The sequence below is a fragment of the Rufibacter hautae genome, assembly GCF_008271695.1.
GTDB classification, from domain to species: domain Bacteria; phylum Bacteroidota; class Bacteroidia; order Cytophagales; family Hymenobacteraceae; genus Nibribacter; species Nibribacter hautae.
Window position 1 is genome coordinate 115,343 of sequence record NZ_VKKY01000002.1, and the last position, 115,343, is coordinate 230,685.

The 115,343-nt window shown below is 49.2% G+C and carries 81 protein-coding genes (2 of these 81 running past the window's edge); 51 read left to right on the forward strand and 30 right to left on the reverse strand.

Going from position 1 to position 115,343, the window contains the following annotated elements; all coding sequences use genetic code 11:
* A protein-coding gene (locus tag FOA19_RS23780; RefSeq protein ID WP_449421248.1) for a DUF7793 family protein crosses the window boundary here: on the forward strand, nucleotides 1–11 show its 3' end. Its footprint begins 124 nt before the window's first position; the window shows 11 of its 135 coding nt (coding positions 125–135); the start codon falls outside the window, past its left edge; the stop codon is at nucleotides 9–11.
* Nucleotides 12–197: 186 nt separating this feature from the next.
* Entirely contained in the window at nucleotides 198–1,499 is a 1,302-nt protein-coding gene (locus FOA19_RS09615) for an acetylxylan esterase (RefSeq protein WP_149090627.1), read from the forward strand.
* A gap of 182 nt (nucleotides 1,500–1,681) precedes the next feature.
* Here FOA19_RS09615 and FOA19_RS09620 read toward each other — a convergent pair whose 3' ends face one another.
* Nucleotides 1,682–2,929, reverse strand: coding sequence for a peroxiredoxin family protein (locus tag FOA19_RS09620; RefSeq protein WP_149090628.1), 1,248 nt, complete (start codon nucleotides 2,927–2,929; stop codon nucleotides 1,682–1,684).
* Nucleotides 2,930–3,082: 153 nt separating this feature from the next.
* Between FOA19_RS09620 and FOA19_RS09625 the strand changes: the two genes are divergently transcribed.
* On the forward strand, nucleotides 3,083–5,359 hold the full coding sequence (locus FOA19_RS09625; protein ID WP_149090629.1) for an aconitate hydratase: 2,277 nt from the start codon (nucleotides 3,083–3,085) through the stop codon (nucleotides 5,357–5,359).
* Between the two features lie 103 nt (nucleotides 5,360–5,462).
* Here FOA19_RS09625 and FOA19_RS09630 read toward each other — a convergent pair whose 3' ends face one another.
* Nucleotides 5,463–8,138, reverse strand: a complete 2,676-nt coding sequence (locus FOA19_RS09630) for a S8 family serine peptidase (RefSeq protein WP_190300348.1) — start codon at nucleotides 8,136–8,138, stop codon at nucleotides 5,463–5,465.
* A 721-nt stretch (nucleotides 8,139–8,859) separates the two neighbouring features.
* On the opposite strand from FOA19_RS09630, the gene FOA19_RS09635 reads away from it, so the two are divergent.
* Both FOA19_RS09635 and FOA19_RS09640 read left to right on the forward strand, forming a co-directional pair.
* Nucleotides 8,860–10,749 carry a PAS domain S-box protein gene (locus FOA19_RS09635; protein WP_149090631.1) on the forward strand — a complete coding sequence of 630 codons (1,890 nt, stop codon included), beginning with the start codon at nucleotides 8,860–8,862 and terminating at the stop codon, nucleotides 10,747–10,749.
* Nucleotides 10,718–11,128, forward strand: coding sequence for a response regulator (locus tag FOA19_RS09640; protein ID WP_149090632.1), 411 nt, complete (start codon nucleotides 10,718–10,720; stop codon nucleotides 11,126–11,128). The genes FOA19_RS09635 and FOA19_RS09640 overlap by 32 nt, the downstream gene beginning before the upstream one ends.
* Nucleotides 11,129–11,283: 155 nt before the next feature.
* On the opposite strand, the gene FOA19_RS09645 is transcribed toward FOA19_RS09640, so the two are convergent.
* Nucleotides 11,284–11,580 carry a sll1863 family stress response protein gene (locus tag FOA19_RS09645; RefSeq protein WP_149090633.1) on the reverse strand — a complete coding sequence of 99 codons (297 nt, stop codon included), beginning with the start codon at nucleotides 11,578–11,580 and terminating at the stop codon, nucleotides 11,284–11,286.
* A 342-nt stretch (nucleotides 11,581–11,922) separates the two neighbouring features.
* Between FOA19_RS09645 and treF the strand changes: the two genes are divergently transcribed.
* The 4 genes from treF to FOA19_RS23545 all read left to right on the forward strand — a co-directional run bounded on the left by treF (nucleotide 11,923) and on the right by FOA19_RS23545 (nucleotide 18,204).
* The gene (treF, locus tag FOA19_RS09650; protein WP_223808820.1) at nucleotides 11,923–13,527 is read left to right on the forward strand and encodes an alpha,alpha-trehalase TreF; all 1,605 of its coding nucleotides are present in this window, start codon (nucleotides 11,923–11,925) and stop codon (nucleotides 13,525–13,527) included.
* A gap of 313 nt (nucleotides 13,528–13,840) precedes the next feature.
* The gene (locus FOA19_RS09655; protein WP_190300349.1) at nucleotides 13,841–14,212 is read left to right on the forward strand and encodes a response regulator; all 372 of its coding nucleotides are present in this window, start codon (nucleotides 13,841–13,843) and stop codon (nucleotides 14,210–14,212) included.
* Nucleotides 14,213–14,793: 581 nt separating this feature from the next.
* Complete coding sequence (locus tag FOA19_RS09660) at nucleotides 14,794–17,349, forward strand: PAS domain S-box protein (RefSeq protein WP_223808940.1); 2,556 nt, start codon at nucleotides 14,794–14,796, stop codon at nucleotides 17,347–17,349.
* Nucleotides 17,350–17,589: 240 nt separating this feature from the next.
* A complete protein-coding gene (locus FOA19_RS23545; RefSeq protein ID WP_223808821.1) occupies nucleotides 17,590–18,204 on the forward strand; it encodes a YqaE/Pmp3 family membrane protein in 615 nt (204 codons plus the stop codon).
* A 167-nt stretch (nucleotides 18,205–18,371) separates the two neighbouring features.
* Here FOA19_RS23545 and FOA19_RS09670 read toward each other — a convergent pair whose 3' ends face one another.
* The 4 genes from FOA19_RS09670 to FOA19_RS09685 form a co-directional block, all read right to left on the reverse strand.
* Nucleotides 18,372–18,785, reverse strand: a complete 414-nt coding sequence (locus FOA19_RS09670) for a hypothetical protein (RefSeq protein ID WP_149090636.1) — start codon at nucleotides 18,783–18,785, stop codon at nucleotides 18,372–18,374.
* A 414-nt stretch (nucleotides 18,786–19,199) separates the two neighbouring features.
* Nucleotides 19,200–22,025, reverse strand: a complete 2,826-nt coding sequence (locus FOA19_RS09675; protein ID WP_149090637.1) for a M16 family metallopeptidase — start codon at nucleotides 22,023–22,025, stop codon at nucleotides 19,200–19,202.
* Between the two features lie 296 nt (nucleotides 22,026–22,321).
* A complete protein-coding gene (locus FOA19_RS09680; RefSeq protein WP_149090638.1) occupies nucleotides 22,322–23,311 on the reverse strand; it encodes a TIGR03885 family FMN-dependent LLM class oxidoreductase in 990 nt (329 codons plus the stop codon).
* 380 nt (nucleotides 23,312–23,691) lie between these two features.
* Nucleotides 23,692–24,456 carry an oxygenase MpaB family protein gene (locus FOA19_RS09685; protein WP_149090639.1) on the reverse strand — a complete coding sequence of 255 codons (765 nt, stop codon included), beginning with the start codon at nucleotides 24,454–24,456 and terminating at the stop codon, nucleotides 23,692–23,694.
* A gap of 283 nt (nucleotides 24,457–24,739) precedes the next feature.
* Between FOA19_RS09685 and FOA19_RS09690 the strand changes: the two genes are divergently transcribed.
* The 11 genes from FOA19_RS09690 (at nucleotide 24,740) to FOA19_RS09740 (ending at nucleotide 39,309) form a co-directional block, all read left to right on the forward strand.
* A complete protein-coding gene (locus FOA19_RS09690; protein WP_149090640.1) occupies nucleotides 24,740–25,582 on the forward strand; it encodes a glycosyltransferase in 843 nt (280 codons plus the stop codon).
* A gap of 324 nt (nucleotides 25,583–25,906) precedes the next feature.
* The gene (locus tag FOA19_RS09695; RefSeq protein WP_149090641.1) at nucleotides 25,907–27,031 is read left to right on the forward strand and encodes a glycosyltransferase; all 1,125 of its coding nucleotides are present in this window, start codon (nucleotides 25,907–25,909) and stop codon (nucleotides 27,029–27,031) included.
* 30 nt (nucleotides 27,032–27,061) lie between these two features.
* The gene (locus FOA19_RS09700; RefSeq protein WP_149090642.1) at nucleotides 27,062–27,430 is read left to right on the forward strand and encodes a hypothetical protein; all 369 of its coding nucleotides are present in this window, start codon (nucleotides 27,062–27,064) and stop codon (nucleotides 27,428–27,430) included.
* 59 nt (nucleotides 27,431–27,489) lie between these two features.
* Nucleotides 27,490–29,433 (forward strand): glycosyltransferase, encoded by a 1,944-nt coding sequence (locus tag FOA19_RS09705; protein WP_190300351.1) that lies wholly within the window; start codon nucleotides 27,490–27,492, stop codon nucleotides 29,431–29,433.
* A 17-nt stretch (nucleotides 29,434–29,450) separates the two neighbouring features.
* The gene (wecB, locus tag FOA19_RS09710; RefSeq protein WP_149090644.1) at nucleotides 29,451–30,602 is read left to right on the forward strand and encodes a non-hydrolyzing UDP-N-acetylglucosamine 2-epimerase; all 1,152 of its coding nucleotides are present in this window, start codon (nucleotides 29,451–29,453) and stop codon (nucleotides 30,600–30,602) included.
* 17 nt (nucleotides 30,603–30,619) lie between these two features.
* Nucleotides 30,620–33,208, forward strand: a complete 2,589-nt coding sequence (locus FOA19_RS09715) for a methyltransferase domain-containing protein (protein ID WP_149090645.1) — start codon at nucleotides 30,620–30,622, stop codon at nucleotides 33,206–33,208.
* 201 nt (nucleotides 33,209–33,409) lie between these two features.
* Complete coding sequence (locus FOA19_RS09720) at nucleotides 33,410–34,417, forward strand: class I SAM-dependent methyltransferase (protein WP_149090646.1); 1,008 nt, start codon at nucleotides 33,410–33,412, stop codon at nucleotides 34,415–34,417.
* 39 nt (nucleotides 34,418–34,456) lie between these two features.
* Nucleotides 34,457–35,578 (forward strand): glycosyltransferase family 2 protein, encoded by a 1,122-nt coding sequence (locus tag FOA19_RS09725; protein WP_149090647.1) that lies wholly within the window; start codon nucleotides 34,457–34,459, stop codon nucleotides 35,576–35,578.
* The gene (locus FOA19_RS09730; protein WP_149090648.1) at nucleotides 35,578–37,749 is read left to right on the forward strand and encodes a glycosyltransferase; all 2,172 of its coding nucleotides are present in this window, start codon (nucleotides 35,578–35,580) and stop codon (nucleotides 37,747–37,749) included. Before FOA19_RS09725 ends, FOA19_RS09730 begins: the two co-directional genes overlap by 1 nt.
* A gap of 5 nt (nucleotides 37,750–37,754) precedes the next feature.
* Nucleotides 37,755–38,552, forward strand: a complete 798-nt coding sequence (locus FOA19_RS09735) for an ABC transporter permease (RefSeq protein ID WP_149090649.1) — start codon at nucleotides 37,755–37,757, stop codon at nucleotides 38,550–38,552.
* Nucleotides 38,553–38,559: 7 nt separating this feature from the next.
* Complete coding sequence (locus FOA19_RS09740) at nucleotides 38,560–39,309, forward strand: ABC transporter ATP-binding protein (protein ID WP_149090650.1); 750 nt, start codon at nucleotides 38,560–38,562, stop codon at nucleotides 39,307–39,309.
* A 52-nt stretch (nucleotides 39,310–39,361) separates the two neighbouring features.
* On the opposite strand, the gene FOA19_RS09745 is transcribed toward FOA19_RS09740, so the two are convergent.
* Together FOA19_RS09745 and FOA19_RS23340 are read right to left on the reverse strand one after the other, a co-directional pair.
* Nucleotides 39,362–40,639: an O-antigen ligase family protein gene (locus FOA19_RS09745; RefSeq protein ID WP_149090651.1), complete on the reverse strand. Its 1,278-nt coding sequence runs from the start codon at nucleotides 40,637–40,639 to the stop codon at nucleotides 39,362–39,364.
* Nucleotides 40,640–41,162: 523 nt separating this feature from the next.
* Complete coding sequence (locus FOA19_RS23340; protein ID WP_190300353.1) at nucleotides 41,163–41,546, reverse strand: hypothetical protein; 384 nt, start codon at nucleotides 41,544–41,546, stop codon at nucleotides 41,163–41,165.
* A 631-nt stretch (nucleotides 41,547–42,177) separates the two neighbouring features.
* Here FOA19_RS23340 and FOA19_RS09755 point away from each other — a divergent pair.
* Both FOA19_RS09755 and FOA19_RS09760 read left to right on the forward strand, forming a co-directional pair.
* Complete coding sequence (locus tag FOA19_RS09755) at nucleotides 42,178–45,489, forward strand: VCBS repeat-containing protein (protein WP_223808822.1); 3,312 nt, start codon at nucleotides 42,178–42,180, stop codon at nucleotides 45,487–45,489.
* A complete protein-coding gene (locus tag FOA19_RS09760) occupies nucleotides 45,489–46,841 on the forward strand; it encodes a vanadium-dependent haloperoxidase (protein WP_149090653.1) in 1,353 nt (450 codons plus the stop codon). Before FOA19_RS09755 ends, FOA19_RS09760 begins: the two co-directional genes overlap by 1 nt.
* Before the next feature lie 514 nt (nucleotides 46,842–47,355).
* Here FOA19_RS09760 and FOA19_RS09765 read toward each other — a convergent pair.
* A complete protein-coding gene (locus FOA19_RS09765; protein ID WP_149090654.1) occupies nucleotides 47,356–47,787 on the reverse strand; it encodes a hypothetical protein in 432 nt (143 codons plus the stop codon).
* Between the two features lie 771 nt (nucleotides 47,788–48,558).
* Nucleotides 48,559–50,997 carry an ATP-dependent helicase HrpB gene (hrpB, locus tag FOA19_RS09775; RefSeq protein ID WP_149090656.1) on the reverse strand — a complete coding sequence of 813 codons (2,439 nt, stop codon included), beginning with the start codon at nucleotides 50,995–50,997 and terminating at the stop codon, nucleotides 48,559–48,561.
* Nucleotides 50,998–51,839: 842 nt separating this feature from the next.
* Here hrpB and FOA19_RS09780 point away from each other — a divergent pair.
* Both FOA19_RS09780 and FOA19_RS09785 read left to right on the forward strand, forming a co-directional pair.
* The gene (locus tag FOA19_RS09780) at nucleotides 51,840–53,552 is read left to right on the forward strand and encodes a hypothetical protein (RefSeq protein WP_149090657.1); all 1,713 of its coding nucleotides are present in this window, start codon (nucleotides 51,840–51,842) and stop codon (nucleotides 53,550–53,552) included.
* Nucleotides 53,553–54,063: 511 nt separating this feature from the next.
* Nucleotides 54,064–55,482 (forward strand): hypothetical protein, encoded by a 1,419-nt coding sequence (locus FOA19_RS09785; RefSeq protein WP_149090658.1) that lies wholly within the window; start codon nucleotides 54,064–54,066, stop codon nucleotides 55,480–55,482.
* A gap of 481 nt (nucleotides 55,483–55,963) precedes the next feature.
* Here the strand turns inward: FOA19_RS09785 and FOA19_RS09790 are convergent, their stop codons facing one another.
* Entirely contained in the window at nucleotides 55,964–57,175 is a 1,212-nt protein-coding gene (locus tag FOA19_RS09790; RefSeq protein ID WP_149090659.1) for a DUF1624 domain-containing protein, read from the reverse strand.
* 330 nt (nucleotides 57,176–57,505) lie between these two features.
* On the opposite strand from FOA19_RS09790, the gene FOA19_RS09795 reads away from it, so the two are divergent.
* Entirely contained in the window at nucleotides 57,506–58,609 is a 1,104-nt protein-coding gene (locus tag FOA19_RS09795) for an SGNH/GDSL hydrolase family protein (protein WP_149090660.1), read from the forward strand.
* Nucleotides 58,610–59,241: 632 nt separating this feature from the next.
* Here the strand turns inward: FOA19_RS09795 and FOA19_RS09800 are convergent.
* From FOA19_RS09800 to FOA19_RS09815, 4 genes are all read right to left on the reverse strand, one after another.
* Nucleotides 59,242–60,318, reverse strand: a complete 1,077-nt coding sequence (locus FOA19_RS09800; protein WP_149090661.1) for a zinc-binding metallopeptidase family protein — start codon at nucleotides 60,316–60,318, stop codon at nucleotides 59,242–59,244.
* 54 nt (nucleotides 60,319–60,372) lie between these two features.
* The gene (locus tag FOA19_RS09805) at nucleotides 60,373–61,272 is read right to left on the reverse strand and encodes a transglutaminase-like domain-containing protein (protein ID WP_149090662.1); all 900 of its coding nucleotides are present in this window, start codon (nucleotides 61,270–61,272) and stop codon (nucleotides 60,373–60,375) included.
* Between the two features lie 22 nt (nucleotides 61,273–61,294).
* Nucleotides 61,295–62,248: an alpha-E domain-containing protein gene (locus FOA19_RS09810; protein ID WP_149090663.1), complete on the reverse strand. Its 954-nt coding sequence runs from the start codon at nucleotides 62,246–62,248 to the stop codon at nucleotides 61,295–61,297.
* A 142-nt stretch (nucleotides 62,249–62,390) separates the two neighbouring features.
* Complete coding sequence (locus tag FOA19_RS09815) at nucleotides 62,391–64,013, reverse strand: circularly permuted type 2 ATP-grasp protein (protein ID WP_149090664.1); 1,623 nt, start codon at nucleotides 64,011–64,013, stop codon at nucleotides 62,391–62,393.
* Between the two features lie 696 nt (nucleotides 64,014–64,709).
* Here FOA19_RS09815 and FOA19_RS09820 point away from each other — a divergent pair.
* Complete coding sequence (locus FOA19_RS09820; RefSeq protein ID WP_149090665.1) at nucleotides 64,710–66,506, forward strand: mechanosensitive ion channel family protein; 1,797 nt, start codon at nucleotides 64,710–64,712, stop codon at nucleotides 66,504–66,506.
* Between the two features lie 102 nt (nucleotides 66,507–66,608).
* On the opposite strand, the gene FOA19_RS09825 is transcribed toward FOA19_RS09820, so the two are convergent.
* The 4 genes from FOA19_RS09825 to FOA19_RS09835 form a co-directional block, all read right to left on the reverse strand.
* A complete protein-coding gene (locus tag FOA19_RS09825; RefSeq protein WP_149090666.1) occupies nucleotides 66,609–66,896 on the reverse strand; it encodes a hypothetical protein in 288 nt (95 codons plus the stop codon).
* 330 nt (nucleotides 66,897–67,226) lie between these two features.
* A complete protein-coding gene (locus FOA19_RS23720; protein ID WP_317132022.1) occupies nucleotides 67,227–67,406 on the reverse strand; it encodes a hypothetical protein in 180 nt (59 codons plus the stop codon).
* A 50-nt stretch (nucleotides 67,407–67,456) separates the two neighbouring features.
* On the reverse strand, nucleotides 67,457–68,431 hold the full coding sequence (locus FOA19_RS09830) for a DUF1624 domain-containing protein (RefSeq protein WP_317132023.1): 975 nt from the start codon (nucleotides 68,429–68,431) through the stop codon (nucleotides 67,457–67,459).
* 337 nt (nucleotides 68,432–68,768) lie between these two features.
* Nucleotides 68,769–70,703, reverse strand: a complete 1,935-nt coding sequence (locus tag FOA19_RS09835) for a hypothetical protein (protein WP_149090667.1) — start codon at nucleotides 70,701–70,703, stop codon at nucleotides 68,769–68,771.
* A 369-nt stretch (nucleotides 70,704–71,072) separates the two neighbouring features.
* Here FOA19_RS09835 and uvrA point away from each other — a divergent pair, with 369 nt between their 5' ends.
* A complete protein-coding gene (gene uvrA / locus FOA19_RS09840; RefSeq protein WP_149090668.1) occupies nucleotides 71,073–73,586 on the forward strand; it encodes an excinuclease ABC subunit UvrA in 2,514 nt (837 codons plus the stop codon).
* A gap of 255 nt (nucleotides 73,587–73,841) precedes the next feature.
* Here the strand turns inward: uvrA and FOA19_RS09845 are convergent, their stop codons facing one another.
* Nucleotides 73,842–74,390, reverse strand: coding sequence for an REP-associated tyrosine transposase (locus FOA19_RS09845; RefSeq protein WP_149090669.1), 549 nt, complete (start codon nucleotides 74,388–74,390; stop codon nucleotides 73,842–73,844).
* 269 nt (nucleotides 74,391–74,659) lie between these two features.
* Complete coding sequence (locus FOA19_RS09850; RefSeq protein WP_149090670.1) at nucleotides 74,660–75,082, reverse strand: hypothetical protein; 423 nt, start codon at nucleotides 75,080–75,082, stop codon at nucleotides 74,660–74,662.
* 400 nt (nucleotides 75,083–75,482) lie between these two features.
* Between FOA19_RS09850 and FOA19_RS09855 the strand changes: the two genes are divergently transcribed.
* Nucleotides 75,483–76,358, forward strand: coding sequence for a hypothetical protein (locus tag FOA19_RS09855; protein ID WP_149090671.1), 876 nt, complete (start codon nucleotides 75,483–75,485; stop codon nucleotides 76,356–76,358).
* A 128-nt stretch (nucleotides 76,359–76,486) separates the two neighbouring features.
* On the opposite strand, the gene FOA19_RS09860 is transcribed toward FOA19_RS09855, so the two are convergent.
* The 3 genes from FOA19_RS09860 to FOA19_RS09870 all read right to left on the reverse strand — a co-directional run bounded on the left by FOA19_RS09860 (nucleotide 76,487) and on the right by FOA19_RS09870 (nucleotide 79,369).
* The gene (locus FOA19_RS09860) at nucleotides 76,487–77,287 is read right to left on the reverse strand and encodes a hypothetical protein (protein ID WP_149090672.1); all 801 of its coding nucleotides are present in this window, start codon (nucleotides 77,285–77,287) and stop codon (nucleotides 76,487–76,489) included.
* A 397-nt stretch (nucleotides 77,288–77,684) separates the two neighbouring features.
* A complete protein-coding gene (locus tag FOA19_RS09865; protein WP_190300354.1) occupies nucleotides 77,685–78,383 on the reverse strand; it encodes an alpha/beta hydrolase in 699 nt (232 codons plus the stop codon).
* Nucleotides 78,384–78,601: 218 nt separating this feature from the next.
* Nucleotides 78,602–79,369 carry a hypothetical protein gene (locus tag FOA19_RS09870; protein ID WP_149090673.1) on the reverse strand — a complete coding sequence of 256 codons (768 nt, stop codon included), beginning with the start codon at nucleotides 79,367–79,369 and terminating at the stop codon, nucleotides 78,602–78,604.
* Between the two features lie 1,098 nt (nucleotides 79,370–80,467).
* On the opposite strand from FOA19_RS09870, the gene FOA19_RS09875 reads away from it, so the two are divergent.
* From FOA19_RS09875 to FOA19_RS09920, 10 genes are all read left to right on the forward strand, one after another.
* On the forward strand, nucleotides 80,468–81,373 hold the full coding sequence (locus FOA19_RS09875) for a S66 peptidase family protein (RefSeq protein ID WP_149090674.1): 906 nt from the start codon (nucleotides 80,468–80,470) through the stop codon (nucleotides 81,371–81,373).
* Nucleotides 81,374–81,456: 83 nt separating this feature from the next.
* Nucleotides 81,457–82,173, forward strand: coding sequence for an N-formylglutamate amidohydrolase (locus FOA19_RS09880; RefSeq protein ID WP_149090675.1), 717 nt, complete (start codon nucleotides 81,457–81,459; stop codon nucleotides 82,171–82,173).
* A gap of 90 nt (nucleotides 82,174–82,263) precedes the next feature.
* Entirely contained in the window at nucleotides 82,264–83,100 is an 837-nt protein-coding gene (locus FOA19_RS09885; protein WP_149090676.1) for an alpha/beta fold hydrolase, read from the forward strand.
* Between the two features lie 1,461 nt (nucleotides 83,101–84,561).
* Nucleotides 84,562–84,969: a COX20 family protein gene (locus FOA19_RS09890; RefSeq protein WP_149090677.1), complete on the forward strand. Its 408-nt coding sequence runs from the start codon at nucleotides 84,562–84,564 to the stop codon at nucleotides 84,967–84,969.
* Nucleotides 84,970–85,127: 158 nt separating this feature from the next.
* A complete protein-coding gene (locus FOA19_RS09895) occupies nucleotides 85,128–85,598 on the forward strand; it encodes a hypothetical protein (protein WP_223808823.1) in 471 nt (156 codons plus the stop codon).
* Nucleotides 85,599–85,776: 178 nt separating this feature from the next.
* Nucleotides 85,777–88,197, forward strand: coding sequence for a TonB-dependent receptor domain-containing protein (locus FOA19_RS09900; protein ID WP_149090679.1), 2,421 nt, complete (start codon nucleotides 85,777–85,779; stop codon nucleotides 88,195–88,197).
* 383 nt (nucleotides 88,198–88,580) lie between these two features.
* Complete coding sequence (locus tag FOA19_RS09905; protein ID WP_149090680.1) at nucleotides 88,581–89,459, forward strand: SDR family oxidoreductase; 879 nt, start codon at nucleotides 88,581–88,583, stop codon at nucleotides 89,457–89,459.
* A gap of 6 nt (nucleotides 89,460–89,465) precedes the next feature.
* Nucleotides 89,466–89,774: a hypothetical protein gene (locus tag FOA19_RS09910; RefSeq protein ID WP_149090681.1), complete on the forward strand. Its 309-nt coding sequence runs from the start codon at nucleotides 89,466–89,468 to the stop codon at nucleotides 89,772–89,774.
* Nucleotides 89,775–89,908: 134 nt separating this feature from the next.
* On the forward strand, nucleotides 89,909–91,327 hold the full coding sequence (locus FOA19_RS09915) for an erythromycin esterase family protein (RefSeq protein WP_149090682.1): 1,419 nt from the start codon (nucleotides 89,909–89,911) through the stop codon (nucleotides 91,325–91,327).
* A 118-nt stretch (nucleotides 91,328–91,445) separates the two neighbouring features.
* Nucleotides 91,446–92,621, forward strand: a complete 1,176-nt coding sequence (locus FOA19_RS09920) for an MFS transporter (protein WP_149090683.1) — start codon at nucleotides 91,446–91,448, stop codon at nucleotides 92,619–92,621.
* A 323-nt stretch (nucleotides 92,622–92,944) separates the two neighbouring features.
* Here the strand turns inward: FOA19_RS09920 and ggt are convergent, their stop codons facing one another.
* Nucleotides 92,945–94,537: a gamma-glutamyltransferase gene (gene ggt / locus FOA19_RS09925; protein WP_149091885.1), complete on the reverse strand. Its 1,593-nt coding sequence runs from the start codon at nucleotides 94,535–94,537 to the stop codon at nucleotides 92,945–92,947.
* Nucleotides 94,538–95,131: 594 nt separating this feature from the next.
* Between ggt and FOA19_RS09930 the strand changes: the two genes are divergently transcribed.
* Nucleotides 95,132–95,923: a DUF5602 domain-containing protein gene (locus FOA19_RS09930; RefSeq protein ID WP_149090684.1), complete on the forward strand. Its 792-nt coding sequence runs from the start codon at nucleotides 95,132–95,134 to the stop codon at nucleotides 95,921–95,923.
* 186 nt (nucleotides 95,924–96,109) lie between these two features.
* On the opposite strand, the gene FOA19_RS09935 is transcribed toward FOA19_RS09930, so the two are convergent.
* From FOA19_RS09935 to msrB, 3 genes are all read right to left on the reverse strand, one after another.
* The gene (locus FOA19_RS09935; protein WP_149090685.1) at nucleotides 96,110–99,520 is read right to left on the reverse strand and encodes a DEAD/DEAH box helicase; all 3,411 of its coding nucleotides are present in this window, start codon (nucleotides 99,518–99,520) and stop codon (nucleotides 96,110–96,112) included.
* A 75-nt stretch (nucleotides 99,521–99,595) separates the two neighbouring features.
* Nucleotides 99,596–100,177 (reverse strand): TMEM175 family protein, encoded by a 582-nt coding sequence (locus FOA19_RS09940; protein ID WP_149090686.1) that lies wholly within the window; start codon nucleotides 100,175–100,177, stop codon nucleotides 99,596–99,598.
* 284 nt (nucleotides 100,178–100,461) lie between these two features.
* Nucleotides 100,462–100,905: a peptide-methionine (R)-S-oxide reductase MsrB gene (msrB, locus tag FOA19_RS09945; RefSeq protein WP_149091886.1), complete on the reverse strand. Its 444-nt coding sequence runs from the start codon at nucleotides 100,903–100,905 to the stop codon at nucleotides 100,462–100,464.
* Between the two features lie 564 nt (nucleotides 100,906–101,469).
* Between msrB and FOA19_RS09950 the strand changes: the two genes are divergently transcribed.
* From FOA19_RS09950 to FOA19_RS09990, 9 genes are all read left to right on the forward strand, one after another.
* Nucleotides 101,470–103,029 (forward strand): DUF3943 domain-containing protein, encoded by a 1,560-nt coding sequence (locus FOA19_RS09950; RefSeq protein WP_149090687.1) that lies wholly within the window; start codon nucleotides 101,470–101,472, stop codon nucleotides 103,027–103,029.
* Between the two features lie 258 nt (nucleotides 103,030–103,287).
* Complete coding sequence (locus FOA19_RS09955; RefSeq protein ID WP_149090688.1) at nucleotides 103,288–103,722, forward strand: hypothetical protein; 435 nt, start codon at nucleotides 103,288–103,290, stop codon at nucleotides 103,720–103,722.
* Nucleotides 103,723–103,892: 170 nt separating this feature from the next.
* On the forward strand, nucleotides 103,893–104,318 hold the full coding sequence (locus FOA19_RS09960; RefSeq protein ID WP_149090689.1) for a hypothetical protein: 426 nt from the start codon (nucleotides 103,893–103,895) through the stop codon (nucleotides 104,316–104,318).
* A 137-nt stretch (nucleotides 104,319–104,455) separates the two neighbouring features.
* On the forward strand, nucleotides 104,456–105,253 hold the full coding sequence (locus FOA19_RS09965; RefSeq protein WP_149090690.1) for a HipA family kinase: 798 nt from the start codon (nucleotides 104,456–104,458) through the stop codon (nucleotides 105,251–105,253).
* Nucleotides 105,231–105,614 carry a DUF3037 domain-containing protein gene (locus FOA19_RS09970; protein ID WP_149090691.1) on the forward strand — a complete coding sequence of 128 codons (384 nt, stop codon included), beginning with the start codon at nucleotides 105,231–105,233 and terminating at the stop codon, nucleotides 105,612–105,614. Before FOA19_RS09965 ends, FOA19_RS09970 begins: the two co-directional genes overlap by 23 nt.
* A 255-nt stretch (nucleotides 105,615–105,869) precedes the next feature.
* On the forward strand, nucleotides 105,870–106,043 hold the full coding sequence (locus FOA19_RS09975; protein WP_223808824.1) for a hypothetical protein: 174 nt from the start codon (nucleotides 105,870–105,872) through the stop codon (nucleotides 106,041–106,043).
* A gap of 206 nt (nucleotides 106,044–106,249) precedes the next feature.
* On the forward strand, nucleotides 106,250–107,740 hold the full coding sequence (locus FOA19_RS09980; RefSeq protein WP_149090693.1) for a serine hydrolase domain-containing protein: 1,491 nt from the start codon (nucleotides 106,250–106,252) through the stop codon (nucleotides 107,738–107,740).
* A 239-nt stretch (nucleotides 107,741–107,979) separates the two neighbouring features.
* On the forward strand, nucleotides 107,980–109,500 hold the full coding sequence (locus FOA19_RS09985; RefSeq protein ID WP_149090694.1) for a sensor histidine kinase: 1,521 nt from the start codon (nucleotides 107,980–107,982) through the stop codon (nucleotides 109,498–109,500).
* A gap of 15 nt (nucleotides 109,501–109,515) precedes the next feature.
* Complete coding sequence (locus FOA19_RS09990) at nucleotides 109,516–110,211, forward strand: LytR/AlgR family response regulator transcription factor (RefSeq protein WP_223808825.1); 696 nt, start codon at nucleotides 109,516–109,518, stop codon at nucleotides 110,209–110,211.
* A 359-nt stretch (nucleotides 110,212–110,570) separates the two neighbouring features.
* Here FOA19_RS09990 and FOA19_RS09995 read toward each other — a convergent pair whose 3' ends face one another.
* Nucleotides 110,571–111,650 (reverse strand): spore photoproduct lyase family protein, encoded by a 1,080-nt coding sequence (locus tag FOA19_RS09995; RefSeq protein WP_149090695.1) that lies wholly within the window; start codon nucleotides 111,648–111,650, stop codon nucleotides 110,571–110,573.
* A 207-nt stretch (nucleotides 111,651–111,857) separates the two neighbouring features.
* On the opposite strand from FOA19_RS09995, the gene FOA19_RS10000 reads away from it, so the two are divergent.
* The 3 genes from FOA19_RS10000 to FOA19_RS10010 all read left to right on the forward strand — a co-directional run.
* Nucleotides 111,858–112,889, forward strand: a complete 1,032-nt coding sequence (locus FOA19_RS10000) for a spore photoproduct lyase family protein (protein ID WP_149090696.1) — start codon at nucleotides 111,858–111,860, stop codon at nucleotides 112,887–112,889.
* A gap of 204 nt (nucleotides 112,890–113,093) precedes the next feature.
* On the forward strand, nucleotides 113,094–114,422 hold the full coding sequence (locus tag FOA19_RS10005; protein ID WP_190300355.1) for a patatin-like phospholipase family protein: 1,329 nt from the start codon (nucleotides 113,094–113,096) through the stop codon (nucleotides 114,420–114,422).
* A 376-nt stretch (nucleotides 114,423–114,798) separates the two neighbouring features.
* Nucleotides 114,799–115,343 carry the 5' end (the start) of an acylase gene (locus FOA19_RS10010; protein ID WP_149090698.1) on the forward strand. 1,672 nt of this gene lie beyond the right edge of the window, so the window shows 545 of its 2,217 coding nt (coding positions 1–545); its start codon is at nucleotides 114,799–114,801; its stop codon lies off the right edge, out of view.

Below are 115,343 nucleotides of genomic sequence, written 5' to 3' on the forward strand. Positions count from 1 at the left end.
AATTCATGTAATCAAGAACAAAGGAGGATTTACTCAACGGGTTCTCCGAGACCAGTATTCCTGCAGCGGTGATATAGGTCGGGTACATCAAAATCAAACTTGAGCTTATTTTTGGACTTTGGAATATTGATGATTTTAGGTCTAAAATCTATCCAAAAACCTTTCCTACTTTTAGGAGGACTTACCTTTTGCCTCTGATGAAGAAGATCTCCTTACTCTTGTTGTGTTTTCTGGCTATTTGCACGGTTTATGCTCAAAACAATCCTGCGCAAAGCAATGTGTTATGGGTGACCACCCCAGACCATACCAACTGGCTGTATAAACTGAAGGAAGAGGCAAAAATCACTGTTTCTCTATATGAGTATGGCGTGTTGCAGGATGGCCTTACCATCAGCTACAGTATCGGGCCCGAGTTGATGCCCGTTGAGAAAACCGGCACCGTGACCCTGAAGAAGGGACAGGCAGTCATCTCACTGGGAAGTCTCACTAAGCCTGGGTTCAAAGATTGCCAGCTTCGGGTGAAACTGAACGGGGAGGAGTACAAGCACCACATCAAAGTTGGGTTTGAGCCAGACAAACTAACGGCTTATACACCAATGCCCGCTGATTTCAGTAGTTACTGGGGAAAAGCTCTGGAGGAGGCTGCCCAGGTTCCCATGGAGGTTACCAAGGTTTTCGTCCCGGAATACTCCAGCAACAAGGTTGACTGTTATCTGGTGAAAATACAGGCCGCCAAAAAAGGGAGTTATGTCTACGGCTACCTAACTGTCCCTAAAAAGCAGGGCAAATTCCCGGTGGTGTTTTCTCCTCCCGGGGCAGGCATCAAACCCATGAACCCCTTGAAAGATATGTTCTATGCTGAGAACGGCTTCATTCGGCTAGACATGGAAATCCATGGCATCCGTCCTGACCTAGACGAAGCCACCTATGAAGAAATCAGCCGGTTTTTTGGTAGGGGAAACAACAGCTACCTGGTTAATGGGCTGGAAAACCGAGATTCTTATTACATGAAGAAGGTTTACCTGGCCTGCGTCAGGGCCGTGGATTACCTTACCTCTTTGCCAGAATGGGACGGCAAGAACGTCATCGCGCAGGGAGGAAGCCAGGGAGGAGCTTTGGCGCTAATTGCCACCGGACTTGATCCCAGGATTACCGCCTGCGCCGCCAGTCATCCGGCCTTAAGCGATATGGCTGGGTACAAAGCCAATCGGGCGGGTGGCTACCCGCACCTGTTCACCAACTTTGAAGGCATGGACACTCCTGAGAAACTGAAAACCCTGGAGTACTATGACGTAGTGAACTTCGCCAAAATAATCAAGGTGCCGGTTTTCATGACCTGGGGCTATAATGACGATGTTTGTCCGCCAACTACCAGTTACATCGTGTACAATACTCTCCAAAGCAAAAAGGAAGCCCTGATCACTCCCGTGAATGAACACTGGATTTCCCAAACCACAAGGCACCAGATTCTGGACTGGATAAAGAAGAACCTGCTGTAGCGAAGAAAAGATTTCCTCCAACAACTAAGTAGGAGGGGTAGCCAGCCATAGCCCGGCCCTTGAGTGGTCAAAACTTGGTGGAGTTTTGTTTTGATGCTGTTTTCCTTAAATGAGGCCCTAAACACAAACGGCGCGGTTCAAGTCAGAACCGCGCCGTTTGTGTTTAGGGTAGCTGGAGAGAATTACTTCTCGGCTAGCAATTCATCAATGGTTTTGTTGAACTCCTGCACAAAATCCTCATAATACTTACCAGTGCCTGGGCCCGAGAAGCCTGTATGGATCTTGCGTACTTTTCCTGCTTTGTCAATGAAAATGGTAGTAGGGAAGGAGAGCACGTGGTTGAGAGCCGGCAGTGATTTGGCTACCAGTTCTTTGTCTTTTGTGCCACCAATCAATAAGGTGTACGGCACGTTCAGGCGGTCACGCATTTTCTCCACGCGTACTTTGGCTTTGTCAAACTCGGGGCTTACCTCGTAGCCAAGGCCTACCACCTCTACGCCACGGCTTTTGTTTTTCTCGTACCAGGGCGCCAGGAACTTGGTCTCATCCATGCAGTTGGGGCACCAAGACCCGAAAATCTGCGCCACCACTACCTTGCCTTTGAACTGCGGATCTGAAAGAGATACTTTCTTGCCGTTCAGATCCGGGAAGGAGAAATCCAGGCGATCATAGCCAGGTTTCAGGTAGGTCAGGGTTTCGGCGGAGGCCAGTTTGAAGTTCTCGTTGCGTTTGGCGGTCCAGGTCTCGTGGCCCGATTTGCCCGCGTAGAAATCTCCGGTCAAAGTGCCGTTCTCCTGACCGGTGGCGTGGAAGAGGAAGGCGTGGGCGCCGTCAAAGGCAGAAAGCTTCAGTTTGGCGCCGTCCACTTCGCCCTGCAGGTAGCGGTAGTCGCCGGTGTTGGTCAGGAAAGTGCCGGATAGGGAATTTCCTTTCTGCACAAACTCCCCAATGGCCGGATACGTTTTGCCGCCGTCCTCGGTAAAAGTCACTTCCCACTTGCCGGAAACGTCCAGAGTTGGTTTGGCGGGGTTTTGGGAAAAACGGGTCGAATTCCCCAACTCGGCCGTGAACGGCAGGCTGTAAGGCTCGGCCTGGTCTTTCCGTTCCCAGCGGCCCGAAAGCTGTCCATCTTGTACTTTGGCGATCAGCGCGGCGTCAAAAATGTGCATCTGCAACCGCACGCTGTCCTGCGCGGTGGAAATTTCATTAATCAAAATTTTCTCTTCTCCGTTAATGAGATGGGCAACCTGCTTTCCGCCTTCCTCAGAAACCGTGAAGTTGAAGGGCATTTCCTGGCCGCTTACCTCAATGATACCGCGGTAAGCGCCTGGGCTTAGTTCATCTGAGGCAGACGAGGAGCAGGCCTGAAAGCCCAAAGACGTTGAAACAAGGGCGAAAAAGGAATATCTGAAAAGGGAAATCTTGTTCATGCCGTAAAAGTACGGTGCCCGCTTGAATTTGCATATAGGTTAGGCAAAACCTTTGCAGGACGTGATATTTTAAAGCTTGTGTAAAAGTGTTCTGTTTGCGACATTTGTGCGCGACGTTAGTAGCACTGAACTTAAATAATACAAAGCAGATCTATGGCATTTGATGTAGACATGATCAAGGCGGTGTATGCGCAACTGGGCGACCGGATTGCGGCAGCACGTACGGCGGTTGGCCGGCCTTTAACTCAAACTGAGAAAATTCTTTACGCTCACTTATATAATGGTTCTGCAACGCAGGCGTATGAGCGGGGTAAGTCTTACGTTGACTTCGCGCCAGACCGCGTAGCCATGCAGGATGCCACGGCTCAGATGGCTTTGCTTCAGTTCATGCAGGCGGGCCGCCCTACGGTAGCCGTTCCTTCTTCGGTGCACTGCGACCACTTGATCCAGGCCCGCGTAGGTGCTGACCAGGATTTGGCCGAGGCGTATGCCGAAAACAAAGAGGTCTATGACTTCCTGGCCTCTGTGTCTAATAAATATGGTATCGGGTTCTGGAAGCCAGGTGCGGGGATCATCCACACCGTGGTATTTGAGAACTACGCCTTCCCGGGCGGAATGATGATCGGGACCGACTCCCACACGCCTAACGCAGGTGGTTTGGGAATGATCGCGATTGGTGTTGGCGGTGCCGATGCCGTGGACGTGATGGCCGGTATGGCTTGGGAACTGAAATTCCCGCGCGTGATTGGCGTAAAACTGACTGGCCGTTTAAGCGGTTGGGCAGCGCCGAAAGACATCATCCTGAAAGTGGCAGGTATCTTGACCGTAAAAGGTGGAACCGGTGCTATTGTGGAATACTTCGGCGAAGGAGCCGCTAACATCTCCTGCTCCGGTAAGTCCACCATCTGTAACATGGGTGCCGAGATTGGGGCTACCACCTCTGTGTTCGCCTATGATGAAACCATGGCCGATTACCTGAGAGGCACTGAGCGCGGTGAGATCGCTGAACTGGCGAGCCAGGTTGCCGAGCACCTGCGTGCTGATGAGGAAGTTTACGCTAACCCAGAGGCTTTCTACGACCAACTGATTGAGATCAACCTGGATGAGCTGGAGCCACACGTGAATGGTCCGTTCACCCCGGATGCTGCCTGGCCAATCTCTCAATTTGCCGCTGCCGTGCGTGAGCATAACTGGCCAGCCAAACTGGAAGTAGGTTTGATCGGGTCTTGCACCAACTCTTCTTATGAAGACCTTACCCGTGCCGCTTCCATCGCCAGACAAGCCGTTGATAAAGGCCTGGTGGCTAACGCAGAGTACACCATTACCCCAGGTTCTGAGGTGGTGCGTTACACTGCTGAGCGCGATGGTATCCTGGAGACGTTCTCTGAGATTGGAGGCGTGGTATTGGCGAATGCCTGTGGCCCGTGCATCGGGCAGTGGGCCCGTCACACCGACGATCCTAAGCGTAAGAACTCCATCATCACTTCCTTCAACCGTAACTTCGCCAAGCGGAACGACGGTAACCCTAACACACACGCGTTCGTGGCCTCGCCAGAAATCGTGACCGCCTTCGCTATAGCCGGTGACTTGACTTTCAACCCGTTGACCGATACGCTTACAAACAAGAATGGTGAGCAAGTGAAACTGGATGAGCCGCAGGGTATCCAATTCCCGGTAAATGGTTTCGCGGTGGAAGACGCTGGTTACGTAGCTCCGGCCGCTGATCCAAGCAGAGTAGAAGTAGTGGTGAACCCAGCGTCAGACCGTCTGCAACTGTTAGAAGGCTTCCAGCCTTGGAACGGACAAGACCTGATTGGTCTGCGCCTGTTGATCAAAGCCCAGGGTAAATGTACCACTGACCATATCTCTATGGCTGGTCCTTGGTTGAAATACCGTGGTCACTTGGACAACATCTCCAACAACATGCTCATTGGCGCTATCAACGCGTTCAACGGCGAAGCCAACAAGGTGAAGAACCTGGGGGTGCAAGGAGATGTCTATGACGAAGTTCCTAAAGTAGCCCGTACCTACAAAGCCGCTGGTGTTGGAACCGTGGTGGTAGGGGACGAGAACTACGGTGAAGGTTCTTCCCGTGAGCACGCCGCAATGGAGCCCCGTCACTTGGGTGTGAGAGTGGTTCTGGTGAAATCCTTCGCCCGTATTCACGAAACCAACCTAAAGAAGCAAGGCATGCTGGCGCTTACCTTCGCCAACAAAGAAGACTACGACAAGGTTGAGGAGAACGACACCATTGACATCCTTGGTTTGACTTCCTTCACGCCAGGTGTTCCGTTGCAGGTGAAATTAACGCACAAAGATGGGTCTACCTATACTTTTGAGGCGAACCATACTTACAACCAAGGTCAGATTGAGTGGTTTAAGGCTGGCTCAGCCCTTAACCTTATCCGTTTGCAGCAACAGCACACATAATTCAAAAATAAGCTTAAAACAGAAGAGGCGACCATTTGGTCGCCTCTTCTGTTTTAAGGAGTTTCGTTTAGGGCCTGCTTCTACAAAAACAAGCCCTAAACTTTTATTTTGAAAGTAAGAACTTCTGGGTAGAAACGCCCTTAGCCGATACAAAACGGAGGTAGTAAACGCCGGAGGCCAGATTAGAGAAATCAAAACTGATTTTGTCTTTTCTCTCGTAGCTTCCCTGCGGTGTCACCAAGCCTTTGCTGTCTACCAATTGCACGTTCACCAAGGATTGCTGCAAGGCCGGTGGCAAAGTAACGGTTATCTGTCCTTGCGATGGATTCGGGAACAGGGAAATGGCTTGGGCCTTCACCTGTCCGGGCGTGGAGGTCACGGTGCCTGAGTTCATGATCTGCTTGTATCGCAGAAGGGCGGCACTGGCATTTTTTCTGATTTCGGCCCTGGTCTGACCTGCTACCAATGCAAAGGCCACGGTGTCTGATTCTGTAGGCGCCAATGTTCTGATAGCGGAGGAGATAATGTAAGACACATCCTTACCTTCTGCTGTCCCAGCGCTTGCTCGCTGAATACCCCCGGACAGGGCCTGGTATTTTTCCTGGGTTGAGAAACCATCCGTCATGTTGATGTTCTCGGGCACCACGGTGTTGTCTAAGGCGTAAAAGCTTGGTGCGCCTGAAGTAAGAATCTGGATGCCTGCCCAAAGGCTGGTGTCTGTTTTATGCCGAACAATACCCAACTTCAGGTCTTTGTCCCACTCTGCCACGTTCTTAGAGGCCGAGATAATGTCCCAATCGGCAAATATGCCGGCATGCGCAGCAGCAATGGTGTCAGCGGAACGGTTCGTCAGGATATATTCCAGGACCACGAAGTCGCGGTTAGGAGCGTCTGCCCAGGCAAAGACGTTCTGCTGAATCCGCAGGCTTTTCTTTTTTGTGGTGGTAAGAGAGTCTTCCATCACATTGGAGGCATAGAAGTTGGCGTGGGGAGAGTTCTGTTTGCGCTGCAGGTTGCTGACGGCATAGAAATCGCGGTCTGTCATGCCTTTCTCGTTCCGGATATTATCAGATACCTGGGTGGCGGAATACCCAATCAGCAAACCTCCCTCGGCCAGCAAGGGAGCGCTGCCCCGGTAGATGACCCCTTTGCCCTGGCTGTAATCTAAACCGTTATAACCAATATTCCCCGCACTCATGGCAGAAACCGCTAAGTTGTTGACATCGGTAGTCAGGAAATCCTGGTTAAGGATTAGAGAAATGTATTGGTAATCGGTATAAGAGCCACTGGTGAAACCAAGGCGTAGGGTGACCTGAGTATTAGCGGGTGTGTTTGGCGCGATTTTGATTTTGAAGGGATTGGACTGGTTCTCGGCGCTAGCCAATGTACCCAGGCTTGGAATGGAAAAGCTCTCCTGTACCATTTGAAGGTAAGGGCTAGCCGATGAAATTGTAACCTTCAACCCAGAGACAGCACTTAAGTAATTGGTGAACTTTCCGGATAGGCTTATTACCTCGCTGGGCTCAAGTGCAGAAGAGCCTACCAGGTTCCAAGAGGTCATCCGGACAGAGATTGGGTTTTCATCGGTCAAGGCACGGTAAACGTTTAGCCTTCCTTTGCCCAGTTTCTCCTGGTAAGCTGCATTTCCTGGGAGCGAGTAGATATTGTCGGTGGTGGTCCTGAGGCGTTCCGCAATCTGCAGAGCGTTCAGCGTTGGGAAATAGCTTCTAAGTAAAGCTGCAGCTCCAGCCACAATTGGAGAAGCATACGAAGATCCTGTTCCATTGCCATAATTAGCGTCATTCCCATTGGAGGTTGAATAAACCCCTACGCCTAAGGCTCCTAAGTCTATGTTATGGCTGTAGGTGTTAGAAGCGCCTTTTACATCGTTTTTGTCTAAAGCGCCCACAGAAACCACATTCTGGTAAGAGGCTGGATAGAAATCCAGTTCAGCGTTGGTGTTTCCGGCCGCAGCCACTATCACCACATCCCGGTCTAAAACAGCATAGTTTATCACGTCCTGCTCAAATGCAGAAGGAAAGCTTACCCCACCCCATGATAAGTTGATGACTTTACAGCCATGATCTGCCGCATAAACAATAGCTTCATATCCTTTGAAAGAACCGGTAGGGGTAGACGCAAATATTTTAATGGGCATAAACTTGGCCTGGTACCCAACTCCTGTGATACCTAAATTGTTGTTGGCCTGAGCTGCCGCGATGCCGGTAACAAACGTGCCGTGGCCATTGGCATCTGCCGTAGGGTCATTATCGCCGTCTGCCAGGTCCCAACCCCTGAAATTGTCAACAAAGCCATCGCCATCATTGTCTATTCCGTCAATAGGGTCGTCGTAATTATATTTGAGGTTGTTTTTAAGGTCTTCGTGGGTAAGTCTTACACCCGTGTCAAGAATGCCAATCACTACGCTTGAGTCTCCCTTAGTTACATCCCAAGCCTGAAAAGCGTTTATTTTCTTTAGGTAATTCTGGGCACCTGAAACTGAGTCTGCTTTTGGGTCATTTGGAATGTGAAGCGGTTCGTGCAGATACAGCGGCTCTACATACTCTACCAGCCCTGTTCCTAGTAACTCTTTTTTTATCTGAGTAAAGGATTGGCCTGGATTGTATTTCAGTTCATAAATCAGGGAAAGGTCCACTGATTGCTTTTTGCTGCTCCTGGCAGCTGCGCCGGAGGAGGCAGGAAATTTCTGCTTCGCTTTGCCAGAAGCGACCCGTTGAACCACCTGCTGTACTGCAGAAGGGCCTGCACTTTTATTCATTGCCGTTGGTGCGGCAGATTTCAATTTATAGATGATTGTGTAAGGTTCTGTTCTTGGCATGTTTTGCGCCCAAGCACATGAACCCAAGGTAACCCCGCTAAGGAATAAAACCAGGGAAATTAGGTATAACCAGTATTTCATTGTATTAAAGGTATAATTTTTATCAAAGGCGTCGCAATTTTTTTTGTTTAAATTATTTTCCTTAAAAGCAAGTAATAATCTATTAGGGGAATGTACACATGATTACGCGGCCCTGAAAATTAAGGATATCCAATTTTATGAGTTTTAGTACTTTGTAGAATAATTAATACTATTTTGTTGGTATTTTTATAAATTAATCTTAACTCAGAGCCAAAAGCAAAATTAAAAATATTTAAAAAGCTGCTTTTTGAGCCTGTAAATACATTCTTGATTTATTTATATGGTTTAAACATGCTTTTCAGATGTTGAGGTGCCTTTAAAGGGTACTTGTTAAGGGGAATCATCGAAATACTAGAAGTACGAGAAGAGGAGTAGCGTAATGATTTAAAAGGTAGAGTGATATTTCTTGTACAAGAAGATTAATGCTGTTAATTTTAAAGGTGCATTTTCCCAGGCCCTAAACAGAAGATGGATGTGGGGTAAAGGGCTGTTTTACCTTTTGTATTTTGAGGGGTATCCAGAAGGCTTTCTACTCTCTGGTATCTTTGGTAGGTCTGATTGGAATGAAATTGTTTAAAACATGAGGCTGAATGCTGTAGAAGAAAAATTTTCGTCTATTCCAGAAGAGGACTACCGCCTGTTCTTTGATTGCAACCCCCTCCCTATGTGGGTGTTTGATACCGTTAGTCTTCAGTTCTTGATGGTCAACGCGGCTGCCGTAAAGTTATACGGGTATTCTGCGGAGGAATTTCTGACGATGACCATTAATGACATAAGGCCACAAAGCCAACGCTTGCAAGTATTACAGTTGGTCTCTAGCAAGAGAGATGTCCTGAACCATTCAGGGGAGTGGGTGCACCTAAAGAAGGACGGGACAGAGCTGTTTGTAGACATTGTCTCCCATGAGCTGGCGGCGATTGCCGGTAAACCCGCCAGGCGTTTGGTGGTGGCTCATGACATGACCACTCGGAAACTAGCAGAGCAGCAACTAGCCCAGGCAGAGCAATATGCCCGTTCCATTCTGAATAACATTGTAGAGGTGGTGTTCTCCTTTAATGACAAGATGGAGATGACCTATATAAGTCCCCAGTGCCAGGTTATTTTGGGGTACTCGCCGGAGCAATTCTATGCCGATAAATACCTTTGGTTTAACTTGGTGCATCCGCAGGACCGGGCGCTGTTTGAAGAGTCTTTGCCCAAGATAAAGGTATCCAGTCAGCAGTTCCAGTTAGAGTACAGGATAAAGGCTGTAACTGGGGAAGAAAAATGGCTTATTACCCGCTGTACCGCCCAGCTCAATGAACAAGGCCGTATGGTCAGGATTGATGGGAGCGCCAATGACATCACGCGCCGAAAAATGATGGAAGAGCGCCTGCGGTTTTCCGATTTCTCCATTGAGCGCGCCTCTGAGGCTTACCTTTGGGCCCGTGAAGATGGCAAGATCATGCGTGTGAACCGCGCGGCCTGCTACCTGTTGGGTTACCAAGAGGAGGAGTTGCTGGCCTTAAGGGTACTTGATATCACCCCAGGTATGGATGACCAGGAATGGCAACAGCGCTGGGCTGAGTTTCTGGGACAGAAAAGCCTTAATTTTGAGACGGTGCTAAAAGCCAAGAATGGACAGTTGCATCCGGTGGAGGTGCACCTTAACTATTTCAGTTTTGGACAGGAAACCTTCTGCTTCTCCTCCATCCGGCAGATCGCCGAAAGAAAGCAGGCAGAGGCAGAAAGGGCCAGCTTTCACCAAGAGATAGCCCGGCAGAATGAGCACCTGCGCCAGTTTGCCTACATCGTGTCACATAATTTGCGGGCTCCCGTGGCCAATATTGTGGGGTTGACTAAACTGTATAACCACCAGAACTTGGCAGATCCCATGAATGCAGTGCTTCTTGACAAACTGCAGCGCACCACCCATAACTTAGATGCCACCATCAAAGACCTGAACGATATCCTCACCATCAGGAGCGGTGCTGAAAAGGAGTTGGAGAACATAGATCTGGAGCGGGTATTCACTGAGGTGAAAGAAAGCCTGTCTGGCCAGTTAAGTAAATACGCTTCAAAGTTGGCGGTTGATTTCAGTGCCGGTAAGTGGGTGTTGGGGGTGAAAGGCTATGTGCACAGCATATTTTTGAACCTGATCACCAATGCAATAAAGTACCAATCAACAGACCGGTTCTTGGAAATCCATATTTATACCGTATTTTCAAACGGGTTTTTATGCCTCCAGATCCAGGATAATGGGTTGGGGATAGATTTAGAGAAACAAGGAGCAAAAATTTTTGGCTTGTACCGCCGTTTCCATCCGCATATTGAAGGTAAAGGCGTAGGTTTGCATATGATTAAAACCCAGGTAGAAACCATGGGCGGATGGGTTGAAGTAGAAAGTGCAGAATTGCAGGGATCCACATTCAAAGTATATTTTCAAGTAGCACCAAAAAATGACGAAATACCAGCGAGTCTTCTTAATTGATGATGACGAGATTCACAATTTTCTGTGTGAGAGTGTGATTAAGAGCCAGCAGTTTGCCGCAAAAGTGAACAGCTTTTTGTGGGCAGAAGAAGCGTTAGACGCCTTGAATGGTATGGTGAAAGATGCTCCCCAGGATTTCCCAGAAATCATTTTCCTTGATATCAACATGCCCGGCATGGACGGATGGGAATTCATTGAGGAATATAAGAAGCTGCCCCTTGAACTCACCGGCAAATGCCTGCTCTTCGTCCTTTCCTCGGCGGTTGACAAGAACGACATCACCCATGCCCGGAATCTCTCTGAGGTGAACGATTTCTTCTCAAAACCCCTTACCACCGACATTCTGCAGATCATTTCTGAGCAGTACTCAGAGCTTTAAGGGTGTTTGAAAGCCTAAAGCAGAAAGGAGGCGCAGTCTATGACTGCGCCTCCTTTCTGCTTTAGGCGAAGGTGCTTTCTTTTTCAAAGTTTAAGGATTAACCTCAAGGCCTTCGTCTGCAAGTATCATTTTAAGGCTGTTTTTAAGAAAACAGGCTAAAAGATCTTCTTGATGCCATCGGTAAGGTCGTCCAAGCCACGTTTGATGTCTTGCCAGGTGCTGTCGGTGGCTGTAGACGTGTCATTCAATTTCTGGGCAATCAAAGCGCGCTTGGCTTCTAGGGCGGCGATATGCTCATGGTAGGTATTCTGCGAATCTGCGGTAGTGGCGTGGGCCCGGCCCTGCAGGACCTTTATCTTAGCATCCAACTCCTCTAAACTTTTGCGGATTTCCTTTTCATTCAGGTGCTCGGGAGCCCGCATGTTCTCAGGTTTCAGGTTATAAGTATCCATAGTGGTAGGGTTAGTTGCTTGTAAGTACTTTCCTGAGCAGAAAATGTTTTGCCTAGAACCAAGTTGTGCCGTCTTTAAAGATCGGAATTGGCGTAAGTTGCTGTGAGTCTATCCAGTTACAAGTACTCGGTATAGGCTTAGGTTCTACAAATCTGAGAAGGGGAGGACTATCATAGGGAAGTAAAAAGAGTTGAAGTAGCTAGAGAGGTGTTCTGTTTTTGGTTTATTTTTCAGGAAACGGGCGCAAAAGCCCGATGTTTCCCGCCATGTCAGCTGTATCCTGGCATATACTTCCCTAGAGGCTTCTGCGTAAGAAGGGGAGACTTACCAATGGCTTCCCTCATGAAGAATATGCTTTCCTGTTCCCCGCGGGCGATTTCCAGAAACCTGTTTCTTTTATCTTTCTTCCTGTTTTGGGGTTGGTTTCACCCATGTCAGGCGCAATTCAGGCCGCAGGAGCAATTAGGTGAATTGTTCAAGGAGGTTCAGTTGGCACCCGTGTTCCCAGACTCCAAGACTTTCCCAGACTGTAGACCCTTGGCTCCGCCGGAGAAAATCCTCAAGGCATATGCCCAGAAGAAAGGCAAACCGGGGTTTGACCTGAAAGCCTTTGTGCTGCGCTATTTTGAGTTGCCGGTAGAACCTGCGAACCAATTCAAGTCCAATGCAGCCTTACCCGTGGCGCAGCACATTGAGCGTTTGTGGCCGGTGCTTACCCGCCAGCCCCTGGCAGAGCAGAGTTCCCTTATTCCGTTGCCCCACGCGTATGTGGTTCCCGGTGGGCGCTTCCGGGAAATCTATTACTGGGACAGTTATTTCACCATGTTAGGCCTGCAGGAAAGTGGCCAAGTGGAGCTCATCCAGAGCATGGTAGACAATTTTACCTATCTTATCAATACTTTGGGCCATATCCCCAATGGGAACCGAAGCTATTACGTGAGCAGATCGCAGCCGCCTTTCTATGCCCTCATGCTGCGCATCCTAGCCCAGGAGAAAGGTCCCGAGGTCCTGAAAACCTATGAACCCGCCCTCCGGAAAGAGTACGACTTCTGGATGAATGGCCAAGGAACGCTCACCCCCGGGAAGCCGACGCACAGGCGAGTGGTCAGAATGCCCGACGGAAGCCTTTTGAACCGGTACTGGGACGATGACCCGTCTCCCCGGCCCGAGGCATATAAGGAAGACGTGGAAGTGGCTCGCACCTCCGGCAGAAGCCACCCAGAGGTATACCGCGATATCAGGGCCGCGGCCGAGTCTGGCTGGGATTTCAGCACCCGATGGTTTAAGGACGGGAAGTCGCTGCAAACTATCAGAACCACCCAGTTGATTCCCGTGGATTTGAACGCCCTGCTTTACCACATGGAGCTTACCCTAGCCCAAATGGCGCACCTGCAGCAAAACAAGACCCAGGAGAAGCTTTACCGGCAAAAGGCCCAGCAGCGGAAAAAAGCCCTCCTGCGCTACTGCTGGAACCCCGAAGACCGGTTTTTCTATGACTACGACTTCATCAACCAAAAGACGACCGATATTCCTACTCTAGCCTCTGTAACGCCTTTGTTCTTCTGCATGGCTACCAAAGCCCAGGCAAAAGCGGTAGCCCAGCGGCTGCAACGTGATTTCCTGCGACAAGGGGGATTGACCACCACATTAACCACCTCGGGGCAGCAGTGGGATGCGCCCAACGGGTGGGCTCCCTTGCAGTGGATGAGCATCCAAGGTTTGCGCGCCTATGGCCAAGAGGATCTGGCCAACACCATTGCCGACCGTTGGATCAAGCAAAACACACAGGTCTACGAACTCACGGGCAAGCTCACCGAGAAATACAATGTAGAAAAGCCCGGTGCCGAAGGCGGCGGCGGAGAGTACCCCAACCAAGACGGCTTCGGGTGGACAAATGGCGTACTGCTAAAACTGCTCAAGAAGCAGCAAACTCCAGCAAGGAAGTAAGCGGACAGTGTCTTACAGTTTTGAGGCTGTTTTAGGAGAATTGATGGTAAATCAATAAGGGCGAGAAATCCAATTTCTGTTCTTCATTTTGAGTGGCAGCTTTTCAAGGAGTTGATGAGGTAGGGTGGAAGGGCAATTTCCGGAGGCATTTTGCAGGTAAAAATGTAGCAAGAATGGAAGACCACACGGTTTTTTCCAATTTCAGGCAAATTCTTATCAAGCTCATAAGTATTTATTCAGGGTTTTGCCGTTATTTTACTGAGACAAAGTCCCCACCCTGAAATAGAGTACAGTGAAGAGAATTAAATCAATCTTGCTAATTGAGGATGACGAGATAACTAATTTCCTTAACCAAACCGTTATTGAAGAAACTGGAGTTGCCGAGGAAATCATCGTTGCTTTGAATGGGTTGGAGGGGCTGTCTTATCTCCAGAGTCTCAAGAACCCAGCTGATTTTCCATCTTTGATTCTGCTAGACATCAACATGCCGGTGTTAGATGGTTTTTCTTTTATGGAAGAGTACCACAGGTTGCCATTGGTAGAGGAGAGCTCCACCAAAATTGTAGTGCTGTCTACCTCGTCAAATGCCTCGGATATGAACCAGATGCGGTCACTAGGCATTACCACTTGCCTGCAAAAACCCCTAAACGAAGCCGATTTCAGGAAAGTAGTAGCAGAATTATAATCTATTTTAAGTTGGTTTCCTGAGTATTTTTGCCCCGATAATCAGAAAAAAACAAAAAACAAAATTGAAAGGACCTCTGATAAAGGCTAAAGGAGTAAGTTAATCTTACTCGGGCTTATCAGAGGTCTTTTCGTTGCCGAATTACTGGGCATTTCATGTCAAGTGCATAAACCCTATTTCTTACTGTCTTAAAACTATATTTCCCTCGAAAATTGTAGAGGTGCAAGGTTCTATTCTTAGTTCACATAAATACACAATTGGTTCATTTTCAATGATCTCTTACTTCAATTTTAATCAGGAGGCCAGTCATTCTGCCTACTTTGCAGATTTTAGGTGAACAGAATCCTTAAAAGATCATATTATTAAATTGTTAAGTAGGCAGCCGTAATTTTATTTTAATCCTCTTATTAAGCCTCGTTAAATACGCTATAGTGCTTATTCGGAATTAAATTGTATAATTTCTTATTAATTGCTTTGTTGTTGAGATAATGATATTTAAAGATTTAAAATGATGTAAATTGCATCACAGAAATTACTTGAAACCGCAAGACGTGAGATCTAATAAAGTGGAGGTGACAAAAGTGCAATGGGACCAAAAAATTATAGAGAATTTAATTAGCGTCTCATCTGACCTTCTGTGTGTAATTGATGAAGTTGGGAAGTATGTTTATGTAAGTGCCAGTAGTAAAGAAATATTGGGTTATGCGCCTGAGGAGTTGCTGGAAAAGCACTTCATTGATTTTGTTGCACCCAATGATAAAGCCTTAACGTGGGAGACGCATGAAACGGTCTTCAACGGAACCCCAATCAAGAATTTCTATAACCATTATCTGCATAAAAGCGGCACCACAGTGCCCTTGTCCTGGTCCGCAGTTTGGTCTGAAGAAGAGCGGGTCATTTACTGCCTTGGGAGAGATGCAGCTGACCTAAGGTTGGCCCAGCAAAAGCTGGCGCAAAAAGACGAGTTCCACAGCACCTTGCTGCAACATGGCTCAGACATGCTAGGCCTGCTGAATGAGGTAGGGGAATACATCTACGTAGGTGGGGCTGTTTCAAGGCTGTTGAACTATGAGCCGGGGCAATTGATTGGCTGCAATGTGTTTGATCTCATTCACCCAGATGATGTGCCTTTGGCTGGTGAAGCTTTGGCAAAGATTCTAAGGCAAGAAGTGGTCCAGGTGCCTGATTTAAGGTTCAAGAATGCCCATGGAGAGTGGCGCTGGATTGAAGCCATCGTCAGTAATCAGTTGGAAAACCCTTCGGTCAATGCCTTGGTGGTTAGCTCCAGAGATATCACCGAAAGAAAAGAAGCCTCGTTGAGGCTAGCGGAGAGTGAGTATCGGTTCAGGTCCTTGTTTGAGAACAACCCAGACAATGCTACCTATGAAAACCGCGAAGGGGTGATTTTAGATGCAAACCCTACGTTCCTCTCCTGTGTAGGCCTTCCTCTGGAAGAGGTAGTTTCCAAAAAAATCATTGATTTCCTTCCGCCTGAGGTAGGGCCGTTGTGCGATGAAAACCTGGAAAGGGCTTTCCGGGGAGAGAAAATCAACTTCACAATTGAGATCCCCAAACCGAATGACAAGGTAGTGCGCCTCAACATCACCAAAATACCGGTGGTTGTGAATGGCGAAGTAATTGGGGTGCATTCCATTGCCAAAGACGTGACAGAAGTATCTGTCGCCCATACCATAATTGAAAAACAAGCGGAGACCCTGCAGACCATTTTTGAGAGCATTACAGATGCCTTTTTCATGTTGGGCAAAGACTGGCGCTTTAAGTTGGTCAACGGCGAATTTGAGCGGGTGCTTGGGCTTAAAAGAGATGAATGCCTGGGCAAAACCATCTGGGAGGTCTTCCCGGAACTAATCAACGGGGAATTCTACAAGTACTACAAGCAGGCCATCTCCACCGGGCAGGCCGTTAAATTCGAGTCCTTCCTGCAGTTGTCTAAAATTTGGCTGGAGGTAAAAGCTTTCCCTTCAGAGGAAGGGCTTTCGGTGTACTTCTCAGACATCACAGAGAATGTTTTGGCCCAGGAGGAGCGGGAGAAACTGTCCTTGGTGGCCAGTAAGATCTCCAACGGGGTTATTATCACAACTCCCAAGGGCAAGATTGAGTGGGTGAACAACGCGTTCACGCGCAATACAGGCTATACCTTTGACGAGGCCAAAGGTCAGAACCTGGCAACCTTCCTGGAAGGCCTCGAGACTGACCAGGAGAAAGGCCAAGAAATCACCGAGAAGCTGAAGAAGGGCATTCCCTTCAACATCATGGTGCTCCATTACAAGAAATCAGGCGAGAAGGTGTGGATTTCCATGGACTTTACGCCCATCCTCACCGATGACGGCCAAGTCTCGCAGCACATCGTCATTCAGAAAGACATTACTTTCAGGAAAGCGGCCGAAGAACGCCACTTGGAAATGACCCGTGATTTGTACCGTCAGAACCGCGACCTGCAGCAATTTACGTACATTGTGTCGCACAACCTGCGGGCACCGGTAGCCAACGCCATGGGCTTGGCTGATTTCCTGACCAAGCTGGACAAGCAGTCGGCTATGTATGATACTTCACTGGCGCACCTTAAGACAAGCGTGTTCAAGCTAGACACCGTTTTGCGCGACCTTAACATGATTCTTTCGCTGAGAGACCAGCAGGACATCTTGGAAAGGGAGATGGTTACTCTTGCCGATGTCTTTGAGCAGGTCCGGCTGTATTTCATGGAATCTTTGGCGCACCATAAAGGGGAGATTGTGGCGGATATCTCGCCAGACGTGAAAATAAAAACCAACAGGGCCTACCTCTACAGCATTTTCTACAACCTTCTCTCTAACGCCATTAAGTACCGGTCTGAGGCCAGGACACTGCGGGTAGAGATTAGTTGCCAGGTGTGCTCCTCCGGCGGACTAGAGATTCACTTTGCCGACAACGGCTCGGGCTTTGATATGGAAAAGGCGGGCAATAATGTCTTCAAGCTGTACAAGCGTTTCCATAACAATAAAAAGGGAAGGGGAATGGGCCTGTTCCTGGTGAAAACCCACGTGGAAAGCATGGGCGGCACCATTGAAATGAAAAGCAAGCTAAATGAGGGCACCCGGGTTGAGATTCATATTCCGGGAGAAATCGCTGCCAATTAATCCAGGTACGTGCGATTCAAGGCTGATTTTGTAAAATCAGCCTTGAATCGCATAGGCTTTTTAAAGGACTTGTTAGTTGGATTTGCCTTTGAAGTTTTAGTATTTATAACAAAGTTTAGACAAGTATAGTATTAAAGAAGGTGCGCAATAAGTGTACTGACTTTTCCAGATAGCTGCGGTGCGGCTGGCTGAAAAAAGGAACCTTATTCAACTATTTTTCCACCCCTAATTCTTTGTACTATGAAGTTAAAAATTCTACTGCAGTTTGTATTTGTGGCCGTAGTAGGCCAGTTTCTTTTTTCCTGTAGCTCTGCTGAATATTACCGTTTCGCCTCTGTAAAACCAGAGACCTACCAGAAATCTGTTGCGAAAACTACCCCGGCAGATGCGACTGAGGAAACCACGCCAGCGACAGCCCCCGCAACCCTTACCATTGCGGAGGAGCCAACTGTAGCCGTAGAAGCTGAACCAGTATTGGAAGCCTCTACCAAAGCCCCAGCACCGGTTTTGTTTGAAACCAAGAAAGTAGCCGTGGAGAAAACCGCTGTGAAAACAACTGCCCCGTTGGTTATAATGGATGAGAAGGCCGTGCTGGAAATAGCTAAAAGCAAAATATCTAGCATGAGCAAGGCGGAGAAAAAGGCCTTCAAAAAAGAAGTTAAGAACTCTTTGAGAGATGCCAAAGAAGCCTCTGATATAGTGGAAATTCTGTTGGCTATTTTCATTCCGCCGCTGGGTGTTTTCTTGCACGAAGGAGAAGTGAACAGCAGATTCTGGATCAGTCTTTTGCTTACCCTGCTGTTCTTCTTGCCTGGGGTAATTTATGCCTTATTGGTAGTAACAGACACCATTTAACCCCGAAATTTCCTCTATAAGCCAAACAGAAAGGCCCTGGTCATTTGACTAGGGCCTTTCTGTTTGGCTTATACCCTTCACATTTGGTTTTCTGTTTGTTTTCCTTAAAAGAGGTTTGAAATCAAGATGAATGGGAAAGTGCGGTTATGCCTTTTTCACAGGTAGTATCAAGAGATATCTTTGAGCCAGGTCATTGCCTGGGCACGGTCTGTGAAGTTCTGCATCTGATAATGCAGGTCCAGGCTATGTTGAATCCTGAACAGGTTTTCATCTGCGGCGGTTTCCCTCCTTAAATCAGTGGAGGCAATTCGGGCTACTTTCCGGAGGCGGGTGGCATTGAATTCCTGGGCTATCTTCAGCAACAGGGTAGCATTTTCCTCGTCTGAAATAGTGACAGAGGCTTTGCTGCCGTCTACCAATAGGTTCTTTACATCGTAATCCCTGACAGTTTCAACCAACGCCTGCAAAGCTTGCTTGGTTTCGGGAAGGTAGGAGGGAGTCAGATCTGGCCAATCCATTTCCAGGATGTCCGTGGCCGGATCATACGTAAGCTGGAGAATACTGTCCTGGTAGAGAAGCATAGGTAGCAGCCGTTAAATAGGACATAGATATAATCAAATATACTATTTATTTGGTAGCCATAACACAACTATTTCATTTATATTAAACACTGGCAAATCAAGGTTAAGCTTGATAAAAGCGGCTCAATGGGGAGGGCCATAGTCTCCTCCTAATCCTTTCCAATTTCTAATAGGTCCTTTGGTTTGGAAACAATTGGTCCCTTCGACTTCAATCTTCCATTTAAAGCAGGCTACTGAAATCTGGGAAATCAGCCTTTTGTTTTAGGTGCAATTTGATCAAACAAGCCACAAAACAGGTCTGTAAACCTAAGGATCATTCTTGGGCTTTTAAAGTAGATGTAAGAAATCGGCCCTAAAACAAAAGCCCCTCCGGGAAAACCAGAAGGGGCTGCTGTTCAAGAATAAAGAAGAGTCCTAATTCAGAAGAACCGGTTTCCCGAAGCCTAATTGCTCCAGTTTCTTCAGTTGGGTAGCGGCATCGCCGACCACCAGATAATACATTTTATTGGGGTTCACGTACTGTTGCGCCAGCGTTTTGATTCTGTCCAAGGTCATGCCTTGTACCTGAGCTTCGCGCTGTTTGGCGTAATCCAGGGGAAGTCCGTACGTGCTGATGTTGTTCAGGAGCCCCAGTTTGGCGGCCATGGTCTCAAAGGCCCGGGCGTTGCTTTTCACCAGAAAGCCCTTGGTCACTTCCAGGTCCTGGGCAGAGTACCCCGGTCCGTAATTCTGCAGGATCTGCTTGATGAGATCGGCCGCCTCAAAGGTGATGTTGGACCGCACGCCGCTCTGGATCACGAATGGACCCGGCAAGGCAGAACCCGAGAAAGAAGAACTGATGCCGTACGTATAGCCTTTGCCTTCCCGCAATTGCTGGGTTAGCTGCGAAGCAAAGCCGCCGCCCCCCAAAATGTAGTTCATCACCTGAGCGGGGTAGAAGTCTGGGTGCATCACGGGCAAGGCCAGGTACCCAAACCGCAACACGCTCTGCTTAGCCCCGGGCACATCATAGAAATACACAGTTGACGCAGCGGGCACTGCTGGAGTCGTGTACTGCGGCAAGCGCACCTCTTTGGCTTTCCAGTTATGGTTCAGGCCAGCCAATGAATTCATAACCTCCTGCTGGTCTACAGCCCCCACCACCTGAAACGCCGCCACCGAAGGTGAAAGGTTAGCGTGGTAGTAGCTCTGCAGGTCTGCCAGCGTAATGGCCTTCAGAGAAGCCTCTGAGCCTAGGATATTGCGCGACAGGATGTGGTCTTTGCCGTACAGCACTTTCCGGAAATTGATATCGGCTATGGAGTTGGGGTTGGCTTTCTGCTGTTTCAACTGACTTTCTACTTGCTGCTTGGCCAGCTTGAATTCCTGCTCATCCCAGCGCGGCTCCAGCAGGATCTCCTGCACCAGCGCCATTGTCGGAACGAAATTACGCGCCAGGGTACGGCCACTGAGGGTGAAGCTTTCCTCGCCGGCATTGATGCTGATAGAAGCGCCCAACGCTTCCATGGCTTCTTCCAGTTCCTGGGTTGTTTTGGTTTTGGTGCCTTTCAGCAGCAGTTCAGACAACAGGTTAGAGACCCCCACCTTAGAAGAATCTTCCAGCAGCAAGCCTCCGTTCAGGCGCAGGTTGAACATCACCAATGGCACCTCGCGATCCGTGATGCCCAGCGTTTTCAGGCCGTTTTCCAGTTTTCCTTCCCAAACGGAAGGTACTTTGGTCTCGGGGGCTTTGCCGTGGGGCGGCTCCACGGTTCGGTCAAAGCTGGACGGCGTGCGCGGGTAAGAGGCTTTGGCTGAGGCATCGAATTTCTCCTCAGCGCCTTCCACTATTTTCTCTTCTGCCACGCTGGCTTTCTGCGAGCCTTTCAGGGCTAGATGGACTTGGCTTTGAGGTACGAAACTGGTCACCACATAGGGTTTGCCTTTGAGGTATTGGCGGTATACGCGCATAACATCCTCGCGGGTCACGGCCAGCATGTTCTGGATGTCTTTGCTGATGAAGCCCGGGTCACCCGCGAAGATTTGGTATTGCGCCAGTTGGAACCCTTTGCCCTGCACACTGGACAAGCCGTTGTAGAAACCAACCTCCTGCTGCGTTTTGATGCGGCTCAGGTCGGCATCGGAGAAGCCTTCCTTCTCGAAACGCTGGAAAGCCTCTTCTACGGCCGCATGGATTTGGTTCAGGTCCACTTTTTCATAGCCCCTGATGCTCACCATGAACTGTCCGGCCAACTCGGCGCTGTTCTGGTACATGTTCACCCGTCCGGCTAATTGTTTCTCGTCCACAATCAATTTGTTGAACGGCGCCTTCTTGCCGTCAGATAGCAAAGTGGCCAGGGTTCTGAGGGCATAGGAGTCTTTGTGGTAGATATACACGCTTGGCCAGGCCATGGTGAGTTCGGGCAGGCGCGCGAAGTTATCCTCGTGGTACAGTTTTTTGGTTTGGGCCAACACCACCGGCTTCTTTTCCAGCGCCGGGATGTTCTGGCCTTTCTTGATCTCTCCGAAGTACTTCTGCACCCAGGCTTTGGCCTGCGCCGGGTCAAAGTCTCCCGACACCACCAAGGTTACATTATTGGGCACGTACCAGCGGCGGTAGAATTCCTTCACGTCTTCCAGGGTGGCGTTCTGCAGGTCCTCCAGTGACCCGATTACCTGCCAATGATACGGATGGTCTTTGGGGTAGAGGTTCTGGTCAATCACGTAGGAGGTGTGGCCGTAAGGGGCGTTGTCATTGCTCTGCCGCTTTTCGTTTTTCACCACCTGTTTTTCCTTGGCCAGCACCTGGTCGGTGACGGTATTGATGAAGAAGCCCAGTTTGTCGGCTTCGGCCCAGATCATCTTCTCTAGCGCATCATTAGGCACGGTCTGGTAGTAGTTTGTACGGTCGCGGTTGGTGGAGCCGTTGGCACCGGAACCGCCAATGCGGGCACTCATCTTGTCCAGACCACCTTTGCCCAGGTTCTCAGACTCCAGGAACAGCAGGTGTTCAAACAAGTGCGCGAAACCGGTACGGCCCTCTTTCTCTCGCGCAGAGCCCACGTGGCTCGTGAGCGCCACGGCCACCACCGGATCAGATTTGTCAACATGAAAGACCACGGTTAACCCATTGTCTAGGGTGAACTGATCATAACCCACCTGAAAGGATTGGTTCTCGGTTTTAGACTTGCTTTGCCGTTGGCAGGAAAGCAGCGCTAGGGAAAAGAAAAAAAGAAACGAAATAGATCTGTTAAATCGCATGAAAGGAAATGTCTTCTGATGGTTTTGTGATTGGGAAATAGCAGCAAGGTGCCTGCATTATAGATACCTTATCATAGCAAAGGTAACGCTGCAATCAACACAGTGAACATATTGGTTTTAGAGGGGAATAGGTAAGCCGAAAAGAGCCGATGTTAGGAGCATTTTTGGCCTCGTTTTCAGCAAATAGGCTAAAAACTTAATTTCTTATAGGGCGCTTTTATGCACAAGACGAGTGTTCTCTTTCCAATCTTAAAGGAAGAAAACACCCGTCTCAAGGGTTTGATAGGAGGGAAGCTCTAAACTCTTTCCGCTATTTTCTGGAGTTCAGGCAGCACCCGCTCCCCGAAGAACGCTATGTATTGTTCCTGCTGCAGGTTTACGTTGTGCAGGTGCAGGTGCGTAAAGCCTAGTTCCATATCTTTGGCCAGCCAATCTACATGCTCCTGGGCACTGTCTGAGATCCTGACCGCAGGTTCCAACTCATCTGGTTTCACCATGCTGCCGGCGGCATCAAAGCCTTTCACCGTGGGAATGTCTGAGAGCAGGGCCGAAGGGAAGACGTTGTTTTTCCACTGTTCATGCGCGCCCTGACGGGCTTTCTCCTTGGTAGTGTCATAGGACAGCTGCACCTTCAGGTGCATGGGTTTGCCCTCGCCGCCGCCTTTGTGGAACGCCTCTACCACTTCCTTTAACTTATCAGGCGAATTGGAAATCGTAATCAGGCCATCGGCCCAGCTGCCTACCCACTCGGCGGTTTCCGGGGTGATGGCGGCTCCGAATACCGGCGGAATGTAATCCGGCAGGGTGTAAAGTTTGGCGTATTCCACCTCCACCAGGCCTTTGTGGGTTACGGTTTCGCCGCGCCAGAGTGCCCGCATAATGTCCACGCAGAGTTTCAGGCGGTCATTGCGGTCCTGCTTTCCTGGCCACTTCTGCCCGGTAATACGCTCGTTCAGGAACTGTCCGCTGCCGGCGGCAATGAAGAACCGGTGGGGGAACATCTCGCACAAGGTAGCCACCTTCTGCGCCGCAATGGCCGGATGGTAACGCTGTCCCGGCGCCGACACCACCCCGAAAGGAAGTGAAGTGGCTTGCATCGCGGCTCCCAACCAACTCCAGGCATATCCGCTCTCGCCCTGGTTCTCGCTCCAGGGATAGAAATGATCAGAAGAAAGCGCATTCCCGAATCCGGCTTGCTCGGCTTGCTGCACTAAGTTTAATAAATGGCTTGGCTTGAACTGCTCATGCGAGCAGTGGTACCCGAAAGAAAAGTCTTTATTTCCCATGTGGCTGCTTTTTCATGTAGATGTAAGGAGAGAGGCTATGCCTTAATGCCACCAGGGCTTACTAATTTAACCCCTTGATAATTCTAAACCTTCCGACTAACCGCAAGGAGTTCACTTTTTTTGGGCATTGGCTACATTTCTGCCTTTTTTCCTCCCAAAGTGTACGGCAGGTCCAGCCTGTAGTTCAATGCCATTATTGAGAAAAAGAGCTTAAAACATGAGGCGTAACATTGGAGCTACAAGGAATAAGTGTTTTGTAGTCAATTTATTAAAATCAACTATAAAACACTTTGCAGAGATGCCATCGTGAGGTTAGGTCTCAACTGAAACGAAAAAGACCCTTTTAGGAACATGTGATAAAGAAGACAGCCAATGTTTTGTTATTCGGGTTTTTGGTCCAGATCTTGAATTTCTTGCTTGTATGCCGAAGGCAAGATGATGCTTTTCAAAAACCAATCGAGCTTGAATTTCCTACTTGCTTTGTAGCCGTGCAGTAAGGGAGTGATCAAAGAGGTTTTACGGAAACCAAGCAACTCTTTCACATGGTCTGGCACCACCAGAATCTGGGCTTCCAGGAGCAGCCGGTATCTGATATTGCCCAAGTGTTTCTGGTATTGCTGAAACAGGTTATGGGTGTAATGGCTCATGGCCAAATCCTGGCATAAATGCTCTTCCCGGCTCACCAGCCATTCCGGGTATGAGGAAGGGAGTTCTTTTAGGCCCATCCGGAAACCTACGCGGTAAAAGACCTCAAACACCTCTGCCTTCTCAGGCAAGGATAAGGGCCGCTCCAAAACTTCAAAAGATCTGATGGAATAGTCAATCAGCATGAAGAGCACATCGCGGTAGGCCCAGTCTGGGATGGACATGCCGCGTTTGGCTTCTACACCCGCGTGGATGCTGGCCATGCGGTCAATGGTCTGGTGGGCCGCGTCAAGAGGAGAAAAGACGATTTTGCGGGCATAGGCAACCGTTGAAAAAAGCCTTCCCAAAGGATCGGCTGGGAGGCGGCCCGTAAAGTACAGCCAATCCACGGCTTTGTTCAGCGCAAACTCCGCAGAAGAGCCCGCAAAGATAAAGAGCACCGTATCGCCCTTCCCCCAGATCTCCCGCACCACCGATCCTTTCTCTACAAAATATTGCATGGGTAACTTCTTTCAGATTGAAGCGCTACATTCATTTTAAGCATGAGATACTGCGTTCTCCATAGTACGAGGGAGCAAGGAATGAGATTTTCTTCATAGGATAGTATGCTCCTTATTTACTCTGTCTGAGGTAATTACCAAACGATAGATTGTTTTCCGGGTGATACCTGACAATGGATTGTGAACCAAATCTATTCGTTTTACCTTTGAGGAAAGAAGAACAGGAAAGGATATTAGAGGGTTTTCCCCTTCATCATTTGATAGATTATTTTAACTCTCAACTTTGGATTCAAGTACAGTTTTCCGTCCTTTAGCTTATGATATAGCAGTCCTAATTCCCTGCTATAACAATAGAGATGGGCTAGTGAAATCGTTGAAAAGCATTGTTTATCAACCCAATAAACTCTTTGTGGTAGTGGTAGATGATGGCAGTCAGATTCCTGTAAACCATGAGGAATTAACTAAACTTGGTGACCTGTATTTACCTATTCATATTATTAGGTTAGAAACGAATAAGGGAATTACAAGGGCTTTAAACACTGGCCTGCAATGGATGGAGGAGAACCTTGCGATAAAGTATATTGCTAGGTTAGACTGCGGAGACCTATGCCACGAAGACAGGTTTCACAAACAAGCCTCGTTCTTAGACCAGAACCCTGAAGTTGGCTTACTTGGCACTTGGTGCACCTTTCAGAATCCTATGAGCGGGTTTAGCTATACCTACACCACACCTACAACTCATGAAGCCATTCTTTCTGCCATGCATTACAGGAATGTGTTTATTCATCCAACGGTGATGTTTAGGGCCGAGTTGTTGAGTCTTGTGGGGCAATATCCCTCAGGTTGGTCCTTAGTGGAAGATTATGCCCTGTTTTTTAAAATGCTGCATAAAACCAAAGGCGCGATTTTGGACTGCTTTTTAGTAACATGTGAAATCAATGCAGCGGGTATTTCTGTCTCAAACCGAAAGGCTCAATTAAAAGCTAGGCAAAGAGTTGTGGCGGCTTTCGGAATTAGTACTTTTTACAAGATATTGGGAAGAAATAAGTTGCTTATTCAAAGGTGTTTACCTTATAAAGTGATATTATATTTGAAAGGGAAGGTCAGAGGGAATAAGTTGATTTAAAACCTAAAAAACTTTATTCTCACTGTAATTTTCTAGATGAACGCTCTACTAATGGTTTAACATTAATCATTATGATTGAAGTAGAAGCTTGGGATTGTTTAATCATCTTGGTAAATCACGGTTCTAATTAGATAATTTGCATTTGAAAAGAAATATTTAGCTCCTAGTTTTAAAAATTAGTTGAGAATCATTTAAAGTATACAAAATCAGGTCTCTAAGTTAATGTGCCAAACTATAAATACTTATAAAAGAAATATAGTTATATTTGGTCCAGAAGATCTTGTAATTTCATAGATAGCTTCTTAGCGCTGAATCCCCCAGCTCATGAGAATAGTACACGTAATTGAGCCATTTGCTTCAGGAGTAGCGGTTTTCGTAAAGTCCCTTGCGGAGTCAATGCCAGGTGACCTTCACATCGTCATTCACGGTGAAAGGCAACAAGTAATGTCTGCTAACGACGTCAAGCAAATTTTCCCAAAAGAGAATGTCCGCTTTATCCGGTGGAAATCGGCTCAGCGTTCTATCCATCCTTTCAAAGATCTTCTCGCCTTAAAAGAACTTCATTACATTCTCAACAGGCTGACTAAGCGGGGTTTTGTAGATGCAGTCCATTTACATTCCTCTAAAAGCGGATTGTTAGGAAGGTTAGCCTGTAGATTGGCTGGAATCAAAAATGTTATCTATACGCCTAATGGCGCACCATTTCTTTCAAACGATAACCCCGTTCTCAACTTGCTCTTAAAACAGGTTGAGCGGTTCGGTAATAAAATGGGAGGCAAAGTAGTTTGCTGCTCAGCTTCAGAACTGGCAGAGTATCAAAAACTTGGAATTGCTGCCACCTACATCAATAATGGTGTAGCCATTGGTAATTCAAAATTGAGTATTGTGAACAGAGGCGTTGATAGGAAATTCACCGTCATCACCACCGGGCGAATTGAAACTCAGAAAAACCCTGCTCTATTCAATTCTATTGCTTCCTTTTTAGAAGATTACGACCAGATAGAATTCATTTGGGCTGGGGATGGGCAGGCTAGGAATTTATTAAATTCAAAGAATATCACTGTAACTGGTTGGCTTGGGCCAAAGGCAGTGATGGACTTGGTGTCTAGTGCAGATATTTTTATTTCTACTTCTCAGTTTGAAGGCCTATCCTTCAGTGTATTAGAAGCTTTGGCCTTGAAAAAACCAGTATTGTTAAGTGACTGTGTTGGAAATAGAGATATCGTTAGAAGCGGATTAAATGGCGATGTATTCAAGAATGAAATTGAGGGCATTGGAAAGATTCTCCACTATTTCAACAATCAGGAAATGCTGGACGTAATGGGCCAATACTCCCTCAATATTTGTGAAAAAGATTTTAATGTTGATTTAAACCTTAAGGGGTATAGAACTGTCTACCATATTCCTGAACAAAAGGAAGAGGAAAGGTATTTGGCTGGTGTGAATTAAGGTAAAAAATACATTTATTAAATATTGAATATGGAAAGTGCTTTGCAAATACAAGATTACTTTATATCTACAAATCAATTAGATGAAATTCATGCTTCTCTGCATGCAATTCAGCAACATTTTTTAAAAGAATTAGCCTACAAGCAAAGCCTTCTTGAAGCCAAAGACTTGGAGATTTCCCAACTAAAAACAACCTTAAACAAAAAAGACCAATTAGTAGAAGAGTTAAGGGATAGGGTAATAACAGTTGAGAAAAACAATGAAGGAAATAAGCAGCTTAATAAAAAATTAATAAGCGAAATTGTGCGTAAGCAGCAAGACATTGAATGGTATAAACGCACCTATGAAAGCAGAAGTTTATTGGGGACTCTGAAGCAAAAGCTATTTAAATCAATCTAATTTAGCTGTTTGCAAATAATCTCAAGTTTCTAATAGAGAAGAAGTCAGGGGGTGGGTTTTTGAAATACACTAAAATTCTTATAATAACAGAAGTCTATACGTTTGGTGGACTGGAAACTCATTTTTACGGTAAAATTCTACACCTTACACGCTTAGGCTATAAAGTATTTTTAGTTACTGGTTCTACTTTCTTAAAAGAAAACTTGCCAGTAGACTATTGTGAAAAGATATATACTGACTTTAACTTTTCAAGCCACAATACTTCCCAGAATATAGTAGAGGCTACGCAGCAATTAGTTAAAATAATTGAAGAAGAAAATATTGAGCTAGTTGACGCTCATCCATTTTTTTCTGTGATACCAGCCTTTTTTTCTGCCGCCTTAACCCAAACTCCCTTTGTTTATACCTTACATGGGCCTGCTTCCCTGTTTGAAGGTTATGGTCAACTTGCGGAATGGTTTGTTAAAAATCTTTTACTACCCAATGCCTCATTGGTGAATAACGTTTCAGAGGAAACCTATTCACAGGCAAAGCTGCATGTCCCAGCCAACCAAACCAAGGTCTTCAGGAATGCCGTTGATATCAGCGTTTTTCATAGCACTGGTAAAATACAAAACGATGAATTTAGGTGTTGCCTTGTTAGCCGCCTAGATTATGCTAAAGTTGTTGGTATAAAGGAGTTTCTGTCGCTTGCGGCATCTTCTGGTATCCCGGTAGTTGATATCTATGGAGATGGCCCTGAACGTGACAACTTATCCCTTTGGATATCAGAAAACATAAACAATTCAGAGATAGCCGTAAACTTAAAAGGTATCAGCTTTGCCTTGCAAGGTGTTTATGAAGAATACTCTGTTGTTGCCGGAATGGGCCGGGTAGTCTTGGAAGCTGCATCCATGAATAAGCCTGTGATATTGGTGGGCTATGATGGCGTGAAGGGTCTGTTAAGCCAGGAACTATTAGAACGAGCTTCTCATACAAACTTCTCTGGACGTGGTCTCCCAAATATTGATGGTTTGGGTTTGAAACATCAACTTGAAAACCTGTCCTTAGATATTCAACCTTACCTTTTAAGCAGTTGGATTGAAAAAAATGCAAGTGAAAGTCAGGTGTGGAGAAGTTTTTCAGATCAAATCCAACTACTTTCTTATCAGTCCTCAGAACTAGTATTGGATATCTATTCCTGCTTTGTCAATCAAAAATCTGACATTGCATTTACTGCAGATGTAGAATTGTTTGCGAACATAGAGAAAGTTTTATGTAGTGCTAAATACATGGACACTACTGCCTGCAAGCTTTGGGGATTGTTCGAGCAGAAAGCCTTTGAAGGAAGATGGTTGTACAAACTGAATAATGCAGAGTTAGTTATAACAGGCCATTTTGATAAAGTTTATTCTCACTTCAAGGAACATCTAGCGGAGCAATATACCATCGTTGATGCAGAGAAAGACCGTCAAATAAGTGAGGCCTCTGAGGAGATACAGAGGTTGCAATTGCTACTTCTGGAGAAGGAAAAGTTACTTCATGAAAATGCCTTTAACTTTACCCAACTTGAGGAAAAGGTAGAACAGTTAGGGAAGGAACGGGATGAAGCACAAAGCCACCTGCTTGAGAAAGAACGGAAGCTTAGTGAGCAATTCCAGCAATTGGATGACCTGAATTTGCAATTAGCTTCTGCAAGCCAAAAAGTAGAGAAGGTTGATTTGAAACTAAATCATCAAGTGGAAGTGAATAAGCTTCTTGAAAAAGGCTTGGAACTTGCAAAACTTGCATCAATAAGCAAAGAAGAGCGCATCTTTGAGCTTAATCAAAAAATAGGGGTGTTTTATGCCCAAAATTCAGAAAACAAGCATAAAACAAAAGAAAGGGAACAACTCATTTCTGACCTCAAAAATCAGGTAAGCAAGTTAAAGGTAGATAATGAATGGTATAAAGCCACTTTTCTAGATAGAAGTATCTGGGGGGTGATAAAGGAGAAAGCATTTGGTCCTGCTTTAAAGAAATAGTAATATAAAAAGCATTAATGAAGAACAAGTTTTTATTTGTATTTGGTACTCGGCCAGAAGCCATTAAGATGGTACCACTCATCAAAGAGATGAGAAAAGAAAGTAGATTTGAAGTGAAAGTTTGTGTTACAGGCCAACACAGACAAATGCTGGACCAGGTACTAGACTTCTTTGGGGTAGAAGCAGATTATGACCTGAATTTAATGAAACCTGCTCAAACCTTGGTAGATATTACTGGCGATGTTCTTAAGGGAGTAACCGAGATCATGCACCAGAACTTCTTTCCAGATTATGTAATTGTGCAAGGAGACACTACCACCGCAATGGCGGGTGCGCTTGCTGCTTTTTATGCCAAGGTTAAAATCATTCACATTGAAGCTGGTCTAAGAAGTGGAGATAAACTCTCGCCTTTTCCAGAAGAAATGAACCGAGTTTTAATTGGTCGCATGGCAGATCTCCACTTTGCGCCAACTTTTAAAGCAACTGAAAGCCTGTTGAGTGAGGGAGCTCATCCTGATACTGTTTGGAATGTTGGGAACACGGTTATAGATGCCCTGTTATTAGGTTTAGAGACTATCAAGAAAGACAATGGATTGAAGTATGACCAATTCTTTAACTTTTTAGACCGAGATAAACGAGTTCTGTTGGTTACCGGGCACAGAAGGGAAAATTTTGGTGAGCCTTTTGAAAACATTTGCTTTGCATTAAAAGAAATTGCTGAGCAGCAACCAGACGTGGAGATTGTATATCCAGTCCATTTAAACCCTAATGTACAGGAGCCAGTCAAGCGCATTCTCAAGAACCACCCACGCATCCACTTAATTGAGCCATTAGACTACCCTTATCTTATCTGGTTATTGGATGCTTGTTACTTGGTTATCACAGACTCAGGCGGGATACAGGAAGAGGCTCCGGCGCTTGGCAAACCTGTTCTGGTAATGCGGGAGGTCACTGAAAGAACCGAGGGGGTTGATGCAGGCACGGCTAAACTTGTGGGAACAGACCAAAACAAAATCATTCAGGAAACAATGCGTCTATTGAATGACCAAGAATTCTATAATCAGATGGCAAAAGCTGTTAACCCCTACGGGGACGGAACCACGTCTAAGCAAATTTTAGAGGTTCTAAACGAACAGCTTACGCTTAAGTTTAAAAAGGAAAAAATATAATTCAATCTGTTATAAAGATGAAAAAGAAATTCAATCAGCATCTTAAGCAAAGAGGTGTAATTGGAACAGCTAAGAGATTTAAACAATGTCTGGATGAGAATGGTCTGGACTATACGGTAAAACAAATCTTTAAACCGATTGATAAAAATCAGAATGGTATTGTCGTAGAGCAACATTCCACGCTTGAAGAAACCAAGATAGTAGTTGAGAGTAATACGCCACAGAGGATTGTTCCTCGCCCGACCGCTTTAAGAAAATATCCCTTCAATGCCTTGGACACCATCCTGGAACTAAGGTTGCCAGAATGTAAAGGGGTATTTATTCAAGCACCCGTGATTGACTGGGAAGTCCCCCTGTTTCAGAGACCACAGCATATGTCCATCGCAATGGCCGATGCCGGGTATCTAGTCTTCTACATCAGTTCCAATGTGTATGACATTGTAGATGGATTCATTGAGGTTTATCCTAATCTCTTTGTTACTAACAGAACAGACCTGCCCTTTATCTTAGAGGGTGCCTATGTATCTGTTTATTCTACCTCATCGGCTTACACCACTGCTAATCTTTCTGATATAAGGAAGAAGAACAAAATCATCTATGAATACATAGATCACATAGATCCGCAAATAAGTGGCATGGCTACTGAGACCTTGGAAAAACAGTTTAACTATTTCAATGATGAAACAGTTGATATTGTTGCCATAAGCGGCAGAGCCTTGATTGAGGATTTCAAAGGGAAAGTCTCTGACGACAAGATTGTGTATGTGCCCAATGGTGTAGAGTTTGAACACTATCAATCCCTTATCCAATACAACGAAGTGCTCCCAGCTTTACTAGAGCCAATAGTAGCAAAGCAAAAACCAATAGTAGGGTACTTTGGGGCGCTGGCCCCATGGTTGTGGTATGACCTAATAGACAAGGTTACCTTGAATATGCCAGAATATGAATTCATATTCATTGGTCCTGACTACTACGGCGGTGTAGAACGTCTCCCTACAAGAGAAAACGTACACTACCTGGGCACCATAGATTACAAGACATTGCCGCATTATGCCAAATATTTTGATGTGGCCATCATCCCATTCTCACCAGGGCAAATTGCCAAGACTACTTCACCCTTGAAGCTGTTTGAATATTTTGCCTTGCAGAAGCCAGTTGTTGTTACAAGTGAAATGCAGGAGTGTGTTGCCTTCAAAGAAGTGCTTTCAGGAGATTCAGCTGAAAATTTCATTAGACAAATCAATAATGCTTATCTCTTATCAAAAGATCAGCAATTCAAAAAAGACCTTCTTGCCAGAGCCTTGGAGAATTCTTGGAAAATGAGAGCGAAGGCACTTAGTAAGAGAATCTTACAAGAGGGCCCATCGTTTGCAAAAACCACATTGCCCCTAAAGGAATTGGTAGGAGGCGTTAATAATAGGCTTATTGTTCATGTAGTAAATGGAATAGACTCTACTTATCTAGAGAGTCGTGCATTTAAGGTTGCTCAAAGGCTGATAAAATCTAAGTACACTTATGTCTTTTACGATGTTTCTCCAGATGCAAGGTTAGGTGAATATGTTTTAGGTGAAGGGATTTACCTAGCCTCATCTATAGAAACCATTATATCAGTCAATAAGAATTTTACTTATATTATTGATAAAAATGGGGTTGATTCTATTGAGAATGGCATAAGTGACGTCAAAATCAACAAAGGCTTAGTTGTATTTCAATATGAAGGAGAAAGCTTATTAAATGCTAATTCTCTTGTTAATAGATTGATTTCGGATGAGTTGAATATTGTAATCACGATTTCAAGACAGGCAACTGAAATCGTGAAAACAGTAAGGAATTATAATTACTGTGAAATTATTGAAAGGCATAATGATGCCAATATTTCGGCTTTAAAGCTTAAAGCCATCATTGAGTTTAATCATTACGATTATACTTCAGCTCAATTGGAAGAAGTTCAGAATGAAATATTGGACATTTACAGAAAGGATGACCCCACTATAGTAAGCTATTATGAGTTAGCTTATAAGGAGGCTGAAAAAAACTATTGGTATCCAGTATTAGATTGGATTGACTCTCTTGGAGAGGTTAAATCTGCCATAGACATAGGTGCGGCATATGGAACACTCCTGCTGTATGCAATGAAAAGATACCCAATCAATAAGTCGGTAGTTATTGATCCAGTTGGATACATGTCTAAAACTTATATTGAAAGATATAATATAGGTTTTTATACCAAAGACATTGAAAAAGATAATTTTTCAGATTTAGGTAAATTTGACCTTGTCTTGTTTACCGAGGTACTTGAACACTTGAATTTTTATCCGGTATCAACACTGTTAAAGATAAAGTCCTTACTTTCTCCAAAAGGTAAATTGATCATTTCAACACCAGATTCTCAAGAATGGGGAATAACTACAAAATACTATAATAGCCTTGAGGAGGTTCCTGTGTTCAATAACCAGGTCCAGCCATGGATTGATGACCATATTTGGCAATATAGTTTTGATGAATTCATTAAAGTTATAGGTGAAGCTGGCTTTGAAGTGTTAGATGTTGGTTTTTCAAAAGGTGGTATAGCAAGACACACCTGTTTGTTACTGCAGGCAAAATAAGGTTAAAGTTAATTTAGATTGTACGGATATAGTATTGAAGTTCTTACAAGAGAGTAAGGAAGAGTTTCTTATTTCATGTAAAATCAATCATCTGTATTTGAATCCTTAGCCTAGCCTAAGTAATTGATCTAAGGTGTATTTAATGCTTTTATTGAATACAGACTTTGTTAAATTTTAATAAAATTCATAGTAAATAAGTAAATGGAATCTACTAATCTCGTAAATAGTATTAGTACTAATTTTAAGCTTTCAGAGGCTTTTGTTGAAGAAATACTTGCTAAAAATCAGTTTGATCAGGAATTGTATTCTCTTGACTACCAAGGTTTTTTTGACACATTAAACCCGCTACAGCGTTTATACCTTGGGTTCTCTTTTTCTACCTATAACAGAGGTGAAGAAGTTTACAACTTAATTTCTCCCTATTTAGGAGAGTATGAAGCGAAGAGGTATTTGGATGTGGGTTGCGGTTATGGAGGATTCTTAAAGGTTTTCAATGAACATGGGTTTGACTGTACTGGCGTTGAAATAAATAATATGCTGAGCCATTACAGCCAACTAAACATCACAGGATTGGATAACTGTAGGGTGATTAATGAAGACTTTTTCAATATCACTGAAGCACATGAACCTTTTTCAGTGATTACCTGCAATGACGTAATAGAGCACGTTGAAGATCCGCTGCAAGCAATAAACAGGATGTGTGATATGCTGCAACCAAATGGTGTCTTGATGATGGAAATTCCAAATAAAGATGCCATTAACTTTGTGGCCAGTGATGGGCACTTCCATATGTTCGGGTTAACGCCTTTGAATAGGTTTGAGGCGGCTGATTACTATAGACAAGTTAATAATTTAGATTCTGCAGCAAAGTATTTTGAATTGATGGGTGAATATTATCCCCTGCAGTATTATGTCAATATTTTCAAGCAGAATAATATGGACGTATCCTTTGTGGATAAACATACTATAGGGTCAATTGATACTTTACCTGACCACTTATTGCAACTGACTACCAGCTACAATCATTGGAAGAAAAATGAATTATCTAAGCTTACTCCTATGATGGCTACCCTTGTAGAAAGCAAGTTTAGTGGCTATTTGGCTGAGCTCATGAAAGACTATGATGAATATTTAAACACCCGTAATTATCTGGAATTCTATAGAAAATACTTTTTAAGCTTCTGGTCAATCATTGCAGTTAAGAAGTAAGATTAGAGTTCCTTAGTTGAGTCTATTAAAATTTAGCAGATGCAACCTTTAGTAAGTATTGTGCTTCCTACATACAACGGGCAAGAATTTATCAAGAAAGCTGTTGAAAGTTGCTTGGCACAAACCTATTCAAATATTGAACTGATCATTGTGAATGATTGCTCCAATGATGGAACCATTTCCATCATTGAAAGCTATTTTCACAAAGATTCCAGAATAAAGGTTGTTACAAACCAAGTCAATCATAAGTTACCTAAGTCATTAAATATCGGCTTTTCTGTAGCAAAAGGAGATTATTTTACCTGGATTTCTGATGACAATATCTTTGGGGAAAAAGCAATTGAAACTTTGGTTGGCTATTTAGATAGGAATGATAGGGTGGATATAATTTATTCATCCTATCACTACATTGACAGCAAGGGCAAGAAGATAGATTCCTTTGGTGCTATGCCCGAAGAACTAGTATTTAAATGTTCTCCAGGGGCCTGTTTTTTGTACAAGAGAGAAGTTCATGAAGAACTCGACGGGTATGATGAGCATAGGTTCAGGATGGAGGATATGGATTTTTGGCTAAGAGCCGCAACTAGATTCACCTTTAAATACATTGATAATAAAGACTTATACTATTACAGGAAACATCAAAATAACCTTACCTCTGGTATCTTCTCAAACCAGGACTTATATCTTGAATATAGAAACAATCATTTGGCATCATTTAAATACTTTTTCAAAAACGGCCTAGATTGTGAAATGACAAATGATGAATTAGTCTTACACCTGGAATTATATTTTGAAGATATCTCCATCAACAAAAATTGGGACTTCAGTATTTCTGATAAGGTTGTTGCCTATATAGAGTATTTGGATAAACTTAAAGAGCTTGCCTGGAACAGAATTGGTTTTGATGAAAGTAAAGTCAAAGAGGTAATCAAGAATAAAAAAGATAAAGTAGTAAAGCTGGTCATCAATGATCTTTTTTTTGAAAATCAAATCTTACATGATAAAAAGCTCCATCTGGCTAACCAGTTCAACAAGCCTATTTCCTGGTACTACAAAGAATATGAGGTTCTGCCAGCATGGTATAAAAAAGTAGGCCACATCATCAAGGTTCTGCAAGGAAATAGGCCCTGGAAATCCTTAATGAGTAATCAGGGAGTCTAATGAAGTATTGGTTACTCACAACGGAATACCCTCCCTTTTTTGGGGGTGGTATAAGCACCTATTGCTATTGCACGGCCACTATGTTGCAGAGGAATGGCCATGAAGTTACTGTGTTTGTAAATGATTCTAGGGTCAAGGGTTTTACTGAAGACTACCAAAAGGAAATTAGAATTGTTAGGTTTAATCCTTCACAAACTGGGTCTTCTTCCTTTCTGGGACATGTTACCAATATCAGTTATGAATTTGCATATGTAGTAAAACACTTTATAGAAAAAGAAGGAAAGCCAGATATAATTGAAGCCCAGGAATATTTGGGAACCGGCTACTATTTGCTCCAATTCAAAAAACTTCAGTATGAGTGGTGCAATGAGGTGAAAATCCTGATCACCATGCACTCTCCGGCGTTCCTATACTTGGAGTATAATCATGTTCCATTATATAAGTACCCAAATTACTGGATAGGGGAAATGGAAAGGTTCTGTATCCAAGCTGCGGATGTGGTTATATCGCCAAGTGACTTCCTGGTTAAGGAAGTTGGAAAGCGTTTAACTTACTTGCATAAAAATATTTATGTAGTGCCTAACCCCTTTATTTCACTTGAAGAAGAGGAAGTGGTAGAGGGTGTTGCAGAAGGAGAAGAAATCATTTTTTATGGTAAGCTTTCAGCACAGAAAGGCACTTTTAAATTACTTCAATACTTTGAGGAGTTGTGGCTTGATGGTTTTAAGGAGAAACTAACGCTTATCGGGGGAGAAGATATCGTTTACCATCCCGAAGGTAAAACAATGGGCACTATTGTCAGAGGGAAGTACTCAGAGTACTTGAACAATGGATTGTTACGGTTAGAAGGCCCAATTCCACCAAGCAAAGTTGCCAGCCGCCTAAGGAGGGCCAAAGTGGTCATTGTTCCCAGTACAGTGGATAATCTGCCTTACGTGGTGCTGGAGATGATGAGTTTGGGTTTGATAATACTAGTTTCTAAACAGGGAGGACAAGCCGAAGCGATAACAAACGGGTTTGACGGGTTCGAGTTTGATCACCTTGAGCCAAAGTCATTCCATGCGCAATTGAACAGGATTCTAAATCTGACAGTAGACCAAAGAGCCTTCATAAGGCAGAACGCTCTTAACTCTGTTAGAAACCGCTACAATTTAGAGGTGGTGTATAAGCAGAAGTTAAAGGTCATCCAAAATGAACTAGCTGCACAAGGTACGAGTAAAAGCTTTCCTTTCATTAGGCAGCCCGCAGATTGTACTTACCCGCAAATCCTGCAAAAGGGTGTGAATGGCATGCTCTCAATTGTTGTTCCCTATTATAACATGGGGAAGTACATAGAAGAGACCATTGATTCTATTAAAAAGTCAGACCTAACATCAAAAGAAATCATCATTGTAAATGATGGAAGCACTGATCCTGAAAGTTTGCGGAAACTAATCCCTTACCGGACAGATCCTGATATAAAGGTTGTGGATGTCCCAAACGCAGGCTTAGCAAGTGCCCGGAATATTGGGGCTGAAAGTGCCACCGGTGAGTTTTTGGCTTTTTTAGATGCAGATGATCAGGTGGCAACCGATTATTTCTCAAAGGCAACTAAGGTCTTGGGAACGTACGATAATGTTCATTTTGTAGGCGCCTGGACCCAGTATTATGAAGGGTCAAACAAGGTTTGGCCTACATTCACTCCAGAGCCTCCTCTTGTGTTGTTTCACAACCTTATCAATTCAAGCGGTCTAATCTTTAAAAGAGCTACTTTTTTGTATGCAGGAAAAAATGACAAGGAAATGCCATTCCCAGGCTTGGAGGACTACGAAAGTGTTATTTCTTTAGTAGAAAATGGTTTCAATGGGGTTGTGATCCCAGAAAAGCTTTTCCTGTATAGGGTCCGGAAAGATTCTATGATCAGAGGTGTTTCAAACGTGAAGAAACAGGTTCTTTGTGATTACATCAGCCACAAGCACAGAAAGGTGTATGCAGCGTACGGTTCCGAACTTTTTAGCTTAACCAACGCAAATGGTACGGGAACTGTGCTGGATAACCCAAGTCTAGATTATCAATCATTCCAAAGGTTTCCATTCAACAACCCTGTAACAAGGGAAGTGATTTCACTAATTAAGAAGAACAGGGTTTTAAAGAAGATTGCCCTACGCGCATTTAGTAAATTTATCAAATAGGTATTATGATTTCAAAAACATTGAGCAGTTGGTATTCAGGGAGCAATAAGCTTGAAAGATTGTGGCTTTTAGCCAAGATTGAATTCAAACTCAGATATTATGAAAATAAGCTAGGCCTATTTTGGGCATTGTTGAAGCCAATCTTAGATATCTGCATTTATTATGTGGTCTTTAATATCATCATGCAGCAAGGCATCCCAGCTTTTGCCTCTTATCTGTTCATTGGGTTAATCTTGTTCAATTTCTTTATTGAAAGTACCAGTGGCACAATTGCTATTCTAAACGCTAAGAAGTATTTGTATGAGTATAGCAACATGAACAAACTGGAAATCTATATTTCAACCTTGATGAGCAATGTGATTGGTTTTACATTTAATTTCATCATGTTCATGGTCTTCTACAATTTTCTAGAGCCGCAATCCATAGGGTTATCTATTCAAAACTTCTGGATTGTTCCCATATTTGCGAATCTCTTTATAATGGCTTTGGGAGTCTCCTTGATCCTTTCCAATATTTATATCATAGCCAAAGACATCACGCAAATCTGGCAGGTATTCTCTACAGTTTTGATGTTCATCTCTCCCTTGTTCTATAAGCTTTCAAGTTTCAAGGCAGCCTTACCCTCTTTTGACTATGCTAATCCCCTGGCTGGAATCATTATCAACGCTAGGCGGGTTATGATGCAAGGGCTGCAACCAGACTATGAATTGATGATTTTCGATTACGGATACGCCTTCTTATTTCTATTTGTAGGCTTGATTTTATTGAACAAACTTGGCTCTAAGGCCGCTGAAAAACTGTAATATTGGAATGGAAAATACTATTGTGAAGAACGGGATCGCGATAAAGGCAAGAAACATCAGTAAGACCTTTCAGATTTCAGAGGATAGCCATAACACGGTGAAGCACCGGTTGTTTAATCTTTTCAACCCGCCAAGAACTAAATATGTGCCTGCGTTAAAGAACCTTTCTATGGAAATCATGCAGGGAGAGTGCATTGGCTTGCTGGGAAGAAACGGATGCGGTAAATCTACTTTGGTGAAGTTGTTAGCTGGGGTTTATCCATCAGATACAGGGTACGTGAACATCCAGGGCTCTACCATGCTGATGAACCTAGGCGTGGGCATGAGCCATGAGTTGACTGCCCGTGAAAACGTGTATGTTTCTGGATCTGTCTTGGGCCTTAAAATAAAAGAGATAGATGCCATCTTTGATGAAATCATTTCCTTTGCTGAACTGGAAGGGTTTGTAGACACCAAAATCAAGTTCTTCTCCTCGGGGATGGTGGCTCGTTTAGGCTTTTCAATAGCCGTGAAGGCTGGCGCCGATATCATGTTCCTGGATGAAATCTTTGCTGTAGGGGATGCTAAGTTTCAGGAGAAAGCAATAAAGGTATTTGAGAGCTCCTGGATACAAGGCAAAACAGTGGTGCTGGTAAGCCACAGCATGGAAGTGATCAGGAAATACTGTAACCGGGCAGCCTTTATGAGAAAAGGTGAGCTCGTTTATTTTGGAGACACGGAACAAGCCATTGACCTTTATATGAAGGATAACGAGTAATTAATTACCTATTAATCTCTTTTAAGATAAAAACGGAATGGTCCGGTTGAAATCAACTGGACCGTTCCGTTTTTACAGTATTTGTCAATACAAAGGGAATAAAAAAACCTACGAGCATTGTCCCGAAGTTCTTGCCAAAGTACACTTCGGTTATCCAGGCAAGGGCAAAAGTGCTGATGACGAGTATGGCAAAGCCGTTCTGGTTTTGGTAAGCGAAAAGAAGGGGCAAAAAGAGCCAGCCAACTAAGTAGAAAAGTAGGCCGATTACCCCGAGGCTGAACAGTACGTCCAAGTAATTGCTGTGCACGTTCTTATCGGTTTCAATGGCCATGTAGAACTTCTTCTCTTTGTACTTTTCTAACAGAACAGCGTCCTTATCGCCTAAGTCCACACCTATGATTGGGCAGGTTTGAAATACTTCTAATCCGCAGGTCCAGGCGGCTAACCTAAAGTTAGCTCCGTTCCACTGGTCTGGAGTGATTTCCATGTTATAATGACTTTCCTTGCCTCTGCTTTCATAGTTAAAGCTTTGGTATGTGAGTTCTTTGTAGCGGTTGAAGGTGGAAGGCATGAGCTTGTTAATGACTACTGTTCCTATAATTAACCCCAAAACCAGCGTTAGCCCTTCCAGAATCTTCCGTTTTCTGATGATGTAGTAAAAACTAAAACCAAGCGCCACAAACAGAAGCAGGGTAAACATGATGCGGCTTGCCAACAGGTAGCTGAAGGTAAATAGTACTACCACAGCCAGTAACATACCAATCTTGTTTTTGCCTCTGCCAAAGAAGATTTCTTTCGCGAAAATGTAGAGGGCTATATTGGTGGCCAAAGCCATATAAATGGATTGTTGCCTCGTGATGCCAGTGAGAGCGTCGTTGTAGAGGTAGTCTGTTCTGTGGGCAGTACTGGCAGCGTAAATACTAGTGATTATGCAAACTAAAGCCACAATAGTAGTAATGACGGCAAAAGATAGTAGCACCTTGTCCTTGAATTCCTTTTTAAGCTGGAGTAACCCTAAGCTAGCTGGGAAAAGGAGTAAGGGAAGTCTGATTTTCAGGTGGTGCAGCCCTCTGGCAATATCGTCTGAGAGGAGGGTGCTTACTACCAGCACTAGGAAGAACAGGAGCATGCCCTGGAGGTAGGGCCTTTGTTTAAGAGTCTCCCATTTATCTTTAAGACTACTCATGGAAAAGCTATAAACTACCAGCAAGCCTGTTACAACAGAATTGATCCCGCTTAAGTGGGCAAAATAGAGGGTAGCAAAGAATAGCAGAATCAAGGCAAACAGCCCTTTTTCTTTTTTTGTGAAATCTTGTAGGCTAAGAATCATGCTGGGGGTGCTGTCAGGCAGATGTTACTGCCTAGTAGATGTATTTGATTTGGTATAAGCTTTCCTTACATAAAAAGCGAGTTCACTTCTTAGGTAGAACTGTTTTGCAAAATTAACTAATGATTTTAGTTTAGGGAGATATAAGCACGTTTTTGCAAAATTGGTCTTTAAGTAAAATAAGGAGCAGGTCTATGGCGATAGTGATGACCACTGTCTCCGTCCGGATGGAAAGGGTTTTGCAAATTGTTAGAAGAGGAGTTGAAATTTATTTTCCAACGGAGTTCCCACTAATTAAGATAAAATTCGGTTTGCCTGCTGATAGGCCGAGTTGAAACTTAATATGGCATGTTTTTAGTCCATTTTCTTAAAAACAGGTCATAAAACAAAAAGTATTCGGGTCTTGATCTTAGACTTATTGTGCCAGGTGGCCCAAATATCCTTGAGAACATGTTGAGGCAAGTTCAAACAAAAAGGGTGCGAGACAACTCGCACCCTGTAATTGGCTTTTTAAAGCGGCTAAGGCCTATCCATTATGTTGGTTGAAATCACCGCCATTGTAGTCACCGCCTACTTGGCCGCTTCCGCCGTAACCGGCGCCAGCACCACTGGCAGCTCCTTGATCTAAGCTAGCTTGGTTTCCACTTTGGTTATGGCCGCCATTGCGGTTCTTTCCTTTTTTTCCGTAGCTAGACTGCCCAGTAGTTGAGCTTTTGCTTGAACGGTTCAGGAAGAAGCCATAGGCTATCAAGCCTAGTCCGGCTGCAAACGCAACGTATTGTTTGTCTTTGTTCCGAAGCTGCTGATAGAATTTCACGCCAGAGTCTGCCGGATTGTTGATGATGTTAGAGATTTCCTGCGGATTCTGGATCAGGTCTGTAAGGGCTTTGGTCTCTTGATTATTTTCCATGGTTTTAGGGGTTTGTGTGGTTGTAGGTACGGGTTTTACAGGGGTTGGATGCTCCACTTCCTGAAATATTTTAACAAAGAAGCCGCTACTAAAAGCCTCTACTTAGGTTTTGTTTAACGAATAATTTATTGTCACACATTATTTTGTGTAACTATACCTGACTTGTTTCCGAGAAAAGGAAGTCGTTTTCAAAAGAGTATGGCTTTGTAAAATGTAAGCTGAAAATGCACCATTAAGATTCTAGTAAACTTCATATGTCAAATTGTGACAAATGTTTGTGGTTAACGGTGTTAAGCGATTTAAATAGGATTTTCGCCTCGCCGTCTAGAATACCCAAATAAAAGATTTTACCGCTACTGCCAAAACCATAAGGCTATTGCAAATCCTGCTGTAAACTCCCCTGCAGCAAAGGCATGAATAAATGTCTCTGTGGTCAATGATCACCCAATATGTGGGTGTAAGGGTTTATTTTACTTCCATATTAGGTATGGTGCTGTTTCTGACGTCCTTTTGTAAAACCAGGACAAAAGCGCCACTTGGAGATGCCAGTAAAAATCTGTATTATTATAGGCTTTTTTAAGATTTCAGCATGTATTTGTTTAGACGTACTTCCCTTTTAGGGATAGCCTTTTTGTTAGTAGTAACCTTGGGTTGCCAAAAAGAGAAACAGGAGAAAGAGACCGCCACCGCACCTGCGTCTTCTTCTGGACCCACTCTTTTCACGCTTCTCTCGCCTGAGACAACCAATATCACTTTCAACAATAACCTCACCGAGACGCCTTATTCCAACATCATCGTCTACCAGTACTTTTACAATGGCGGCGGCGTGGCCATCAGCGATGTAAACCAGGACGGCCTGCAGGACATCTACTTCTCGGGAAATATGGTGCCCAACCGGTTGTACCTGAACAAAGGACAGATGCGGTTTGAGGACGTTTCAACGGCAGCGGGCGTTACGGGAAATCAGAATGGCTGGAAGACGGGCACCACCATCGCTGATGTCAACGGAGATGGCCTCCCAGATATTTACCAATGCTACTCGGGAAGCTTGCCCGGAGAAAGGCGCGCCAACCAACTGTTCATTAACCAGGGACCCGGCAAAAACGGGGTTCCTACCTTTATGGACAAAGCGAAGGAAATGGGCCTGGCAGATTCTTCCTTCAGCACCCATGCTTCCTTTTTTGACTTCGACCGGGACCATGACCTAGATATGTTCCTGCTGAACCATAATCCGAAGCAGTTCACCAACCTGGACGATGTCACCATCAAGGAAATCAAAAAGAAGCCGGAGCGCGCCATGCAGGCCAAGCTCTACCAGAACAACAATGGCACGTTCAAAGACATCTCAGACAAGGCTGGCCTAGATAAATCAGCGTTTTCCTACGGACTTGGCGCCGGCATCGCGGATATAAACCAGGACGGTTGGCCCGATATCTACGTCTCTAACGATTACTCGGCCCCAGATTTCTTGCTCGTCAACAACAAGAACGGCACCTTCATAGATAAATCTAAAGGCAGCATCCAACATACGTCCATCTATTCCATGGGCAATGACATTGGCGACATCAACAACGACGGCCTGCCCGATATCATGACCCTGGACATGCTGCCTGAGGACAACAAACGCCAGAAGCAATTATTCGGGCCAGACAATTACGAGTACTTTGACATGCAGGTACGCGCCGGGTTCAACTACCAGTACATGCGCAACATGCTGCAGGTGAACAACGGAGACGGCACGTTCAGCGAGGTAGGCCAGCTCAGCGGCGTTTCCAACACCGACTGGAGTTGGGCACCTCTCTTAGCCGATTATGACAACGATGGCTGGAAAGACCTTTTCGTGACCAACGGCTTTTTGAAGGATTTCACCAACATGGACTTCATCAAGTTCCGGAGCGCCTATTTCCAGTACCTGCGGGGCAAGGTGACGCCGCAAAGCGTGATGAACCTGCTGTCCAAAATGCCGGCTTCCAACGTGAATAACTACATGTTCAAAAATACCGGGGGCCTACAGTTCAGCAACGTGGGTAAAAGCTGGGGTTTTGAACTTCCCTCCAACAGCAACGGGGCCGCCTACGCAGACTTGGACAATGACGGTGACTTAGACCTAGTCGCCAATAACGTGAACCAGCCCGCCTTCGTGTACCAGAACCAAGCCCAGAATCAACTGAAACACCAATATCTGCAGTTGAAATTGGTTGGCGCAGGCAAGAACACCCAAGGTTTGGGTGCCAAAGTGATCCTGTACCAGAAAGGACAGCAGCAGCTCCAGGAGCAGATGACCTCGCGCGGGTTCCAGTCCAGCGTATCGCCGGTGCTGCATTTCGGGTTGGGCGGCAACGGTACTATTGATTCACTGCGCGTGGTTTGGCTGGGAGGCAAGCAGCAGGTCCTCAGAGACGTGAAGGCCAACCAGGTGCTCACCCTGGAGGAGAAAAACGCCACCTCCACCTATATACCCGTTGGGCCGGGCAAAACCTATTTCACAGAAACTGCTTCTCCAGTTACGTTCGCACACCAGAAAACCCCTATCAATGACTTTAAGCGCCAGCCGCTCATGATTAACCCCATGTCCTTTTCGGGGCCCTGTTTGGTAAAAGGCGACGTAAACGCTGATGGCCTGGAGGATATCTTCGCAGGGGGCGCCATCGGGCAGGCTGGGGCGATTTATCTGCAATCTAAAGGCGGTAAGTTCACCCTGAAGGCAAACCCGGCTTTCGCCTTGGATAAAAGCAGCGAAGACGTGGATGCCCTGTTCTTCGACGCGAACAATGACAAGACGCTGGACCTATACGTGGTGAGCGGCGGTTACCACAACTTCATGCCCACTGATGCCGCCCTGCAGGACCGCCTGTACCTAAACGATGGCAAAGGCAATTTCAAAAAAGCCCTTAAGGCACTTCCAACCATGCTCACGAGCAAAAGCTGCGTGCGCGCCTCAGATATCAACGGAGACGGGGCGTTGGATCTGTTCGTGGGTGGCCGGGTGATTCCGGGTCGCTACCCCGAGGCGCCCCGCAGCTACGTGTTGCTTAACAACGGCAAAGGCCAGTTCAGTGACGAAACCGCAAAAGTGGCCCCAAAACTCCAGAACATCGGTATGGTGACTGATGCTGCCTGGCACGACCTTAACGGCGACCAGAAAGCAGAACTAGTGGTGGTGGGAGAGTGGATGTCCGTTTCTGTTTTCGGCCTGAAAAACGGAAAACTCACCGAAAACACCGATGCCTTCTTCGCCCGGAAGTACAGCGGCTGGTGGAACAAACTGCTGGTGGGCGATTTCAACAAAGACAACCGCCCCGACCTACTCATCGGGAACCAGGGGTTCAACACCCAGTGTAAGGCCTCTGAGAAAGAACCCGCCGAGATGTACTTCAAAGACTTTGATGACAACGGCGCCGTGGATCCCATCCTGTGTTTTTACATGCAGGGCAAGAGCTACCCCTATGTGACGCGTGACGAGCTTCTGGACCAGGTAAGCATGATGCGCACTCGCTTCCAGGACTACGGCACCTACGCCAGCGCCTCGCTCAAGGAAATCTTCACCCCTACGGAACTTAGTGGGGCCGGTCATCTGTCCTGCAACTATATGCAAACGGCTTATTTTCAAGGAGGTGCGAACGGGAAGTTCACCGAGATGAAATTGCCGCTGCAGGCCCAGTACTCGCCGGTATTTGCCATGACCACCCTGGATTATAACCATGACGGCGCTCCGGACCTGCTTTTGGGTGGTAATGTCAACAAAGCCCGCCTGCGGTTCGGGAAATCAGACGCGAACTACGGTGTGCTGCTGCAGAACGATGGCAAAGGAAACTTCGCTTACGTGCCGCAGCATAAATCTGGGTTCAAGGTGGTAGGCGATGTGCGGAGCATTCTGAACGTGAACAATACGGTGGTATTCGGGTTGAACCAGATGCCCGTGAAAGCATACAAGCTGCAGTAATGAAGAAATATTTACCCTTTATCTTGGTTTGGACTTTGCTTTGGGGATGTTCTTCCCCGGGCCGGGACCAGAAGCAGAACCTGAAATTCAGCTCTGAGCAGATCAGCCAGGTCATCCACCGGATGACCGACATTATGGTGAACGATGTCACCAATCCGCCGCTGGCTTCGCGCTTTTTCTCCTATGCCACGCTGGCCGGCTATGAAGTAATTTCGCAGCACGACAGCGCCTATCAAAGCATGCACGGCGTGCTGCGGAACTATCCTGCAGTCACCAAACCCGATAGCATTGACGGCTATTCCCCGGAACTGAGCGCCATTCTGGCCATGATGGAAACCGCCAAAAAAATGCAGCCCTCGGGCGTGCTGCTTGACTCCATGGAGGTCCAGTTCCTGGATTCCTGCCGCCGCGAAGGCCTCGCCGAGGAAGTGATTACCTCGTCTCTGACCTACGCCCAGAAAGTAAGCAAGCAGATTCTGGCCTACGCCAAAGCCGATAAGTACAACCGCATCAGCAATTACCCACGGTACACGCCCAAAGAAGGAGAGGGGAACTGGTACCCAACCCCGCCCGCGTATTTTGCACCGGTAGAACCTTACTTCAACACGGTGCGGTCCTTTACCCTGGACACTTGTACCCAATTCAAGCCAGCGCCTCCCATCGCTTTCTCCACGGATAAAAAATCTAAGTTCTTTGGGCTTTTGCAGCAAAATTACCAGTCTAGTAAAAACCTTACGCAGGAGCAGTTGGATATTGCCTCTTTCTGGGACTGCAATCCCTTCGCCCTGCAGGACAACGGACACTTGCAGGCGGGGCTGAAGAAAATATCTCCGGGTGCGCACTGGTTGGGCATCACGGGCATTGCCTGTAAGCAAGCCAAAGCTGATTTCGCCAAATCCATGAAGGTGCATACCTTGGTGTCCATCGCGCTGATGGATGGTTTTATCTCCTGCTGGGACGAGAAGTTCCGGAGCAACCGCATCCGTCCGGAGACTGCCATCCGGAAGTACATTGACCCCACTTACAAGCCCCTGCTGCAGACACCGCCTTTCCCAGAGTATCTCAGTGGCCACTCCACCATCTCCGCGGCCTCGGCGGTGATCCTGAGCCACTACTTCGGAGACCAGTTCCAGTACACCGACACCGTGGAAGAGCGTTTCGGATTGCCGGCCCGTACATTCAGTTCCTTTCAGGATGCTGCCATTGAGGCGGGCCTTTCCCGTTTTTATGGCGGTATTCACTTCATGGACGCCATTGACAACGGCCGGAAGCAAGGATTGCAGGTAGGGGAGTGGGTGCTGCGCAAAGTAGAGGGAGCGCCGCAGGTAATGGCTTCTGTACAGGGAATTTGATTTTATTTTTTAATAGGTAAGGCCTAGAATGAAGGTGTTAGGTGGTTTGGCCTGACACCTTTTTTGTTTTGCATCAGTAGTCCGCTTGTGCTAGCGTGGCGCTGCAGTTTTCGTGGGTACATAAGCTGGGTTGTTTCATCGTATCCCTCCGAGCGCTCACGGCCGCGAGGCCCCGCCTTCCGGCCTCGCGCTGCGCCAGCTTCCTTTGCTCCTTTCAGTCGCAATGCCTTACGGCACCGGAACCTGACAAGGCGCTCCACCGAAAGGCTGGAAACGGAAATGCGTAAGGGGTACATTTACTCACCTCCCATCTACATGGTTCAAGTATGTGACTTGGACCTATCAAGTGGGCAGTTTGCAACTGCCGTGAGGCACCAGCCTCAAACTGGACCTGCCATGTAAATGATTGGCAATAGCTTCTAGCTACTGTCTTTCCTTTCCAGTACCCCTGAAAAAGAAAAGCCTCTCTAACTTCCGTTAGAGAGGCTTTTCTTTGATCGGTATCTACTATCGATTAACCTAACCAAGCATTCCAAGGAATGCGGCTCAGGATAAGAATAAGGCCCAATCCGTAGAAAATGGTCATCGTTTTAAAGCCTTGGTTCGTGCCTATTTGACGCTTGGCTTTGGAATACCCGATGGTGATTAGGATAACGGCCAGTACCATCATGAGCGGGTGCTCCAGAACGTATAAACGAGTAGTGGCATCTTTCATGGCGGCCCCGGATGCGCTCTTTAATCCTAGGGGAGACACAAAGTATAGAATAAGCCCAATCACCCATTGCAGGTGCGTAGGAATTAGTCCCAATAAGCCCAGTTTCCGGTTTTTGTCAGTGAAGGTTTTTCCGCCTAAAAGTCCGGCCAAAGCGGCGATGAACGAGATCGCCACGCCTAAAAGCACCAGATACGCCAAACCAGAGTGCGCGTGCTGAAGTCCTGTATACATAGTATAAATATTAGTTGCAGGAGTAAATATAAGGAATACCTATTATACGAACGGAAAGATTGCGCTTATAGCCGCTGTTACTTCCAGAGAATGTACTTAAGTTAGTACAGAGAGAGAATTCTAAAAGTAGATAGTTTTGAAGCTGTTTTACTTATTTCAAGCTCAAAATACCTGCATAGGCTACCTACACTACTTAAGCTTTCGCCTCCCGGCAGTTGCAAACTGCCGGTCATGGTAGGTCCAAGTTACAGACTTGAACCATGGTAAGTGAACCCACCCCTGCCCCTCCGAGGAGGGGAATAAAGACCTCCAAAACTCCTCCCCTTGGCTAAGGTATAAACAAGGGTGATTCGCTGCTGCGAGCTGCAAAGGCTTTTACTACTTTTACCTATTCCAGCCTTTCGGTTGAGCGCCTTTGTTTTAGACCTGGTGCCGAAGGCAGGCCAACTGGCCAAGGCTAAAACAGCAGCGCGATGCCGGAAGGCAGGGCCTCGCGGCCGTGAGCGCTCGGAGCCCAGCTATGAAACAACCCAGCCTATGCACCCATGAAAACTACGGCCCTACGCCAGCACAAGCGGACTACACCTTTCACTTAAATAGAAGTAAAGAAATACCTAAACCTGTATCTAGCCTGCTTTCGCAAAAACAGCCTGTAAACGCCAAGCTATGCATAAACAATCTTGAATGGCTATCACCGGTAGCTCATAAAATTCCTCCAGAAAGGCTTAGCAGTTATAACATTACAAAAGCGCTGCACCACTCATAAGGACCCTACCGCCATGCCACCCTTGGAAACCTCTTCCCCAACATCGGCTTCAAAGATGGGTAATCTTCTTGCCAGAAACTATGAAGGCTATGCACTACACGTAAAGGCTTCAGATCGGGGGTGAGCAGGTGCAGGACAACGTTTACGTCACCGCCGTCAACAGTGGGGTTGTTCTCCCAGTCCAGCACATCCTGTAGACGGATCTCCAGCAAAGGCGATTGGTCGTTGCCGGGGTAGGCCAGCTCCATTTCGTGGCCATCTGGTAAGACCAGGGTAGCCGGGGCTAGTTCATCCAGCAGGGCGGTTTTTTCCCGGTCCAGCATTCCTTTCAGGATGGGAAGCAGGTCAATCTCAAAAAGGTCATCGCCAATCTCCACGTCTTCCAGGTAATAAGCGAGCCAGTCGGGGTTGGTGAGCAGCAGGGTAGGGGTGCTGAGGTCGGGGAAGCCTTCGGTGGGGTGCCATTTGCGCAGGCTGAGTACCCGGTTCTGAAACTGCACCACTTCTGGGGAGAAGTTCAAGAGCGCCTCGCCCTCGCGTTTGATGGTCTCACAGATCGCTTGGATCAGGAAACGGTCGTCTGGAGGGGGCAAAGGTTTGCATTGGAGCACGATGGACCCGATGCGCAGGTCACGGGAGGCGGTGAGTTCGCCCTCCTCGGGGTCCCAGGCAACAACGTCTTTCTGTTTCACCAAGGGCGCCAGGTCTTTGGGGTTGAGCGGAGAGGCCAGGAAGATGCGCCCCATTCCTTCGCCCCCGGCATGCAAGTGAGCAATGGCCAGCCACGGGTCATGCGCCAAGTCATCGCGGTGGCCAGCGCTGGCGTACTTGCCGTTAGCCAGCTGGAACTGGGCGTTGTTGCCGGGGCGGGCGTAGGCAATGCGCTCTGGGTAGCAGTTTGCCAGCAGTACGCCGGTTTCATACGGGTCCACGGCCGAGTTCTCGGCGTCAATGCTGAACATGCGGCGGTACTGGGCGGCTATTTTCTCAATCTTAGTGAAGCGTTTGTTGTGCATCTGCTCCTTCCGGAAACGTCTGAGCGCTTCAATGCGCAGGTTCAGGTCAATACCTGCCTCGCGGGGCAGCGGGTCGCGCTCTTCCAGCAGGGCGGCAATATCAGTTGCCAAGGCTAATTGGTCACTTTCCTGGGCAGCCAATAGCATGTGTGCTAGTCGCGGGTGCGTAGGCAGGGTGTGCATCTTGCGGCCATGCTCAGTGATGCGGCCGTTCTCAAGGGCATTGAGTTGGTGTAAGGTTTCCTGGGCCTGCAGCAACGCGGCTTTGGGCGGAGGGGTGAGCCAGGTAAGCTGTCGGATGTCGATGATACCCCAAGCAGCCATGTCTAAGACCAGCGGAGACAAATCAGCGTCCAGGATCTCGGGGGTACGGTGCGGCGTGAGGCGGGCGTGCAGGTTCTCGGTCCAGAGGCGATAGCAGGTACCCGGACCCAAACGTCCGGCCCTGCCGGCGCGCTGGTCAGCGGCGTCTTTGGAGATGCGCACGGTTTCCAGACGGCTGAGGCCCGTACCGGGATCAAAGCGCTGGGTTTTGGCAAAACCGGTATCCACTACCACGCTCACGCCTTCAATGGTTAAACTGGTCTCGGCAATAGAGGTAGCTAGCACTACTTTGCGTTTGCCGTTTCGGTCTGGCATGATGGCGGCGTACTGTTTGCCGGGCGGCAACATGCCAAACAGCGGGTGGATGGCCGTGTTCCGCAGATCTCTCCGCAGCATGGATTCTACTTTTCTGATGTCGTTCTCACCGGGCAGGAATACCAGCACATCGCCTTCTTTTTCCCGCATGGCCTGCTTGATGGTCCGTACGGTCATCTCGTGGAGCAGGTGCGGATCGGTCTCGCCGGCGTAATGAACATCAATGGGGTATTGCCGTCCCTGGCTTTGGGCCACTGGGGCTTTGAGCAGACGGGTGAGTTCGGGCATGTTGAGGGTGGCGCTCATGACCATAATCCGGAGGTCGGGGCGCTGGGTGGCCTGAGCCTCGCGGCTAAGGGCCATGGCTACATCGGCGTGAATGCTGCGCTCGTGGAACTCATCAAAAATGACTAGCCCTACGCCCTTCAGGGCATTGTCTGAGTGCAGCATGCGGGTGAGAATTCCCTCGGTGACTACCTCCAGCCTAGTTTTCTCTGAGATACGGTTCTCAAACCGGATGCGGTATCCCACGGTTTGGCCTACCTCTTCGCCCAGGAGCTGCGCCAGCCGCTCGGCAATGGTTCGGGCCGCGAGCCGCCGAGGTTCCAGCATGATGATCTTCTGCCCCTTGAGCCAGGCCTCGTCCAGGATAGCCAGCGGCAGCAAGGTGCTTTTTCCCGCACCGGGAGGCGCGTTCACAATAAGCGTGTTCTCGGCAGCGAGGTGTTCCCGCACCGCCGGTATGATTTCCCTAACGGGTAAGTCTATATCAAAAGGATTGAATGGCAACGGAATGGATTTTGGTGAAAAGTGCTGGTCTTGCTATTGCTAGACCAGCCCACAAAGTTACGGTAAAATAAGCGGTTAGGTATGCCCCAATGTTCCCTGGCTAAAAGGTCTTATACACGGCGCTGGTCTTTGATGATAAAAATGAAAGGCTTGGCAGAACTATACAACCCAACCTTCATTGGTGATTAGGCTTGAAGATTCAAAATGGAACCTCCAGTGGAGCGAATAGAACTCTTTTCCCCGCGCTGGTGGAGGACCGCTTTTTTGGGCTATTTTTCAGAAAATAGAGCCAAAACAAGAAGCTTTAATTTCCACTTGAGTGACCTCTGGCGCTAACACCTCAACAACAAAACCCTTCTGCATCTTTCTACATTTCAGGATCTGATATCCTCTTGGAGCGCGCATGAAAACAGCACCATAAGAGGATATTGGTTTTTGGTAAATCCTGTGTAGGTACAATTATGAAATTCGCAATTTTATGGATTGTTAGAAATTGCGCTAAAATCAGTTTTTATAAAATTTAAAGGCTTAAAAATGACGCATTTAGCCCGAGTAGGAGGGTATTTTCAAAAGTGTTAAAAATACACCATGTGTGGTAAATACTGAAAATTACATAATAATTAATATTAGTTGTTGAGAATTTGACAAATGGGCTAGAAGAAATGTAAATTGTATTACAGATTTTCTAATTTATCTTTTAACTAAAACAGTAAGCTATTATGAAAAAAAATCTATTCAAATTCAGCATGTTACTTGCTGTGGCTACTGTATTCTTTGGTTGTAGTCCAGAAGAGGAAGAATTGGCGCAACCAGATGTTCTGGGTAATTCCAGTAAAAACACGATGACGACTGAGAGCTGTGAAACTGTAACCTTTGACAAATACACCAAAGGACAGAACGGCTTCGTGAATGCAGTGATGAGTGACAAAGCATCTGCTCCCATCTACGTGAGTGCCTATAGGAAAACGGCGCCCAATGTGTACTCCGCCACAAATGTGGCCAACATATTTAACTCCAATCAGCCTACCCCCATTCCAGATGTTCATGAGATAGATGACATCCTGACTCCGCACCAAAACTATGGCGGCGGCGGTGTGGGAGCCGGTGGCGCCTCTGGGGCATTCGCCAACAACACTTCCCTGGGAAACTTATTGATCATCAACCGTACCAACGATCCGGCACAGGCTTATGACAACAACCAAGGGGGTAAGTTCGTGTTTGATTTCTCTACGTATGGTACTGTGACCATGAGCTCCATCACCGTGATGGACGTGGACAGCTATGAAGCAGGTGGTAAGGTGGTTTTGTATGGTATTGGCGGAAACGTGCTTAAAACCGTGATGCTGCAGGTAAGCGGCGATAACGGCAAGCAAGTAGTGAATCTGGGCAATACCAGCGGCGTGGTGAGAATGGAAGTGTATTTAGGCCCAGGCGGTACCTTAACCGGCTCCGGCGCTATTGACAACATTGTCTTCAACTGCTTGCCACCAACCGAATGCGAAGTGGTAGACTTTACCAGATACGTGAGAGGATCTGACGGCTTCGTTTCTTACGTGACCAGCAACCAGTCCTGGACTCCGATCTACGTGAGTGCTTTCCGCAGAACCGCGCCAAACACTTACAGCACTACCGATGTGGCAAATGTCTTCAATTCTGGTCAGCCAACCCCAATTCCTGACATCAACCAGATCGATGACATCCTGACGCCGCACCAAAACTTTGGTGGTGGTGGTGTAGGAGAGGGAGGTGCCTCTGGAGCGTACGTGAACAACACCGCCTTGGGTAATACGTTCATCATCAACCGCACAGATAACCCAACAATGGCCTATGACAGCAACACGGGCGGTAAAATGGTGTTTGACTTCTCTTCCTATGGCTCTGTGAGTCTATCTTCTATCACTGTGATGGACGTAGACTCTTATGAAGCCGGTGGCAAAGTAGTACTGTACGGTGCCGGCAATACCGTGCTCAAAACCGTGATGCTGCAGGTGAGCGGTGACAACGGCAAGCAGATTGTAGACCTGGGTGGTACCAGCGGTGTGGTGAGAATGGAAGTGTACCTGGGCCCAGGCGGAATCTCGCCAAACGGTCTGCTGAGCGGCTCTGGTGCGGTAGACAACATTGTCTTCAACTGTCCGCCAATTCCTCCTAAAGAATATGGCTGTACTTACACCCAAGGCTACTGGAAAAACCACGCTACCGGCAAGAAAAGAGATGCTACCTGGGGCAACCTGGCCAACTCTACTTTCTACGGAAGCGGCATGACCTACCTGCAATTGTTCAACACTCCGCCAAAAGGAGGCAATGCCTACATCAATCTGGCCCACCAATACATGGCAGCCAAACTGAACCTGATGCAGGCTTCTTCTACTCCTGAGGTGGATGCTGCTTTTGCCGCGGCCACCGCTTACTTCTCTGCCATGTCTGGCGGTAGCTACCGGAATACCATTTCTAATCCGTACACTACCGTAGACAGAAATACCCTCTTAAGATGGAAAGACATTTTAGGAGCCTACAACGAGGGTAAAATTGGTCCCGGCCATTGCGATGATTGAAGGAAAACCATAGGTTCAACCTAACCTGAAACGCCGTTGCAAGTCTCTTGCAACGGCGTTTTTTTATGGGCAGACGCTTAGATGCCATAAATGGATGACTAATTAGAGCACTCTTTACACCCGATATGGTTCTTCTTTAGAGAGCAGTTCCGTTCTCTTTCTTGGGTGTTTTTACCAAAAACGGGTATAAATCGCCTCATAATTCGCCGAGTATTCATGCGTGGTAACCAGTTGGGCACCATATAAGGTATTCTTTTCAAAGAATTACTGTTACTACGTTGTTTTGTGCAAAATTACCTTTAAATAAATCAAAAAATGTTCTTAATCAGTACTTTAAAGGCCAGTAAGTGGCTTAACATAAAGTATGGATAGAAAAAATTGAAAATTAATAATAACATAATTAGATTTATTGTAACAAAATTCATAAATAGCAGGTATCAAAGATTTAATATTACAGAAAAGCCATTTTAAAAACTCTAAACCAATTTTTTTATCAAACCCCTAAATTATTATGAAAGTAAACTTACTGAGAGGCAGCATGTTATTGGCTGCAGCTACTTTGATCTACGGGTGTAGCCCCGAGGCAGAGGAGACGATCCAGCCAGATGCGTTTGGGAATGCAAACCAAAATCCTATGTCAGAATCCTGCGAAACCATCTCCTTTGACAAGGTAATCAGAGGAAAAGACGGCTTTGTGACCGCCGTAATGAGTGACCAGGCTTCTACCCCAATTCTAGTAACGGCCAACCGGAGAACCGCTCCCTACACGTTTGCGGCAACCAACTCGGCCAACATCTTCAACTCGGGCCAGACCGGGCCTCTGGGCAATGAGGTGGACGACATCCTTACCCCGCACAAAGACTTCGGTGGCTGGGGAGACGGAGACGGCGGTAAAAAAGGAAAAACCTACGCCAACAACACGGCCCTGGGCAATGTTCTGATCATTAACCGCACCGATAGCCCAACCCCGTCCCATGATAGCAACAATGGGGGTAAACTGTACTTTGACTTCTCTGGCTACGGAACCGTAACCATGAACTCCATCACCGTTCTGGATGTGGACTCTTATGAGGCCGGCGGAAAAGTAGAACTGCGTGACATCATGGGCAAAGTGCTTAAAACCGTGAACCTTGTCGTGAGTGGCAACAACGGGAAGCAGATCGTGAATCTGGGCGGTACCCCAGGTGTCGTGAAAATGGTGATTACCTTGGGCCAAAGCGGAAAACTGTTCGGCTCTGGCGCCATTGATGACATCTCGTTCAACTGTACGCCTAAGCCAGCCTGCGAAACCGTGGCCTTCACCCGATTCACCAGAGGGGCAGACGGCTTTGTGAATGCCGTAACCAGCGACCAGTCTTCTACGCCTATCATGGTTAGCGCCTTCAGAAGAACCGCTACCAACGTGTACAGCAAGGTAAACGCCGCCAACATCTTCAACTCATCGCAGCCAACTTCTATTGGCAACCAGGTGACAGATATCCTTACTCCGCACCAGAACTTCGGTGGTGGTGGTGTAGGTGACGGCGGTGCTGCCGGTGCTTTCGTGAACAATGTGCCAATGGGTAACATGCTCATCGTGAACAGAACCACAGACCCAACCAAAGCCTTTGACAACAACCTGGGCGGTAAACTGGTGTTTGACTTCTCTAAATTCGGATCGGTGAGCCTAAGCTCAATGACCGTGCTGGACATTGATGACTATGAAGCCGGTACCAAAGTGGTATTGTATGATGCTGCCTCTAAAGTGATCAAAGAAATGGTGCTGCCAATCAGCGGTAACAACGGAAGGCAAACCGTAGACCTGGGCAAAACCATGGGTGTGGTGAAAATGGAAGTGATCCTAGGACCAAAAGGCATCTCGCCAAACGGAACCTTCAGCGGATCTGGCGCCATTGACAACATCATGTTCAACTGCCCGCCAACCATGTAAAAACCGCTCCTGGTCTTAAAACTTGAGGGAAAAAGCCAGGCAGGCCGTTGAGAAACGCCCTAGTTCCTGCGCTTATCCTCCAGCCTGATCAGGAATCCATAATCACCTACCAAAACGCCGATGTTAGAGCCTTCTAACATCGGCGTTTTCTTTTGCTTCATGGCTGAACTCTGGACTGAATTTTCCGGAGTAATTCTGTTTAGAGCTTGATTTTATAAAACGGCCATTTAACGTTATCCTAGAAGCTTAGCTTAAAAACTTAACCCTGCCGCAAGTTTGAGTGCAGCGGTAACTTGTGGCTGCCTATGGTGCCAGTTTGTAACTGGCGTTGACCATCATCAGATATCCCGGTTCGCCAGTTGCAAACTGGCCCTCATTTCTACTCCAAGTTACCGCTGCGCTCAAACTTGAAGTATGGGAATTACAGTTATTAACCCGTTTTTGGAAAACAGCCTTTAAACTGAATTCAACAAAATCCGGATTACAGATAACTGAGCCAGCGGTTCTCGGGATGGGCGGCTTTGTAGCGGCCGTACCAGCGGCACAAAGGGTAAAGCGCCAGCACCAAGCAAATCCAGAAAAGGTAAATGTAGGGCAACTCCAGGCCAACCCCTGTCTTGGGTCGGCCAAATTCCAGGGAGCCGAAGGGCAGATCGTCCCAGGAGACCCCTTGAGCGAGCACCATGACCAGCATGGCCGTATGGATGGTATACCAATGGACAAGGTAAAAGAACATGGGCACGCGGCCGTATATGGAGAAGAACCGGGAAAAGCCGTTATGGACCTTGTTCAGGAAACCGAGAAGCAAAAACATCAGGCCCAGGAACAAGGCGGTGAACAACAGCGAGGGCGCGTATTTGGTTACATTGATGAAAGACAGGAAGGTGAGAAGCGGCGACTTCTGCGCAGCCCAGGGACTAGGGTCTCCGTAAGCCTGGGTAAACCGCAGCACCGCAAACAAGCCCAGAGCCAAGGCACCCGCAAGGAACAGTATTTTGCGGCGAGGCACCTCCGCGCGCTTGAACACCTCGCCAAACCCGAAACCCAGCAACAGAATGCCCAGCCACGGAATCACAGGGTAAGCCACCAACAGTGAAAAATGTTCGCCCGCCTGGAAAAAGCCCGGCCTGAAAAGGATAGAGTACGCGAACTTGCCTACCATGGACTGAGCCGGACCCACAGGCGGCAACAGGTTATGCAGCAGAATAATGGCCAACCCAATGCCCCCAAGCACCCTAGAAGGCAGCCGCAGGGACAAACCCAATACCACAAACCCAAACCCAATGGCAAAAATCACCTGGAACATGATGGTCCGGAAGAAAATATCAAACCAGATCCCGAAACCGATGACCGTCACCTCCAAAACCATGAGCCAAAACCCGCGGGAAAGCAGGAACCGCTGCGCCCGCGCATAGTTCCTATCTTTCTGCAGCGACAGGTACGCTGAGGTACCCGCCAGGAACACGAAGGTGGGGGCGCAAAAATGCGTGACCCAGCGCGTAAGAAAGAGAGCCGGCGTGGTGGTGCTCAAGTCCAGCGGATCCTGTACCAGAGCGGTGGTGTGCAGCAGATCGCGCACGTGGTCCAGCGCCATGATCACTATGGCCAAACCCCGTACCACGTCAATGGAAGACACCCTGGCTTTCTGTTCTAAAAGGGGCGGGGAAGCAGTGGTAGTAGCGGTTTGTAGCATAGCGTTTGGGTGAGGTAGAACAACCCGGACCGTTCCAGGGTAGAACTAAAGTACTTAACTTCTGGCAGATAAACCAGTAGCCCCAAGATGTGCTTTCCGGGCCCGTTATTCTCTTTGCTTACTAGAACTTCCCACTGATTTTTCCATAATATAATATCCGACTTAGGAGAAAATTGAATGGTTACGAGAGCCGATTTTAGGGGCTTAAACTCAGCCCATTCACCTCATCACGCCGGCAAGAACGGGACAATGCCAACGATAATCCTGCCGCCGTATGGAAAGACACCGGAATATCTTTATCCTTGTACTCTGTAGCTTTATTAAACTTCTATGAGAAACAGATACGCTTACCTTATCGCCGTGCTTTGTGCCTTGCAGATAGGCTGTACGGCTGTGCCGGGTACTTCGGGAAACCAGGTTCAGGAACTGCCGGCTACCGCTTTGCAACCAGTGGGCCGCTACCAAATGACCAATGACCAGGGCCTGGAACTGATTAGTTCGGCGGTACACTTCGGGTTCAGTTTTGAGGGTACCCAGGCCCAAGTGGTGACTTCACTTCCCAACCCCAGAGGACACAGTTACCTGCAGTACGAACTAGACGGCGTGTACCAAAAAAGAATCCGGGTCTCAGGTCCGCAGGATACGCTGGTCATTACCGCGCCTTCGCCCGGCAAGCACACCGTCTGGATCTACAAAACCACCGAGGCGCATTCCGGTCCGGTAATGATCCGGAAAGTGACCGGGCCTAAACTTGCCGCTTTAAAGCCTGCCTCACAACCTCTGATTGAGTTTATCGGGAACAGCATCACGTGTGGCGCGGCCGCCGATCCGTCTGAGGTACCCTGCGGCACCGGCGAGTACCACGACCAGCACAATTCCTATATGGCCTATGGCCCCCGGTTGGCCCGCGCCGTGAACGCCGATTTCATCCTGAGCAGCGTGAGTGGCTACGGCGCGTACCGCAACTGGAACAACAACGGCCCCACCTTGCCCGAGGTCTACGAAAAGGTTGATTTCCAAGACAAGAACCCCCAACGCTGGGATTTCAGCCGCTTCACCCCGCAGATTGTCTCCATTGCCTTGGGCACGAATGATTTCAGCGACGGCGAAGGCAAAACCCCGCGCCTGCCTTTTGACAGCACCACCTTTGTGAACCGATACATAGGCTTCGTGAAAAACGTAAAAGCCAAATACCCGAAGGCCCAAATCGCGTTGTTGAGCAGCCCCATGATGAATGGTAACAGAAAGCAAACATTGGAAAACTGCCTCTCGGCGATCAAAAAAGAGATTGATGCCGCGTACCCCGCTGCCAAACCTGTCGCCCTGCACTTCTTCAAACCCATGCGCGCCACCGGCTGCACTGGCCACCCCAGCGTAGAGGAACACGGCATAATGGCCGCAGAACTAGAGCCTTTCTTCAAGAAACTGCTTTGATTTGAGTTTGTCTAAAGCTAGAGTTAGCCTTTAGAAAGACCTCCCGTTTAGGACCTGTTTTTAAGAAAACCTATCCTAAACGGGAAGTCTTTTTTCCTCGGCTTTTATCGCTGGCGCGAGCGTCCCGCTCTTGTCAGCACACATTCCCGGTATCTTTCATTCAAACACTCCTGTTATCTTGGAAAGATCTTGTAGGCGAACTAGAAAAGCCTTAGTGAAACGCTATTACTGTTTGCTCACAAGATCCATTCAGGATGACAATAAAACTATCTGGAATGCGTGCTGACACGAGCTGCAAGCTCGCGTCAGCGGATAAATTTTAAAGCTTATTTTTACTAAAAGGCCATACTTCAAGTTTGAGCGCAGCGGTAACTTGGAGTAGAAATGACCGCCAGTTTGCAACTGGCGAACCAAAACATCTGATAATATGAAAGGCCAGTTACAAACTGGCATCATAGGCAGCCACAAGTTACCGCTGCGCTCAAACTTGCGGTAGGGATATGTATTACGCTTATGCCTTTAATAAGAAAAATCCGTTTAGAGCCTGATTTTGTCAAAACAGGCTCTAAACGGATGATTGCTTTTAGGCCTGAAAAGCCAGAGAGGGCAGACTCAAAACGTCACAGAAAAGGCTACTTCTTTTTGCGGTTTCGCTGGATCAGGCGGTGAATGTAGCTTAGTTTGGCGACCACGGGCTCTGAGAAGGTTTCTGGGAGCAGGTCTGGGAGGCCCAGGGAGCGGTTCACCTCGTTTACTTTCAGGCTTAGGTCTGCGTAGCGGGCGAGCATTTCCTCTAACTGGGTGTCTACCAAGTTGTCGCTGGGGAGTTCCAGCAGGTCGTGGTTGTCGGCGGTGTCCAGGACGGCCATCATGTCCAGGTAGGTTCCCCAGGTCTCAGCGAAGTCTTCCCAGGAGTGCATGGTGGCGTACGCGCTGATGTAGCTGGCCTGCCAGTTGGGCTTTGGTCCGTTTTTGTAATACTGGTCCATGGCCTCTGAGTAGCTGGGGTTTTCATGGTCGCCGAAAACTGCTTTATACGCTTCCTCGTCTTTGTTCTGCACCAGCAACTGCCAATAGTAGTGGCCCACCTCATGCCGGAAATGCCCGATGAGCGTGCGGTGCGTCTCCCCGAAAGAGACGCGCAGTTTTTCGCGCTCCACGGGGTCGGCCTCGCTCAGGTTAATGGTGATCTTGCCATCGGCGTGGCCAGTGAAGACTTTCTCGCCCTTCTCCAGCCCAATCCACCCCAGGATGGGAGAGGCCTCCACGTCTTCTTTGAAGTCAAAGGAGAGCGGCAGTTCAAAGTTCTCGGCTTTGGAGCCGTAGGGCAGGCCCAGTTCATCTAGGAGGTAAAGCAGGCGGCGTTTGGCCACCTCCAGGTCGTACCATTTCTGGGCGTTCCCCTCTATAGATAGATCCGGAATGGTCTCGGTGAGCTGGCAGTAGCTGCAGAGCTGGTTAAAACGGTGCGGCTGTCCCGCCGGGGTTTCCACCATGCGGTTGCACACGTTGTAGGTAGAGTAGTTGTAGCATTTCACTACATGGGCGCCGCATTCTTTGTTGGTACAAGTATAGCCGCCTTTGCCGTCCAGTTCCATGGCGTGCATGCCCTCGCACACCGGACACCAGCCTACCTCCCGGCTACAAGCCACACAGAAGGAGTTCTCAAAGAATAACTTATTGCCGCAACTGCAGTGAAATGTTCTCATGCTTACTGTTCTTTACTTAAAGCTTGTGACAGCTGCCTTCTAAGGCAATCATGCTTATTCCTGAAAGCTGGATTGCGTTTGACTTTGCCGGGCCGTGGAAGGCTCCTGCAGCGGATGAACGCTTACCCCATAACTGGTTTTCTGCTTTCCGTTGGTCTTGATGGTGCCTTTGATGGGGCTGCAATCGGCGTAGTCAGAACCGTGGGTGGCTTTGATGTAGTGTGCATCTGCCAGCAGGTGGTTGGTGGGGTCAAAACCCTGCCACCCAAACCCTGGAATATAAGCCTCGGCCCAGGCGTGCATCACGGCAGATCCCGTTAGGTGGAGGCCCTGGTTCAGGTAACCAGACACGTACCGGCAGGGGATTCTGTTCAGGCGCGCAATGCCCAGGAACAGGTGCGTGTAATCCTGGCAGACCCCGCGGCGCAGTTTAAGCACCTCGTTGGCGCTGGTGCACACGTGCGTAGGCTCCGAGTCAAATTCCAGCAGGTCATGGACAAAAGCATTCAGGTGCTGCAGGTAACCATACACCGTTTGCTGTGGTTGCTGCATCAAGAGTTGGGCTCGATACATCTCCGAGATGCGGGTGTAATGGTCAAAGCCCAGGAACTGGTGGTTCTGCAGGTAGAACAGATGGTTCTGCAGCTGCTCTTGCTCTTCTTCTACGGATAATATGCCTTCCACCGGAAACAAGGTCTGGTCTTTCTCCACCACGGCCCGCATCTCAAACTCAAAGGTGTTGAAAGGCTCCACCGTATGCAGACTTATGACTTCAAAGCCAAAAGAGTTGGGGTGCTGGAAGGTTTCTGCCCCCAGCGAGTTGTTGAGGGAAACGTTCCGCACAACCTGGCTCTCATTCTGGCAGGGCAGCACTTGGAAAGAAAAGAAGGCCTCCCTCACATTTTCCTCATACGTGTTGTGGGTACGGTACACCACCTCGTATTCTGTTTTCATATAGGCAAGGCCACACCTGGCATCAATGGTATTTCAGATATTTAACGTCTAGTAAATTGGCAATCTCATAGATATTCTCCAGGGTTCTCTGCAGGAACTGCGATGCCCGGTCTTCTACTTCTTCTATGGTAAGGTACTGGAAACGGCAAGCCAGTTTTCCGGCTATAAACTCCAGTGATTCTCTTTTGCTTTCTTCCTGCTGAAAAGAGATGCCCTCAATACATTTCCTGATCCAATCCATGCTATACGCAACAGACTTGGGAAACTGGCTATCGAAAAGCAAAAAATCCAGCACGTGCGACCGGGTGGGGCTGGTTCTGTGGCAGCGCATGAACATGTCAAAAGCCTCGGTGCTCTTGAGAGTAGTGCTCCACTGGTAGTTCTCCAGCGCGTTGCCTTGCTTCATGAACTCCAGCTTTTCAATGTCGTCCAGCTTGGTCTGCAGAATCCGAATGACCTGGATGGCGCGCTCCAGGTGCATGCCCAGAGAGATCAGCATCCAGACGTCGTTGTGGAGCAGGGTGTTCTCAATGTAGCCTTTGGTGATGTAGCTGTTCTCCTCAATTCTGCGGGAGAAGAACTCAATTTCCTCCGAGGCCATCTCTGAAGTCAACAACTCATTGGCCTTGTGATAAAACCGATTGATGGCTTCCCACAGTTCAATGGAGATATTATCACGGGAGCCGCGGGCATTCTCCCGGATGCGGCCAATGTAGCTGAGAATGGAGAATTGGTTGGCTTCAGAGATGGAGATAAAGTCAATGACCTTGTCATCTTCCAGCTTGTCATGCACCCCAAAATACGCCTCCTTGCTGCCCGCCATGTTCAGGATAGATTCCAGAACTAAATCGCGGTGCGGCCCTAGCGGCGCATCAACGGAGGAGACATACTGCACCCGGGTGTAGCGGGCAATGTGCTCGGCCCGCTCAATGTAGCGCCCCATCCAAAACAAGCTGTTTCCAATTCTTGATAGCATGTACTATTTTTTAGTTCTGAGTCCTGAGTTCTGAGTCAGGAGTTTTGATTATAATATCTTGATGAGGTAGGGGCAATCCCTTGTGGTTGCCCGTTGCGTAACTCGCAGTAGAAGGGCAACCACAAGGGATTGCCCCTACAAACTATTCTGCCCCGGGCTTGCCCATGGACATGGTACCTTCAGTACCGATGGACATTCCCTGCGGGCCCATGGTCATGGTCTGGCCGTCCATGGTCATGCTTTGCTCCATGGAGTCCCGCTGTTCCATAGACATGCCGGCGCCGTCTTCCATCATGACCCAAGTGTCTTTAGAGCCGCCGCCCTGGGAGGAGTTCACAATGAGGCTTCCTTTCTTGAGGGCCACGCGGGAAAGACCTCCTTTGAGCACAAACTGACGGTCTTTGCCCAACAGCGTAAAGGTGCGCAGGTCTACGTGACGAGGTTCAAACTGGTCTTCGCCCTCAATGAAGGTGGCGTGCATAGACAGGTTCATGATGGGCTGCGCGATGTATTTGCGCCGGTTCTCGGTCACCAGGGTTTTGAACTCGGCGAGCTGCTCTTTGGTGGCTTTGTTCCCGATGAGGATGCCGTAGCCACCACTTTCATCCACGGGTTTGATCACCAGGTTGGCCATGTTCTCCAGCACGTACTGGAAGTCATCGTCTTTCTCGCAGCGGTAGGTGTGCACGTTGTTCAGGATAGGGTCCTGCTGCAGGTAGTACTTGATAATGTCGGGCACGTAGGTGTACACGGCTTTGTCATCGGCGAAGCCGGTGCCGGGTGCGTTGAGCAGGTTCACGTTGCCTTTCTTGTAGGCGGCCATGATGCCGGGCACGCCCAGCATGGAGTCTGGCTTGAACGCCATGGGGTCCAGGAAGTCATCGTCCAGGCGGCGGTACACCACGTCTACCCGTTTGGGGCCGTTGATGGTCTTCATGTACACAAAGTTCTTCTCTACGTACAGGTCGCGGCCTTCCACCAGCGGTACGCCCATGGTGAGCGCCAGGAACGCGTGCTCAAAGTAAGCCGAGTTGTACACGCCGGGGGTAAGCACCACGCAGGTAGGCGCATCAATGCCCTTGGGCGCGACACTCTGCATGGTGGCCAGCAACTCCTGCGGATACTCCTGCACGGTGCTCACGTTGAACTGCCGGAACACCTGGAACAGCGTGCGTTTCATGGCCACCCGGTTAGAGAGCACGTAGCTGATGCCCGAGGGGCAGCGCAGGTTGTCTTCCAGCACGTAGTACTGGCCGTCTGAGTGCTTGATGAGGTCAGTGCCCGAGATGTGGTTGTAAATGCCGCCAATGGGTTTGAAGTCCAGCATGGCCTTGAGGTAATTCTTGGACGAGAAGATCAGCTCGGCGGGGACTACCTTGTCTCTGAGGATGTGCTGCGCTCCGTAGATGTCCTGCATGAACAGGTTCAGGGCCACGCACCGCTGAATGATGCCTTCTTCCAGGCGGGCCCACTCCTGGGCCGGGATGATGCGCGGAAACAGGTCAAAGGGGAAGATGCGCTCCACGCCCTTTGACTTGTCTGAGTACACCGAGAAAGTAATGCCCTGGTTGAAGAAAGACATCTTGGCGTGCTCATTCAACTCCTTGAAATCTTCTTTGGAGAACTCCTGGAACTGCCGGTACACGGCCTGGTAGTGCGGGTGCACCTGGCCCGGGGCCATGAATACCTCATCTAAAAATTGCGGCGGAATCTGGTAGTTTCCTAAAATCCCATTGCTCTGGTTCTGGCGCAAAGCTGCATCCATATCTGTAGGTCTAAACGTGTTTGTGGTGAGAATTAACGCTTCCCTCTTGCCCAACAGGCCTGGTTTCCCTTCCTGTTTTCTGCCCCTTTTTCCGAAAGGAAAGGCAAAACGCCGATCAGTTTTCTCTACCGGTTTCCTGAAGACGCCGGGAGAGTCAGGGGGGCGCTGGCTACGCTGCAAGAGCGCGTTCGCAGCCCTGGGAGGCGGGTACCTCTTAGATTGCACCTTACGCAATTAACGGGGCAGAACGTTGGCATGTAGAAGCGCTAAAACACCCCAGTAGGTGAAAATCCGTATTAATTGGGCGCTGTTCTGGTATTTCACGCGGGAGACAGGCGTAGCCAAGCCGCGCCCTAGGGGTAAATGCAGGCGCCGAAGGGCAGCATCAGCTTACCGCTTTTGCCTGCTAAAGATCTTTCCACACACTTCCAAGCGCGCTACCTAGAAAGGCTGGAAACGTTAGTTACAGGTACGTCACGGGAGAGGAATAGAGTCCTGGACAGCGGAGAAAAGCAGTGGGAGGAACACCCTGGATAGACCGCTTCTGAAAGCAATGTATAACACCTGGGCTCCGGAAACGTTTTAGGGCAGGTAGGCCAGAACCAGTGCTGTTTGTTCATTGCCTGTTACCCAGCCAGCCGGTACCTTGGTTTTTTGCCCGCCGCCTGTGTTCTTATTTCACCACAGAGACCCCTTATGATTGAACTATTGCCCGTATCCCGCCCCTTCGCCTTTCTTGCAAAACATACCTCGGCCAGGGGCCTGCGATTCTATTTCCTGCTTTTTGCCCTGACTTTGCTTTCGCTGCCCGCCCTGGCGCAGGAGCAGGCCAAAGACACCACCGTAGCCGAGGTGCTTGAACCCGATTGGCCCCTTGACACCCTGGGGCGCCGTACGCCGCGGGGAGCGGTGCAGGGCTTTATCAGGTCTATTGCCGATGAGAATTATGAAAAGGCCGCCCTGTACCTGAACCTGGACAGCACCTTGGACCAGAAGCAGAACGGCGCCAAGCTGGCGCACGCCCTGCAGCGGCTCTTAGACCAGAGCGGCGAGATTATTCCGTATTCGCTCCTGAACGATTCCTACGAAGGCCGCGAGGACGATAACCTGGGACCCAATCTGGAGCGGGTAGGGGAGGCCACCGTCAACGGCGAGGAGTTTGACCTGTTCCTGGAGAAGCTGGAAGACGCGGAGGGCGGGCCCATCTGGCTTTTCTCCTCGCAGACGGTGCAGCGCATACCGCAGGTGATTGAAGAAGCCGACAAACCCTTGGCAGACAAAGTCATGCCGCAGGTGGCCGTGGAAACCAAGTGGAACGGCGTGCCGGTGGGGCAGTGGTTTTTCCTGCTGCTCATTGCGGTGCTGGCCTATGCGGCCTCCTGGGTGGTGATCAAGACGGTGGTGTTTATCTTGAAGCGCAGCTGGCGCCGGGCCCGCGAAGAGCACATTGCGGCCATCATCCAGGCGTTCTCGCTGCCCATTCAACTGTACCTGGCGTTGTGGCTGTTTATTGGCACCACGCAGCGGGTGGGCATCTCCATTATTGTGCGGCAGCAGTTCAGCCAGTTAACGGTGCTCATTGGCCTGGCGGTGTTCCTGCTCTTGCTCTGGCGCCTGATTGAGGTGATGGCGCAGTACCTGGAGCGGCGCCTCACCCGCAAACGCAACCAGGCGGCGCTCTCGGCGGTGCTGTTTCTGCGGCGAGGCGCTAAGATTGCCATTGTAGTCTTCGGGGTCATCGCGTTTCTGGGCACCCTGGGCTTTGACGTGACCACCGGTTTGGCCGCCCTGGGGATTGGCGGTATCGCGTTGGCGTTGGGCGCGCAGAAAACCGTGGAGAACTTTGTGGGCAGCGTGACGCTCATCGCCGATCAGCCCATCAGGGTAGGGGACTTCTGCAAGGTGGGCGAGACCACGGGCACGGTGGAGTCCATTGGCATGCGCTCTACCCGCCTGCGCACGAATGACCGCACGGTGGTGACCATTCCCAACGGTGATTTCTCCTCGCAGCGCATTGAGAACTACGCGCACCGGGACCGCGTCTGGTTCCACCCCACCTTTGGCGTGCGCTGTGACACCAGCCCCGACCAGATCCGGTACCTGCTGGTGGAGCTCCGGAGTATTCTCTACGCCCACCCCAAGATTGACCCCGAGTCTGCCCGGGTGCGGTTTGTGGGCGTGGGAGCTTCCTCGTATAACCTGGAGGTGTTCTCCTACGTGCTAACCGCCGACTACAATGAGTTCCTGGAGATACAGGAGGACCTGCTGCTGCGTATGCTGGACGTGATTGACGCCAGCGGCTCGGGTCTTGCGTTTCCGTCGCAGACGCTGTACTTGGGCCGCGACACCGGCTTGTCTGAAGAGAAAACCCAGGCCGCGCAGGAAAAGGTAAACCAATGGCGTACCGCCGATGACCTGCCGCTCCCGAGTTTCAGCCCCGAGCGCATTGAAAGCTTGCGCAACACCATTCCTTATAAAGAGAAGGACGCGTAGAGATTAGTACGTTAATGCGAAAGGCGTTTAGGACTTGTTTTCAAAAAAACAGGTTCTAAACGCCTTTTATAGTTTTGACCTACATTATTAAAGAATAAATAGTTACTCAACTTCTAATTCATAAGTTTCCCCATCCTCGTCGGTTGCTTCAAGTTCTCCCTTTCCTGTCCATTCAACATCTACTTCTTTCTCATTTCCATACTCATCTGTTATTGTGCCTGAACCACCTTCCTTAGTAACTTCAACTTCTCCATCAACATCATCTCCGTCCTCATCAACACCTGAAACATTATATTCATAATCATTGCTTGATTTTTTTGACTTAGAGCTACAAGATGAGATAGTAGCTAGTACTGAGACAAATAATATTATGCTGTAAATCTTTTTCATATTGTTTCTTATTGTTTAATATTTAAATATATTGATATTAATTTATGTATGCATAAGTTGAGTAAGAAAATGTCTACTTCAAAAAATTGAGTAAAAATTTTCTCAGTTTTAACCATTAAATCTACACTAAGAGAAGAAAGAAGTCTTGTGAAATGTGACTCACAGCACGTAAGGAAACCCATGAGACGCTTAATCATGCTACAATTTTCAGCTCTACTCAAACTTGAAGTACTGTGTTTGGGTTTGCAGGACAATTTTCAGAAAAGAACTTCAAGCCGTTGGTAGCATTAATGTTCTTGTTTTTAGAAATTATGTAAAGTAGAGGCAGCCCTACAGATAACTCAACCATTTCTTCTCTGGGTGGGCAGCTTTGTAGCGGCTGTACCAGCGGCAGGCGTGGTAGAGCACCAGCACCACCTTTATCCAGACCAGGTACACATACGGCAACTCCACGCCCACACCTTCTGTGGGCCGACCAAACTCAGCGTACCGAAGGGGAGTTGCTGGCAAGTGAGGCCTTGCCAGAACATGAGCAGCAGCATGCTGGTGTGAATAAGGTATCAGTGCGCCAAGTAGAAGAACAGCGGCACCCGGCCGTAAAGGGTGAGGAAGTGCGCAAAACAGTTTTGAGCCCGTTCCAGCAAAACCAGCGCTAAAAACATAAGTCCCAGAAACAAGGCTGCGTACAAAAGCGAAGGCGGATACTTGGTTACGTTCACAAACGACAGAAACGTAAACAACGCCGTTTTCTGCACCGCCCAGGGGTTAGGGTCGCCGTACACCTGCATAAACCGCAGCACCGCAAATACGCCCAAGGCCACGGCCGACGAGAGCCACAGCAGCTTCCGGCGTTCTGGGGCCGTTTTCCTGAAAACAGGCCCAAAGCCGAAGCCCAACAGCAGAATACCCAGCCACGGGATCAACGGATAGGCCACCAGAAAGGCAAAATGCTCGGTGGCCGGGAAGAACCCCTGGCGGAATAGGAGGGAATAGGCAAATTTACCTGTCATGCCCTCCGCAGGGCCTACTTGCGGCAGCAGGTTGTACAGCAGGATAATGGCCAAGCCTATGCCGCCAATCCCGCGAGCCGGGAGCCGCAGCAGCCCCGCCAGTACCACAAACCCGAACCCAATGGCAAAGATCACCTGGAACATGGTGGTCCGGAAGAAGATGTCAAACCAGATGCCGAAGCCCACCACCGTGACCTCCAGCACCATAAGCCAGACCCCGCGCGACAGCAGGAACCGTTGGGCGCGCCCGTAGTCTCCGTCCCGCATCAGGGAGAGGTACGCCGAGGTGCCCGCCAGGAACAAAAAGGTAGGCGCGCAGAAATGCGTGACACAGCGCGTCAGGAACAGGGCCGGGGTAGTGGTGTCAAATGACAACGGGTCCTGCACCAGCGAGGTGGTGTGCCACAGATCGCGCACGTGGTCCAGTGCCATGAGCACAATGGCCAAGCCCCGCACCACATCAATGGAGGAAACCCGGGTTTGGCGGGCCTGCGCCAGCGGGGTAGAAGCTTCGGTGCGGAGCATGGGAGGATGTTAACAAAGTCGCTGTTATGTTTCTAATAATATGGTTCTTATAATACTAATCTCACAATTTAATGCTAAAAAAAATTGATAGTAAAATTAAAAGGAATTCTGTAATAACGATGAAAAATATAGCAATTTTAGATACTTTAATTTGCTGAAATACTAAATAAATTAATAAAAATTTATATTGTGATCAAAGTTGTATGTTAAGTTTTTATAATAATAAAATAAAATTATTTTGCAGTTTATTGTAATTAATTATAATCAACTTGAGTTATTATATATTAAAATGGAGAATGTTTTGATATTTTTTATTATAATTATTATTTCAATATAATTAGTGAGCCGGTGGGCATAACTCTCCTACCCATTTATCAGTAGCCTCATCATATACCTCTCTTATATCCAAGTTTGGTAAATTTGTTTTATAATAATAGTTTAAAAGATAATAAGGTTTTCCTGTAGCTTCGCTGTTAGGATATTTGGTGTAGTAGTATGCAGCGCCATCCCAGTCATGCTGTTGTAGTATGTAGCCCCAACAAGCTTTGGCTTTAGGATTATTTTTTAGGAACTCATGAAAAGTAAGTTCTAGGTTCTGCTCTCCATTAAAGTATAACTGAAGTTTACTTGACTTCTTATAATTATTCCATTCTTTCATTGACTCCTTCAATGTTGAAATTTGATCATAAGTAAAGTTTGCACTTCGTAGGTTGTCTGCTTGGTTGTAAAATGTTTTTCTTATTTTTTCCCACCTACAATTATTGCTTATTTTTTCTAAGTGCAAGTTGGCTAGAATGTTTTCGTGGTAAATAGTATTGAGAGTTTTTGTTGAAATGTTCCTGGATAATGTAAGTCCATTTTTTATTCTTGTTTTAAGATTGTTGAATTTTTTACTTTTTGTGACATCTTTGCTAAATTTTGCTTTAAAAGATATGATGAAATTATCAATTTCAGATCTGGCTTTATTATAGTCTTTATCAATTATCATTGTAAGTATGTTTTCTGATTTATTTGTAATATAATCTTCAATCGGATCATGTAATATTGGGTCAAGAAATTCATCTATAAAGATGAAGTCGAGACCTAGAGCTTGGATAAAATTGTTTAACCATGGCTTTGCTGAGCTTCCGTACCCTTTTTTTATAAGTTTGTCAATAGGTTCTTTGTATTTGGAGTATAAGTAGGAGTTCTTTTCAGCAGTTTTATCCTTGATTTCTGTATTAATAAAGTTTAATATGGAGTTTGAGTTTTTTAACGATGAATTATTGTGCCATTTACTGTTGCTATTTTTGAATTTTCTATAACTTGCTTCCTCTGCTTCAGTGTAAAAATCAGTGAATGTTTCACTTGTTTGATTCTTAACATATTCATCCCAAAATTTTGTTTCAAGAGATATGAATTCATTCTCAATATCGAATTCATATTTAAATGTATTTTTAAATTTATAAACTGGCAGTTGTTGTATTTTTAAATTTGGAGCGATATTGACATAATGAATATATTCATTATTAGATTCCGTGTTTTCAATTTCTTTTTGAATTTCATTCAAATCATGTAGAACTGAACTGAATTCCGGGTTCGTTAGAATCTCGTTTATTATTCTTTGTCTTAATTCATTCTTTATTTCCTTAAGAGCTAATTTATTATTTTCAATAATAGCTAACTTGTGAATTTCTAAATTGCCTTCTCTTGTTTTTTCACTTTCTTTAAAGGTGTTTCCGAAGAAAGTAAAAGAAGAAGAAATTGTTAATATATAAGCAATGTTTGAAGTATATTTAGTTATTTTATTGTATTTATTTTTGTATTGTTCTAGTATAGGAAATACTATAGAGAGAGAGATTAATATAATTATTGCAACTATATTATATAATGGAGGAATTGTTATGAAATCTACATGTTTTTTTATTAAGAACTGAGTTTGCTCAATTTTTAGAATAGAAGATTTTGCCAAATCAATATTTGTTGTATGATCAAGCCAGTATTGCAAAATACTAAAAATTAAAGATACTATGCAAAGTATCCCAAAGAATTTAGATAATCCTGAGGATACGCCTAATTTCCATTTTAAAAACTTTATGTTTGAAAAATCTGGTTTTTCTAAATTGGTATACTTTTGTATGAAAGTTGCAACTTTATTTTCTAAATAAGTGAAATTTATATTGCCTTTAATATCTTTAGTCGTGTTTATTTTGATTAAAAGCTTATTAAAAATTTCACTTGCTTTAGTGATTATGTAAGCTATCAATGCGGAAGTGAATATTAAGTATATCATAGTTTTATGTATTTATGTTGTTGTTATTTATCAATCCATGTTTAATAAGCGATAATTAGTTAATGATTGCTAATATTCTATTTAAGTTAATTATGGGTTTGGGTAAAATCAATACTTACTTTTTAGTAATTATTTTTAAAACTTTGATTTTTTAGAGTTTAGTCGAAAATGACTTGCGTGCTTATAATGAAGTGTTTAATTGTGTGTTTATTAAAATAAAAATTTAACTTATTGAATTTGTTTTGATGATAAAATTATTAATTTTCAATTAAATCTTATTTCTGGATAGTCGTAACAGGACTTTAGAGTAGGATTATTGATATTTGAAATTTTTAAATTTTTTAAATAAAGACTAGTATTTGATACAGTATGAATCCATTTTCCGGCTTCGTCACCATTCGCGGAGCACGCGAGCATAACCTGAAGAACGTGGACCTCACCATTCCCCGAGACGCGCTGGTGGTGTTCACGGGCGTGTCGGGGTCGGGGAAATCGTCACTGGCGTTCGGGACGCTGTACGCCGAAGCCCAGCGCCGCTACCTGGAGAGTGTAAGTCCTTACGCGCGGCGGCTGTTCCACCAGATGGCCGTGCCCGAGGTAGACGCCATTGAGGGCCTGCCCCCGGCCGTGGCCCTGCAGCAGCAACGCGGCACGCCCACCACGCGCTCCAGTGTAGGCAGCGTGACCACCCTTTCTAACCTGGTGCGCATGCTGTATTCGCGTGCCGGAGACTACCCGCCGGGGCAACCCATCATCTACGCCGAGGCGTTCTCGCCCAACACCCCCGAGGGCGCGTGTCCCACCTGCCACGGCCTGGGCCGCATCTACGAGGTCACCGAAGAAAGCATGGTGCCAGACCCCTCGCTTACTATCCGGGAGCGGGCCATTGCCGCCTGGCCCACCGCCTGGGGTGGCCAGAACCAGCGCGACATTCTGGTGACCCTGGGCTATAACGTAGACACCCCCTGGCGCGAGCTGCCCCAGAAAGACCGCGACTGGATTTTGTTCACCCAGGAGCAACCCGTGGTGCCCGTGTACCCCGGCTATACCCCCGAGCAAACCCGCCGCGCCCTGCAGCGCAAAGAAGAACCCAACTACATGGGCACCTTCACCAGCGCCCGGCGGCACGTGTTCCATACCTTCGCCAACTCCAACAGCCCCCAGATGAAAAAGCGGGTGCTGCAGTACATGCTCCACACAAACTGCCCCACCTGCCACGGCAAACGCCTGAACCCCGCCTCGCTTTCCGTCACCTTCGCGGGTTATGACATCACCCAGCTGTCGCGCCTGCCCCTCCAACGCGTGGCCCAGACCCTGCAACCGTACGTGAACGCCTCGGCCCCTGGCCCCGCAGCCCAAAACGAGGCTCACCCCGAGCAACAGATTGCCAAACAGCGCATCGCCCAAGACTTGGTGGCCCGCATCCAGGTGCTGCTGGACCTGGGCCTCGGCTACTTGTCTCTGGAACGAAGCACGCCTACCTTGTCGCCTGGCGAGTTGCAGCGCCTGCGGCTGGCCACCCAGCTGTACTCGCATTTGTTTGGCGTGGTGTACGTGCTGGATGAACCCTCGGCGGGCCTGCACCCCTCAGATACTGTGGCCCTGCTCACCGCCCTGGCCAACCTGAAGAAAGCGGGCAACTCCTTGTTTGTGGTAGAGCATAACCTGGACGTGATCCGGCAAGCCGATTGGCTCGTGGACGTAGGCCCCGCCGCCGGCGAGAAAGGCGGCGAAATCCTCTACAGCGGTCCGCCCGATGGCCTGCAACACATCCTCAATTCCCAAACTGCCGCCTACCTGTTCGGCACGGCCCCGGTGCAAACGCGCCCGCGCCGCACACCCACCGGCTGGCTCAAACTAAGCGGCGTCACCCGCAACAACCTGCACAACCTGAGTGCGGCCTTTCCGCTGGGCGTGTTCACCACCGTCACGGGCGTATCGGGTTCCGGCAAGAGCAGCCTGGTGAGCCAGGTGCTGGTAGAACTGGTCGCCGACCATTTGGGCCAGGAAATACAGCCCGAGGAAGAAGAAGCCGGTAGGCTAGAAAGCCCCGCCCCGCAAACCCTTGGCGGCAGGATTGTGAGCGGCCTAGAGCACATCAAGCGGCTGGTGCGGGTAGACCAGAAAGCCATCGGTCGCACGCCCCGCTCCAACATGGCCACCTACACCGGCCTCTTCGACCACGTCCGCAAACTCTTCGCCGATACGCCCCTGGCCAAACAGCGCCGCTATGACGCCGGCCGCTTCTCGTTCAACGTCGCCAAAGGCCGCTGCGAGAACTGCCAGGGCGAAGGCTTCGTGATGGTGGAACTGCTCTTTTTGCCTAGCGTCTACGCGCCCTGTCCCGTCTGCCACGGCGCCCGCTACAACGCCCCCACCCTGGAAGTGACTTACCGCGACCTCAACATCGCCCAGGTCCTGAACCTCACCGTAGACGCCGCTTGGGCCTTTTTTGACGAAGAACCCACCCTCCACCGCATCCTCACCGTGCTGCGCGAAGTAGGCCTGGGCTACCTGCGCCTCGGTCAGCCCGCCACCGAACTCTCCGGCGGCGAAGCCCAGCGCATCAAACTCGCCACCGAACTCCAACGCCTCAGCCGTGGCAACACCCTCTACGTGTTAGATGAACCTACCACCGGCCTGCACCCGTCAGACGTAGACAAGCTCATGGCCCAACTGGAGAAACTGGTAGAAGCTGGCAACACCGTGCTGGTGGTAGAACACACCATGCGCGTCGCCGCCGCCTCTGACTGGGTGATTGACATCGGCCCCGGCGCAGGGGAGGAAGGCGGCCAGATCGTAGCCGCAGGTACGCCGGAGGAAGTAGTGGGAGTGAAGGGGAGTAAGACGGCGCCGTTTCTGGCAGAGGCGTTGAGGGGGTAAGGGTGTTTTAGGGCAGGTTTTTGAAAAGTGGCTCAGAAACGCAAGTACCCCTATTCATGCGGCAAGTTTGAGCGAAGCGGTAACTTGTGGCTGGCTATGATGCCAGTTTGTAACTGGCTTGCTACGTAATTTGGTAGTGTGTTGCGCCAGTTACAAACTGGCGGTCATTTGTACTCCAAGTTACCGCTTCGCTCAAACTTGAAGTATGTTTTGGGGTTGTTTCCTGAAAACCAGGCTTAAAACCAGACCAGCTGTTTATTCAATCAGCTTGACCTTGACCAAGCCTTTGCTACCTGTATAATCGATGGCGCTGCTGTACAGGTAATCTTGTGGCTCTCGCACAAAGCCTGCTTCTACCGGGTTGTTGTGGATGTAGTCAAGCTTTTGTCCCAAAAGGAAGTTGGAGTTTAGTTCTATGGGATGGTTGTGCTGCTGCCAGAACTGATATTGCTGGTTGTTGGGGTTGTTTCTGCCGGCTCGTTCAAACATCCACAGCAGCCATTCCTTCCGGCTCTCTTGTGGGTTGTCGGTGATGGCTTTGAGAATGGTTTTAGCAGTGTGCTTCTTCATGTCCCGAACAATACCCTCTAAGGGTTCACCATGAGAACCAATGATCATATGCACGTGGCTGCTCATCAGACACCAAGCGTACACTTCCAAGCCTTTGTGTTGGATGCAGTAATTCAAACTATCCACCACTATGTCTTTGTATTCGGGCCGAATGAATACATCCACCCAATTCACCGTTGAAAACGAGAGAAAATAAAGCTTCTCCTGATCAATGATTCTATAGTGCCGGCTCATACACCCCTAATACGTTATCCTTCAAGTTTGAGCAAAGCGGTAACTTGGAGGACCATTAACCGCCAGTTTGTAACTGGCGAAACACACTACCTGATAATGCACCAAGCCACTTACAAACTGGTCTCATGGTCAGCCACAAACTACCACTTCTCTCAACCTTACAGCATACAACGTTTTCAAACCATTTCTGTAAAAACACCTCAAAAAAGGAGAGACGTTAAGGGTTACCCGCCATCTCTCCTGTACCATATTCCCTTTTTCAATAAAGCTTAGTCGTTGTCTTCAGGGATGCCCAGTCTGGCCTGGGTAGAGTCTTCGAACTTGTTCCAGGAGGCTTTGGTCTGTTGCCATTTCTGTTTGGTTTTCTCGTCCCAGGTGCTGCTTTGGGCGTCTAGTTTGGCTTCACGGGTTTTGTACTCGGTTTTGAGTTCCTGCCATTCTTCCTTGGTGGCGGTTTTCGCACGGGAAGTCTTGTCGCTTACCCAGGTGGAAAAGTTATTCAGGTCTCGGTTAGCTTCATTCCCGGCTTCGTTTGCCTCGCTGGAGATCTCAGATCCTGCAGAGCGGGTCTCGGCTTCTACTTCGTTTGCTTCGGCGTTGGTTTCTCTTTGCGCTTCCTGGGTGCAAGAGGCAAACAACAGCAGACTGGCAATGCCGAGGCAAAGGGCGAAAAGTTGGTTCAATAGTTTCATAGGGTTAGTTCTTTGGTGTTGGGTTTATACGGATAAGCCCAATATAAGTATAGTACATATCAGATATTTGGATTGTACTGGCGGTGCAGCTGATAAGGCACAGAGTAGTTGAGTTTTTCTTAGGCTAAGCTTGGCTTGGAAGCTCCTGGAATTGGTTTGTGCCCATAGGGTAGGAGCGTAGGTAGCCAGGAGAAGCATAGGTAAGGCGCTTCAGCCGGAGCGAATTTTCAAAAGGAGACTTGCGCCGCAACCTCACGCCAGAGGTGGGGTTTCTGATGGTTATCCTTGTCACACCAAAACCACAAAAATATATGGGCTTGGCAGCTACTTACCTCGTCATTTTTGGTAAATTGGAGTCAGGCCGCCTACCTTAGATGGCTGAAATTTTAAAGACCCGTCTATGATAAAGAATCTACGAAACTATTGTTTTCTTCTGGCGCTTTCTCTGCTTACCATGAACTGTGGTTCAGAGGAGGAAGTGGACACAGAACCTGTGGTAGAGGATACTGCCTGTTACTTTACCCGGGAGGTGTTTACCAACCCTACCACTGGGCAGACCCGGACCCGGGAGTTTGTCTATGGCAACGACCGCTTGGAGGTGATCAATGAAACCACCAACTTTCCCACGGCTACTACGCTCAACCTGGTCGCCGAATATGATGCCCAGGGTAGGGTGTCTAGAACCGTCACCCTGCAGAATGGCCGGGAGATGCAGTATTACACGTTTGAATACGACAACCAAAGCCTGCTGCGGAAAATAAACCTGTTCGCCGACCGGAACGGTACGCTGGGACTGAATTCCTCCATGGAGTTGGAGTATAATGCCCAGAAGCAGATCACCACTTCAAAGAATTACTTTCTGTTAGGGTCGGCGCCCCTTCTCACCAATGACATCACCTATACCTATGATGCGAACGGAAACATGATCAGGAGCCGGGAGTACCGGATTCTTTCGTTCAGGGGAGCCGAGGTCTTGGCCGATGTGGTGATCAATATGCAGTACACGCATGATGACAAGATCAACCCGCATTACCGGGTGCCTTATCTGCAGTACACCTATCCTAATACCATGGCCATTACGTTGTCTAAGAACAACTCCGTGTCGGTGGTTTCTTCCACTTCCACAGAAGGTACCCAGAAAGGACCCGGCACCTTAGATCTGAGGCCTTTCAACTACTCGCGCACCTTTACGCATTCCTACTCAGATAAGAACTGGCCTTTAACCCGCAATGGGGCAGATGGCACCAGCACCACGTACACCTATATCTGCGAATAAGCGTAAAAGCCTTAAACAAATTTACTAAACATAGAAAAGCGGCGGAATGGGTGTAGTGCCCTTTCCGCCGCTTTTCTTTTGAATTTCATTTGTTGCCCTTGATACGAGGTTGCCAGGCTTACAAGCTGCTAAAATCCGCCCAGTTCCCTGGTGCTGCGGCCATTGTTTTGGGAGGAGGTGTTGCCTGAGCTGCCCATTCCGCTACCGTAAGAACTGTCATTCATAGAGCCGTACCCACCGATGTTGCCAGAGTAGCTTCCGTAGGAGTTGTTTCCCCAGGTGCCGCCCATATGTCCGCCGGTGTAACCGGTGCCGCCGCCGTAATTAGTGCCACCGTAGGAACTGCCCAGCCCAGAGCCATAAGGATCCTGGAAAGAACGCGTGCTGTAGTTCGGGATGCCCCGGTCTGAGTGCAGGCCAGAGTCCCCGAGGCCGCTGCCAAACTGGGCGCTTCTGAACTCGTCCTGGGCCCCGGAGTAGTAGGGTTGCTCATCCTGTCGGTCGCCGTACCGGTGCTCGCTGTTGAGGGTATTGAACCGGTCTGAGGTGCCGTCATAACTGGAGATGCCGTAGCCCTGCCGGATGTTGCCCATCAAATCCTCGTCTTCGCTGCCCCGTGGCATGGTAGGGTCATGCCGGAAGTTGCGCTGGTAAGCATCCCCGAACTGGTCCCTGTCCTGGCGGTAATTGCTCTGGTAAGGATGTTGCCCGTCCTGGTCTTTCCGGTACTGGTGGGAATCGTTCCGGCGGAAGTCATCGTCCCGGTTTTGAAACTGCCCAGCACGGGGATGCTCATTTCTGGAGTCATAAGGATAGTGCTGGTCATCGCGGCTCATGCCCCGTCCCGACCAGTTGTCATGGTAGTGGTCAAATCTGTTCTGGGGTCTGTTCCCGCCGTTATCATAGCGATCTCTGTCATGTCTTTCCATCGTAGGTAAGTTAAGGTTAAACAATGCACCATTTTTTAACGAGCGCAAGATGCGATGGTTAAGGTATTTAGCTAGGAATAGGAGTGGGTTTTAGGAAGGTGATGATTGGAGGTTGACCAGCCCGATGAGTGCGACGGGTAACTATGTAGTGCAGTTTTTAGAAACCATGGATTGCTTTACCGGAAAAGAATGTCCATGATTTTCTGCTATTACAGTTGGCCAACAAGATCCTTTCAGGATGACAAAAAGAGAGAAAAGAGTGACGGTAAATGATAGAAACAGGATGACAAAAAAGAGAATAGGGTGACGGTATCCAGAATGAACAGGATCATAAAAAAGGAGAAGAATTTACCTCACCTAAACCTGGTAAATAAGCTTACTTCCGGGTAGCTATTAACTACTTCAAAAACCACTCAATCGCGGCTTGCGAAATATTGGCGGGGATTTCGTGCTCACCGTCAAACTCCAGGTATTTCACTTCCAGACCTTCCTTCTTCAAATCGCGGTGTACGAGCCGCCCGCACGGATCAATGGGCAATATGCCGTCGTGCACTCCGTGGGAGATGAAAACAGCGGGGGCGCCATGTTTCTCACGGGCAAAAGCGAAGCCTGGTGAAAAGGCAATGATGTGGGTAAAGACATCGCCGTTAGTTAAACCCAGGCACAGGGCATAAGAAGCGCCATCTGAGAAACCGCCAATGGCCACGCGCGCCGGGTCAATGTTGAAGTGCTCGAAGGCAAAAGCGAGGGATTGGTCTATGAAAATGGCATCGGGCCCGAAGGAATCTGTCACGATCACGTCCCAAGTGTATTTGCGAGAGGCCGGGGCAATGAGGATGATGTTATGCGCATCGGCATACCGCTGGAGAAGCCACATCCCATGCTCTGGGTTACCGCCTGAACCGTGCAGCATTACGGCCAGGGCCGCAGGCTTGCTCTGTTCATATCCGCTGGGGAGATAAAGCAAACCATCTTTGGCAGCATCCAGCCCCAGCGGCTGTACGGCACCAGCCGGCACCTCCGAGGTTTGGGTGGGGGCTCCGGGGCGGGAAGTTACGCGTCCAGTGCTGTACGTGTCTCTCTTTCTGATTTGCATCTCCCTGGCTTCTTTACAGTTAGACAAAATGATGCATACGGTAAAAAGCCCCACAGTTATGCGTTAAGGCCCTAAAAAACATAAAACCGGTGGGAAGAAGCGCTGCGTGCGCATGACCAGGGTAGAGCCAATGGGGCAGCCTGTGTAGGACGAACGCTTACCTGCCATGACCGGTTTAGGACCTGTTTTCAGAAAAAGCGCCCTAAACAACAGGTTCTTTATTCCGAAGGCTGGGGAAGTGTGCTGCTCTCAGGCTCTGTGGTAACCGGTGAAAGGACGCTATACAGCAGCTCGTTCCGGTTCTTGCCCACCACGGTAAGTGCTTCCATTTTGCGGAGGCAATAGGTGATCTGGCGGCACCGATGCAGCGGAAGTTGCAGGGCTTTCTCCAGGTCTTTGTTGGAGAAAGGCTGCGGCAAGTTAGGTGGCAGAAACAGCAGAAAATCTTGGGCGCAAGTAAAGCGGTGCGAACTGATCACCTCCAGCAATTTTCGGTCTTTGATGCTGACCTTCTTGCGGTGCTTGCTGCCTTTGCCATCGCGGCAGCGGACTTCCTCTTCCCTGATGAGGGGAAACTCCAACGTGAACCCCTCATGCTTCACCAACTCCGGGATACGCACCAACTCCTCAAAAATATCGGTCAGCGCCCCCCGGAAAGTGGATTTGCGGCGCGACAGCACCGAGGTACCTTTGGCGTCTACCTGCACTACCCATTTTTCATAGGTGATGGGATGCAGCAAATGCACCTTGTGTTCCTTTAAAAGCGCCTGCAGCTTGGGCCGGATAGCCGTGAAATTCCGCGTCTGGATTTCCACCAACTGCGGTCCCCGCACCAGGTCAATCACGAACCCACCCACCGGCACCTCAAACCTGTCCTCAGGCTGCGCATACCACAGCTTCAGCCCCGCATGCAACGACCGCTCATTCTGTATATTAATCCCGTTCCTCTCCGCCGTCGCTCGTCTTCTCTCTCCAGACTCTTCCACTGCCTCTCCTTTTCTATAAAACCAAAGCCTCAAAGCTACAAATTCCCATGGTTTGCCTAGCCATTGACTAGCCGAGAAGGCAAGGTTTTAAATATCCTTGAGCCGAGATTTTAGTGGTTGATTTCGAGGTGTTTTTCAGAAAACATGCTTGAAACAGGTACCCACCCCTGCCCCTCCGAGGAGGGGAATTCTGGAATGAGTCAGGAGGTGGTTGAACGGCAGTTCTGGTACTTGGTGATTATACCAAAGGTTGGCAGGGTTGGGACGCTTCCACAACAGATTGGTAAGCCATTCTCCAACGAAAGCAAGAATGTAGGGGCACCTCTTGTAGGTGCCATTCCAGGTAGTTTCCGGTAGTTTTCGGCGATTGTGGAGGACCCGTGGGAGACAAGGCATGCCTTGTCTCTACGTTCAGAAACTGGTGATAACAAGACCAAAACGCCAGTGCTTTAACCGTCCGCAAGGACGATGCAGGCATTGCAGCGGCTCCAGTACAAGAAAGAACCATGCAGGGAGGCGGAGGTTGGGCGCATGCGTAACCCAACCTCCGACGAGCGCAGGCAGTGGCTATTCAAATTGCAGTGGCGTAAGTTCCCTATGCAACAGAGGACGGTTGTCAGGTGTCACAAGAATGAAGAAAAGACTGTCCGAGCGTCAGCGAGTTTCTTTTCTTCTTGATTCTTTTGGTTACTTTTCTCATCAAGGAGAAAAGTGACAAACGCGGGCAGCCCGCAGCTGCAAATAGAAGGTTGTAAAGTAGGAAATAGGAAGTAATGACCTGAAAGGTGGTTTTGAGGCTAACGCCTCACTGCAGTTGCAAACTGCATACCATTATAGGTCCAAGTTGAAAACTTGAACCAGAGAAAAGAAAGCCCCTCTTCAAAGGGGAAATGCGCTTAGGAAAGCCTTGGGCAAATGAGCATAACCGCCTTTAGCAAATAGAGCAGAACGGTAAAAAACCCTTGAACTCTCAAAGACAAAAGCTATGTGCAAAGTAACCGTGTTAATACGCAATCCCCTCCGGAGGAAACTACTTATTTTCTAACCCTCCCTCAACTCAGAATCAAAAACTCCCGTTGCGAGGGGAAAAGCAAGGCCATGATTTTACCTCCCTTTCTCAAAGCCGGCGACAAAGTCGGGCTGCTGAGCACCAGTTCCTTTACCGAGCAGAAATATGTAGACGAGTTGGTGCAGATTCTGAAAGACTGGAAACTGAAACCGGTGCTGGGAAAAACCATCGGGCCGCGGGAAGGGAGCCTGGCCGGACCCGACGAACTCCGGAAAAATGATCTGCAGGAGATGCTGGACAATGACCAGATCAAGGCGATTCTGCAGACCATGGGCGGCTACGGCATTGTGCGGGTAATTGACAAGGTGGACTTCAGCAAGTTCAAGTACAAGCCCAAGTGGCTGGTAGGCTACAGCGATACCACATTTCTGCATACCCACGTGCAAGGCATGCTGAGCACCGCCACCATCCATGGCACCATGGCCGCCGATCTGGAGGCCGGGTACACCAAAGGTTCATGGGAGAGTCTGCGCAAGGCTTTGTTCGGGGAGCAACTGGAGTACAAGGTGGCGGCGCATCCTTTGAACCGGAGAGGCACCTCGCAGGGCTTGCTGGTGGGCGGCAATGTAAGCCTTCTGTGCAATGCCAAAGGCACCATGTCGGAGGTGGACACCAACGGCAAAATCTTGTTTCTGGAGGAAGTGGGGGAAAAGCATTTCCGGTTGGACAGTTACCTCAGGTCTTTGAAGCAGGCAGGCAAGTTTGAGTACGTGCGGGGCTTGGTGGTGGGTGAGTTGGTGGAGATGGAAGACGATGATCCGCCCTTCGGGAAAACCCCCGAGGAGATTGTGCTGGAAGTAGTGGCGGAGTTTGACTTTCCGGTTTGTTTCGGGTTTCCGGCGGGCCACGGGAAAGTGAACAAGGCGCTGATCTTCGGGGCCATAGTGGAGTTGCAGGTGACCGCCAAAGGCAGCACCATCAAGTTCCATATATAGCTGCAAAGCCCACCTGGAAAGCCACGCTGGTTTAAGGGCTGTTTTCTGAAAATCGATCCTAAAATACCAAAGTATCAGACCCTATGCTTGTGACCTGTATTCTCACCTGCGAACATGCCGGCAATGATATTCCGGACCAATACCAGCGCCTGTTCAAAGGCCGGGAGGAGGAACTGTATTCGCATAAGGCCATCGACTTTGGAGCACTCCGCCTGGCCAAGCACCTGGCTTCTGCGATGGACCTGTCGTTGTTCTACACTACTTATTCAAGGTTGCTGGTAGAGGGCAACAGGTCGCTGGAGAGTGAGGAGCTGTTCTCCGATTTCACCAAATCGCTGCCCGAACAAGAGAAACAAGATATCCTGAACCAATATTACCACCCGCACCGGAATGAGGTAGAGGAAAAAATCAAAGCCGCAACGGACAAAGGACATCAGGTACTTCATTTGGCAATACACACGTTCACGCCGGCCAAAGAAGGAGAAGTGCGGGAAGCGGACATCGGGATTTTGTTTGACACGGCCAGGTCAGGGGAGGAGAGGTACGCGGGCCTGTTGAAGTCCGAGCTTCAAAAGCTGAACCCAGCCCGAAAGGTGCTGTACAATTCGCCTTACCCCGGGGTTGATGATGGATTCCCCACGTACCTCCGGAAGAAATTCAACAATGACCAGTATGCCGGGTTTGAGCTGGAAATCAACCAAAAGTTCTTCCTGAATGAGGAGCCCGAGGTTTGGCGACAACTTAAAACTGAAATGACGGCGGCGGTACAAGCTGCTCTAGGTGAAGGATCAGATAAGTGATTTTATTCCCTGGCATAGGCAAGAGCCAACCGGTAAGTGGAGCAAAAGGGAAGTAGTGAAAGGCAGAGTTTAACTTAAAATGCGAAAGCTATGGAAATGCGCATCGGCAATAAGGGAACCCAACTGTTTACGACCGCTTTCCCCAAAAACGGGCGTGAAACGGTCATTCTCCTGCATGGCGGGCCGGGAGTGCCGGAGGGGATGACCTTTCTGGTGAAGTATCTGGCCAAGCATTTCCAAGTTATCCATTTCCATCAGCGCGGAACCCTGAAATCGCCTAATCCATCGGGCGACTACTCGCTGGAGAGCTATAACTCAGACATTTACCGCATAGCGGAGCTTTTCCAGTTGGACAGATTCCATTTGCTGGGACATTCCTGGGGCGGTTTGTACGCGCAGGTATATGCCCAGGAAAACCCTGGTCGCTTGCTGAGTTTACTGCTTTGCAGTCCGGCCTCGGGCACGGGGCGGCAGTGGGTTCAAACCTCCCTGGAAATAGCCCGGTACAACAAAGCTAAATCAAGCTTTCCTGAGTGGCTGGCCATGCTGGTGAACTCGGGATTGGGGACGTTGGGCAGTGACCGAGGGTATAAAAGGTTCTACAGCCAGGCGCTCGCCAACTTCAGCCGTGGGTTCAAAGAAGCGCACCCGGAGTATTTTGCCATTGACTGTGTGAAGGCCAACGCCATTAACCAGACCATCAAATCCATCCTTACTTACCCCATGCTACAAGTCATGCAGCAGACCCCCTTCAAAACCACCATCGTGTATGGAAATGAGGACCCCATAACGGAAAGCCGGAAACACGTGCTGCAGCGGTACCCCACAGCCGCGGCCCACATCATCCCGGACAGTGGGCACATTCCCTGGTCGCACCGCCAGAAGGAGTTTGTGCGGATTTTGCAGGATCATTATGGGATTCAGTAGCGGAGTACAGTACCGGAGCATTGGTTGTTCTTTTCTAAATGCCTGATTTATGGTATTCAGGCTTTAATTTCAAGAAGAGTGGCTTAAATGGGTCTCTGCCTGTTTTGGTCGTGATTTTGCAATAAAGGCATTGAAACGAAAGTCTATTCCGGTGGTTAGTGTCTGCTTTTGATTAAGGAAACAAGGAAAATTCATGCTTTTACTTGGCCAGCAGCTTTAAGTGCAGAAGATGATAAAGGTCCCGGTGCCTTAGTAAGGCTGCGTATTCCAAGATGAATCTTCTTTGGTGTAGCTTAAGTAGGGATGGATGATAAAAAATAGTGCAAAAATAAAACCTGCGTTCAAGCTGAAAACCAAAATACGACAATAACCACTTGCGCTATTTTTTGGGCTTTTTCATTCAATAGTACAAATACTGAAATGTCGTTTTTGCCGCAAAATTGCGGCCTTTTTAGTTTGTTATTATTATGTTAAGTTTTATATTTGAATCAGTTACAGCGCGTTACTAACCAGAAAGTTAAAGACATTTCTGAGGTGAAAACGCTGCGTAACATCATATAGCCCTTCTTTCTCTTGGATGAGAATAGTCATGCAATTGCCTCCTGGACCAGAAACGCTGGTTTAGGTGAGCAACAAAAGATAGTTACGGGAAGATACCTGCGGGACATGGTCTTTCAACTGAAGTAATTATTGTCAATCCCCCTTTCAAATATATACAAGGAATAGTTGAAACGCTCAGGAGTAGTTTCTAGAACTGCGAAGTAGGATTATGTGCGTTAACGTGAGCCGTTGCATCTTCAATAAGTTATAAAACAATTGATGATGCTGGTAGAGATACAGCTGCTTTCCAAAATCCTTTAATTCTAATCATTCTCAGAAAGTCTTAAGGAAGATTCTATTGGCGTTTCGGCGTGGTGGTGCTTCTGGGTAAGTAGTATCCCAGAAGCAAAGAAAGCGTGCGTTTTAACCTTCTTTTTTTACAGAATGTGCTAAAATAAAATAGCTTACTGATACATGTCGACCTTTTTTGAAAAGGATAGTCCTATCCTTAATGTGCTTGCTGCGTCAGGAGAGGAGCGGCTGTTGTCTCTGGTGCTGGTTTTCTAAGAATGTATCGAACTGTTAACCTAAACTTACCTTATCTCCCTGGTGCCTCAAAGGGAAAGGAGAATAGTATGCCTTTGCCATTCCAGATGCACCTCTATAGATCAGCCCCACAAACCACAATCTGTCTTGACGTTTGTTCCTGCCCCAAGTCTTCAGCAAGGTCTGCTCATCTGCCTTCCCTTCTTTCTATTTAAATACCCTAAACCGCTATAGGCCTATGGAAAATGAACCTTGGTTTTAACTGTTGCCGTCCTTTTGTTTTCACTCTCCTTAAGTAGTGGAACGTGTTGAAATGCAGGTAATCATCTATGCTGCCCAGTTTAATTCAATATTCCTATAACCTTCACCAAAATCATGAAAGCTAAATTCCTCAGTTTCGCTGTAGCCTTGTTGGTACTCCTTACCATCACGATTGTGTATGCCAACAATCCAAAGTGGACCAAAGCGCCTTGTGTCAATGGCAATACCATCACCGGGATGGCTACTGGCCTTGGTACAGGTCCTTATGAATTACATATCACAGGTTTATATGACTGTGTCAACAAAGGGGGAAATACCCCCCGTTCTGCTAATTGGTCTAACCTGGACATAGTGGTGCCGGTCACCTCAAAGCAAACCGGAGGTAATTTTAAAATCTCAGCGGTCATCCCATCCCAATGCGACCATGCCAACTGGACCTTTCTGACCAAAGATCTACAGGTAACCCTCATCCAGAACGGAACAGAGGTTATTTCCGCAACTCCGGCGCCATCTTGTAATTAGCCTGCGGGTTGGAAGTGCCAAGGCTACCTCTTAGCAAGAAAGCTTCTTCTAGTGCAGGTCTTCTGTTAGGTTGAGTAGTCTCTAAAAAAGGAAGGGCTTCTTGCTGCTTCCTGTTGAATGAAAAGAATATTTTATCAAACTATTGAAACTGTAATATCATGAAAACAAGAGTTTTAAGTTTCGTTCTTACCCTTATAGGCTTGTTCAGTTTTGGGGATGTTTTTGCCCAAAATCCTCATTTTTTGCCTAAAAGACCAGATGTCACCACCGATGAAGGAACCACTATGTGTAGCACGGGTACCCTGGCTGGGTTGGGGAATTATGCCGGCAGAAATGTAATGATTCAGTTAGTGGCTTCAGGCACCACGCTTACAGAGTGTGCCAACCCCGCAGGGAATGTGGCCCCCGGCCAAGACAGCCAAGCCGATTATGCCTCAGAGGTAGTTCCCGTAAAAGTGGATAGACAGGGGAGAGCCACTTACTCTATTTGTACCAAGGAACCAGATGTAACCACACAATCGGCGGGTTGCCCCAATTCCAAATGGACAGGCCGGGCCAAAGACGTAATATTTACTCCCGGAAGTGCCTACCTCCTCATAGATGGAAAGAGAATTCCTTTGAGTTTCTAAATTCCACTTGGTAAAAAGATGAAAGCTATAAGCGTAGGAGCAGATCTGCAGATCTGCTCTTTACGCTTTGCTATCCTTTTGAGCGGTGCTCTTTCTGGATTAAGGACGATCTTTTTTATTCTGCGCCTGGATACTCTTCTGCCACCGAGGACATCATACAGTTCTAAAGTAAACCGGAATGAAGAAACTGTCACATGGAAGCCTGCTGGTAAGTGCAATGATGCTTTGCTTCTTATCTCTTTTTGCGGCTAAGGCTCAGTCTCAACCGGCGTTGCCTTCTTACCCTTGCGTGATCAAGGGCACAGTGCTAGACTCTGCGAGTAAAATGCCTCTTGGCTATGTAACGGTGTTGCTCTTGAGGCCTGGCCTCAACCCAAGTTCCACCACCATTATCTCCAATGAGCAGGGTGCCTTTGAGATACCTGCAACCCAGCAAGTAGATTACCAGCTCACCCTTTCTTATTTGGGATACAAAACCCAGCATGTGCAGGTGACCACTGCAGCCTTGGCCACCCTAGACCTGGACGTTCTAACCCTAGCGCGGGAAGCAACCCAACTGGAGGAGGTAAAGATCATAGCCTCCAGACCCTTGGTGGAAACGGGAATAGATAGAACCACTTACCATGTAGAGGCGGACCCCGAGCGGAATAGCTTAAACTCCCTGGACATGTTCCGGAAGGTTCCTCACCTAGCGGTGGACGCCGATGATAACCTCCTGCTCAACGGAAATGACAATTTTCAAATCCTAGTGAATGGCAAGAAATCTTCGCTTTTAAGTGAAAACTATAGTGATGTGCTCAAAGGGTTGCCCGCCAGTGCCATCCAGAAAATAGAGGTGATCACTTCCCCCTCCGCCAGGCATGAGGCAGCTGGTACGGGGGGCATCATCAACATAATCACGTACCAGAAAAACATCAATGGGTTTAACGGATCGGTGAATCTGATGGCCAGCACTCCCAAGGGCTATTCCGGGGGTGCCTATTTTTCGGCTGCCACGGGAAAGTACAGCTTCTCGAGCAGGTATAGCCGCAGCACTTCTACCCGGGCAGGCAATTCAAGTAAATTCATCCGACAGGACTGGATAAAACAGACCAGACTGGAGCAAACTGGCGAAAGTAATTCTTTTAATCAAGGAGAGAATATAAGCGGTGAAGCCGGGTATGACCTTACTCCCCAAGACCACTTTACCGCAAGTTACAACCTCCGCCGAAATAAGGGATCTTCAGGCCTTAGCCAGCGGGTAACCCACCTCAACAACTCCGGTGAGCTAACCAACGTCCACCAAAACCTGAACAAAAATCAGTCCAACTCCGATGGTATGGATTTTGGGTTGGATTACCAGCATAGGTTCCAGAGAAAGGATCAACAACTGCTTACCCTTGCCCTCAACACCCTTCACAGTGACCATCTAAGTGCCGGCGATTACCTGGTGGAACCACTGGTGCATTCTGTTGGGCGGATGAGTACCACCCAGAACACGGGCCACTCACGGGGATATACGCTACAGGCTGATTACGCACATCCGTTTGGAAACCAATTTCTGGAAATCGGGCTTAAAACGGATATAGAAGAGAACTCCAGCGATTTCCAATACAACAGCAAGAACTCTGAAACATGGTTGTTTGAACTGGACGCAAAACAAAGCAACAGCTTTGAGTACCGACAGTTCTTGCATGCCGCCTATGTATCGGTGGATCTGAAAAAAGGAACTTGGGGGCTGAGGGTGGGTGCCCGGTTCGAGGCCACCAAACTAGAGGCCAGATTTAAGTCCACCCAAGCCCATGCTGATCAGCAATACCTAAATTTTTTCCCCACCATCAGCCTTCTGCATACCACTAATAACAATGGGCTATTGCGGGTTACCTACAGCCAAAGGATTGAGCGCCCGGGCCTAAACTACCTAGACCCAACCCCTGATGTAACCGATCCGCTCAACATCAGTTATGGCAATCCTAACCTAGATCCGGCCACTAGCCACAATTTTCAATTGGAGTATAATGCCTTCTTTAAAGGAATCTCGGCAAACGCCTCGGCCTTCCATCATTTCACCCATAACTCCATCCAATATTTCACCACTTTGGGCAATGACTCGGTGTCCAGGACCACGGTGGGCAACATAGGCCGGAACCAGAACTTCGGGCTTTCCTTCAATAGCAATACCACCTTGTTCAGGAAACTGACCTTGAACATGACTAGCGTTACGCGGTACGTGAAATACAGCCGGAGTACAGGCACCCGCTTCCGGCACACTGAGGGAATCACGTACAACCTTACCGGCTCCTTAAGTTGGCGGGTGGGAAAAGGCTGGCGAACAAATACTAACCTGAGCTATAACTCTCCTAATGTGCTTTTGCAGGGGAAAACCGGTGGAAATTATTGGAACAGCCTCTCAGTCAACAAGGATTTCATGAAAGGGAACAAAGCCAGCATTGGCTTATCGGTGAGGAGTCCTTTCCAGCAAAAAAGCCGGTCTTTTAGCCAGGTAAACGACCCTGCCTTTCACCAGGTACAGGAATCCTATTCAGTTATCAGACAGTTTTCCCTGGCTTTTGCCTATAGAATCAACAAGGTGTTTTCTGGTAGTTCTTCCCAAAAATGAGTTAGAGCAGATCATAAGTGTTAACAGCAAAGCTGATGGCGAAGGCGTGCCCAGCTTTCTTGTTTGAAAAAACCACACAGTAGAGAACTACCAGAAAATAGATGACAGAACACATTTGTTTTGAGCTCATTTTCCAAAAAGAAGGTGCTTTTTGGCGTATGTCCCAGCCAAACTAGCATCGTAATTTGGTCTAATTACCCTTGCCTTTTGGTATTTCACGACGGATAGGAGACTGTTTATTCTTATTTGTTTACCAAGTGGCGGCCTGTTGCGGTAAGCACGAAATCAGCATGTAGGAAATACTTAATCTGCTTGAGGCCACAAACTTAACCAGGTGCGGGGCGTACCTCTTTACCAGACCAGGTACTTAAAAAGGGAAAGAAATGGTAGCAGTAATCACAGGTGCATCAAGCGGAATTGGGCGGGCTACGGCTTTTGAGTTTGCCAGAAAGGGACACGATTTGGTGTTGGCTGCCCGTTTTGGGGCCGGTTTAGAAGAAGTAGCCATAGAATGCGAGCGCTTGGGCGTAAGGGCCTTGGCTGTGCCCACCGATGTTGCCCAAGAGGAAGAGGTGAACGCATTGGCAGGCCGGGCTAGGGAAACCTTCGGTGGGTTTGACGTGTGGGTGAACAATGCTGCCGTGGGATTGTTCGGGCACTTTGAGGAAATTCCCACCGAGGACATCCGCCAGCTCATGGACATTAACCTGTTTGGGTACATCTATGGGGCAAGGGCTGCGGTTAGGCAGTTCCGGGCCCAGGGCTTCGGGACACTGATCAATGTTTCGTCCATGGTAGCCCTGGTGGGGCAGCCTTTCTCTATTCCGTACACCATCAGCAAGTTTGCGGTGCGGGGCATGAGCATCAGCTTGTCGCAGGAACTCGCCGATGAGGAGGAGATTCACGTTTGTTGCGTGCTGCCCGCCGTCATTGACACGCCTATCTTTCAGCATGCCGGCAATTACATGGGCAAAGCCATCAAGGCCCCGGATCCGGTAATTCCGGCCAAGCGGGTGGCCCGATCCATTTACAACCTTACCAAAAAGCCGAAGGAGCAGGTCTCCGTGGGGAACATGTCGCGCATGATGCGTTTCCAGCGCCTGACCTCGCCCGCCTTGCTGTTTGACAAGTACATGCAGAAGATGATAGCGGCCAATCACTTCAAGAAGAAACCTTCCCGGGCCTTTCAGGGCAACCTCTATGAGCCTATTACTAACTGGAACAAGGTAAACGGCGGCTGGTTACCCGAAGATGCTGCATAGGGCAAGGTGAAAACCCTCTCTGCTGTGGCCGGAGTGGTGCTGGCCGGCGCTTTAGGGGTAGTTTTCTGGAATAAGCAGAAAAAGAGACCCAATCCCGCGCACAGCAGTCCCATGCCGCCCATGCCCCTTGCCAATCCTCAAACCGCAAACACCCAACGGCAAGACGCTATCGCAGACCACCACGGCGTAAATACTCAGGTGGATGCCCCTGTGGTTTTTGACCATCGCCGGGATGATTCTGAAACCATGGGAACTGTATTTGTAGACCCCAATCATACCACCGGAAACCTTGGCATTACCCCCGGAAGTTTATAAAAAACGGTTAGTCTCAGGAATAAGGGACGGCTAGTCGGGACACTTGTACCCGGGTGACCTGATATGACCAAAACCTTATAATTGAATCAATTAAATAGCCACATCAGAAGAAAGAGAAGGGTTGTATGGACCAGATGAAGAGAAATTTTCCAGGCTATTGGTTTTTTTTTCTGCTTTGCGTGCTGTGCTTGGGTTGTAACAAAGCGCCCCAACAGCAGCAGGTAGGAACACCGCTGGTGGCCAAGCAAGTAGCGCAGAAGAAGGACAAATCCATTACGCTCAAAATACCAAATTACCCGCTGAGGAATGAACAAGACCTGGACATCCTGCTGCAGGAGATAGGCGATGCCCGCGTGGTGCTGTTGGGAGAGGCCTCGCACGGAACGTCTGAGTACTACCTTTGGCGGGCCGCTATCACCAAACGGCTCATGCAGGAAAAAGGCTTTGACTTTGTGGCCGTGGAAGGGGAGTGGGCCGATTCTTACCGGGTAAATCAGTTCATCAAAGGACCGGCCAAAGACAGCGCCGCTGCGGTGTCGTTGTTGGAGCAGTATAACCGCTGGCCTACCTGGATGTGGGGAAACCACGAGGTCGCCTCTTTGGTGACCTGGCTCAACAAGTACAACCAGGCAAAACCCGCCCCAAACAAAGTAGGTTTCTTCGGGCTTGATGTGTACTGCCTCTGGGAGTCCATGACCGAGCTCATGCCTTACGTGAAGAACAACCCAGAACTGGTGAAATCTGCGAAGGGCGTGCACCAGTGTTTCCAGCCTTTCTCAGCGGATGCCATGCAGTACGCCGAGGCTGTGGCCCGTGCCTCGGCTAATTGCCGGGGAGAGACCAGCCGCCTCTGGAAGGAAGTGCAGAACCTGAACAAAGCCAATGGCACACCGCAGACGGAAGCCCATTTCGTGGCTGAGCAGAACGCCCTGGTGGCGCTTAACGGCGAGCGGTACTACCGGGCTGCGGTCAGCAGCAACACCGAGTCCTGGAACATCCGCGACAACCACATGGCCCTTACCCTCAAGCGCCTCCTTGATTTCCACGGCCCTACTTCCAAAGCCATTGTGTGGGAACACAATACCCACGTAGGAGACGCCCGCTACACCGACATGGCCAGCAGCGGCGAAGTCAATGTGGGGCAGTTGGCGCGGAAGGAGTACGGCGAGGAGAATGTGTTTATTGTAGGATTCGGGTCTTATAGGGGCAGCGTGATTGCGGCCGGGAGTTGGGGCGCGCCTATGAAGAAAATTGAGGTGCCAGCGGCTACCCAGGGCAGTTGGGAGCAGATTCTGCACCAACTCAGCCCCACAGACAAAATCATCCTGTCAAAAGACCTGCGGGACAACAAAGTGCTGAACCGGCCGGTAGGGCACCGGGCCATCGGGGTGGTGTACAACCCCAAACTAGAGCACCTGGGCAATTACGTACCCTCTGTCATGCCCAAGCGCTATGATGCCTTTATCTACCTAGACAGTACCCGGGCGCTGCGGCCCATCCAGAACATTACCGTCAGAAACGAGCCACCCGACCTTTACCCCTCAGGCTCTTAAACGCGTATGACCTTTTGCCTAGCCTTCAACAGCAGGCGCCAAAGAATGGCGCCTGCTACTAGGTTTGTGCCCTAAATGGGAATAATTAAGCGCATCTTTGCGCCGTTAAATTTTTAAGATGCAGTTAATTCAAAAGCAGCGGATTTTCCTAAGCCTGTTCTTTTTCCTTTCCGGATTCAATTTCTCCAGCTGGGCCTCCAGAATACCTACCATCAAACAAGCCTTGCACCTGAACGAGGCTGAGTTGGGCACCATTCTGCTTACCATGCCCATTTCCTCCCTCATTGGGGTGCCTTTGTCGGGTTGGCTCGTGTCCAGGTTTGAGACCAGGATTCCGCTCGCGGTAGGCTTTCTGCTCAATTCCATCGCGCTTTCCTTTATTGGCTTGGCGTCTACCCCGGTGGCTTTGGCCATGGTGCTGTTTATGTTCTCGCTAAGCATGCGCATCTTCAATATATCGGTGAACACCCAGGCTATTACCCTGCAGAAACAGTTTGACAAGAAGATCAACGGATCTTTCCACGGGCTTTGGAGCACCGGCGGGATCATTGGCGTAGGGTTCACCACCTTGCTCATCTCGTTGGATGTTCCCATGGTCCCACACCTCATCACGGTGTCCATCATCAGTATTGTGGCGACTATAGTTTCGTTCCGCTTCCTGCTGCAGAACGACAGATCCACCTCTGGGAATAAACTGTCTCTGAGCAAACCCGATCCTTACATCCTGTTCCTGGGCTTGCTGGTGTTCTTTGCGGCGGTGTGCGAGGGTGGCATGTTTGACTGGAGCGGCATTTACTTCCAGCAGGTAGTAAAGGAGGAGGTGTTTACCGTGGGCTACCTCACCTTCATGGCGTTCATGGCGCTCTCTAGGTTTATATCTGATACCATCATCGACAAAATAGGCATGGCCACCACCTACATGCTGAGCGGCGTGTTCATCTTTTCGGGTATTATGCTGGCCATTCTGTTCCCAAGCTTCTGGCCTGCCATGATCGGGTTCTCGCTCGTGGGTTTCGGAACGGCCTCGGTGATTCCCATGACCTACACCCTTGCCGGGGCTTCCAAAACCTACTCCCCGGGCATTGCCATCTCGCTGATTGCCACCTTCGGGATTGTGGGCATGCTCATCGGGCCACCCATGATCGGGTACCTGGCGCACGCCTTCAACCTCAAAGTCTCGTTCATCGCCTTCGCTCTGTCCGGCTTCCTGCTGATTCCTTTCTCCCGCATGTTCTTCAAAATGCAACACTCAGAGAAGGAAACCTATGAAGTGGAAGCCAAAGAAGTAGCTTGATTTAGGGCTGTTTTTCTGAAAAGAGGCTTGAAACCAACCTGTAAGGTCAATCCCTTGTGGTTGTCCTTTCCAATTCAATTGTTCTTACGCATATCGTCCCCCTTTGAAGAGGGTAGGGGGATGATTACACCTGCAGATTATCTCGTTATGAGGGTAGAGGCAATATCATGTGGTTGCCAATACTTTGTAGCATTTGCATTCAGTTCTTGACGCTACCTTGTCATCCCCCTACCCCCTTCAAAGGGGGACTTTCTCTTTTTTAATAGGGAAGAACTACATGGAAGAAGTTTTCATGCTTTGAACTCCTTTTTCCAAAAAGAGCCTTAAAACCCAGCAGCGGCATCATCTCCGCGGGGATCGGCGCCGCCTTCTAGTTGGCCGTTGGGCAGGACCAGGATTCCGGCGGCTCTGCCGATGCCGCCGTATTTGGGTACTATTTTATGGCCTTTGAGCCAGAGCCCGGCACCAGTCCCGAAACCCAGCGCGCCCCACTCAGACAAGACCCAGTTGGGTTTCCATTGGTGGTGGAAGCGGCCGGCGCTCACGGCCCCCTGCATGGTGAAGCCGTACCGCGTCACGTTCTGGATGATCTGGTACACGGTGGTAATGATGGTAGAGCCACCCATCGCCCCGATGACCATGAACAGTTTGCCGTCTTTCTCCAGGATGGTGGGCGTCATGGAACTGAGCATGCGTTTGCTCGGGGCAATGGCGTTGGCTTCTTCGCCCACCAAGCCGTAGCTGTTGGGGTATCCGGGCTTGATGCTGAAATCGTCCATCTCGTTGTTGAGCAGGAAACCCGCGCCGCCCACAAACACCTTGCTCCCGAAACTGCTGTTGAGGGTAGTGGTCACGGAAACGGCGTTTCCCTCCGGGTCCACGATGGCGTAATGCGTGGTGTTGGGGCCTTCAGGAAGGGGCGGCACTCCCGCCGAGACCTCTTTGCTGGACGTGGCTTTTTTGGGCGAGTAGCCCTGCATCCGGCTCTTGATATACGTGGTATCCAGCAATCCTTTCACCGGAACCTCGTAGAAATCGGCGTCGCCGAAGTGTTTGGCCCGGTCGGCGTAGACCCTTCGCTCGGCCTCAATCATGAGGTGCGCTGATTTTACCGTGTTCCAGCCCCAATCTTGTAGCGGATAGTCTTGGGCGATGGTCAGGAGTTGGATAAGGGCGATGCCGCCGCTGGAAGGTGGGGGCATGGAGATGACGCGGTAATCGCCTACCTGTCCGGTCACTGGTTTTCGCCACACCGCGCGGTAGGCTGCCAGGTCTTCTTTGGTGATAATGCCAGTGCCCCTCTTCATCTCTGCTACAATTAAATCAGCGGTTTGCCCTTCGTAGAATCCTGCCCGTCCCTGGTCTCGGATTCGTTCAAGGGTGCGGGCCAAGTCTTTGAGGTGCAGGGTATCGCCGGGACGCCAGCGGTCTTTCAGGATGAAGTCGGGGCTTTGGGAGTTGTACCGGATAAAATCCTTGCGCTGCTCGTTCAGCTTTTTCGCCTCTTTTTTGGTGAGCGGAAATCCGCGGTCAGCTAGAAGGACGGCCGGTTGCACCAGTTGCGCCCATGGTAGCCGGCCATAGGTGGCGTGCGCCTGCACCATGCCGTCCACGGTGCCGGGTACGCCCACGGCCAGGTGCCCTTTGTAACTCAGGTTTTCAATGACCTCGCCCTGGCCGTTGAGGTACATGTCGCGGTGGGCAGCACTAGGGGCTTTCTCACGGTAATCAAGGGTATTCAGCGTGCCATCGTGTTGGCGCAGCACCAGAAACCCGCCTCCGCCTATGTTGCCGGCATCGGGGTACACTACCGCGAGGGCGAACTGCACGGCCACGGCGGCATCTATGGCGTTTCCACCGCGCCGGAGAATGTCGGCACCCACCACAGAAGCCAAGGGATGCGCCGTGACCACCATGGCTTTCTCGGTGACAAGACCTGGTTTCTGGTGGGCTTTGTTCGCGCAGCCCACCGTGCCCACGAAAAACAGGATAAAAGCGATTCTTCTGAAAACCACGCCTTCGATCTTTGGTGAAAAACAAACGAATCTTTGTCTTTACCCCAATGCGGCTCTGGAGGTTTGCTTACTCAGGTTCAACCCCTAGGTGGATATTAAAAGGACAAAAAAATATTACTATATTGCAAATAAGCGCAGCAATAGATATCTTCATCACAGCCTTGCCACTTAGCGGTATTCTACTGGAGTATCGCCGGATGAATGAAAACCGGTTTTCAAGCCAAAAAAGCTGCCGGTAACCTGGCACTAGTTCACTGCCTATTTCAGAAAAATAGGCTAAAATCGACCTCAAGGTCAGGGGTAGCTTGTGTAGCTGAACCTGGCAAACTGCTTCCTTCCATCTTCCTCGCTGAGGAAATCCTTGCTTCTGCCTCCTGCGTTTCAAACGTCCATAATCGGTAGGTCTCCTTTCCGCTAACCGCACTCCCTCCAGTACACTCTACTGCCTTCTCACCACTGGAATTTTCCTAATCAACTTATTCAAACCAAAGAACCATGACAAATCAATTCAAATCATCTCCATTTTTCACCAGAATGATGTGCTGGTGCAGTGCGCTGGCCTGTATCATGCTGTTTTCTACCTGCGAAGACGACGAGGATGATAATTTAGAAGGCACTTTCTATGGGCCGGTGGTGGCCGTAGGGCAGGGGAATGCGAGAACCTGGGTGACCACGGATAACGCGGGAGCCCCGATGGCGGTGGGCGTTACTTTCTCTGAGCAGGCGATCAACAGCAACGGTCTGGGAAATGGCATGAAGATGTACACGCTGGCCTTGCCGGCGCAGGCCGAGCAGACTTTGTATGACCACGTGATGTTGGACTGGAACCCGCAGGGCCATGATCCTATTCCGCTTTACGGGGTGCCGCACTTTGACCTGCACTTCTATATGGTTTCGGAAGCCCAAGTAGCCGCCATCCAACCCCAGGCCACCATGGATGAGATGCCCGCCGAGCAGTTCAGGCCCCAGAATTATATCCTGACCCCGGGCGTGGTGCCCGGCATGGGCGCCCACTGGGTAGATGTCACCGATATGAACAACACCCCCGATAACTTTGACAAAACCTTTATCTACGGGTCACATGACGGTAATTTCATTTTCCATGAGCCCATGTTCACCCTGGATTTCCTGAACACCCTGCCCACCGTAGGCACCCAGACCATGAGCATTCCGCAGCCAACCGCCTACCAACAACCCGGTTTGTATCCGCAACGGTACAGCTACTCTTACAACGCCACTACCAAGGAATACACCATTTCCCTGCTGGACCTTACCGAGAAAGACTAGCCAACTCAGGTCTGTAACAGCTTGAGGTGCCTCTTGCCAAATAAGAGGTACCTCGTAGAATGCGTTTTTAGGCTGATTTACTAAAATCGGGACCAAAAGGTGCCGGGGTGCTACAGGTATGCTTGGGTTTTTGGCTCCTTCTGTGAAAATGGCCCCTAAACTAGAGTATACCTTAAACCGATTGCCTTACCCCAGCAAGGCCAGCAGGTCCTGCTTGGAAAGAGATTTGAGGATGCCGCCATCGGTTTTGATCAGGTCCTTGACCAGTTCTTTTTTGGAGGCCTGTAGTTGCATGATTTTCTCCTCCACAGTATCGGGGCAGATGAGCCGGACGGCCACCACGTTCTTCTCCTGCCCGATGCGGTAGGTGCGGTCAATGGCTTGGTTCTCTACGGCCGGATTCCACCACGGGTCTACCAGGTACACATAATCGGCGCGGGTGAGGTTGAGGCCGGTGCCGCCCGCCTTGAGGCTGATGAGGAACACGCGCACGTCTTCCTGTTCCTGAAACGCCGCGACGGCGCCTGCGCGATCTTTGGTCTGTCCGGTGAGCAAAGAGAATTTGATGCCGCGGGCCCGCAGTTCATTCTGAATAAGCTGTAACATGGATACAAACTGCGAGAACACCAGAATTTTGTGGTGCGGCGCTTTGCTTTCTATCTGCTCCAGCAGCACCTCCAGCTTGGCCGAGGTCTCAGCGTAGGCGGCTTCTTCGGGGAGCAGGGCGGGGGAGTTGCAGATCTGGCGAAGTCTGGTGAGGCCGCGCAGCACGTGCATGGGACTTTTCTGGATCTCCTCATCGGCCTGGGCCGAGATGAATTCCCTGATCTCCAGTTCATGGGCCGCGTAAATCTTCCGCTGGTCGGTGCCCATCTCGCAGTAGAGCACCATTTCGGTTTTTTCGGGCAGTTCCTTGGCTACCTGTTCCTTCGTTCTCCTCAGCAGGAAAGGACTTATCTTGCGCTGCAGCTCCTGGGCCCGTTTGTAGCTCTTGAATTGGTCAATTGGCTTTGAATAGTGGTCTCGGAAGTAGCGCTTGTTGCCCAAGAGGCCGGGGCAGGCAAAGGAAAGCTGACCGTACAAGTCATAGGTATTGTTTTCTAAAGGCGTACCCGTCATGACAATGCGGTTGCGCGCTTGCAACAGCCGCGCGGCCCGGTACCGCTGGCTTTCAGGGTTCTTGATGGCCTGCGACTCATCCAGGAAAATGTAGTTGAACCGGTATTCCTTCAGCACCATGATGTCTGAAAGCAGCGTACCGTAAGAGGTGAGCACAATCTCGTAGCCGTCCAGTTCTGCCGGGTTTTTGATGCGGTTGTTGCCGTACACCGTGATGATTTTGAGCGAGGGCGCAAACCGGGCCGCTTCCTGCTGCCAGTTGAACAGGAGCGAGGTGGGCACCACTACCAGGTTGGTGTTACGGGCTACTTTGGCGCGCTGCGAGAGGATGAAAGCCAGGACCTGCACGGTTTTCCCCAGACCCATGTCATCTGCCAGACAGCCCCCGAAATTGAACTGATCTAGGAAGCTGAGCCAGTTGAGCCCCTGCCGCTGGTAGTTGCGCAGGGTGGTCTGCAGCTCTTGGGGCACCTCCACCTCCGGGATGGCCTCGAAATTAGATAGTTTTTGTCTGTAAAGCGAAAGCTCCTCGCGCACCTCTTGGCTCAGGACCTCGTCCTTATAGAGTCCTTCAATGCTACTGAAGTTCATCTTGGGCGTGCGCAGGCGTTCGCCCACCACCTCGGCGGACTCAAAGAACGTCTTGAGTTTGTCTATCCACTCCTGCGGCAGAATACCCTGGGTGCCATCGTCCAGCGTCACAAAGCGGGTTTTGTTGCGCAACGTTTTGTGCAGGTGCTTGAGCGAGGCTTTCTGCTTGCCGAACTGCACGTTCAGGGAAGTGTCAAACCAATTGATGCCGCTGGTGACCAGAATGTTGATCTTGACTTTATGCGGATTGAGGTGGCTGTGCTTGAGTTCTCTAAAACCCAGAATGCTGATGTCCAGTTTGCGCCAGGCGTCAAAGGCCTCCAGAAACCAATCGTCCTGCAGGAAACGGTCTTTGTGCAGGTAAAAGCAGTCCAGGTGCAGTTGTTCTTTGAAGTGCGGGTGGTGCTTTAGAATGACGGCGGTGAACTGCAGTTCTGCTTCGCGGTCGCGGGCCACGGTAAAGGAGGTGCCTTGGGCATCGGTGGCGTGAATCTGCTTTTTGGAGAGCACCGGAATCTCCACCTGCCCGTACCGCATAACCGGCGTGAGCAGCACGAAATCCTCCGACTCTGAAAGATAAATCAACTGTTCCCGGTCCTGGTCAAAGCCTTGTTCCTCTAGTTGCTTAGACGTGGCCGGTTTCAGGTACGAGTAGGAAATCCTGATCTTGGTCTCCAGGTTGGCCAGGATGTTTTCGCGGAACTCCTCAAACTTGGAACCGTGCACCAGCACATGGAAGCCCCGCTTCTGGAAGAAGTCCAGCACGCGGCGTAGGTCTGGGTTGTGCAGCAGGTACAGGTTGTGCTGGATCTGCAGAAAGTGGCCGTACTTCAGTTGCAGATGCTTGAGCGGGTAAGGCTGGTCTTCAATGTACAACTGCGCCACGATGGCGTAGAAGTTGTCTTTCACCTGCACATCCAGTACCAGGTCCAAGGGCGTTTTCTTCAGCTGCACCGGCACCACCGAGCTGGCCGTGATGTTGGCAGACACCTCGGGGGTGTGCTGGTACACCGCCAGGTTCATGGGATTTTGCACCAGGGCCTTCAAGGCTTCCAGATCGGCTTCGGTAGGGTCGGTGTTGTAGTTGTTCTGGAACCGGGAAAGCGCGGTGTAGAACCTGAGTTCCTGGGGCTGGTTTGTTTTCCAGACGTAATCCAGCGGACTCAGGCCTTTGAGCGGATTCTTGATTTTACCGGTCTGGGTAGTAGCGGCCTCAAGCAGTTCTACGCTCAGGTGCTTGTAATACCTGTGCTCGCCCAGCACCACAATGAGCTGCGTGTTTTCCTTCTGTTTCGTTTTGGCGGGCAGAAAAGGCAGACTTTGCTTGGGTAGCAGCTTCTCTTTCAATACTACCTGCGTCTCCGGGGTTACGGGTAATAGCTCAGGCAGGCGGGGTTTGATCTTGAGGGATTTGTGGGCGTATTCCAGCGTGAAATACTGGTCCAGGTTTTCTTCCTCGGCCAAACCGTAATCCGCGGCCACAGGTTTTATCTTCTCCCGGCGCAAGGCATCGTCAAAGAAGACGCGTAATTCTTGACGGTTCAGAAGGGTCTGGAGCACCTGTGCCTGGTGGGCGCACAACGCGTCTTTAGGTGCCGCGCAGTCGCAGGAAAGCAGAAGTCCGTTTGGGTACTGGATGACAGAAACAACCGGAAAACGGCCGAAGGGCGAGGTGCCGGAGAAAGACGCCGCGTTAAGCTCTATCTGCAGGGGTTGGAGGTCAAACCCCAGGGTACCGCCCGCCATGGCCTGGGCCGAGGTATGCCGCGCAATGGTGGCATAGGTGAGCGTTCCACCCCAGATATTCTGTAGAAAGTAATTTGAAGGATGCACGGTTGCCGCCTCCGGTGCCTGCTCTTTCTCCGCCATGTCGCCCTGAGTTTCCAAGGCCTGAAGTTAAACAGAAAATTTTCCTTTTTGCCGCTCGCCCTAGTGCCTGACGCTCAAAGCCGAGCTTCCAGGTCAGCCTTTGGTTTCGTAGATTCTTTCAATGCGGCGGTCGGGCAGAAGCCACATGAAAGCCACCAACACGTAGATGAGGCCCGAGATCCAGGGGTTCACAAACGTCAGCACGATGCCTGCCAAATACAGGAAGGGCGAGATCTTCCCTTTGATGTCTTTGCCAATGGCGTGCGCCAGCTCAGATTCATGGCCGCTGCGGTTGATGATAAGGTGCTGCAGAATCCAGTAGGCAATGGAGCACATGAGCAGCATGATGCCGTAGAGCGCCACCGGAACCGGGGCAAAGTTGTTCTCCCCCATCCAGCCGGTGGTGAAAGGCACCAGGGAAAGCCAGAAGAGTAGGTGCAGGTTGGCCCACAAGATGTTCCCGTTTATTTTCCCGGCGCTGTGCAACAGGTGATGGTGGTTGTTCCAGTAAATGCCCAGGTAAAGGAAACTGAGGATATAGCTGAGCACGACCGGGAAAAGCGGTGTCAAGGCAGAGAAATCCTGCCCGTGCGGCACCTTGATCTCCAAGACCATGATGGTGATGATAATGGCCAACACGCCATCACTGAATGCCTCTAAACGTCCTTTGTTCATGCAGATGCCTTGGTTGCGGTTTGAATGTTCCCACCTGGGAGTGCGCTAAAGTAGCACGTGACCTGCCTGAAACCAAATTAGGCCTGATTTCTGGAAAACAGGCCTGAAACCCACACGCGGATTTTTAACTTGTTTGAGGTCATTGGGAATGCTTTCTTCTGAGGCTGTTGCCTCACGGAAGTTTCAAACTTCCGGCCATTTTGGGTCCAAGTTGAAAACTTGAACCAGAGACATTGTTGAACCTATAGCAGGAGATTCCCCTCCTAGGAGGGGCAGGGGTGGGTTTACACCAATTGAACTAAGCTTGCAGAGTTGATGCAATAACGCAGACCGCTCGGCTCGGGACCATCGGGGAAGACATGGCCCAGGTGACCATCGCAGACGTTGCATTGCACTTCCATTCTTTGCATGTGGTGGCTGTCATCGAAGAGATACTTGATGGCGCCTTTGGCGATGGGTTGCGTAAAAATGGGCCACCCGGAAATGGCGTGGTACTTCTCTGAGGCGTTGAACAGCAAAGAACCGCAACCCGCGCAGGCGTATACCCCGGGTTCATAGGATCGGCAATAGGCGTTTCGGTAGGGCGACTCGGTTCCTTTCTGCCGCAGGATCTGGTACTGGGCGGGCGTGAGCCGCTGTTGCCATTCCTCCTCCGTAAGCTCCACCCGATGGGCAGGCTCTGGGTTGCTGTACTTGGCATACTTGATAACGTCAATCCACCGGATCATCATAGAAACTTTTGGCGCAGTTGTTTCTGAAAAACGAACGAACCTATGATGTGGTTGATGTGCTTGGTGGACAAAATCTGCTGAAGGGATTTATAGATTCCAGGAATACCCTTTTTCTGTTTCAAGCCTGATTTTCAGGAATGATGGCTAAAACGACTTTATTAGATTTTGGAAAAAGGAGCGAAGGTAGGATTTTACTTCTGTTGACACCGTTAATTACTATAAACCTCAAAGATGCTGTTTTGTAATTTAAGTAGTTGAAGATCAATTGTAAAAGGCAGATGCTCTCCGAAGATCCAATTGTAAAGGTAGTAGGGTGTGGCCTTTGGATGCTTCAGGGTAGAAGGAAAAAGCTAATTCAGTTTAGTGGCTGTTTCGTGAAAAGGTGCTCTAAACGGGTGGAAAGGGATTTAGTAACCTGGGGTAAACCAGTGTGTGCTTCAAGAAGTACTACTTTTAACCTGTTTTCTCGTATGACGCATGTAAGTACCGGTATTTGGTGTTTCATATTGTGTATTCAAAGGGAACAATTGCCTTATTCCGGTCTGATGCTGAACCCTTTATATGAGATACAGACTAACCTTCTTCCTTTTCTTTGGATGTATGATCGGGCTGCGGGCCCAGGTGATAACCGCCCCAGATTCCATCAAACCCGGTAGGGGCAACCGGGAAACGCAGCTGCAGCGCATCAAGGAGCGCAAAAAAAGACTTTTCACCGATCCGGTCAACGGCACCGAGCCCCAAAACGCTTTCCTGCTGGACACCACGCTGTTCAACAAGTACGGCGACCTGCTCCACGATGACCCTGAATACAACAAAAGGCAACCCCTCTGGAAACCCACGGCCCAGGTCATCGGGATCAATGCGGCATTTATGGGGTTCAACCGCTACGTGGCCAAGGCAGATTACGGTTACGTTAGCCCGGAGACCTGGAAAACCAACCTGAGGTCCAAGCCTGAGTGGGACACCGATGAGTTCGGGATCAACTTCATCGGGCACCCGTACCAGGGCACGCTGTATTTCAATGCCGCCCGCTCGCAGGGCTACAGCTACTGGCAGTCGTTGCCGTTTGCCGTGGGCGGAAGCCTTACCTGGGAGTACCTGGGCGAGAACACGCTGCCGTCTTACAATGACATGATTTACACGCCACTCAACGGGGCGGCGCTGGGCGAGATCCTGTACCGCCTCAGCTCCAACATCCTGGACGACCGTACGCGGGGCCGAGAGCGGGCGGTGCGCGAGATTGCCGCCGGTCTGGTGAACCCGGTGCGCGGCCTGAACCGGCTGCTGCAGGGCAAAACCTTCCAGGTCACCAACAAGGAAGTCTACGAGAAAGAACCCATCAACATCACACTTTTTGCCGGGGTACACCGCCAGAACGAAAAACAGGACGATGTCTTCGGCCCCGCCGATACCAAGGGCATGCTCAACGTACAGCTGGATTACGGCAACCCCTTTGAACTGCAGAAACGCAAACCGTTTGACCTGTTCCGCCTCCGGGCCGAGTTCAGCAAGGGCGGCGCAGACACCACCGCGGGCATTATCAACAACATCACCGGGTACGGCATCCTGACGGGGCGCAACTCCAAACTGGGCAAACTGGACCTGCTCACCGGCGTTTTTCAGTACTACGATTACTGGAATACCCGCAACTTTGACTTGGGGGCACTGGGTTTCGGGGGAGGGGTGTTCACGCGGTTGCCGCTCACAAACCAATTGAACCTGTACTCCAACGCGCACCTGGGGGTGATTCCGCTGGCCGGCAACAGTACCCGTTTCGCGCCCGATGAGAACGGCCTGCGCAATTACGTGTACACCACCGGCCTGCACGGCAAGATAGAAAGCACCCTGAGTTTGGGGCGCTATGCCTCGGCCGCGTTTGTGTACTACCATTACTGGCTCAAGACCTTTGAAGGCCTGGAAGGCAGCAATTCCATCGGGATCATCCGGCCGCGGGTAACGGTGCAGTTGTACAAGAACCTGAGCCTGGGGTACGAGCATTTCGGGTACACCACCAACCGCCGCCTGGACGAATACCCTACCCAGCGCGCCGTCATCACCGATCAGAAAATCTTCCTGCAACTCTTCCTCCAGGACCCGCAGCGCAAAGGCCGATACAACTAAGGTTAGGGTCTGGGTAGCGTTGGCGAAAGGTTATTTAGCCAGTTGGTGTTTAAGGCCCAGTTTGCCAAAAGTAGGCTCTAAACAACCTTTGGCTTTATGTTGAAGCTGGCCATAATTCTTGCTTTCGGCGCCTGTGAAATCGGAAGGACAACAATGTGCAGAAGGGAAATCTATAAGTTCTGCCTTCCAAGACGTACCTTTAGCGTTTGAGAAAAGGGTTGGCCATCTGGCGCAGCCTTGCAAGAGAACGGCAGAAACATGAAAGCAGTAGGCAACATCCTTGACATCAGCACGCAGCGCGACAGCCGGCACAAAGGCATTGAGGTGCACCTTGATTCCATTGAATACCTCACCAGCAAGAAAGACGGACGCTACTACCAGGATTTTGAGTACCTGGACGAGCTGGAAACTCCGCTGGTGATCACCGGCGACTGCCTGGCGCGGGTGAGCGGCAAACCTTCTCCAGACGGAGAGTACGAGTTCAAGGTGTATGACAAAGTAGGGGAGGAGTACGTCCTGAACCCCGACAAAAAGCTTTTCCTGACCGTGGTCTATGACTTCGACGAAGACCTGAACATCCTTTCTGAGGCGTATTACTCGGTGACCATGCCCAACGAGGAGTTCACCCAGTTCAAGATGGAAAAGGAGAAAGAGAAGTCCCGGAAGAACTGGAAAGGCCGCAAGAAAAATTAACGAAGCCTTTTTTAGCGGAAAACCTTTTGGTTTTAGACCTGTTTTCAGGAAATTGGCTTAAAAGGCGGAATCTGGCCCCTAGCTAAACTTTTGCGTGTAGACAGAGTAAATAATCAGAGTATTTCTTTTCATTGGAAAAGGGGGATGAAAGCCCCATCAGGAACCGGAAAATGGCTACCCTACACCTGGAGAATCTGTACCAAGACGATGTTGTCCAGATAGAACTAGACAAAGGAAACGCCATGCTGCAGTTCACTTTCCTGCAGCAGCCTACCCTAGAGCAGTTCAGGAATCGGTACCAACTCGCTTTTGACCGGGCGGGCCTCAAAGGCATCAAACTCTGGCTCACCGACGCCCAGAACATCAAGGTCATGCAGCCCGAGAACCAGACCTGGCTCAAGCAGAACATGGCGACCCTCTTTGACACCAACCAATTGCAGAAGTTCGCGATTGTCATGGCCCCCGAGTGCTTTGTCATGACCAACCCCAACAAAGTGTATGAGAAACCCGCCACCGAAACGAATGCTCCGGTGTCGGGAAAAATAAAGGTGCATTTCGCCAAAGATGCCGCCTTAGACTGGCTCCTGAATGAGTAAAGCCTTGCCCTTTCTTACAGAAAGCACCGCTTTTTTCGGGCGGCTCCAAAATCAATCCAACATGCGGGTGTATCTTGCCAGGAAAGCAGTAACCGCGGCTATCCGGGTACCGGTGCACCGGAAGGAAATTACAATCTATGAAGTACAAGCAACCAGAGCTTAGAACCGTCAATGTCGTGCGGTACGTGACCCCGCTGCGCGAAGGTGGTTCTCTGCCCGCCATAGTGGAGGCCGATGATGAGTTTCTCTACGTGCTCAAATTCCGGGGAGCCGGTCAGGGCGTAAAAGCTCTCATTGCCGAACTGGTGGCCGGCGAGATGGCCCGGGTCCTGGGTTTCAGGGTACCCGAGCTGGTGTTCGCGCACCTGGACGAGAGCTTCGGGCGCACTGAGCCCGATGAAGAGATCCAGGACCTGCTGCGGTTCAGCGAAGGCCTCAACCTGGGCCTCCATTACCTGTCCCGGGCCATCACCTTTGACGCGCTGGTCACCACCGTTGACACCAGGCTGGCCTCTGAGGTAGTCTGGTTTGATTGCCTGATCACCAACGTAGACCGCACTGCCCGCAACACCAACATGCTCATGTGGCACAAGGAACTTTGGCTTATTGACCATGGCGCGGCCTTTTACTTCCACCACTCGTGGCAGAACTGGCAGGAGCAGGCCAAGCGGCCGTTCGCCCAGGCCAAAGACCACGTGCTGCTGCCCCAGGCCACGGAACTGGAGGCGGTGGACGCTGAGTTCAAGGCGATTCTTACCCCGGAGGTAATCCAATCCATTGTATCTTTGATCCCTGAGGACTGGCTCACCGGGGATTCCCCGTTTGCCTCCCCCGAGGAGCACCGCCAGGCCTACGCCCAGTTCCTGGAGACCCGCCTAGCCCATACCGAAACCTTTGTGAAAGAAGCGCAACATGCAAGAAAAGCACTTATTTGAGTACGCCGTTTTAAGGGTAGTTCCCTGCGTGGAGCGCGAGGAATTTCTCAATGTGGGTGTGGTGCTCTACTGTTCTTCGCAAGGATTTCTCCAAACCCTGTTCCACCTGGACCATACGCGCCTTCAGGCCTTCACAACGCCCGTGGACCTGGACGAACTGCAAGCCCGCCTGGATGCTTTCGCGCGGATCTGCGCCGGTGGCAAAGTTGGCGGCACCATCGGCCGGTTGCCCATCGCCTCGCGGTTTCGGTGGCTCACCGCCACCCGCAGCACCATCGTGCAGACCTCTCCCGTACACCCGGGCCTCTGCACCGATCCCCGCGAAACCCTGGACCGCCTGTACCATCAACTGGTGCTGTAGGTTTGACGACCGGTAGAAGTTGACTTTGGTGCAACGCTCCATTTAGAGTCTGTTTTTACATAAAAGGCCCCAAAACAGAGAGCGGCAGATCAAGGGAAATCCTAAGGCGAACAGTTTGAAAAGCATCGGAAATGAATTCATTGTGCCTGAGTGATGTTTCCTTTCTGAAGCCGTTTGGTAGCCGAAAGCCCAGCAACTGATAATAGAGGCAGACCGCCAAAGGACAGCCTAAAGAGAAGCACAACCCAAATGAAGATGTCAGAAGAAGAGTTTGATAATAGATTGGTGGAGACCCTGGATGCTTTCCTGGAAACCATGGCCGAGAGCCCCGAGGTGGACCTGGACAGATTCTATACCATGACCTGCCTGCTGGAGAACCTGCGGTTTTTCAGCCCGGTTCTGTACAGCGCCATCAAGAACAAAGAGTAAAAAAAACGGCTCCTGCGCCCTGGGTCCAGGTAGCGTTTAGCGCCCCTTTTTATCTAAATACCCCCAAAAAACAGCCATCTAATGATGGCTGTTTTGGTTTCTATCCCATAAACCTGAGGCTTCATCACATTTACTTTTGCCTCTGCGCAAAGCTTTCTACTCTTGCTCATCATTAGTACAGGTTGTTACCTCTAACCCTAGAAATTATGAGCACTTCCCTTCAGAAAGCCAGCCCAACCGCTTGGTGCCTGCCCGCAGGTTCCTTCCTCCGGAGCGGTTTACTTCTTCTCGCCTTCGGGGTAGCCTCGCTGCCGGCCTGCACCCAAAAAGCCCACCTGGTAGACCCCCAGGTTTCCAATGCCCAAAGCCTCATTACTCAAACTTTCTTCCCCAACCTGGAACGGATTGAGTTCGCCGCCAACCTGGCAGCCGATGATCACCTGCGCACGGGCCTAACCCCGGGCATGAGCCTGGCCGTGGCTAAAGACGGTAAGGTGATTTTTGAGCGTGCCTACGGCGAAGCCGATGTAGAGAACGGGATACTGGCGGGGCCGGAAACCGTGTACAAGATTGGCTCGCTCACCATGCAATTTACCGCCGCCATAGTCATGCGATTGGTGGAGGAGGGCCGGGTTTCCCTGGATGATTCCGTCACGCGGTTTCTGCCTGATTACCCCACCCAAGGAAACCAAGTCACCATCCGCCATCTGCTGAACCACACCTCCGGCATCAAGTCATTTAGGATAATGGATGAGGAAAACCGGCAGCGGTTCCGGCAGGACCTTACTTACGGAGAGATGGTCCAACACTTTGGGGAGCAGCCATTTGACTTCCAACCCGGCGAGGCGTTCTCTGAAAACAACATGGCGTATTACCTGCTGGGCGAGATCATCTCCAGGGTAACCGGCCTGCCCTATGAAGACTACGTGAACACCCAACTTTTGCAGCCGCTGCAGCTGAACCACACCGCGTTCTGTAATGACAAACGCCTGATTCCCCATCGGGCCCTGGGCTACGAGTACGAGGAGGGCAAGCTGATCAATGCCCGGTATGTCAGCATGCAGGTGGCCGGTGGGGCAGGGGCGCTCTGTTCTAATCTAAGTGATCTGCTCCGCTGGACCTATTTGTTGCACAGTGGTCAGGTGGTATCACCCGCTTCGTTGCGGCAGATGATTTCGCCCACTCGGCTGGCCGGCGGGGATTCCGTGGGGTATGGCTTCGGGTTGGAGCTGGATGAGTTGGGCGGGCATCCGCAGGTGTTCCATTCGGGCAGTGCCAACGGGTTTGTCTCGGCGCTGGCCCATTACCCACAAGATGGCCTCACCGTTGCCGTGTTCATGAATTCCACCATTGGAAAGCCTTTGGAGGTTTTGAAAACACTGGCGCGTGCGGCCCTGGGGTTGGAGGTGCACGATCTGCCTCTGCGGTACAAAGAGAGTAGCAGATACCAAGGCACTTATACTTACCGGGTTGGGCATAAAACGCGTGAGCTGCGGGTGTTCTGTGAGAAGGGACAACTGAAAGCCCAGCCCTTGGGCGGCAAACCTTTCCGGCTTCTCTACCAGGGAAACCACGTGTTCGTGCCTGAGGTAAACGAGGACCTGCGCCTTGCCTTCTCCGTGGAAAATGGCCGGGTACAGGGCTTGAACCTGCACGCGGGGCGCTGGGAGGTAACCTCGGCTACACGCAAGTCTTGATCAAAGAAGCCTTCTTCATCATGAAATGACGGTGGTGTTTTGAGCCGGTTTTTAGGAAAACAGCCGCTAAATAGCAGTCCTTCCGGTATGTTCCACCTCGCCTCGCCAAAGGCATTTTCCTTCTTAAGCTGATACTCCCTTGCCCCGTCAACGGCTTTCATCACATTTTCGGCGGCACTCGTCACTTTTTTTATTTTCCAATCGGGCATTGCCCTATCATTGTTTTAAAATCCTGAGCCATGAACGACCTCGTCAATAATCCTTCGTACCTCAAAAGAGTAGAGTTTTGGGGCGCCACTACCATCTTCGTCTTTGCGGTTTTCTTCCTGACCACCATTTCCCACGGGCCAGACCAGCATCGGTTTGATGAGGCGGGAATTCCGTTTTACTATTACCAGGACTATTTCTTCCCGAGGCTCATTCGCTACATGCTGCTTTACCTGGGTTTCCTGCTCCTCAATTTCAAAGTCATTCCCCAACTTATGGATAAAGAGAGTTTGGTTAAGAATATCATTATTGTTGTGGGGCTCTTTCTGTTGGCCGGGATGGTGTTTGGCATCACGAATACCTACTCTAAAAACTATCTCTTTAACCGGTACCCTACTGAGGATGATGCGTACCAGGCTTTTTTCCAGGACAGCTATTTCTACGCCTTCCGGTTGCTGTTGCTCATCGGGTTTTACGCCTTCATCAAGTATGTGGGGCTATACCTGCTGTCCAGCTCAGAGGCTATCCAATCTAAATACCGCCTCATCACCCGCGACGGCCTGGCCGCTTTTGTGATCTGGATGATCAGTATGTTCCTCTTGATGGTAGTGGATGCCGAAGGGGAGTTTATTTTGGGTTGGGGCATTGTGGGGCCCAGTAGTATCCTGCTTTACTGCTACTCGTTTTATGCCCTTATTCCTAAATCTCTGCCTAAAAAGAAACCCTTCAGAGCGTATTTGGGAAAAGCAGTTCTGGTACTGATTGCCTCCATCGTTCCCATTGGGTTTCTGGCGCTGCTTCTGGTACAGACTAATGTCCAGGATAATGAGTTTGCCTTCATTATAGCAATTTTCAATGTTTTCTTTCAGTTACTCATCACGGTACCTGTTTCCTGGGTACTGTTCAAGCGCCAGATGCAGGGTCACGCCGAGATCCACGTACTGAAGCAGGAACTGGGACAGTCAACCGCCAACTTTGACTTCCTGCGCTCACAGATCAACCCGCATTTTCTGTTCAACGCGTTGAATACGATCTACGGCACTGCCATCCAGGAAAACGCCGAGCGCACGAGCGAGGGCGTGGAAAGGCTGGGCAACATGATGCGCTTCATGCTGCAGGAGAATCTGCAGGAAAGAATATCGCTGGTGCGCGAAGTGGAGTACCTGGAGAACTATATCAGCTTCCAGCGCCTCCGCACCGATGAAAGCCCCAGCGTACGCATCACGGCTCAGATAGAGCAACCTATTTGCCCCATCCAGATATCGCCCATGCTGCTTATTCCGTTCGTGGAGAATGCCTTCAAGCACGGCATCAGTTTCCGGGAGCCTTCGCACATCAACATCACGCTGGAGGTGAAAGAGAAGACCCTGTACTTTGACGTGCACAACAGCAAGCATGACAAGCAGGGCACCGATCCGGAGAAAGACAAAAGCGGCATCGGGCTGGTGAACGTGCGGCAGCGTCTGCAGTTGCTGTACCCGGGGCGGCACGAACTCATCATCCGGGAAACAGGGAAAGAATTTTTTGTGCATCTTACCCTGCAGGTAGCCTAGTTCGTTAAAACCTTTATGTCCACTTCTACTATGAAAGCCATTGCCATTGACGATGAACCCATAGCGCTGGAGATTGTGCGATCGCACGCCTCAAAGGTGCCGTTCCTGGACCTGAAAGCCGAGTTCACCGATGCCTTCAAAGCCCTGGAGTACCTGCAGAAGGAGAGCATTGACTTACTGTTCCTGGACATAAAGATGCCCGATATCTCGGGCATCGATTTTTTCAATTCGCTGAGCAAAAAGCCGCTGCTCATTTTCACCACCGCCTACTCAGAGCACGCCGTGACCTCCTTTGAGATGGATGCCGTGGATTACCTGCTCAAGCCGTTCTCTTTGTCACGGTTCCTCAAGGGCTGCAACAAGGCGTTTGAGCTCCATAATTTCAGAAACGCCTCCGAAACCACGGACCACCTCTACATCAAAACCGGCTACGAGCAGATCAAGGTTTTCTTTGAGGACATCCTGTACCTGGAGGCCACTGGCAACTACGTCACTTTCGCTACCAAAGAGAAAAGCATCCTCTCGCGCAGCACCTTCATAGAAGCCATCAACCTGCTGCCCCCTGATAAATTCGTGCGGGTGCACCGGTCTTTCGTGGTGGCCGTGAACAAGATTGACAAAGTGGAAAGGCACCAGGTCACCATCAATCACAAAACCATCCCCCTCAGCGAAGCCTTCCGCCAAAGCCTCACTGCTTACCTAAGCCGGTAAAATAGGTATGGCCGTTTTAGCCTCTTTTTCAGAAAACAACTCCAAAACTGACTGAAGTGTTGATGGTGTTTGTTAACGCATTTCGTCCCCCTTTAAAGGGGGTAGGGGGATGACCACTCGTGCAGATTCTGACATTCCCAATATGTAGGGGCAATCCCTTGTGGTTGCCCATTACAGTGTTTCACAGCAAAAGGGCAACCACAAGGGATTGCCCCTACAATATGGAATGCATTCTTCAGCAGAAGAAATCATCCCCCTACCCCCTTCAAAGGGGGACGGAATGCGTGCATAAGACGAAAACAAAAAGCCGGTAAGAGTTCTCTCACCGGCTTTTTGTTTTCTAAAATAAATACTTCGGCTTAGGTCCAATAAAGAATGGGAGCCTCAGGGAAGCGTCTTTTGAGTTCGCTGTAGAAGAAGCTGCGCAGCATGGTCATGGTGGCGGCATTGTAGACGTACTTCTTGCCCCCGAACTTGTTGTACTTGAGGGAACGGTTGCTCTCGTCAAAGTCAATGATGGTGTTGGGGTACCATTCCTGCAAGAGCGCCTTGGAGCCCGGCGTGAACCGGTGGCTGATCAACTCAAAAGTGAACTCACAGGGGAAATTCAGGGTCTGCTCCAGCCGGTCAAGTAAATAGGTGTACTGCTCTTCCCAGTCCGGCACGGGCATGATGGGGGCGATGACCAGGCCTACTTTGTAACCTCCACCGCCTTGGGCCTGCGGTAATGCCAACTTGCGGATGGCGGCTAACCGGGCCTCCATAGAGGCGGTACCACCTTCCATGCGACGAGAGATGAAATCGGTGTTGAGGCTGATGCGGGGTTGGGTGTGGCCGTTGTGCGGAAGGTTGAGTAGGCCGTCTACCTGGTCAAACTTAGAAACCCAGCGCAGGTGCATGTTCTCCTGCTCTCCGAAGAAACGGATGGTCTCGGCCAGGCTGCCGGTGAGGTGCTCAATGCCCAGCGGATCTGTGTAGCAGCTCGCCTCAAAGGTGGTTACCTGGTTGGGGTTGCGGTAGTTCACCAGGTTGTTGAGAATGGTAGGCAGGTTAGCGAAGGTCCTGATCACGGGCGGACCCTGCAAACTACCCGCCAAATAGCAATACTGGCAGTGGGCAGGACAGCCTTCGGCCAGGTGAAACTGGTAATCGGCGGAGGGAGGAATGGGTTGCAGTTTCAAAGCGCTGGGTGGGGCCGTGACAATGGCCAAAGTGCTTTTGGCCTTGCGGTACGTTTCCCGCTCGTCTTCGCCGCGCAAACCCGTCAGCCGGTTCTGCTTTAACTCCTGCACCGGCAAGCCCAGGGCCTGCACCCGCTCGTAAATCTGCCTGCCCCAGGGCTCGTCCAACGCGGCCGGGGTGATAAGTACTTGCTTGGGCATCCATATTTTAGAGCGGATCTCCGCTTTGGGGTTTACAATCTCCTGAACTGCTTCCATGTATGTATTTTCTAGCTGAAGTAAGGGGTAATTCTAGGGGCAGCACACTACCATAAAAAGGCTTCTCTGCTGCTATAGAACTAACATCAACCTACCCGCTTTGATTCATATTTTAAGCCTGTAATTAGTTTGTAAGTAATTGTAAATCAATATTTTATAAATATATTTTCCTGAACCAGACCATTGTTTTGGCTGTTCTAAAAGGGTATGCAGAAATTCAATCCATCTACCATTCTCTACACCCCCGATGCCCTGAATGACCGCGGGCAGAAGGCTTTGCTCACCTACCCAGACGCGGTGCCGCAGGCCATTGCGCAGCATAACCGCTTGCCGGCTTTGGAGGGAAACCATTACCAGGTGAAGTCAGATGTGTTGGTGCTGGGCCGCCTGAAAACGTTGCTGTGCCGGGAGAGCGGCCGCAGCTCAGATTTCATCGCGCCTAGCCTGGCCAATGGTTGTCTGGGCGCTTGTGCCTATTGCTACGTAGACCGCAACAAGACCGTGAACCCCATCACGCTGTTTACCAACACCGAGGAGATTCTGTCGGCCGTGAACAAGCACGTGCAAAAGCAGCCCTGGCCCAAAGTCCCGAACCAAACGCATGCCCAGTTCTATACCTATGACATCGGGTGTAATTCAGACGTGTCGGTGGATGCTTCTATCTCTGATGGCGTGGAGACGGCGATTCGGTTCTTCCGAGACCATCCCAAAGCGTTCGCCACTTTCGCCACCAAGTTTGTGAACCCACAGATGCTGGATTATGACCCGCAGGGCAAGACCCGCATCAGGTTCAGCCTGCTGCCCCAGAAGGTAAGCAAGTTGGTAGACGTGCGCACCGATAGCCTGGCCAAGCGTCTGGCCGCCATCACCGACTTCTACCAGGCCGGTTATGACGTGCACGTGAATTTCTCGCCGGTGATTGTGTATGAAGGCTGGCTGGAGGATTACCGCGAGTTGTTTGAGCAGTTGAATGAGGTGGTTCCTCCCAAGCTGAAGGAGACCATGAGCTGCGAGGTGATCTTTCTCACGCACAACCAGTGGCAGCACGAGATTAACCTGTCCATCAACCCTAAAGCCGAGAACATGATCTGGGCGCCGGCTATCCAGGAGACCAAGCAGAGCCAGTTTGGCGGCATCAATGTGCGTTACCAATACCAGCTAAAGGCCCAATGGATAGCTGAATTCAAGAAGCTGCAGCAGGAAGTGATTCCGTGGTGCCAGATCAGGTACATTTTCTAAAAAACAGTCCTTAAACGCCTAAGCCTCTGTTCCGCCCTCTTGGGAGCAGAGGCTTTTTTAATCCTTCGTTTCATTAGTCAGAGGCTTAGATAAGTCATTGCAGGTCTTTATATTAGATTCAGCAACAGACGCATCATTCCATCTGTGAATCACGCCCCTGATTCCAGCAAAAGACCCTATACCTTTCACCAAACCATTTTCAACATGAGGATTGAGCAGTTTACAACAGAGAATGGACTGGTGCAGTCTACCTTGACCCAACTGCGCGAGCGGGTGGCCGGGAAAACCTTTTCAGACGTGGTAGACGGGGAGGGGCACCAGTACGTGGACCTGGTCATGGAAGGCGGCGGCATGCTGGGTATTGCTTTGGTAGGATACGTGTATGTGCTGGAGCAGATGGGCATCAGGTTTCTGCGGCTGGGCGGTACTTCTGCGGGATCTATCAACGCCCTCTTGATGGCGGCGTCCGGACCCAAAAACCAAGCGGCCAGCGATTGGATTCTGCAGGTTCTGGCCGGTAAAAACTTCTATGACTTTGTAGACGGCGACTCAGACGCCCGAGACTTTATTGAGGCTTGGGTAGAAGGCAGCGGCCTGGTGAAACTCACCTGGAAAGGCGCCCAAATCATAGACAACCTGCGCAATGACTTCGGATTGAACCCGGGCCGGCATTTCCATGAATGGCTATCGGTGCAGCTGAAGATGAAACAGGTAGACACCTGGGGCAAACTAGAGGCGCTCAGGATGCAGGGCAACGAACGCCTTATCCACCGTGACGGCACACCCTATGTCTCAGATTCCGCGGGCCGGCTGGCCCTGGTGGCCGCCGATGTCACAACCCAGACCAAGGTGGATTTCCCGGCCATGGCCGATTTGTATTGGGCAAACCCCAGCCAGGTGAACCCGGCAGATTTCGTGCGGGCCTCCATGTCCATTCCTTTGTTTTTTCAGCCGTTTGTGGTGAGAAACCTGCCCAAGGGATTGGCGGCACTGGACAGATGGAACAAAGTAGGCTACACCGGCAACGTGCCGGAAGAAGTCTTTTTCATAGACGGCGGCATCAACTCCAACTTCCCTATAGACCTTTTCCACAACCAGAACAAGGTCCCGCAGGCGCCTACCTTCGGGGTGCAACTAGGCGTGGATCGTGATGAACCCAGGCGCATTAAAACGGTGTCCAACCTGGTGGGTGCCATCTTTGACTCGGCCCGCCACGTGCACGACTATGACTTCATTGCCCGTAACCCAGACTACCGGCACCTGGTGGCCTTTCTGGATACCGACGAATTTACCTGGTTTGACTTCCGGATGCCCGATGCGCAGAAACTCCGCTTGTTTGAACTAGGGGTGAAAGGCGCCGCCGATTTCCTCATCAGGTTTGATTGGCCCAAATACAAGGAACTGCGGCAAACCATGGTAGCCCTGAAACAGAAATCCGACAACATGCTAGCGAAGGCCAATACCAAAGCCTTGATCCATGGTGATCTGAAAGATCATCCAGGCCCAGATTCTTCACAGGAGACTAGCGCCTGAACCAACGTTTTGACAAAATAGCCCTGAAACGCAAGCCTTTAACCTTCGCAAAGCTATAAATAACCCAAGTTGTGAGTCACTGCCGAGGATGAAAATTAACCCACCCCTGCCCCTCCGAGGAGGGGAATACCAGATACAGTAAGATTAAACCGAATAATATATTTGTAACGCATTTAAGATTCCCCTACTCGGAGGGGTAGGGGTGGGTAAAGGAGCGTTATGGATTTGTCCAGTTTCTGCGAAGCGCAACTTGAGTTAAATAGCAAATAGGGTAAAATCTCTGCACTCCAATTTGCATCCGGCGGCGGCGTTTTGTGGGCATTTTCAGCAAAAGAGGCTAAATTGGGCATCAGTCTATTCCACCATCTAACAGCCCATGCATTACTTCAGAAAGAATACAGCCCTGGTATTCCTTTTCATTTCCCTGCTTTTCTCCTGCGCCTCCAGCGAGAAGGCCGTTTCAGGTAAACAGGTAGAGAAATGGGAGCAGCAGGCCGCCCGCGTGACTATCATCCGCGATGATTTCGGGGTGCCGCACATCTACGGCAAAACCGATGCCGATGCGGTGTTCGGGTTGCTGTACGCGCAGTGCGAGGATGACTTCAACCGGGTGGAGCGCAACTACCTGTGGGCTATCGGCCGGTTGGCCGAGGTGGAAGGAGAGGAGATGCTCTACAGCGATCTGCGGGCCCGTTTGTACATGGCCCAAGAGGAAGCCATCCGGAACTATGAGAAAAGTCCGGCCTGGCTCAAGACCCTCTGCAACGCCTTCGCCGATGGCATTAACTATTACCTGCACACGCACCCCGAGGTGAAACCCAAACTGCTCACCCGTTTTGAGCCCTGGATGCCCATGTACTTTTCTGAAGGCTCCATTGGCGGCGATATTGAAAGCGTGTCCACCGCCCGCATTAAGGCGTT

What these genes read in the sequence shown, in the direction of transcription:
- FOA19_RS09615 (WP_149090627.1), top strand. Translation starts at nt 198, where the DNA reads ATGAAGAAGATCTCCTTACTCTTGTTGTGTTTTCTGGCTATTTGCACG.
- FOA19_RS09620 (WP_149090628.1), bottom strand. Translation starts at nt 2,929, where the DNA reads ATGAACAAGATTTCCCTTTTCAGATATTCCTTTTTCGCCCTTGTTTCA.
- FOA19_RS09625 (WP_149090629.1), top strand. Translation starts at nt 3,083, where the DNA reads ATGGCATTTGATGTAGACATGATCAAGGCGGTGTATGCGCAACTGGGC.
- FOA19_RS09630 (WP_190300348.1), bottom strand. Translation starts at nt 8,138, where the DNA reads ATGAATAAAAGTGCAGGCCCTTCTGCAGTACAGCAGGTGGTTCAACGG.
- FOA19_RS09635 (WP_149090631.1), top strand. Translation starts at nt 8,860, where the DNA reads ATGAGGCTGAATGCTGTAGAAGAAAAATTTTCGTCTATTCCAGAAGAG.
- FOA19_RS09640 (WP_149090632.1), top strand. Translation starts at nt 10,718, where the DNA reads ATGACGAAATACCAGCGAGTCTTCTTAATTGATGATGACGAGATTCAC.
- FOA19_RS09645 (WP_149090633.1), bottom strand. Translation starts at nt 11,580, where the DNA reads ATGGATACTTATAACCTGAAACCTGAGAACATGCGGGCTCCCGAGCAC.
- treF (WP_223808820.1), top strand. Translation starts at nt 11,923, where the DNA reads ATGAAGAATATGCTTTCCTGTTCCCCGCGGGCGATTTCCAGAAACCTG.
- FOA19_RS23545 (WP_223808821.1), top strand. Translation starts at nt 17,590, where the DNA reads ATGAAGTTAAAAATTCTACTGCAGTTTGTATTTGTGGCCGTAGTAGGC.
- FOA19_RS09670 (WP_149090636.1), bottom strand. Translation starts at nt 18,785, where the DNA reads ATGCTTCTCTACCAGGACAGTATTCTCCAGCTTACGTATGATCCGGCC.
- FOA19_RS09675 (WP_149090637.1), bottom strand. Translation starts at nt 22,025, where the DNA reads ATGCGATTTAACAGATCTATTTCGTTTCTTTTTTTCTTTTCCCTAGCG.
- FOA19_RS09680 (WP_149090638.1), bottom strand. Translation starts at nt 23,311, where the DNA reads ATGGGAAATAAAGACTTTTCTTTCGGGTACCACTGCTCGCATGAGCAG.
- FOA19_RS09685 (WP_149090639.1), bottom strand. Translation starts at nt 24,456, where the DNA reads ATGCAATATTTTGTAGAGAAAGGATCGGTGGTGCGGGAGATCTGGGGG.
- FOA19_RS09695 (WP_149090641.1), top strand. Translation starts at nt 25,907, where the DNA reads ATGAGAATAGTACACGTAATTGAGCCATTTGCTTCAGGAGTAGCGGTT.
- FOA19_RS09700 (WP_149090642.1), top strand. Translation starts at nt 27,062, where the DNA reads ATGGAAAGTGCTTTGCAAATACAAGATTACTTTATATCTACAAATCAA.
- wecB (WP_149090644.1), top strand. Translation starts at nt 29,451, where the DNA reads ATGAAGAACAAGTTTTTATTTGTATTTGGTACTCGGCCAGAAGCCATT.
- FOA19_RS09715 (WP_149090645.1), top strand. Translation starts at nt 30,620, where the DNA reads ATGAAAAAGAAATTCAATCAGCATCTTAAGCAAAGAGGTGTAATTGGA.
- FOA19_RS09720 (WP_149090646.1), top strand. Translation starts at nt 33,410, where the DNA reads ATGGAATCTACTAATCTCGTAAATAGTATTAGTACTAATTTTAAGCTT.
- FOA19_RS09725 (WP_149090647.1), top strand. Translation starts at nt 34,457, where the DNA reads ATGCAACCTTTAGTAAGTATTGTGCTTCCTACATACAACGGGCAAGAA.
- FOA19_RS09730 (WP_149090648.1), top strand. Translation starts at nt 35,578, where the DNA reads ATGAAGTATTGGTTACTCACAACGGAATACCCTCCCTTTTTTGGGGGT.
- FOA19_RS09735 (WP_149090649.1), top strand. Translation starts at nt 37,755, where the DNA reads ATGATTTCAAAAACATTGAGCAGTTGGTATTCAGGGAGCAATAAGCTT.
- FOA19_RS09740 (WP_149090650.1), top strand. Translation starts at nt 38,560, where the DNA reads ATGGAAAATACTATTGTGAAGAACGGGATCGCGATAAAGGCAAGAAAC.
- FOA19_RS09745 (WP_149090651.1), bottom strand. Translation starts at nt 40,639, where the DNA reads ATGATTCTTAGCCTACAAGATTTCACAAAAAAAGAAAAAGGGCTGTTT.
- FOA19_RS23340 (WP_190300353.1), bottom strand. Translation starts at nt 41,546, where the DNA reads ATGGAAAATAATCAAGAGACCAAAGCCCTTACAGACCTGATCCAGAAT.
- FOA19_RS09760 (WP_149090653.1), top strand. Translation starts at nt 45,489, where the DNA reads ATGAAGAAATATTTACCCTTTATCTTGGTTTGGACTTTGCTTTGGGGA.
- FOA19_RS09765 (WP_149090654.1), bottom strand. Translation starts at nt 47,787, where the DNA reads ATGTATACAGGACTTCAGCACGCGCACTCTGGTTTGGCGTATCTGGTG.
- FOA19_RS09780 (WP_149090657.1), top strand. Translation starts at nt 51,840, where the DNA reads ATGACGACTGAGAGCTGTGAAACTGTAACCTTTGACAAATACACCAAA.
- FOA19_RS09785 (WP_149090658.1), top strand. Translation starts at nt 54,064, where the DNA reads ATGAAAGTAAACTTACTGAGAGGCAGCATGTTATTGGCTGCAGCTACT.
- FOA19_RS09790 (WP_149090659.1), bottom strand. Translation starts at nt 57,175, where the DNA reads ATGCTACAAACCGCTACTACCACTGCTTCCCCGCCCCTTTTAGAACAG.
- FOA19_RS09795 (WP_149090660.1), top strand. Translation starts at nt 57,506, where the DNA reads ATGAGAAACAGATACGCTTACCTTATCGCCGTGCTTTGTGCCTTGCAG.
- FOA19_RS09800 (WP_149090661.1), bottom strand. Translation starts at nt 60,318, where the DNA reads ATGAGAACATTTCACTGCAGTTGCGGCAATAAGTTATTCTTTGAGAAC.
- FOA19_RS09805 (WP_149090662.1), bottom strand. Translation starts at nt 61,272, where the DNA reads ATGAAAACAGAATACGAGGTGGTGTACCGTACCCACAACACGTATGAG.
- FOA19_RS09810 (WP_149090663.1), bottom strand. Translation starts at nt 62,248, where the DNA reads ATGCTATCAAGAATTGGAAACAGCTTGTTTTGGATGGGGCGCTACATT.
- FOA19_RS09815 (WP_149090664.1), bottom strand. Translation starts at nt 64,013, where the DNA reads ATGGATGCAGCTTTGCGCCAGAACCAGAGCAATGGGATTTTAGGAAAC.
- FOA19_RS09820 (WP_149090665.1), top strand. Translation starts at nt 64,710, where the DNA reads ATGATTGAACTATTGCCCGTATCCCGCCCCTTCGCCTTTCTTGCAAAA.
- FOA19_RS09825 (WP_149090666.1), bottom strand. Translation starts at nt 66,896, where the DNA reads ATGAAAAAGATTTACAGCATAATATTATTTGTCTCAGTACTAGCTACT.
- FOA19_RS09830 (WP_317132023.1), bottom strand. Translation starts at nt 68,431, where the DNA reads ATGCTCCGCACCGAAGCTTCTACCCCGCTGGCGCAGGCCCGCCAAACC.
- FOA19_RS09835 (WP_149090667.1), bottom strand. Translation starts at nt 70,703, where the DNA reads ATGATATACTTAATATTCACTTCCGCATTGATAGCTTACATAATCACT.
- uvrA (WP_149090668.1), top strand. Translation starts at nt 71,073, where the DNA reads ATGAATCCATTTTCCGGCTTCGTCACCATTCGCGGAGCACGCGAGCAT.
- FOA19_RS09845 (WP_149090669.1), bottom strand. Translation starts at nt 74,390, where the DNA reads ATGAGCCGGCACTATAGAATCATTGATCAGGAGAAGCTTTATTTTCTC.
- FOA19_RS09850 (WP_149090670.1), bottom strand. Translation starts at nt 75,082, where the DNA reads ATGAAACTATTGAACCAACTTTTCGCCCTTTGCCTCGGCATTGCCAGT.
- FOA19_RS09855 (WP_149090671.1), top strand. Translation starts at nt 75,483, where the DNA reads ATGATAAAGAATCTACGAAACTATTGTTTTCTTCTGGCGCTTTCTCTG.
- FOA19_RS09860 (WP_149090672.1), bottom strand. Translation starts at nt 77,287, where the DNA reads ATGGAAAGACATGACAGAGATCGCTATGATAACGGCGGGAACAGACCC.
- FOA19_RS09865 (WP_190300354.1), bottom strand. Translation starts at nt 78,383, where the DNA reads ATGCAAATCAGAAAGAGAGACACGTACAGCACTGGACGCGTAACTTCC.
- FOA19_RS09875 (WP_149090674.1), top strand. Translation starts at nt 80,468, where the DNA reads ATGATTTTACCTCCCTTTCTCAAAGCCGGCGACAAAGTCGGGCTGCTG.
- FOA19_RS09880 (WP_149090675.1), top strand. Translation starts at nt 81,457, where the DNA reads ATGCTTGTGACCTGTATTCTCACCTGCGAACATGCCGGCAATGATATT.
- FOA19_RS09885 (WP_149090676.1), top strand. Translation starts at nt 82,264, where the DNA reads ATGGAAATGCGCATCGGCAATAAGGGAACCCAACTGTTTACGACCGCT.
- FOA19_RS09890 (WP_149090677.1), top strand. Translation starts at nt 84,562, where the DNA reads ATGAAAGCTAAATTCCTCAGTTTCGCTGTAGCCTTGTTGGTACTCCTT.
- FOA19_RS09895 (WP_223808823.1), top strand. Translation starts at nt 85,128, where the DNA reads ATGAAAACAAGAGTTTTAAGTTTCGTTCTTACCCTTATAGGCTTGTTC.
- FOA19_RS09900 (WP_149090679.1), top strand. Translation starts at nt 85,777, where the DNA reads ATGAAGAAACTGTCACATGGAAGCCTGCTGGTAAGTGCAATGATGCTT.
- FOA19_RS09905 (WP_149090680.1), top strand. Translation starts at nt 88,581, where the DNA reads ATGGTAGCAGTAATCACAGGTGCATCAAGCGGAATTGGGCGGGCTACG.
- FOA19_RS09915 (WP_149090682.1), top strand. Translation starts at nt 89,909, where the DNA reads ATGAAGAGAAATTTTCCAGGCTATTGGTTTTTTTTTCTGCTTTGCGTG.
- FOA19_RS09920 (WP_149090683.1), top strand. Translation starts at nt 91,446, where the DNA reads ATGCAGTTAATTCAAAAGCAGCGGATTTTCCTAAGCCTGTTCTTTTTC.
- ggt (WP_149091885.1), bottom strand. Translation starts at nt 94,537, where the DNA reads ATGGTGGTCACGGCGCATCCCTTGGCTTCTGTGGTGGGTGCCGACATT.
- FOA19_RS09930 (WP_149090684.1), top strand. Translation starts at nt 95,132, where the DNA reads ATGACAAATCAATTCAAATCATCTCCATTTTTCACCAGAATGATGTGC.
- FOA19_RS09940 (WP_149090686.1), bottom strand. Translation starts at nt 100,177, where the DNA reads ATGAACAAAGGACGTTTAGAGGCATTCAGTGATGGCGTGTTGGCCATT.
- msrB (WP_149091886.1), bottom strand. Translation starts at nt 100,905, where the DNA reads ATGATCCGGTGGATTGACGTTATCAAGTATGCCAAGTACAGCAACCCA.
- FOA19_RS09950 (WP_149090687.1), top strand. Translation starts at nt 101,470, where the DNA reads ATGAGATACAGACTAACCTTCTTCCTTTTCTTTGGATGTATGATCGGG.
- FOA19_RS09955 (WP_149090688.1), top strand. Translation starts at nt 103,288, where the DNA reads ATGAAAGCAGTAGGCAACATCCTTGACATCAGCACGCAGCGCGACAGC.
- FOA19_RS09960 (WP_149090689.1), top strand. Translation starts at nt 103,893, where the DNA reads ATGGCTACCCTACACCTGGAGAATCTGTACCAAGACGATGTTGTCCAG.
- FOA19_RS09965 (WP_149090690.1), top strand. Translation starts at nt 104,456, where the DNA reads ATGAAGTACAAGCAACCAGAGCTTAGAACCGTCAATGTCGTGCGGTAC.
- FOA19_RS09970 (WP_149090691.1), top strand. Translation starts at nt 105,231, where the DNA reads ATGCAAGAAAAGCACTTATTTGAGTACGCCGTTTTAAGGGTAGTTCCC.
- FOA19_RS09975 (WP_223808824.1), top strand. Translation starts at nt 105,870, where the DNA reads ATGTCAGAAGAAGAGTTTGATAATAGATTGGTGGAGACCCTGGATGCT.
- FOA19_RS09980 (WP_149090693.1), top strand. Translation starts at nt 106,250, where the DNA reads ATGAGCACTTCCCTTCAGAAAGCCAGCCCAACCGCTTGGTGCCTGCCC.
- FOA19_RS09985 (WP_149090694.1), top strand. Translation starts at nt 107,980, where the DNA reads ATGAACGACCTCGTCAATAATCCTTCGTACCTCAAAAGAGTAGAGTTT.
- FOA19_RS09990 (WP_223808825.1), top strand. Translation starts at nt 109,516, where the DNA reads ATGTCCACTTCTACTATGAAAGCCATTGCCATTGACGATGAACCCATA.
- FOA19_RS09995 (WP_149090695.1), bottom strand. Translation starts at nt 111,650, where the DNA reads ATGGAAGCAGTTCAGGAGATTGTAAACCCCAAAGCGGAGATCCGCTCT.
- FOA19_RS10000 (WP_149090696.1), top strand. Translation starts at nt 111,858, where the DNA reads ATGCAGAAATTCAATCCATCTACCATTCTCTACACCCCCGATGCCCTG.
- FOA19_RS10005 (WP_190300355.1), top strand. Translation starts at nt 113,094, where the DNA reads ATGAGGATTGAGCAGTTTACAACAGAGAATGGACTGGTGCAGTCTACC.